Below are 112,270 nucleotides of genomic sequence, written 5' to 3'. Positions count from 1 at the left end.
CGTCGGTCGCGACCTGCAGGACGTTCTGCGCTTGCGCGCTCGCGGTGCCGGGAGCGGCGGCGGCGAACATCGCGAAGGCGACGCACGTGGCGGACAGCAGTTTGTGCAGTTTCATGTTGGACTCCTGTGTGGTTGGTCGGGACGCTGCGGTTTTTGGTTTCGTTCGTTTCGGTCAATCGGTTTGGAGGCGGGCGGAAATGGTGTGCGCGGTGCGCAAGGTCCAGTCGGCGAGCTGCAGCTCGCGGCCCGCCACGCGCGACGATGGCGCCATCAAGGTGATCGATGCATTGGCGAGCGCGCCGCGCGCAACGCGCCGGAACACAGGCGCACTCACGCCCCATACGCCGGGGTCGACTTCGCTTTCGCTTACCGCGTAGCCTCGCGCGCGAATCTGCTCCAGTTCCGCTTCCATTGCGGCGCGGCCCTTCGCGTCGCCGGCGAAGAGGCGATCGAGCGTCTCGCCGCGCGCCTTTTCGTGCATGAACGCGAGCAACGACTTGGCCGACGCCCCAGCCTTGAGCGGCACCGCGCGGCCCTTCTCGAACGAGCAGCGCAGCGAATGCGTGCTTTCGACCATTTCGAGGCAGACCACCTGGTCGTTCACGGCGACGACGAGCCCGACACTCTCCTGCGAGGTCCGCGCGAGTTGAAGCATGCCTTCGCGGCTCGATTCGACGAGCAGCGAATTGACGTCGAAGCCAAGCGCAAGCTGCAGACTGATGGGGCCCGGCGCGTAGTAGCCGGCGTCTTCGGTCACGAAGCCCCAGCGCTTGAGCACCGCGACCTGGCGGTAGAGTGTGCTTTGCGCGAGCCCCGTGGCCGCAAGCATGTCCTTCGCCGACATGGCCTTGCCGCGGCTCGCGAGTGCCGAGAGCACCAGTAGCAGGCGCTCTGCGCCGGTAACACCGGGTTCCTGTTTCACCTGGAGGACGAAGGCTGAATTGATGCACTCAGCATGCCACGTCACTCCCAGAAATCAAAAATACGATTCCCATCGAATGGGAATGACATGAGAGGGTTTTCCCTGAGATGTCCCGCGTGGGACCCGCGCGATGTCTTTTCCCCGCTTCTGGTAATGTCACGCACATGCAAACGATCCTCTCCATCGAGAATCTCTCGAAAGTCTATGCGTCGGGACTCCGGGCGCTCACGAACATCAATCTGGACATTCAGCGGGGCGAAATCTTCGCCCTGCTGGGGCCGAATGGCGCGGGCAAGACGACGCTGATCAGCATCATCTGCGGCATCGTCAATGCGAGCGAGGGCAGTGTGCGCGTGGCCGGTCACGATATCCTCGCCGACTACCGCGCCGCGCGCTCGCTGATCGGCCTCGTGCCGCAGGAGCTGACGACCGACGCGTTCGAAACGGTCTGGGCGACCGTATCGTTTAGCCGCGGCCTGTTCGGCAAGCCGGCCAACCCTGCGTATGTCGAGCGCGTGCTGCGCGACCTCTCGCTGTGGGAGAAGCGGAACAACAAGATCATGACGCTCTCGGGCGGCATGAAACGCCGCGTGCTGATCGCGAAGGCGCTCGCGCACGAGCCGCAAGTCCTGTTTCTGGACGAACCGACGGCGGGTGTGGACGTCGAACTGCGCCGCGACATGTGGGAACTCGTGCGCGGGCTCAAGGCGAACGGCGTGACGATCATCCTGACGACGCACTATATCGACGAGGCGGAGGAGATGGCCGACCGCATCGGCGTCATCAACGCAGGCAAGATCATGCTCGTCGAGCACAAGGACGTGCTCATGCGCAAACTCGGCCGCAAACAGCTGACGTTGCAGCTCGACGGCCCGCTGAGCGCCATTCCGGACGAGGTCGCCGCCTGGGGGCTGGAGCTGGCCGACGGCGGCACCGAACTGACCTATACCTACGACAGCGAAAACGAACGCAACGACATCATCACGCTGCTCAAGAACCTGAACGAGGCCGGCATCGGCTTCACGGACCTGAAAACGAGCCAGAGTTCGCTGGAGGACATCTTCGTGAGTCTCGTCCATAAAGACCCGGCGGCCGCTTCAGGGCTTACCCCAGCTTCGGTCGCAGAAGACGGCAAAGGACAGGTAACCTCCCGATGAACCACTACGCAATTCGCGCCATCTACCGTTTCGAAATGGCGCGCACGCGGCGCACGCTGATGCAGAGCATTGTCGCGCCGGTTATTTCGACCTCGCTCTACTTCATCGTATTCGGCTCCGCAATCGGTTCGCGCATCAAGGAAGTGAACGGTGTCAGCTACGGCGCGTTCATCGTGCCAGGCCTGATCATGCTGTCGCTCCTGTCGCAGAGCATCTCGAACGCGTCGTTCGGCATCTACTTCCCGCGCTTCACGGGCACCATCTACGAGCTGCTCTCGGCGCCCGTGTCCTACCTCGAAATCGTGATCAGCTATGTCGGCGCGGCGGCGACCAAGTCGGTCGTGCTCGGGCTGATCATCCTCGCGACCGCGGCGCTCTTCGTGCCGATCCAGATCCTGCACCCCGTGTGGATGGCGCTGTTCCTGCTGCTCACCGCGGTAACGTTCAGCCTGCTCGGTTTCATCATCGGCATCTGGGCGGACAACTTCGAGAAACTGCAAATCGTGCCGCTCTTGATCATCACGCCACTGACCTTCCTCGGCGGCGCCTTCTACTCAGTCGACATGCTGCCTACGGCATGGAAGGTGATCACGCTATTCAACCCGATCGTCTATCTCATCAGCGGTTTTCGCTGGAGCTTCTACGGGCTCGCGGACGTCGACGTCGGCGTGAGTCTCGGCATGACAGCCGCCTTTCTCGCCGTGTTCCTCGCGATCACCGCGTGGATCTTCAAGACGGGCTACCGGCTGAAAACCTGACGTTAGTGGTTCAACCGGGTGCCCGCTTCGAACTTCAGGCCGGCACCTGTCCCGGCGTGCCGTCGAGCGGCCGGTCCTGCGGGCCGTTCAGGGGGGCGTCGAACGAGCCGTCCAGAATACGCAACTTGTCGGTCATATCGGGAAAGGTGTGACCTGCCGCGCGAAGCTCATTCACGAGCCGATGCGCAACGGCCCTGCAGTGAGCCAGCGTCTCATGCAGGCGCGACTCCGACTGCAGACCTGTCACCGCCCTCTCCAACTCCGGTGGAGATTCGCTCAGCAGAGCGGGAACGACTTCGTCCGGGGGGATCAACGAGCCGTGACTCAGCAGTTGCGCGGTCCAGTCGCAGCCGTACAGCAGCGCGCGCCGTTCGGCCCTGCGCGCTTCGTCCTGCTCGAGCGTGGCGAGGCTGTGGCGATTCTTCTGAATCTCGGCGCGCCACGGCGCCAGAATGTCGGCACGCAGCGCCGCTATGGCTTCGCCGAGCGCAGCGTTCTGCCCACCCGCTACGAGGCGGCGTTCGTCGAGCCTGTCCACCTCGTCCCGGTAGCTTTCGAGGTACGCCAGCCAGTTCAACGGCAGTTCCGGCTTTTCGAAGAATGCGCGGCGCACTGCATTGAGTTCGTTGCGAACATCCTGCAGCGCCTGGTTGTCGGCAAGACGGGCCTCATGCACGTCGTGAGCCGTCACCATCTGCCGGTGCAGCGGAAAGAGTGGATTGCTGTAGCGCCGCTGCAGATGCCGCTCAGCCGCACCCGGCCGGGCGCTCCATTTCCAGTTGGGCAACGATTTCGCGTCGAACTCGACCGCCTGGATCATCGGCCGGAAAACGGACAGCGCTTCGTCAGTGGCGTGGCGAAAGCAGTCCGCCAGCTTGTAGTCGTTGCCTTGCAGGGAGGTGGTCACATCCCCCGCATAAGGCGAGTCGGGCCGGAGCCTGAGGGTGCCGGTGGCCAGAAAGAATTCCATCGGCAGTTCGACGCTCAGGCTTTCCAGTCTGAACGCGCGCTGTTCGGCGGAGATAGCTTCAACAACGTGGGCCAGGCGGTTTTCCTGATCGAGGAGCGCATCGATCGCGTCTCCCGACGACGGCTGCGCCGCATCGGCTAGCAGGCAGAACGTTTCGCGCGCCATTCTCGCCGCGATCGTGCCGTGCTTCTCGGCAAACAGCCAGAACCAGAGGGCAAGCTGATAGCCCTTGACCCCATTTTGGGCGATCGCTTCGACTTCGGGTGTGAACGCGATGCCAGGCGCGGCCCAGTTCGTGAACGGCGGTGTGCCAACGCCCTGATACATGCCCAGGAGTTGGCGTATCGATTCATGCGTATCGGCAGGCCAGTTGCGCGCCTCTTCCTGGCGCTTCTCTGTCTTCCAGAACCTCCAGTCCATTCTGCACCTCACAAGGGAGCAAGAGTATCGGTGCTACTCGCTGCGAGCGATACTTGCACACTCCGCCGAGGGCGTAAACCAGTGATGTCCGGTGTTGCCCTTCAAGCCCCGCTCAACTCCTGATGTAGCGCGACAAATTCGCGCGTGAGTTTGTGCGTCGGGTCGAGGTGCACGACGGGTTTGGCCTGCTGATGCGATTCGCGAATCTTCACCGACGACGACAGCCGCGACGACAGCACCGGCAATCCTTCATCGACGAGTTCGTCGACAAGTTTCTGCGGCAGGCTCGCGCGTGGCTGGAACTGGTTGATGACGATGCCTTCGACCGTGAGCCCGGCGTTGTGGTCCTGCTGAATTTCCTTGACGTTCTCGAGCAGCGTATAGAGTGCGCGGCGCGAGAAGTCGTCGCAGTCGAATGGAATGAGGCAGCGCTCAACCGCGATCAGCGCGGAGCGCGTGTAGAAGTTCAGCGCAGGCGGCGTGTCGATGTAGATCGCATCGTACATGTCGAGTTCTTTGAGCGCGTCGCGCAACTTGTAGATCTTGTAGCGCGACTCGAGCTTCCCATGCAGCGTGTCAAGATCGGGATGCGCGGGCATCACGTCCAGATTTTCAAAGGGTGTCGAATGAATGAACGACGTGACGTCGATCGGCCGGAAGCTGAACGTCAGCGCGGTTTCGAAGAAGTCGGCGACGTTGGGCTTCGCGTCGGTGGAAGCCGCGCCGAGAAGGTACTGGCTCGAATTTGCCTGCGCGTCGAGGTCGATAACGAGCGTACGCTGGCCCTCATTCGCGCTAATCGCAGCGAGATTACAAACGATCGTTGACTTGCCTACGCCACCCTTCTGATTGAACACCACACGCCGCATGTCTTCGCTCCCCTGTTTCTCTCTCATTCAATGAGATGGATGGGGATCAGCATACCCGATGCGGCGGTGCAAAAAAGATATTTGGTGGCGGTTTTCCAGGCAAACGGCTAGTTATCTAACCGTTTCATTTTCCAGAGCCTGGCTGGTTATAACCCGTACCGTCGCATGCGTAACTCGCGGTGGCTGGCAGCGCCAGGACAAGCGATACAGCCAAAAGGGCTGCAAAGATGCGCCGAGCTTTCATTTGCGTTTCTCCTGTTCAAAGGTACGCCGGTGCGTTAAGCATAGGTCAGCCGACTTACAGAGCGATTTCGCGTGATTACGGCATGAAGTCACTGCTCAAGTGTGTCCCCAAAAATTGCGCTGCACCTGCATCACTTCTTCCTCGACCTCGGCTACGGGCCCGATCAGGTCAACGCGCTTCTGGCAATGATCGAAAACATAGCGCGACGACACACTCATCGCCGGATTCTCCGCGTGATTGCCCGTGGCCTGCAGCAGCCGCTCTTCCGTCATGCCGAACACCACGCGCCCAATGTTCGCCCAGTAGGCCGTGCCCGCGCACATGCAGCACGGCTCGACCGTCGTATACAGCGTGCAACTCCACAAGTATTGCGGCGTAAAGTTGAGCGCGGCGATGCGCGCGAGCACGGCTTCCGCATGATTGACGGTATCGACATTGCCTTGTTCGATGAGAACCGATTCCTGATCGGGCCCGACGAGAATGGCGCCAAACGGGTGATGGCCCAACTGCGTCGCGCGTTCCGCGATCACGCTTGCCTGCCGCAAATGGCGGACGATCTGATCGCGCGTCGGCGCGAGCCCTTGCTCCGGGAATTCAGAAGCGTTCTGTTGTGGGGAAATGGTCAGGCTCAAAGCGAGCCTCCTCCTTGTTGGCGGTTTCACTTCGGCAACGCACCGTCTACGCCCTGCACGAACCAGTTCAGCCGCAGCAACTCGGCGTCGGGCAGCGACGTGCCCGCTGCCACCTTGATCGTGCCGCTCTGATCCTTGATCGGCCCCGCGAACGGATCGAATTTTCCGGCGATGATGTCGTCGCGCTTTTGCGCGAGCGCCTTTTGCGCGGCGGGCGAGACGGTTGCGGTGTTGATGTCGGCGAGGTCGATGGCCTTTTCCTTGAGGCCCCACCACGTCGGCGTGTTGGTCCACGTGCCGGCTTGCACCTGTTCGATCAGGTGAGAGTAATAGACATCCCAGTAGCTCACGCATGCGCCCAGTTGAGCATTCGGGCCGAACTTCTTCATATCGGAGTCCCAACCGAAAGCATGCACTTTCTTCTGTTCGGCCGTCTGCATCGTCGCCGTCGAATCGGTGTTCTGAATCAGCACGTCCGCGCCCTGGCCGATCAGCGTTTCGGCCGCCTGTTTCTCCTTGCCCGGATCGAACCAGCTATTGATCCAGATAACCTTGACCTTCGCATTCGGATTGACCGAACGCGCGCCCATTGTGAAGGCGTTGATGTTGCGCACCACTTCGGGCACCGGCACCGAGGCGACGAAGCCGAGCGTATTCGTCTTCGTCGTATAGCCGCCAACGAGCCCGGCCAGATACGCGCTCTGATACGTGCGCACGTCGTAGGTCGCGAAGTTCGCGGCCTTCTTGTATCCCGTCGCATGCTCGAATACGACGTCGGGATAATCCTTTGCGGTCTTCAGTTCGAAATCCTGAAACCCGAAGCTCGAGCCCACGATAATCTTGTTACCCTTGCTCGCGAGGTCGCGAAACACGCGCTCCGAGTCGGCGGATTCGGGCACGTTCTCCACGCGCGTGACCTTGATCCTGTCACCGAATTTCGCTTCGATCGCCTTCACGCCCTGTTCGTGCGCGTAGGTCCAGCCTGCGTCGCCGGGGTTGCCGAGGTAGACGAACGCGACGCCCATCGGGGCCGCAGCGGTGGCAGTGGGGCTCAACGCTACATAAGCGCCAAGCGTGGCGAAAAGCGTAGTCACGAGGCGCAGTGAGCGCACCGCCGCGCAAGCGAATCTTGTTGCCATGAGGTCTCCGAAACAGGGAATGGGAAGGACGCGACACGGCAGTTTCCCGCCGATTAACGTCACGTTAGCGAAGATAGTGGTAAGTCAAAAATAAGGTCGAAATTTCGATTCATTATGTGATGAATAACGGAATTGATATAACTCTCAATGCGTCATGGAAGCACGCGAACGTCGACGACTTCGCGCTGGAACGCGTCGTGCTTGCCGAACCCGTTGCCCCTTCAACCTTTGCGCTCGGGAGACCTGTCATGCAAACCGCACTCGCCACGGACTTTTCGCACGTCAAGCCGCAGGACACGTCATTCACGGGCGGCGGGCTGCGCGACTTCTTTGTCTATCGCGACCTGGGAATCGCCAAAGCCACGCATGGCAAGGTGGTCGCGCAACTCGTCAGGGCAAATCTCGCGCCGGAATTGGGCACGGGCTGGCACCGGCATGAGGCAGATTTTCATATCGTCATCATGCTCAAGGGCTGGGCGCGCTTCATGTACGGCGACAAGGAAACCCTCGTCGAAGCGGGCGACTGCGTGCATCAGGCGCCGGGCATCGCCCATTACCTCTTCGATTACTCGCCCGACATGGAGTACCTCGAAATCGTGAGCCCCGCCGACTTCAAGTCGATCGACGTGGAAGCGCCCTGCGCCGTGCCCACGCCGACGCCCTGGCAGGCGAGCCCCGCAATCTAACGCGCTAGCCCTGGTTTGGCTGCGTTTCGGCGGCGCGGCTGATTGCCGTTGCCGCATGCGCATCGGCATCGAGCAGCGCGCGCAGGGTCACCTGATCGTCGCCTACCGCCTCCGGCGCCGCGATGCGCCGCGCGCGCGGCTCGTGGTCGTGTATGGTCGAACGCACCAGTGGATAAATCTGCGTGTCCCAGCGGCGGCCATTGAATACGCCGTAGTGGCCCACGCCCGTCTGCACATGATGCGTCTTCATATAAGGGCGCAACCCCCGGCACAGGTCATGCGCGGCAACGGTCTGGCCGACCGCGCAGATATCGTCCTTCTCGCCTTCGATCGTAAGCAGTGCGGTGCGGCGGATCGCGTGCGGCTCAACGAGGCGCTCGCCCACCTTGAGCTTGCCTAACGGCAGTGCGTACTCTTGAAACACCGAGCTGACCGTTTCCAGGTAGAACTCTGCGGTGAGATCGGACGTGGCAAAGTACTCGCGATAGAACACGCTGAGCGCATCGGCTCTCGTGGGGTCGCCTTTCGCCCGCTCGTGGCGCATTTCCTCGAACGAGGCGAGATGACGTTCCAGGTTCATCGACATGAATGCGCTGAGCTGCACGAAGCCCGGATACACACGACGCTGCGCGCCGGGAAAGCCGCCTGGCACCGCGCTGATGAGATTGCGCTCGAACCACTTGATCGGCTTGCTGTTGGCGAGTTCGTTGACCTTGGTGGGATTCACCCGGCAATCGATCGGTCCCGCCATTAGCGTCATGCTCGCAGGCTGCGCGGGGTCGTTGTCGGCGGCCATCAACGATACGGCCGCGAGCGCCGCAACCGTTGGCTGGCAGATCGCCACCAGATGCGCATCGGGGCCAATGCGCCGAATGAAGGACATGACGTGCTCGACGTATTCGTCGAAGCCGAAGCGCCCCGCCGACAAGGGCACGTCGCGCGGGTTGTGCCAGTCGGTGATATAGACGTCGTGATCGGCGAGCATGGTGCGTACGGTGCCGCGCAGCAGCGTCGCGAAGTGCCCCGACATCGGCGCGACGAGCAGCACGCGCGGCTGCGGCGTGGCGACGTCCTTGCGAAAGTGGAGCAGCGAGGCGAACGGCGTGCGCTTGACGACGGCTTCGGTCACCGGCGTGCGCACGCCATCCACCTCCACAACATCGATTTCAAACGGCGGCCGCGCGTGCGAGAGCCCGGCAAGCTCGATCTGCTCCCACAAGGCATCGAGATAGCGCGCGTCGAAGCCGGACGCGAGCGCGGGCCAGGCCGCGAGCGCCGCGCGGGAGAACGACGCGGTGGTGCGCCCGAACCTCGTCAAGTCCGCGAACGACTGGTAGGCCAGATAGGCAAGCAGGTTCATGGGCAGAGATCTCGATTGTCTTGAACGCGAAGCGAAGCAGGCAATACGTGTGCCAGAAGCGTTCATTGGCACAGTGCTTGCACCTTTTCGGCATGTCGCGCCATACGTGCGAGAGCACGCGCGCCTCGCCCCTCGCGCCACGCCACGGCAGCACGGCGCGGGCGCTTCGCGGCAAGCGGCGGCATTGCCCTCCTGCATGCCGCAATATAGTGCGGCGAGTTGGCGCGAGAGGTGCATGAAGGAGCGATGCGCGCATTCGGTGCATGCGGCTTCCTGATCGTCGCACTGTTTGCCATCATGTCCTCACCATTCAGGAGCTCTCCATGAGTCAGACGAATACGACCCTGACGATCAGCAGCCGGAACTATTCGTCGTGGTCCATGCGCGGCTGGCTGCTTGCCAGACTCGCTGGACTCGAATTCGACACGGTGACGGTCCCGCTCGACGACGCGGCCACGCGCGCCGAGCTGCTGCTGCTTTCGCCTTCCATTCTCGTTCCCTGCCTGCGCCACGACGGCATCACGGTCTGGGACACGCTCGCGATCTGCGAATACCTCAACGAGATCCAGCCGCAAGCGCAGCTGTTGCCCGCGGACCGCACGGCTCGCGCGCACTGCCGCTCGGTCTGCGGGGAAATGCATTCGGGCTTCAGCGCTTTGCGCTCCGCACTGCCGATGAACCTGCGCGGGCACTTTCCGAACTTTCGCGTCTGGTCGCGCGCGCAGGACGATATCGGGCGCATCGTGACTATCTGGCGCGAATGTCTGCAGAAGTATGGCGGCCCGTGGCTCTTCGGTGAGATTGGCGCGGCGGATGCGATGTACGCGCCCGTCGTTACGCGCCTGCTCACCTATGACGTACCGATCGACCCCGACATCGGCGACTATTGCATGCGCGTGCTCAAACAGCCTTACGTCGCCGAATGGATCGCGGCGGCCCAGGCGGAAACCGAGGACATCGACGAACTCGATATGGAGTTCTGAGCGTCACCGCGCACCAACATTGAGCACGCGTTGCCGCAGGCATCGGCATGGAAGTTGCGTCGCCCCCATGCAGCCCGATTACCGAACAGTATGAAGAAGCGCGAAGAAACACGAATAAGCGAGCGCAAAAAAGCAGCGAACGGAAAAACGGACATGACGCAAACATTCTTCAATGAGATGTTCGAGTACGGGGAGTTCGCCGTTCGGGGCCTGGCCGCCACGGCGTTCGCGCTGGCCGGCGAGCCGCGCGCCCACTACCGCGAATTCTTCGCCTGGATGCGCAGCCAGAGCGAGCAGCAGATGCTCAAGAAGCGCGCCGAAGCCGATGCCATCTTCCGGCGCGTGGGCATCACCTTCGCCGTTTATGGCGAAAAGGACGTAACGGGCGCGGGCACCGAGCGCACGATTCCCTTCGACGTGATCCCGCGCATCTTCCAGCGCCAGGAGTGGAACACGCTCGAGCGTGGCCTGCGCCAGCGCGTGAACGCGCTCAACCGCTTCATCCACGACATTTATCACGAACAGGAGATCGTCAAGCGCGGCATCGTACCCGCCGACCAGATCCTGCGCAACGCGCAGTACCGCCCCGAGATGCAGGGCGTGAACGTCGCGCACGGCATCTATGCGCATATCGCGGGCATCGATGTCGTGCGCGCCGGCGAGGGCGAGTTCTACGTGCTCGAGGACAACCTGCGTGTGCCCTCCGGCGTCTCGTACATGCTGGAAAACCGCAAGATGATGATGCGGCTCTTTCCCGATCTGTTCGTGCGCAATCGCGTGGCGCCCGTTGCGCACTACCCCGACCTGCTGCTCGACACGCTGCGCGCCGCCGCGCCGTCCGGCGCCGACAACCCGACGGTCGTGCTACTCACGCCAGGCACGTACAACTCGGCCTACTTCGAGCACGCGTTCCTCGCGCAGCAAATGGGCATCGAACTCGTGGAAGGCCAGGACCTGTTCGTCGAGAACGATCACCTCTATATGCGCACCACGCAGGGCCCGCAGCGGGTGGACGTGATCTACCGGCGCGTGGACGACGACTTTCTCGATCCTCTCGTCTTCCGCTCCGACTCGACGCTCGGCGCCGCAGGCCTCATGAACGTCTACCGCAAGGGCAACGTGACGCTGTGCAACGCCGTGGGCACGGGCGTCGCCGACGACAAGTCGATCTACCCCTACGTGCCCGACATGGTGCGCTTTTATCTGGGCGAGGAACCGCTGCTCAAGAACGTGCCCACGTGGATGTGCCGCAAGGCCGACGACCTGCACTACGTGCTCGACCATCTGCCGGAACTGGTCGTGAAGGAAACGCACGGGGCGGGCGGCTACGGCATGCTGATCGGTCCGGCCGCCACGCGCGCCGAGATCGAGGCGTTTCGCGCGGCGCTCGTCGCGAACCCGGACAAGTACATTGCGCAGCCCACGCTCTCCCTTTCCACCTGCCCAACGTGGGTCGAAACGGGCGTGGCGCCGCGCCACATCGACCTGCGTCCGTTCGTGCTCTCGGGCAAGGAAGTGCGCATGGTGCCAGGCGGGCTCACGCGGGTCGCACTGCGCGAGGGCTCGCTCGTGGTCAATTCCTCGCAGGGCGGCGGAACGAAGGACACCTGGGTGCTGGAGCGCTGAGCCGGCGCATCAATGAACACGCGCGGCGCGTGGGCGTTCACGACCGCGAAGACGAAGCCGAGATCACGCGATGAACGAAGCGCAACTTGTCGATGACGGGCGAAGCCAGCGCGAACGGATAGCCGTCGGGCATGCCGAGGCTGCGGTTCAGGCTGTTGAGCGCGTAAGCGAGCGGGAACCAGCGCGCCATCAGGCTTTCGAAGCTCGCCTCGTCCACCGGTGTCTGGTCGACCAGCGTGGGCTCGTCGGGGCTTTCGGGCAAGAGCGCGAGGCCGCAAGCCGTCGCCGTGTCGAGGGTATCGACGATATGCAGGTAATGCGCCCACGTCTCGGCCCAGTCCTCCCACGGATGCACGGACGCATACGCGCTCACGTGGCGCTCGGCCCAGTCGGCCACGGGGCCATCGGCGTAATGCGCGGCGAGCGCGGCGGCATAGTCGGCGCGCTCGTCGCCGAAACGGCGGCGAAACGGTTCGAGCCAACGCCCCGTTGGCTCCCGCGCGATAAGACGGTCGAAAAAGTAGTGGCCGACCTCGTGGCGGAAATGCCCCAGCAAGGTGCGATACGGCTCGTGCAGCGACACGCGCGTGCGCTCGCGACGCGCGTCGTCGGCCTCGGCGATGTTCATCGTGATGAGGCCGTGATCGTGGCCCGTCATGATGTGCTGGCCATCGCCCGTCTCTTCGAGAAACGCGAATTGCAGGCCATGTTCCGGGTCTTCGGCGCGCGTGACGAACGGCAGGCCGAGCGCCCCCAGCGTGTAGAGCAGGCGCCGCTTGGCCGTCTCAAAGCGATACCAGTAAAGGCGGTTCTCGGGCCGCGAGAGGTCGGGGATCGTGCGCGTGAACTGGCAGGCGCGGCACAGCGTGTCCTCGCAATCGGCCGGGATCATGCCGTTGCAGACGTTTTCGATCGCGTAATTGTGGCACTGGCGAAAGAGCGCGCCCTGGTCCGCCGCATTCAGGCTGCGCCAGCGGCCATCGCCTGCATCCTCGAACGCGTGCATCTCGCCCGTCTGCGGCACGTAGCCGAGGCGCGCCTCGCACCGCTCGCAGCGCTCGTTTTCGAAAAACACCAGCTGATTGCAGTGATCGCAGTGAAAGGTCTTCATGGCCGCATTCCTGTGAGGGCCGCGTGGGCCGCAATGTCTCGCGCAGCACGCCGCATGCCTCGCACTCACGTGGCCGCCGCTGTCACATCCTGCACTCGCACCATGCGCATCATAGGCGCGCTGCGCCGTGTGCCTTTTCCGCCGTTCCATCCACGTCGATCGAGGAGTTGGGTGTGTCCATCCGTGTCGCGTTAAACCATGTCACGCAGTATCGCTATGACCGGCTCGTGGGGCTCGCGCCTCACGTGGTGCGCCTGCGCCCCGCGCCGCACTGCCGCACGCCCATCCTCTCGTACTCGATGCGCGTGGAGCCCGCCGATCATTTCGTCAACTGGCAGCAGGACCCGTTCGCCAACTATCAGGCGCGGCTCGCGTTTCCCGAGCCCACGCGCGAGTTCCGCGTCACGATCGATCTGGTCGCGGAGATGGCGGTCTACAACCCGTTCGACTTCTTTCTCGAACCGAGCGCCGAGCGCTTTCCGTTCGCGTACACGCCTGAACTGGCCGCGGAGCTTGCGCCGTATCTGGCGCACAGCGAGCCGACGCCGCGCTTCGCCGCGTTTGTCGAGACGATCGACCGCACGCCGCGTGTGACCATCGACTTCCTCGTCGATCTGAACCAGCGCCTGCAACGCGAGATCGGCTACCTGATCCGCATGGAGCCGGGCGTGCAGACGCCCGAGGAGACGCTGGAGAAAGGCTCCGGCTCGTGCCGCGACACGGGCTGGCTCCTCGTGCAGACGCTGCGTCGGCTCGGGCTCGCGGCGCGCTTCGTTTCGGGCTATCTGCTGCAGCTCACGCCCGACGTCAAGGCGATCGACGGCCCGCGCGGCGCCGAGGCCGACTTCACCGACCTGCACGCCTGGTGCGAGGTCTATCTGTCGGGCGCGGGCTGGATCGGGCTCGATCCGACCTCGGGCCTGCTCGCGGGCGAAGGCCATATTCCGGTGGCATGCACCCCGGAGCCCGGCAGCGCCGCACCGATCTCGGGCGCGCTCGACGATTGCGAAGTCGAGTTCTCGCATTCGATGTCGATCTCGCGCGTGCTCGAAACGCCGCGCGTGACGAAGCCCTACACCGAAGCGCAATGGGCCGATATGCACGCAATGGGTGTCCAGGTGGACGCCGCGCTCGCGGGCCAGGACGTGCGCCTCACGATGGGCGGCGAGCCGACCTTCGTGGCGGCGGGCGACCGCGACGCGCCCGAATGGAACACCGATGCGCTCGGCCCGACCAAGCGCCGCTATGCCATCGCGCTGATGGACAAGCTGCGCGCGCATTATGGCGCACTGGGCTTTCTGCATATCGGCCAGGGCAAGTGGTATCCGGGCGAGCAGTTGCCGCGCTGGGCGCTTTCGCTCTTCTGGCGCGCGGACCGCGAGCCCTGTTGGCGCGATCCCGCGCTCTTCGCCGACGAGCGCTCGCTGACGCACCACACGGCCCAGGACGCGCAGCGCTTCATCGAACACGTCGCAGCGAAGCTCGCGGTCGATCCACAACACGTGCAGCCGGGCTACGAGGACACCTGGTATTACCTGTGGCGCGAGCGCCGCCTGCCCGTGAACGTCGATCCGTTCGACTCGCGCCTCGACGACGAACTGGAACGCATGCGGCTGCGCCGCGTGTTCGACTCGGGCCTCGATACCGTGACGGGCTATGTGCTGCCGCTTGCGTGCGAGCGCGGCGAGCCGACGGCGGCCCAGCCCGCCCTGCAGGGCCCGCGCTGGGTGAGCGGTCCATGGTTCTTCCGCGACGACCGCATGTATCTGATTCCCGGCGACTCGCCGATGGGCTACCGTCTGCCGCTCGATTCGCTGCCGTGGGTCGCGGCGGGCGACTACCCGTGGCAACACTCGCGCGATCCGTTCGCCGCGCCGGCGCCGCTGCGCAGCGCGGCCGAACTGCGCATGCAGTACGAGGCGGGCTTCGATGCTGCCGCGCAATCGCGGCACGAGGAAAACGCGGGAACCGCGAACGGACCTGAAACAAACCGCTATCCCGAGCGCGGCGAATCCGCCGCCTGGACCTACCGCACCGCACTGTGCGTCGAAGTACGCGACCCCGCGCGCGCCGCAGGGCCGAAAGCCGAAGCCGCCTCCTTTGGCCGCTCGCAAGGCCAGCTCCATGTATTCATGCCGCCGCTCACCGAACTCGACGATTACCTCGCCCTGCTGGCCGCCGTCGAAGCCACCGCCGCCGAGCTGGCACTCCCCGTCGTGATAGAAGGCTATCCGCCGCCGCGCGACCCGCGCCTGAAAATGCTCCAGGTCACGCCCGACCCCGGCGTGATCGAGGTGAACATCCACCCGTCGTCGAACTGGGATGAACTGGTCGAGCGCACCGAATTCCTCTATCAGACCGCGCACGAAACCCTGCTCTCCACCGAGAAGTTCATGCTCGACGGCCGGCACACCGGCACCGGCGGCGGCAATCACCTCGTGCTCGGCGGCGCCACGCCCGGCGACAGCCCGTTCCTGCGCCGCCCCGACCTGCTCGCGAGCCTCGTGGCCTACTGGCACAACCATCCGTCGCTGTCGTACCTGTTTTCGGGCCTCTTCATCGGGCCGACGAGCCAGGCGCCGCGCGTGGACGAAGCGCGCAACGATCAGGTCTACGAGCTGGAAGTCGCGTTCGCCGAGATTCAGCGTCAGGTCGATTTGCTGCGTGGCTTCGGGAGCCCCTTCGACGACCGCCCGCGCGTGCCGCCCTGGCTCATCGACCGCACGCTGCGCAACATCCTCATCGACGTGACCGGCAACACGCATCGCGCCGAGTTCTGCATCGACAAGCTCTACTCGCCCGACGGTCCGACCGGCCGCCTCGGCCTGCTCGAGCTGCGCGGCTTCGAAATGCCGCCGCACGCGCGCATGAGTCTCGCGCAGCAACTGCTGCTGCGCGCGCTCGTCGCGCGCTTCTGGCAGACGCCGTACACGCAACGCCTCACGCGCTGGGGCACCGAACTGCACGACCGCTTCATGCTCTCGACCTTCGTGCAGATGGATTTCGACGACGTGCTCGCCGAAACGTCCGCGGCGGGATTCGCGCTCGATCCCGCCTGGTTCGCGCCGCACTTCGAGTTCCGCTTCCCGCTGGTCGGCGAGCTGCAGACGAGCGGCATCGCGCTCTCGGTGCGCCACGCCCTCGAACCGTGGCACGTAATGGGCGAAGAAGGCGGGGCCGGCGCGACGGTGCGCTATGTCGATTCGTCAGTGGAGCGGCTCGAAGTGCGCGTGCTCGGCATCAACGAAAACCGCCACGTCGTGACCGTGAACGGCCGCGCGCTGCCGCTTCAGCCCACCGGGCGCGTGAGCGAGAGCGTGGCGGGTGTGCGCTTTCGCGCGTGGGAACAGTCGACGTCGCTGCATCCCACCATCGGCGTGCACGCGCCGCTCACGATCGATATCGTCGACACCTGGAGCGCGCGCGCAATCGGCGGATGCCAGTATCATGTTGCGCATCCGGGCGGCCGCCACTATGAGACGTTTCCGGTCAATGCCTACGAGGCCGAGAGCCGGCGACGCGCGCGCTTCTTCACGACCGGCCACACACCGGGGCCCGTGGAAGTGGCGCCGCCCGAGCGCAGCCTCGAATTTCCGTTCACACTGGATCTACGCCGCGGCTAATTGCGGCCGATAACCCGTCAAGAGCCCTAACCGAAGGCGCGCCTCACGAACGAGGCGCGCTGTCACGACCCACGATCTTGCCGACTCAATCCACCCTGCCGTTCGATTCCTCCGCCAGCGACGACCAGGCGGGCGCGCCGCTGCGCACGCTGCCGGTGCGCGCCGGACACTGGGACGAACTGCAAACGGCGGAAGGCGAGCTGCGCGAGCCCTGGCGGCAGTTTTTCGGGCTGCTCGGCAAGCCGGGCGCGGCGGGGTTCGACGGCGCCGCGGCATCGGTCGCGCGCCAGGTGCGAGAGAACGACATCACCTATAACGTCTACGCCGACGCGGGCGGACCGCGGCCGTGGGCGCTCGACGTGCTGCCGTTCATCATCGACGAGGCCGAATGGGCGCAGATCGAGCGCGGCGCCGCGCAGCGCGCGCGCCTGCTCAACGAGATCGTCGCCGATATCTACGGGCCGCAAACGCTGCTTGCGCGCAGCCTGCTGCCGCCCGCGCTGGTGTTCGGCCACCCGGGCTATCTGCGCGCCGTGAAAGGCTTCGTGCCGCCCGGCCGCCAGTATTTGCAGATCGTCGCTCTCGACCTCGCGCGCTCGCCCGAAGGCCAGTGGACCGTCGTCTCGCACCGCACGGAAGCGCCCTCGGGACTCGGCTATCTGCTGGAAAACCGGCTCATCGTCTCGAGCCTCTTCGCCGAGCCGTTTCGCACCATGCGGGTGCACCGTCTCGCGCCGTCCTATTCGCAGCTCGTCGCCACGCTCGCCGCGGCTGCACGCGCGATCATGAGCGCCGACGAGCGCAGCGTGGGCGGCGCGTCTGCGCATATCGTGCTACTCACGCCGGGGCCGTTTAGCGAGACTTACTTCGAGCACGTGTTCCTCGCGCGCTACCTCGGACTCACGCTCGTCGAGGGCAAGGACCTCACGGTGCGCGACGACATGCTGTACCTGAAAACGCTGGACGGGCTGGAGCGCGTGCACGCCGTGCTGCGCCGCCTCGACGACACCTTCTGCGACCCGGTCGAGCTTCGCGCCGACTCGACCATCGGCGTGCCGGGCCTGCTGCAGGTCATGCGCGCGGGCAACGTAATGGTCTCGAACGTGCCCGGCGCGGGCTTCGTCGAATCGCCTGCGCTGCACGGCTTCATGCCCGGCATCGCGCAAGCGCTGCTCGGGGAGGAGCTTGCGCTGCCGGGCATCTCGACCTGGTGGTGCGGCGAAGACGCGGCCTGGCGCGACGCGCTCGCGCAGGCGCCCGAGGCGCTGCTCGTGCCGACGTGGCCGGGCGCGGCGAACGCGGCGTCCGTGGCGCCCGGACTCGCCGCCGGCATGCAACCGCTCGCCGACTGGCGCGAGCGCATCGAGCAGTTGCCCGACGCCTTCACGGTCCAGCAACCGCTGTGCTACAGCTATACGCCGCGCTATGAGACCGGTGCAGGCATGCTCGGCGCGCGGCCCGCCGTGCTGCGCGTCTACGCGATTGCCGACCAGGAATGCGGCTGGCGCGTGCTGCCTGGCGGCTTCACGCGCCTCGCAGCCGAACATCAGGAATCCGTATCGATGCAGATGGGCGGCAGCAGCGTGGATACCTGGGTGCTGTCGAGCCAGCCCGGTTCGACCTTCACGCTCCTGCCGAGCCCGATCAAGCCGGGAGAGCTACGCCGCGAGCGCCGCCGCGTGCCGAGCCGTTCAGCGGAGAACCTGTTCTGGGCGGGGCGTTACGGCGAGCGCGCCGAAAACGGCGTGCGCCTGTGCCGGCTGATTCTCGGTTCACTCGAAGGCAGCGACGCCGAAGAGCTGTTTGGCACCTTCATTGAACTGGCCGCCGCCAATGGGCTCGTGCCCTCCACGGGCAGCGATGCCCGGCGCAGCCTCGACGACTTCGAGCGCGTGCTCGTGGCCAATCTGCATGAAAATGCGGGCGCAACCGGAATTGGCAGCACGCTCGCGAGCCAGGCGTACGCGTGCGGCGAGATTCGCGGCCGGCTTTCGAACGACCATTGGCGCACCGTGCTCGCCTCGCGCAACGACTTCCGCGATGCGCTTCACGCGCTTTCGCTCGTTCCCGCGGCAGCGCGTCAGGGAGCGGCAATCGAATTCAGGCGTCCCACGCCCTACGACCGCATGGCGCTAATGGGTGCGCTCGATGCGCTCGCCACACAATTGAGCGCCATCAGCGGCTGCCAGGGCGACCGTATGACCCGGGACGAAGCCTGGCGCCTGCTATTCGCGGGACGCCATATCGAACGCGTGGCCGCGTTGTCCACGATGCTGCGTATCGCCGCGCACGAACGCACGCTCGCCACGCCCGCGGGCTTCGACGTGCTGCTGCAACTGTTCGACAGCACGCTCACGTATCGCTCGCTGTATCCGGGGCGCCTCGAAGTGCCCGCTCTGCTCGACGTGATCGTGACCGACCCGACCAATCCGCGCGGCCTCTATGGCGTCTACGCGCGGCTGCGCGCGCGGCTCGACGAAATCGCCCAGGCCGCGCGCGGCCCAAAGCGCGAGCCGTTCGCCTCGCAGCTCGCGCCCATCGAGGCGCTGCCGACGCTGGAGGCGCTTTGCGAGCCCGGCGACGACGGCCGCTACCCCGCGCTCACCGCACTATGCGACAGTCTCGCCGAGCGTATGGCCGCGATGTCGAACGAGATCAGCGCGCGCTGGTTCAGCCACGCCGTGCCGCTCGCCGCGCAGGTCTGGTCATGAACGGCACGCGCCTCGCGGTCACGCACCGCACGACCTACCGCTATTCGACGCTCGTCGAGACCGCGCAGCATCTCGCGACCATCCGTCCGCTCGACCTTCCCTGGCAGCGCGTGCTCGCGCACCGCGAGCGTATCGAACCCGCGCCGTCGTATCAGACGAGCCGCCGCGACGCCTTCGGCAACGAGGTTCTCTACTTCTCGTTCGACGCGCCGCACGACTACCTGCAGATGACGAGCGAAACGAGCGTGCTGCTCTCGCCGCGCTACGCGACGCTCGAAGCAGACGACACGCCGGCCTGGGAAGACGTCGCGCATAGGCTGCGTTACACGGCGGGTGGCGCCTTCCATGCGGAGTCGGAGTTCTGCTTCGCGTCGCCGAATATCGCCTTGCTGCCGGAATTGCGCGCCTACGCGCTGGAGAGTTTCGCGCCCGGCGCCCCGGTTCTGGCCGGCGCGATCGACCTGATGCATCGCATCCACGCCGATTTCACGTACCGCCCCTCGGCAACGTCGTTCGACACCCCCGCCGCGCGCGCATTCGAACTGCGCCATGGCGTGTGTCAGGATTTCGCCCAGGTCATGATCGGCTGCCTGCGCTCGATCGGGCTCGCCGCGCGCTACGTGAGCGGCTATCTGCGTAACGACCCGCCTGAAGGCGCTCAACCGATGATCGGCGCCGACGCCTCGCATGCGTGGGTGTCGCTCTACGTGCCTTCGGCGCCGTCTGCACCCTCTGCCGGCTGGGTCGATCTAGATCCGACCAACGACGTGCTAGCCGACCAGGGCCATGTGACGCTCGCCATCGGCCGCGATTACACCGACGTGTCGCTCCTGCGCGGCGTCATTCTTGGTGGGGGCGCGCATCAGGTGGACGTGGCGGTCAATGTGAACGCGGATTGACAGCCACGACAGCCGCGCTCAGACCCAGCGTCGAAGCGACGCCGCGTAAGGCGCCAACGGCGTTGACACCCCACCCTGTATGAACCTGGCTGGCTAGCGAAAGCAGCGAGTCGACGTGCCCGGCCACGCTGGCGTCGTACAGCACGGCTTGTCCGTTCTCGTTGGCGTTTTCTCGCACAGGCTGACCGTTCACGACAAACCGGCTGGCGATTGCGCTCCTGATCGTCTCGCGCAGCGATCGCACATCGCCCCGCTCGAACACGTGTTTCGCGTGCGTGGCAATCACGTCGCAGCAACCCATCGTCGACGGAATGATCACCGGCGTGCCGCACATGACCGATTCGATACCCACCAGCCCGAAGGGCTCATAGGCGCAAGCCAGGATCGTGAAGTCTGCCGCGCGATAACAGTCTTCGATTTCGCGCTGAAAGCCGATGTAACGCACATGCGGCGAGTTACTGGCCACCGGGCGACCTGCTACCGCGACGACGACGGGTACTTTCAGGTCTCGCACAGCGGCTTCAATGAGTGGGAGTCCCTTGCGCACATGGCTACTCGAAGGAAAGAGCAACACGCACTCGTTGTCCTGGAAGCCGAACCGCTTGCGCAGCGAGGCACGAGCAGCCGAATCGACGGGAGTGAAGCGCGCCGTATCGACCGGGGGACGCAGAACGCGCACCTTGACTTCATCGATCCCGTACAGTTCGATCAGTTCATCACGCATCAAGGGTGAATGCGCGAGAACGATCGCCGCATTGGCATACAGGCGTTCTTCCAGCGCGATCTGCCAACGGTCGGAAAGCTTGGGTCTGCGGCCTGTTGCGCGGAGAAACCCGCGATGGGTGCCGCCACACACCGCGATATCCGAACTGTCGACACGGTTGCAGCCGATCATGACGTCCACGGCCGCTACACGCTTCGCGCTGCGCAGCCGCCAGGAGAACCAGGCGTCGCGCAGTTTGCCCGGCAGAAACGACACGTTGATCCTCGCTGAGCGCCGGGTTCATCGACAGCTGCGGGAACCAGCGCGCAAGCGACCACGCGTGATTTCCGAATATTTCCACCTGCCAGCCCGCTCGCACGAGGTTGTGTGCGATGACCAGCAGATTCAGCGAATCCCCTAGCGCTGGCGACATCACAAACGCCGCGTTGCGTGCTTTCGCGTGCTCGTGCTGAGCGTGACCCACACGGTCGGGTTGTCGCATCGGTTACGTGTCCAGGCGGGTTGGGGCTATGGGCACGCATGTTGCCACTGTGGCGCAGTTTCCGGGTTACGTGATCTTTCTGCACATTTCTTCTACGCCACGCCAGCGCGCGCGAACGTTACAGAACCGATTACGCGTTAAGAAATAGCAATGGTTCTGGAGTTCGAGAATGCGACGTTACCTGCTACGCTGGTCTTCGCCTGACATTGCGCGGATAGCCTCGACCGCGGATGAAGGGTGCTTTACCTTCAACCCTTTGCATACCCGGCGAAAACGCCGGGTTTTTTATCCGCGGGCAGCAGCCTGGTCCAGATCGGGAAGCGCGTCGTCAGGGCAAAAAACATAACCATCCCTGTAACGCGTTTGAATATATTGGCGACCGCAAGGCGACAGGCCAAGCAGCTTGCGCAGACGAAAAACGACAACGTCGACGCTGCGTGCGTGAAGCGACGAATTGCGATCGATCATGTTCACGATGCGCTCACGCGAAAGCGGCCGCAGGCGGTTCGCGGCGAATACCGCGAGCACGGCGAGAACCAGGGGAGGCGCGGGAATTTTGAGGCCGTCCCTGAACAGTTGATTGTCGATTGCGTCGAGTTCGAATCCGTCGAAGACGTACTTCGTCTCCTTGCGCGGCGACGCGGGGTAATCGATCTTGCAGCGCAACGCGTGGTGCAAGCGCGCGAGCAGTTCGCGAGGATCGAACGGATCGACCATATAGTCGTGGGCGCCGAATTCGAAGGCGAGCACCTTGTCGGCCACGTCGGCGGACTGGCTCACGATGATGGCGGGAGTCAGCCACCCGCGTTCACGCAGCGTGCGCAGCGTTGCAATGCCGTCGATCTTGAGCGCATCGTGCCGCAGGATGATGAGCGAAGGCGTTTCTCGCGCGAGGCGCTGCTCCAGCCGCTCAATGCCATACAGCACCGACACCGCGATCTGCTGACGCTGCAAATAAGTACGCAGGTCGTCCCGACACGCCTGATCGGGTTCGACAAGCAGCACGTGAATGTCCATCGGTCTGTCCCTTCCTCTGAGATGCGCGTCATTCCATCCGGATCCCGCGCACGAACGCAGGGATGCGCTTCGATCCGCAGCGGATCATACGGAACAACGGTGCAGGAAAAAGAAGGGAAATCTGGAGAAAATGTGGATTCGGACGGGCCATGCACACCTTACGGCACGCTTCGGGCGAAAATAGTGCCGAATAAATTCGCACTCACTTTTATTGCTCCCTGCTGAACTCGTCATGAAAGTCAGCGTCACCGCCAAAGTCTTCCTCGCGATTCTTTCCGCTTGCGTGCTCGCCGCCGTGGCCATGGGCGTCGCGATCCGGACGAGTTTCGAATTTGGCTTCGTGGATTTTCTGCAGGAGCAAAGTGCGAGCGAAGTGGCGGCGCTCCAGCAGGAACTGGAAGCCTCGTACGCCCAGCATGGCAATTGGGATTTCGTTCGCGAGCCGACGCAAGACCGGCCTCCATTCGATGGCGGGCCGCCGCCAGGCGCGCCGCCGGGCGACGCCCGGCCGCCCGATGCGCCGGGCGGCTTCCACGACGATGGCGGCAACGGTGGCCCCTTCGCCCCCGGCCTTGCTGAGCACTCGCGGCCGTTTCGCCCGCCCTACACGCTTTACGACGCGGACATGAAGCTCGTCACGAGCGCGGGGCCGCCCCCACCGCCCGACGCCGTGCGCCATCCGCTGCGCGTCAAGGGGCAAACGGTTGGCTGGATCGCGGTGGCGGGACCCACCTCGCTCATCAATCAGGCGGAGCAGCGCTTTAAGGACCGCCAGATGCAGGCGACGTGGATCATCGTGGGCTTTACCGCGTTGCTCTCCGCTGCCGTGTCGATCATCCTCGCGCGCACGCTGCTCACACCGATCAAGCGGATCGTCACGGCCACGCATCGCCTCGCGGGCGGCGACTATGCCACGCGCGTGCCAGCCAAAGGCAGCGACGAATTGCAGATGCTCGCGAGCGATTTCAACCGGCTCGCGGCGTCGCTCGAAAAAGCCGAAAGCGACCGGCGCGACTTTATCGCCGATATTTCGCATGAGTTGCGCACGCCCCTCTCGGTGCTGCGCGGCGAACTCGAGGCGATCGAGGACGGCGTGCGCCGGCCCGATGCGGCGACCATCGCTTCTCTGCAGTCCGAAGTAGCGATGCTCAGCCAGTTGATCGACGACCTCTACGAACTTTCGCTAGCGGACATCGGCCAGCTCTCGTTCGAGAAAGTGCCGCTCGATCTCGTACCCATCGTGGAAGCCGCATGCGACGTATTTCGCGAGCGCCTCGGCGCCAAGGAAATCACGCTGGAATTCGCTCCCGGCGACGCTCACGCAACGCTCTCGGGCGACCCCTATCGCCTCACGCAGCTCTGGAAAAACCTTCTGGAAAACGCGCTGCGCTACACCAATGCCGGTGGCCGCGTCCGGCTCTCGGTCACGTCGAACGACAACGACATCTATGTCGATGTTCAAGATTCGTTCCCGCCGGTTCCCGCGCCGCTGCTGCCGCATCTGTTCGACCGATTCTTCCGCGTCGATCCATCGCGCAGCCGTCAGAGCGGCGGGGCGGGTCTTGGACTCGCATTGTGCAAGCACATCGTGGAGCAACACGGCGGCACCATCGAGGCATCGCGCTCCCCGCTCGGCGGGCTGCGGATTCTGGTTCAACTTCCTCGCCTACACACGCATCATGATTGATCCGACCACGCGGCCGTCCATACTCATCGTCGAAGACGAGCCGAAGCTCGCGGCTCTGCTCGCCGATTACCTCGCGAAGGAGGATTTCGCCACGACGATCCTTTCGGACGGCCGGGAGGTCGTGCCCTACGTGCGCGAACATCAACCGTCGATGGTGCTGCTCGACCTGATGCTGCCCGGACGCAGCGGCCTCGACGTGTGCCGCGAACTTCGCACGTTCTCCAGCATTCCCGTGATGATCATCACGGCGCGCGTGGACGAAATCGACCGTTTGCTCGGGCTCGAACTGGGTGCCGACGACTACGTGTGCAAACCGTTCAGTCCGCGTGAAGTCGTGGCGCGCGTCAAGGCGATCCTGCGCCGGGCCGAACTGCTTGCGCGCGCGCACCAGGAGGCGGAAGGCACCGTTGCCTCGCCGTTCTCGATCGATGTTGCGCAACACGCCGCGCGCCTGGACGGTCGGGATCTGCACCTCACGCCCATCGAATTTCGTTTGCTTGCGCTGCTGCATTCGGGCCCGGGCCGCATTTACGCGCGCGACTTTTTACTGCGCGCGCTCTACGACGATCACCGTGTAGTGGCCGACCGCACGATCGACTCGCACGTCAAGAACCTGCGGCGCAAAATCCAGTCTATCCGGCCCGAGCAGGACATGATTCGCTCGATTTACGGTGTGGGTTACCGCCTGGAGATCGCGCCTGCCGGCGAATGAATTTGACAGGCTGTACACCGACAAATTCGGATCGAACGAAAAGCGCCGGTAGATAGGCTAAATGTATTGGCGTGCCGGACGCGCGATGAAGTTTAATGACCTTCCCGCGTCCACCCTCTATACGCATGGAGGCATTGATGAACCAGCACGCCGCAGAAGAACTCGTAAAGGCGATTGCAGACGAGACCCATGCTCCCATGGAGACCGTTTCCAGGATGTACGAAGAAACCTGGGCGGCATTCAGCGACGGCGCGCGCATCATGGATTACCTGACCGTGCTGGTCGCGCGGCGCGTGCGCGAGAATCTTCGGAGTTTGCGCAAAGACGCGCACTAGGCAGGTGAAGCCTCGACCGCTCTGAGTGACTGAATGCGGGCGCGCGATGCATGCGCGCCCGCATTCCGGTTCAGATTATGGCGCGATCGGCTTGCCGCTCGCGTCCTTGACCTTCTCCTTCCACTGCGACTTGATTTCGCTGACGACCGACTCCGGCAGCGAGATGTAGTCGAGGCTATCAGCGGCAGACGAGCCGTTCTTGAAGGCCCAGTCGAAGAACTTGAGCGTTTCCTTGCCCTGGTCCGGCTTGTCCTGTGCCGTGTGCAGCAGCACGAAGGTCGCGCCGACAACCGGCCATGCGTCCTTGCCCGGCTCGTTCGTGAGGATCTGGTAGAACGACTTCTTCCAGTCCGCACCGGCGGCCGCTGCCTTGAACGTTTCGGTGCTCGGCTGAACGACCGCGCCCGCTTCGTTCTTCATCGCGGCATAGACCATGTGGTTTTGCTTGGCGTACGCCCACTCGACGTAGCCGATCGCACCCGGCAGACGCTGCACGAAGGCGGCGACGCCGTCGTTGCCCTTGCCGCCCGTGCCTGTCGGCCAGCTCACGGTCGTGCCTTCGCCGACCTTGCTCTTCCACTCGGGGTTGACCTTCGAGAGGTAGTTCGTCCAGATGAAGCTGGTGCCCGAGCCGTCGGCGCGGCGGACCACGGCGATGTCGAGATCAGGCAGCTTGACCTTCGGGTTCAGCGCGGCGATGGCCGGATCGTTCCACTTCTTGATCTTGCCGAGGTAGATGTCGCCGAGCACCGGGCCCGACAGCGTGATTTCGCCTGCCTTGATGCCCGGCACATTAATCGCCGGCACGACGCCACCGACCACCGTCGGGAACTGGAACAGGCCGTCCTTGGCCAGCTGGTCATCCTTCAGCGGAGCGTCCGAGCCCGCGAAATCGACGGTCTTGGCCTGAATCTGCTTGATGCCACCCGACGAGCCAATGCCCTGGTAATTCACCTTGCCGCCGCCCGACTTCTGATAGGCGTCCGCCCATTTCGTGTAGATCGGTGCTGCGAAGGTGCTACCCGCGCCCGTGATATCCGCAGCCTGCGCGATGCCCGTGCCTAGCGCGAGAATGACAATCGCAAAGAGACTGAGTCTCATCCTGTACTCCTCAAAATCGTTATTGATGCGCTGGACGTTACGTTCGCAATGTGACGATCCGGTGACACTGCAATCGATCGCAAAGAAGAGCTTATGGATGCTGACGTCGCCATTCAGCGGACGTGTTAGCAAGGACTCACTGAACAGGTTCGAAGATGGATCGCGGCACGTGTGGAATGTCGCTATAAACCGTATATACTGTTTATACCGTTTTCAGACCGGAGATCGACATGACTGTAGCGACCACACGCAAACCCACCAAGAAGGCGTTCCACTTCCCGAAGTCCGAGGCAACCGAGGCAACCGCGCAAGAGCAAAGCGAAGCAGCAAAGCCCGCTGCGGCAGCGGAAGCGGCGGTTAAGTCCAAACGCAAAAAGGCCGTACCCAAAGCGGCGGCGAAACCCGCTCGCGCCGCTGCAGAGGCACCGGCTCCTGCACCTGCAGCCGCACCGGCCGAAAAGGTCAAGGCCAAGCGCGTGAAGAAAGACAAGGTCGTGCGCGACAGCTTCACGATGCCCAAGACGGATTACCAGCGCATCGCACTCCTCAAACGCAAGTGCCTGGAGGCCGGTGTTGCCGTGAGAAAGAGCGAACTTTTGCGCGCCGGCCTTCAATTGCTGGAATCGGCCCCGCAGAAGCGGCTGCTGGCTGCGATCGAAGCGCTCGAGACCGTCAAGACGGGCCGTCCGGCCAAAGGCGACGAAAACGCGTGATGGGCGCGAAGCGTTGGTGACGATGGGCTTGGGGCATCTGCCTGGATGGCAGATGCATCCGGATTGAACGCCGTGGGCGTTCAATCCCTCACCACGAGGGCCGTGGTGTTACTTCCTGCGCCGCTGGTTGATCAGCCGCACGATATCGTTCGTTGGGCCGCTGGTGATCAGGCGCGGGATGTCGTCGAGATGAACCCATCGACACCTGGCTATCTCGCTGCTCGGCCGTGCCTTGGCCTGCCTCGGTATTTCGCAGGAAAAAACGTGGTGGTGTTTCTGCTTGCCGCGAATGTCGAACAGATATCTGGCCGTTTTGCCCAGGAGCCGGGTCTCCTCCTTGAGTTCCCGAAGCGCGGTCTCCGTAAGATGCTCACCGCGTTTCAACATGCCACCCGGTAGTGCCCACTTCGACTGACTGCGTGCTACCAGGAGAATTCGCTTGCCTCTACGACAGATCACGGTGGCCCGTTTCTTCAACTCGAACTCCCACTTCGTTCCCGGGGGGCGCTTCTCGATGCATCCGCACAGCAACGCCTGACTTAGCTAAGCATCGTAATACAGAAAATCAGAAGTTCAACCTGCTGGCGACGCAAAGGCTGTCAACTCGTCAGAATTTGCACACTTCATCAAATCGTCACGAAGATTAGGTTGCCAACCGCCCATATGGTATGGTTTGGGCCAACCTGTTTTTGTCAGACTCGAGGCTGAAATGGATATGGACGGTGACTGGCCCTTGCCGCGGCCGCGCACTCGCTTCAGAATCGATCGGCGCCGCCCCGCTGCGTCACTCACCAGCAAGACCTCCATCGCCAGCACCTTCTCGTCATTGGCCATGCCAGTGGTCGTCGAGGTGGTGCAAAGAACGAAAACCCTGGCGACAGAAGTCGACCCCGAAGCGTTTCATCAGCTTCGGGTGGCCTTCAGAAAACTTCGTGCTTTGTACTGGGCGTACTCGCCCTGGCTCGGTGAGGAAGCCACCGCGCAAGCGAGCGAAGAATTCAAGCGTCTGGCCGCCGTGGCAGGCGGAACGCGCGACTGGGACATCGCAGGTGATCTCCTGAAAACCGCGCAGAAGTCAGACGCATCCATCGAACTGCTCGTGAGCGCCGCGCGTGAAAAGCGCGCGCAAGCGGTGGCGCATAGCCAGGCCATGATCAAGAGCGACGCCGTCGAGGCATTTCTGAACGACGCCGTGCTGCGTGCGCAAACCACGCTGCAGTCGTGTTGCAATGATCTTCCGATCCGCGCGTTTGCCAGGCGGCGAGTCCGTATGGCGCAGCGCACGCTTCGAAAGCGCAGCAGACACGCCGCGCGAAGCGAGGCTGGCCACGAGGAAAACCTCCATGACGTGCGCAAGGCCGGTAAAAAGCTGCGGTATCTGCTCGAGTTTTTTCAACCCGTGATCAAAGGCGAGCACGAGCGCACCATCAAGGAACTGACGTCCGTGCAAAAGACGCTGGGGGAGTTCAACGACATTGCCGCGAGCGAGACATTGATCCGCAACACGTCATTCGACGAGGTGCCTGCCGACATCGTCGAGAAATCATTGCAGTGGTTAGAAAGAAAGAAGTGCCAACGAATACACGTGGCCTCGCGAAGAGTGAAAGCGATTTCTGACTGAACCGGCGCCGCCGCTATCACTGGCAGGTCACGACGCTAACAGGCAGATTCTCACTTTCCGTGCCGAGCCGCTGGCGCGATGCGGTGGTGATGGAACCGCCAGGCGGTATGCATTCCGATTGTCCCATCCCCCCGCCTTCCGTTTGCGGCGCGCCGTTGTTGAATGACTGCCACGTGATGATGACCGATGCGCCGCAGTTGTTGATCAGGTCGGTGTAATCGAGTCCCAGTCTGGCGTTCTTCCCGCGATATTCCCGGTCGATGCAGTCTGTCGAAAGCTCACTCGGCTCGAAGCGGGGTGAGGCTGCGGGCGCTGCACGATCGCCGGCAGCGCTGGCCATGCCGTACGCCAGAAGGAGCAGGAGAAGGACAGTAAGCTGGCTGATAGCCAGATTGCGGGAGGCTCTCATTTCCTCACCTCGCTTTCGGGTGTCGATCACCGTCAGTTAGCTTCCCACAAAAGCTGGCGTCAAGCGTCAGGCGCTGCCTTACGTGGGCAAACAGACAGTCTCGCCCACGCGTCCCGGGCCTTTTACTAAGGAATTCGAAATGACCAGGACGATGCCCGGGACACTCACAAGGCTTGCACCTGCACTGCGGGTCCGGGCGCGCCGCCCACGTTCGGAGCGATCACGAGATATCTTCGGTGATCGGCCACGCCCGGCGTGCCAGGCATGACGACCTGTCGAATCTGGCCCAGCGTGTCGACGATCGCCGAGCCGGCCGGACTGGTCTTGAAGCTCGCGAGGACGTCAATACGGCCGCTGCCGTCGGCGTGGTCCGAAAGTCCGAGGAAATACGGCTGACCCGCCTGCAATCCCGTCACCGCAGCCTGCAGCACCTGCAGCAATCCCTGATCGAATAACGCCACCGAAGTGGGCGCATCGCCATGGTCGGCTGCGCCTCCACCCACCGGAATCAGCATGACGTGCGTAGCCGCGCCGGCCGCGCCGAGCGGCTGCGTGTTGGCCGTGCCATCGCCATCCGGCACGGCGTCGGGCACATACGCCACGGCTTGCGGCGCCTGGCCGACCGGCACCGTGGCGATGACCTGGTTGGTCAGCGTGTCGATTGCCGTCATCGCATCGCCGTTTTCGAGGCCCACGTAGACGCGCGTGCCGTCGCCAGACGGCCAGATGCCGTGCGGCAGGCTGCCGACAGCAATGGTCGCCACCTGCGAAAAATCGTCGGTACGGAACACCTTGATCTGGTTCAGGCCTCCCACCGTCACGTATGCAAACATGCCGTGTGCGTTCCGCACGATGTTCACATGATTGGTGATCGGCCCCGTATCGAGCGTTTTCAGCAGTGCAAATGGCGGACGGGCGTCGAACACCTGCGTCTTGCCCACATCCTTCAGCGTGAACCAGACCTGCCGCCCATCAGGCGTTGCTGCAATGTTCGGACAGAACGGGCTCGCCTGCGTGACCCGGCCCACGATCTTGTGATCGGCGACTGAAACGACATCGGTTTCCGGGTTGAAGGACGAGCAGATATATCCGTACTTTCCGTCCGGCGAGAAGATCTGCATGCCCGGCCCGGCTGGCACGATAATGCGCGTCTTCTCTTCGAAGGTCTTGCCGTCGAGCACATCCACGTAATTCTCGCCGCGCACGGTCACCCACACCTCGTTGCCGTCGGGCGTAAAAAACGCCTCGTGCGGGGAGCGGCCCACATAGGTCACGTGCTTGACCGAATTGGTTTGCGTATCGATGAACGTCACCGAGTTCGAGCCGATGGAGACAATGGCAAGTGTGTGATGATCGGGAGAGAAGCCCATACCGTGCACGAGCAACTGACCGTGATAGAGCGGGCTGAAGTTGGCCGGGGTCGGCTCCCCGAGGCGGATGACACCGACCAGACGATTGGCTGCGGGATCGACGATCGAAACGGTGTTCGAAAACTGATCAGACGAATAGACGCGGTCCCGATGGCTGACCGGAATATCGGCAGCCGTTAGCGAGCCGGGGACCTGTCCCGCTTCGGCAAGCGTTGAGGCGGCAAGCGCAGCGGCAGTCAGGGCCGCGCCAAGCATGGCGTTGTATTTCATGACGTTGTCTCCTGCGTCTTGATGCGAGTGGGTCAGTGGGACATCGGCGCCGGCGCAGCGATCGAGTCATGCACCGCGAGGCGCATGGCAACGATCTCCTGCTGTTGCTCGACCACGATCTCCTGAGCGATCCTGCGTAGCTGTTCGTTGTGTCCATGCCGCAGTTCCGCCATGGCCATGTCGATCGCGCCCTGATGATGGGGAATCATCGTTGCGACGAAATCGCGGTCGACGTCGCCCGTGGGCCTGGCCGCCATCCCGGCCATCATCTTCGTCATGGCCGCGTCGTTTTCCGAAAGAAACGAGCCTTCTTCACTGTTGCGAGACGATCCCGCGTCACTCGACGGCGTGGCGCATAGACCGGCCAGAGAAAGCACGGCCGCACCGCTCACCGTTGCTCGCAAAACGAGCCGAATTGCAGCGTTCATGACGTCCCCTCCGTATCAATCGAATCACATTCGACGTGAAGGCAAACAACGCACTAGCCGATTTACTCCATTCAGACCAAATTCGAATTGCAGATTGACGAGCCACGAAACGTTGGCAAACGCTTCCCGACTCCCGGGCCTGGCGCGGACCGGGTGGAATAACTTCCTCGATGGCGCGTTCGTTCCGTGACATTCGCGTATGCGGGCGTACCATCATTGCACAACGCATGAAGGTCGCACGCGCGGGCCCGAGTGATTGATCTTTTGCCGGGCGCCGCATAGCAGATTAGCCGCGTCGCAGCGGTGAGGAGCGCTACATGGCCACGAGCATTGGGTTTCACGGTCAAGGACGGCAACTGTTGCCCTTTCGCGAGTCGGTATTGGCGATGCTGGGCGTCGCGTCGGTTTCGATGCTGATCGCGCTCGACCAGACCATCGTTGGCACCGCATTGCCGCGCATCGTCGCGGAGCTCAAGGGCTTCGAGCTCTATGCATGGGTCGCGACGGCCTACATGCTTGCGTCGGTCATCACGATTCCGATCTTCGGGCGTCTGGGCGATCTGTTCGGCCGCAAGCCCTTCATGCTGGCAGCCATCCTTGTCTTCACCGTCGCTTCCGTGCTCTGCGGGATGGCGACCAACATGCTGTTTCTCGTGCTCGCGCGCGGCCTGCAGGGCATCGGCGGAGGGATCATGATGGGGACGGTGTTCGCGACCGTCGCCGACCTGTTCCCCGATCCGAGGCTACGCCTGCGTTGGCTGGTGTTCGTCACCTCGGCGTTTGGCCTTGCGAACATGGTCGGGCCGACGCTCGGTGGCATGCTGACCCAGCACGGAAGCTGGCGCCTCGTGTTCTTCGTCAACGTGCCGGTGGGTCTGGTGGCGCTCTTCTTCGTGCACGCTTTCCTGCCGCATCTGCATCATGCCCGCGAAGGCGCGCGGCTGCGTCTCGACTGGCTCGGCGCTTGCGTCGTCGCTGTCACGTTCGGCGCGCTGCAGCTCGCCATCGAACTCTTGCCGAGGCAAGGGTGGACAACTTCGACCATCTTGCTCGCGGTGATCGTGCTGGTCTTTTCGTTGACGCTTTTCTTCTGGGAAAAGCGCATGGGCTATCCGATCATCCCCGTGGACATGCTGCTCGACCGCAAGCTCGGTCCGCTCTTTGCGATGTCGGTGCTCGGCGGGTTTGCGTTGTTCTCGCTCGTTTTCTATGTGCCGCTGCTGTTCCAGGGCGGCTATGCTATGTCGCCACGCTCCTCGGGCATGCTGATCACGCCGCTCCTGCTCGGCACGACGGTCGGCAGCTTCGTGAACAATCGCGTGGTCACGCGCATCCGGCGCGCCAACGCGATCCTCTACGTCGGCTTCGCGTTGTCCGCTTTCGCGAGCCTCGCGGTGGTCGTGCTGCGAGGCAACGAGCCGCATCTCGTGTGGATGGCGTGCATGGGCGCGAGCGGCCTGGGCCTGGGCCTCGTGGGCACGAGCCTCACGGTCTGCTCGCAGCAGATCGTCTCGCGCGACCATCTCGGCGCCGCCACAGCGATGCTGCAATCGCTGCGCACATTCGGCGGCATGCTGGGCACGGCGATGACAGGCGCGCTGCTCGGGCACCTTTACACCATGGGCGTCAATCGCTCGCTCGACTCGTATCAGGCGACGCAGTGGTTCAGGTCGTTTGCGAGTCCCGAACTGCTCGTGGACCGCGCCGACCAGGCCGCGCTCATCAATCGCCTCGTGAGCGCCGGCCATGCCGGCGACGCGATGATGAACTCGGCGCGCAGCGCGCTCGTGGATTCGATCCACATGGGCCTCATCGTCGCTGCTGTGGCCGCGTTCGCCGGCCTGTGTCTCGCATGGTTCGTGCCGCCCGTGCGGGTCGGCTATCTCGAGGCGCGGCAGCAAATGAACGACGCATAATATTTCACCTGCACTGCATTTCCATTACCGTTTAGCAGTCACGTAATAAATTAGTAATTAGGGAGTAATCGAGGGTAAGCATAATTCGCCGCCGTCAGTCAGTAATAACCACACAGCATCAACCACGACGACGGAGCCCTCAGCATGCCCGCATCACGCCACCGAATTCCGCTGCCACTCTACCTGGCAGTGCTTACCAGCATTGTCGCGCTGACCGCCTGCGGAGGCGGCAATAGCGATCCCGCCACCACTGCCGCCATTCCCGCGCCGCCCACCGACCCCGGCTTCGTGGACAACGCGCCGATTCCCGACGTACCGGCTTTCGTCGACAACATCGCGACCAACCAGCGCGGCGACGCGCGTTACGCCACGCTCGCGACCAATGCGGGCGTGCGCGTGGTGGCGCGCTTTCTCGATCTCTGGCAGCCGCTCACGCTGCTCGTGGACGCAGGCGTTTCCGCGCCCGCCAACGGCACGTTCCCCGCGGTCGTGCAGTCGACGTGGACGGGCGTCCCCACCGACGGCACTCCCAATGGCACGATCCTCAACAGCACCGTGCTGAACGCGAACATCCAGTACGTTGTGACCGCGACGACCCAGCGCACCCAGGCGCAGGCCGACGCTGCCTACTACGACGACCGCCGCGGCAAGGGCTACAGCGTGACCGACGGCATGGGGCCGCTCACCGCCGCCTGGCGCTCGGCTGCCCAGCAAACCACGAGCATCACGTCGATTCCCGCGGACGCGACCACGACGCTCTACAACGACGCGGGCAACAACGTCGGCGTAGGCAGCACGAGCAACGCGACTTTCGGCAAGGTGGTCGACCTGCTCAACACGATGGGCAACAACGCTTCCACCGAACCCGCCAAACGCTTCTACAAATACGCGCGACCGTTCCGCTGGAGCACGAGCGTCGTGGTCGATCCCACACTCGTGCCGGCCATCAGCACGACGCCTTCGACGGATGGCGGCTTCATCAGCGGCCACGAAGCCGAAGCCATGCGCGACGCGATGACCATGGCCTGGCTCGTGCCGGAGCGTTACCAGGAAATGGCGAGCCGCGGCCTCGAACTCGGCGAAAACCGTATTCTCGCGGGCATGCATTCGCCGCTCGACGTGATCGGCGGCCGCATGTTCGCGCTGGCCGCCACCGCCGCGAATCTCTACGACCCCGCGAACGCCACGCTCAAGAGCGCGGCCTACGCGCAGGCGCACAGCGCGCTCGAACAGGCCACCGGCACGAGCGCCACGACCTTCCCGGCCTTCGCGCATTCGGCGACGACCGCGACCGACCGCTTTGCCGACTATGCGACCAACAAGTCGGAATTCGCGCGCCGCATGATGTTCGGTTTCAGCCAGATCGAATCCACCGAAGCGCCGCCGGTCGTGCCCAAGGGCGCCGAGGTGCTGCTCGAAACGCGCTTCCCGTACCTGAGCGCCGCCCAGCGCCGCGTCGTGCTGAAGACGACGGAAATTGTCTCGGGCTATCCGGTCATGGACGACGCCGAAGGCTGGGGCCGTCTGAACATGTTTGGTGCTGCAGATGGTTATGGCGCATTCAACGGCAACGTGATCGTCGCGATGGACGCGACCCAGGGCGGCTTCAACGCCGCCGACACCTGGCGCAACGACATCGCCGGCTCGGGCAAGCTCACGCTGCAGGGCAGCGGCACGCTCGCGCTCGCGGGCAATAACAGTTACACGGGCGGCTCGCAGGTGAGCGGCGGCGTGCTCGCCGCAGCGTCAATCACGGCCTTCGGCAACGGCGACGTGTACGTTGGGTCCGGTGGCAGCGTGACCGTGGCGACGAGCGCGCCGTTGACGGTGGCGGGCAAGTACACGCAGCTCGACAGTGCGACGCTCGAACTCGACATCGACGGCAACGGCGGCGGACGCCTGCGCGTGGGCGGCCAGCTCACGGTGGTGGGCGGCACGCTGCATGTGAAGTTCGTGAACGGCTATACGCCGAAAGCCGGCGACACGATCGACGTGATCGACGGCAGCGGCGCATCGGTGAAATTCGCAACGGTCACGGTGGACGGCTTCAAGGCCGCGCCCGTTTATTCTTCGACCGGCGTTGCTGTAAAGCTTTCGGCTTCATGATGTAGACACGCAGCAAAGCGGCCTCGAATCGCAAGGGTTCGGGGCCGCTTCGAGTGTGCGTCAGAAGCGATGCCGCACGCCCGCCGCCACCAGCACCTGGTTGCGGCCGCCCGATGGGTCGCAGGTATTGATCATCGCGAGCGCACCGGACGACGCGCGCTGATAGATCGCCTCGGTATAAACATCCGTGCGTTTCGACAGTTGATAGTCGGCCTGCAGCGCGCCTTGATGCCAATGCGCGGAGGTCGCGCCTGTGTATGCATACATGCCCGCCAACGATAACGCGGGCGTCACCTGCCAAAGCGCATTCACTTCGTAGTTGCTGAAGGCGATCGACGGCAGCGGCGCGCCGCCGTCGGCCTCGCTCACACCGGTATGAATGGAACGTGACCAGGCCGCGCCGAGCGTCACGTCGCCGAGCACGTAGCTCATGCCCGCGCCAATGGTGTCTTCGCGCTGTACCGCGACTTCGGTCGGCACGAGGCCCGCACCCGGCAGCACCGACGTATCGTACGCACCCACCGAAGAGGTGCCGCGTCCGTCGATGTGCATCCACGCCACGCCAGCGCTGAACGGGCCGCCTTCGTAATGGGCGCCGAAGCCATAGGCGCGGTTCTGCGCGAAGCGCCCCGCCGCGTTCGAAAACGCGTACATCGCGCCGGCGCTGAAACCACCGTACGTTGCGCTCGCAACCTTCACGGCGTTCGAGGCGAGCCACGAATTGTTGGCGTTGTCGTTGTCGAACGGATGCGCGAATGCCGTGCCGCCCGCGCCGCCTGTGAGCGTGAACGGGGCGAAGTAGTCGTGCATCGTGTCGTACTGGCGGCCTAGCGTGATCGTGCCAAGTCGTTCCGATTGCAAACCAACATAGAACGGATGGTCGTTGAAGGCCTCGCCGGAAGTGACCGAGAAGCCGCGCTCGAGGCGAAAGATCGCGGCGTTGCCGCCGCCGAGATCCTCGGTGCCCTGCAGGCCCCAGAAACTGCCGTCGATGAGGCCCGATCCTGCGCGATATTGGGTGCGGCCGCCAACGTCGCTGACATAGTCGACGCTAGTGTCCATCTCACCGTACAAAGTGACCTGCTGCGCCGAGGCGCCAGCGCCTGTCAATGCCAAAGCCGTCGCACCGAGAACGGCCAGAATGTTCTTGCTCATGAGTCTTCTTGTTTATGTTTGTCGGGAAAGCATGGACGAGCGCCGTCAGCCCTCGCTCGATGCGGCGAGGCGCCCCGACGTCGTCGTTAGTTCGTCGCTAGTTCGTCGCTAGTTCGTCGTTGTCCAGCGCGCCATTGAACAGCGAACGCATCGGCCCGCGAGCGGTCTTTCGCCGCATGGGGACCGGTGTTGGCGGCCGGATTGGCCCGCTCTTCTAACGTATGAGGGTGTGCATTGACGGCTCCTTGGGTTACGCGCCCAGGAATGAGTCGTGAAAAGAACGTAGCGAGGTCTGACTTCTGGCTCGATTGGCTGACAGCCAGTCACAGTGGCGCGACCGTGCCGGATTCCCGCCGGCTTCCCTGCTACGTTTCGCTCGTGCAGCGCTTACGCGCAAAAAACAGCTGCAAGGATAACGTAAGTCACGGGAGTGGCCAAACCGGGTGTTTTCGCCACATGACGCCCGTCAAAGGTTGACGCAACGAAGGCGCGGCCATTACCCTTGCGCGCTGATGGTTCCCGGCGACGGGATCAAAAGGGAACGCAGTGCAAGACTGCGGCTGCCCCCGCAACTGTAAGCGGCGAGTCCATGCCAGAGAGGGCCACTGGGAAACCGGGAAGGCCGGCAACGGATGTCGACCCGCGAGCCAGGAGACCTGCCATCAGCCGAGTCCAGCAGCCGCAGCGGGCGGGGATCCCCAATGCGCAAGCACCGCCCACGCGCCGGTCGCCCGTTGCACGGACAGCCCGTATTTCAGGAGCTGTTTCCAGCCACCGCATCATGAAGTTTCGCCAATTCGTTTTGACCTCCGCCGCGCTCGCCTGTGCGTGGCAAACCGCGCATGCCGCCAATGCATCGCCCACCCAGGCGCAGCAGCAAGCCGGCGACGACACCACGCTGCCCAATATCCTCGTCGTGGGCGACACGCAGCATCTGCCGCAATCGTTCGACCAGCGCTACGCAACCACCCAGGTGCTCACACGCGAAGACCTCGACCGCGTCTCCCCTGTCGACCCCAGCATCGCCCAAGCGCTCGCCACGCTGCCGGGCGTCACCGTCTCGCAGACCGGTGGCCCGGGATCCTATACGGGGGTGAGCATCCGCGGGTCGTCGGCTGACCAGGTGGCCGTGTTCATCGACGGCATACGCGTGGGCTCCGTCACCACGGGCACGGCCGAATGGGCCGATCTTGCGACCGCCTCGTTCGATCGCGTCGAGGTGATCTCGGGCCCCGCGGCCGCCTCGTTCGGCGCGGATGCCATGGGCGGTGTCGTCCAGCTCTTCACGCGCCATGCGTCGAACCAGCCGAACCAGACCACCGTCTCGTTCGGCGGCGGCTCGAACAAGACCTTCGACACGCAGGTGCGCACCTCGGGGACGGTCGGCGCTACAGGACCGCTTTCCGCACTGAGCGGCCTCACCTACTCGCTGGGCCTGCACGACTACAACACTGCGGGCATCGACGCGACGCAACCGTGGGCTTACGGTCACGAAGACGGCCGCAACCCCTACCACGCGCAGAACCTGGACGCGCGCCTCGGCTACGCGCACGACAACTGGTCGATCTCGACCTTCGCGCTCTACCACCGCTCCGATCTCTCGTACGACAACGCGGGAGGCAACGACCGCCAGCGCGACAACCAGCTCACGACCGGCCTCGCGTTCCACCTCGACATCGCGCCGACCACGCAGTTCGACCAGTCCGTGGGCTACGCGACGGACCGCCAGTTCATCTATTCGAACGACCCGACGATCCCGACCGACGAGATCGACTCGACGCGCTTTGCCACCTCCACGTCGATCACGCACCAGGAAAGGGGCCACACGCTCTTCGGCATGCCGCTCGACGGCGAGACCAAGCTCGCCTACGACTACTCGCGCGAGCTGGCGTTCCTGCCCGTGGATGTGCCGGGCGGTTTGCCCGCGCGCAACGATTCGGCCGTGTCGATGCATCAGTCCACCACGCTCGGACCCGTCACGCTGTTTCTGGCGGGGCGGCACGAGATCGTGCAGGGGCAATCGGTGAACACGGGCAACGTCGCGCTCTCGTGGGCGATCACGCCGGTCTACACTGCGCGCGTTTCGTACGGCAATGCGTTCCGCCTGCCTACGTTCAACGACCTTTACTATCCGGGCTACTCGAACCCCAACCTGCTGCCCGAGCGCAGCGACTCGGTCGAAGCCGCGTTCGATGCCACCACTTCGATCGGCACGTTCACGGCAGCCGTGTACGACACGCGCGTGCACGATCTCATCACGTACAACTCACAAACCTTCCTGCCCGTGAACGTGGGCCGCGCGCACATTCAGGGTCTCGACCTCTCGTACAAGGGCACGCTCGGCAAATACACGCCGGTGAGCCTCACGGTGGGGATTCTGAATCCGCAGGACGTGACCGACCAGACCTGGCTCAATCGCCGCCCGCGCCAGACCGTGAGCCTGAGCGTGGATCACACGTGGGACGAGTTCCAGCTCCACGCGCTCAGTACCGGCGTTTCGCTGCTGTATAACGGCTCGACGTTCGACGACCAGCTCAACACGATCTACCTGCCTTCGTGGACGACGGTGAGCCTGCGCGCGTCGTACCAGGTCAACGCGCATCTCGCGCTTTCGGCCACGCTTGCGAACGTGTTCAACCGGCAGTACGTGACGGCCTACGGGTACAACACACTGGGGCGCACGGCGTTTGGCAAGGTCACCTATACGTTCTGAGCGTTGCGTGCGAGCGGGTGCGCTCGAGCTTCTCGCCCGCCCGCTCGCCTAGCCCTCGCGCTTCGGCCGCCGCACGGCGCGAATCTTCCCGCTGTTGCCGCCGCCACAGAAAAACTGCTCGCCGCCATCGGACTCCAGCCCCGAAACGGCGGTGCCGGGCGGCATGTCGAGCTGTTCCAGCACTTCGCCCGTGCCTGGATCGATACGCCGCAAATCGCTCTCGTCGCCTTCCCAGGTGCCGTGCCACAGCTCGCCGTCCACCCACGTCACGCCCGTGACGAAGCGGCTCGATTCGAGCGTGCGCAAAATCGCACCCGTCTGCGGATCGACCTGATGGATCTTGCGCTCGCGATACACCCCGACCCAGAGCGTGCCGTCCGCCCACGCGAGTCCCGAGTCGCCGCCGCCTCCGGGCGCGGGAATCGTGGCGAGCACGCGGCCCGTTTCGGGGTCGATCTTGTGGATGCGGTCCTCGGCGATCTGAAACAGATGCCGCCCGTCGAAGGCCGTGCCCGCGTGCGCCGCAATGTCGATCGAACGCTGCGTCTGGCCGCTCTCAGGATCGAGCGACGCAATGCGCTCGCCCACGGCGAACCACACCTGCTTGCCGTCGTACGAGACCCCGCCCACCTTCTCGATGCCGGGAAAAGGGCCGTACTCGCGGACGATTTCGGCGGTCGAACGTTTCATGATTTCCTCCTTGGATGGCGGCACAGGCGTTCATCCTAATCGCCTGGCAGCGGCGCGGGGAGTAACAAGGTCGTCGCGAATCCGGGGACGGGCGGCGTGGTCCAGCGGCGCGCGCGTCCGTAGCCGAACCACTGCACCTTGTCCGCCGCGGCGAGCGAATCGAGCGCGCGCTGCACGGTGCGCTGGCTCGCGCCGAGCGCGAGCGCCAGCGCCGAGCTCGACCACGATTCGCCATCGGCGAGAAAAGCCAGCACGGCAGCGTGCTTTTCTTCCACAGGCCGCGCCAGCACCACCACTTCGCTCGCGTTGCGCGGCACCAGCGCAAAGCCCTGCTGGGTCGCGCGGATATCGGCCACGTCGCGCAACAGGGTACGCAAACGGCCGATTTCCACGCGCAGGCGCGCTCGGTGCGTTTCGTCGGCGTGCCGGGTGCGAAAGGCGCGGGCGATGAGCGCATCGCGCGGCACGTCGGCGGGCCACGCCTCCGCCAGCGCGCGGGCGAGCACGAACAGCACGGGGCGCCGTGCAAGCTCGATGACCGTCAGGCCCTCGCGCGCGACGTAGCGGCACGCGTCCACGACGAGCGCCTTTGAGGCGAACAGCGCCTCGACATCCTCCAGCAGCAGCACTTGCTCTTCGCCGCGCGTGATGAGCCGCGCAGCCGGCGAGGTCAACAGCCGCGCGGCGCTCTCGATCTCGGCGCTCAGCGCCGCGATGCCCGCCGCGCGCGCGGCGCGTGCGGCCTCGGAAAGCGAGTGCCGCGCCACCTGCGTTTGAATGCGCCGCATGGCAATGCCGGCGGCGATCAGCTCATGCGCCGCGCGCAATGCGGGCGGCAACGGCGCGGGATCGGCTTCGGCAAGCATGCCCCCGGCCTCGTCGAGCCGGCCGATGAGCAGCAAACGGCGAATTTCCAGGTAGCGCGCGTGCGCGGCGTTGAGGCGGTCGCCATGGGCTTCGAGCGTTTGCCGCGCCGCAGCGAGCGTATCGGTCGGCCAGCCGAGATCGCGTGAGGCGAGCGCGATTTCGGCCTCGGCGACGACGCAGCGCGCGCGAGCCACTGCCTCGCGCGAGCCGAAGCCGCGCGCCGCACTGCGCAGCAGGGCTTTTGCGCGCGCGAAGTCGCCGAGCTGCGCCATGGCGATGCCGCGCAGCGCGAGCGCGGGCGCATCGTCGCGCAACGCGACCCGGTTCAGCGCGCCAAGCGGATCACCGGCCGCGAGCGCGCGCGCCGCAGCCGTGATCAGCGAATCCATGGTCATGTGAATCCCGCCACACTTGTCACTCCCCCTCCTCCTGGGTCCGGACCTAATCTACCACGGCGATCAAACGAATCATCGATCGAACGACGCGGCGGTACGCACAGCACGCCGCGACCAGAGTGAATCCATAGGAGGACCAGGCAATGGCAACTCATACCACAGGAACACGCGAAGACTGGCTTGCGGCGCGCATCGAACTGCTCGCGGCCGAAAAGGAGCACACGCGGCGCGGCGACGCACTGGCGCAGCAGCGTCAGGCGTTACCGTGGGTGAGGGTGGACAAGACGTATCGCTTCGAAACCGAAGATGGCGGCGCCACACTCGCCGATCTCTTCAAGGGGCGCGCGCAGTTGCTGGTTTATCACTTCATGTTCGGGCCGGACTACGCGGCGGGCTGTCCGTCGTGTTCCTCGATTGCGGATGGTTTCGATGGCATCGCCGTGCATCTCGCGAATCACGACGTGCGGCTCATGGCAGTGTCGCGCGCGCCGCTCGCGAAGCTGCTCGGCTACCGCAAGCGTATGGGATGGGATTTTCCGTGGGCCTCGTCGAGCGGCAACGACTTCAACTTCGATTTCAACGTGTCGTTCACCACGGCGCAGCAGCGTGCGGGCGACATCGAATACAACTACGCGCGCAGCGGCCACGCCATGGACATGAATCCGCCGCCCGCGCCTGTTGCCGAGTTCGCGGCGAGCTGCGGCACCGACGCGGCGACCTATACGCGCGACCGTCCGGGTCTCAGCGCATTCGTGCTCGAGGACGGCGTGGTCTATCACACGTACTCGACCTATGCGCGCGGCCTGGATGGCGTGTGGGGCATGTACCAGTGGCTCGACCGCGCGCCGAAAGGACGCAACGAGGCCGGAATCTGGTGGCACCGGCATGATGAGTACGCCCAAAGCTGAGGCGCATCATGGATAGTATCGGCGTGACGGTACGGCGGCACAGCGGTGCGTCGCGTGCGATTTTCTTCGGCGTTTCGTCGCTGGTCTTTGCAGCGAGCGCGGTTGGAACGTTTGTCTGGTGCGCTTCGATGCACGCGATGGGCGGCACGCCAATGCCTGGTGGCTGGACGATTTCCGCGCTTTGGACACCCATGTGTGGACGCACCTGGTTCGACGCCGCCGTATCGTTTGCCGGCATGTGGAACGTGATGATGGTGGCGATGATGTCGCCTGCGGTCGCGCCGGCTTTGTGGCGGTATTTCGAGGCGGTTGGCGATGGACGCGCGGCACGCGCGGGTGGGATGACCGTGATGGCCGGGGCGGGCTATTTCTTTGTGTGGCTCGTTGTTGGGGTGCTCGTGTTCGCGGCGGGGGCGCAACTTACCGCGCTAGCCGTCGAGACGCCAGCATTGGCGCATACCGCGCCAGCCGTGGCGGGTGTCGTCGTCGTGATCGCGGGCGCGTTGCAGTTCTCTGCGTGGAAAGCGCGGTGGCTTGCGTGCTGCGGGAACTTGCCGTCGTGCGGGCATGCGCGGCTCGATGTGCAAGCGGCGCTGCGACACGGCTTGAGGCTCGGTCGGCATTGCCTGTACTGCTGCGGGAATTTGATGGCGGCACTGCTTGCAGCAGGTGTGATGGATCGGCCTGCGATGGCTTTGGTCGCTGCGGCTATCGCTGCGGAGAGGTGGGTGCCGGGCGGCGGAAGAGTCGCTCGCGGGATTGGGGCAACTGCGATTGCGGTAGGAGTGGTGATGGTGGTGCGGGCGGTGTCTGCATAAAAAAATCGCCGTTCCGCACCCGCGAAACGGCGATAAAACGCTCCGACTCTAACGTCGAACTCACGCCTCCAGACTCGCGCCTGCACACGAGCCCGATCGACGCTCCGGACTGTTATTAGCAATCCGGAGTAACAGCAAGAGGTCGACTGGAATCCACCTCCGTGCTGCTGGGCGAAGCCCGGCGCGACCGGGGGGACTACCGACCTCACCGCACTCCGCGCCTCTTGTGGCGGCTCACATGCCGCCGAAAGACTTCTTGACTGTCAGCTTGTTGGTCACCGACGTCACGCCGGGAACGCCCTTCGCGATCTCCTCGACCCTGGCGATCTGCGCGGTGTCCGAAACGGTCCCGTTCAGCGTAATCGCGCCACCTTTGGCGCGCACGCTGATGTTGCCCGCGTCGATTGACTTGTCCTTGCCGATGGCCGCATACACTTTGCGGCGCATGGCGCGATTCGCCTGCCTTTCCGTGGGAACCGCCGTGGGGGCCGCCGTCGCCGACGCCGCCTGCGCCCCCCCAGGCGTGCTCGCGTCTCCCTGCGCCCACGCACTCATGGAAGCCGCCGCGACGAGCGTCGCGATCGCCAATCCAGCTACCGTGGTCTTCTTCATAAATTGCTCCGCTTCTTCTTGAGTTTATGAGGATCAGAACGCGTGACGAATACCCACCATCGCCGCCGTCGTCGATTGGCCCGGCGCGACCGGCGCACCGTAGATGATCGTCTGGTTCATGGTCCCCTTGTTGCTGACGTAGCCGACCTGAGCATAAGCCTTGGTCGCCTTCGAGAGGTTGTATTCGGCGCCCACGGCGACTTCGCTCGAGTGGTTCGCCGAGTTGTTGCGGTCCTTCAAATAGTAGTAGCCCGAAGTGACCTTGAAGACCGGGCTGAACTGGTAACCCAGGCCGGCCGAGATCATTTCGAAGTTATAGGTCGCTTTGGTGAACAAGCTGGACGCGTTGGACGAACTGAACGAGCCGGATATCGAGAATCCGCTGATCGTGTACATCGCGCCGACGTAGTAGAAATTGTTGTTGTTGCGGCCTGTCGCCGGTGCGGCCGGCGTCGTCGGATAGGTGCCCGCGTACGGGTTGGTGTCGTGCCCGCTGTAGTAGACCCCGGCCAGGTTCAGGCCGTAGTTCGAGTACTTGAGCACGGCCGACTCGCGCGTGCCGCCCTGGAACTGCCCCGGCACGCCACCCGGCGCGTACTCCAGCGCGAGCGAAGCACCATAGAATTTCGGCGAGTTATAGACGATCGCGTTGCTGTCATAAAGCGCGCCGATCGGCGCGTTCGTGCTCGTGCCCGGCCAGCCGGCCGCCTGATTGAGGCCCAGCCATGCGGTGAGAATACTGCCGAAGTACTGGGCGCCGCGTACATCGGTGTCCGCCATCGCGTAGATCATCGGGATGATCTGCCGGCCCGCGTCGATCGTCCCGAACCAACCCGATCCGCCGATGGTCGTGATCTGGTTGAACAGCGCAGTCACGCCCGGCGTATCGGACAGGCCCGGCTTGCCGTTATTCGACGTGAACGACCCTTGCAGCTTGAAGTTGATCTTGTAGCCGCCGCCGATGTCCTCGGTCCCCTTCAAACCCCAGATGCTCGAAAAGATGCCGCCGTCCTTAAGTTGCCAGACGCTCCCCAGATTCTTGGCGGTCCCCGAAAAGCTTGCCGCCGAAGTGCTCTGGTACAGCACACCGGTATCAACCACGCCATAAAGCGTGACCGACGATTGCGCATGCGCCGCGCTGGCGAACAGGACCAGTGCTGCCACGCTGCCGAACTTCAATTTCATTGCCTCTCTCCGTGTGTGTGGTCGCCGGGTGGTCCCGGCACCTTTTGTTGTTGCCTGATGGGTACTACCTGAAGGGTATTGCCTGAATGAAACCCTGTGACCAGGGGCCTTAACCAGCTTGCAAGTAGTGACCGCCGTATTGGTCGCGCAGCAGGTTCTTGAGCACCTTGCCCGTTGCACCGATCGGCACGGCATCGACGAACAGCACGGCATCGGGCTTCCACCACTTCGCCACGCGGCCGTCGAAGAACGTGAGCAGGTCGTCGGCTTCGAGCGCGCTGCCCGCCTTCTTCACGATCAACAAGAGCGGCCGCTCGTCCCACTTCGGGTGGCGCGCCGCAATGCACACTGCCGTCGCGACTTCGGGGTGCAGGCTCGCGACGTTTTCAATGTCGGCGGAACTGATCCATTCGCCGCCCGACTTGATGACGTCCTTGCTGCGATCCACGATCTGCATGAAGCCGTCGGCATCGATCTTCGCCACGTCGCCGGTCGGGAACCAGCCGTCCTGCAGCGGCGAAGCGTAGTCGCCGCCGAAGTATTCGCTCGCGACCCAGTGGCCGCGCACCTGCAGGTCGCCGGCAGCATTGCCGTCCCACGGCAGTTCCCTGCCCGCAACGTCGACGATCTTCATGTCGATGCCGAACACCGAGCGTCCCTGCTTCGCCTGCAGCGCGTAGCGCTCATCTTCCGCCAGCTCGGTCTGATGCGCCTTGAAGCTGCAAACCGTGCCAACCGGGCTCAGCTCCGTCATGCCCCACGCGTGCAGCACGTCGACGCGATGGCGCTTCTGGAACGCCTGGGTCATCGCGCTCGGGCAGGGCGCGCCACCGATGACCGAGCGGCGCATGGAGGAGAACGAACCCGCTACCGATTCGACGTGCGAAAGCAGGCCTTGCCAGACAGTCGGCACGCCAGCCGAAAGCGTGACCTGCTCTGCCTCGATCAGTTGATACAGCGACTCGCCATCCAGCGCCGGGCCCGGAAACACGAGCTTCGCACCGGTCATACAGGCGATGTACGGCAGGCCCCACGCATTCACATGGAACATCGGCACCACCGGCAGGATCGCGTCGCGCGCCGAGCAGTTCAGCGCATCGGGCAGCGCCGCCGCGTAGGTGTGCAGCAGCGTCGAGCGGTGGCTATAGAGGACGCCTTTCGGATTGCCAGTCGTACCCGACGTATAGCAGAGCGACGAGGCGCTGTTTTCATCGAGCAGCGGCCATTCGAAATCGTCCTTGTGATTGTCGACCAGGTCCTCATAGCAGAGGAGTCTCGATCCAAGGCTATGGTGGCGCGGCATATGCGCGCGATCGGTCATGGCGACGAAAAATCTCGGGCACGTCACGCGCTCCGCGACGCTTTCGATGAGCGGCAGGAACGTGAGATCGAAGAAGATCACGCGGTCCTGCGCATGCTCGATGATGTACACGAGCTGATCGGCGTGGAGCCGGGGATTCAGCGTATGCAGCACGGCGCCCGAACCCGATACCGCGAAGTACAGCTCCATGTGCCGGTAGCCATTCCATGCCAGCGTCCCCACGCGCTCGCCCGGCGCGATGACGAGGCTCGACAGCGCATTCGCCATGCGGCGCGCGCGCTGCGCGAGATCCTGATAGCGGTAGCGGTGAATGTCGCCTTCCACGCGGCGCGAGACGATTTCCCGCGCGCCGTGATGGCGTTCTGCATGCTTGAGCAGTGAAGCAACCAGGAGCGGTTGCTCCATCATCAGACCTTGCATGGTTTGCGATCCTAAGTAAACGTTGTTCGTGTGCGGTTGTTGAACTGCCCTGCCGCGCGGCTATGTCTGGCTGGAAGCCGACGCTTCCATAACATTCACCAGCAGCTTTCCTTCCGCGGTCCGCACAGGAAACGTCGTGAGTTTCAGTCCGCCCGCGCCCGGCATACAGCCGCTGCGCACGTCGAAGCGCAGTCCATGCGCCGGGCAGCGCAACATGCATCCTTCGAGCGCGCCGCTCGCGAGCGAGGCGCCGTTGTGCGGGCACGAATTGTCGATCGCGTGCATCTGTCCTTCGATATTGAACAGAACGATGCTGCGGCCATCGACGAAAACCAGCTTACGCTGGCCCGGCGCAAGTTCGTCGGCCATGCCGACCGGTACTTCACGTGTCATTCCCGCTCCCCCTCGACTTCCTTCAGCTCGCCTCAGTGTGCGAGCGCCAGCGCCATCGTGCCGGCCATCGCCACCGGCGAATACACGCCCGAGAGCGAATAACCCGTGTTGAACACGAAATACGGCACGCCGTTCACCTGCGGGTCGGCGTAGGGAACGCGCTGACCTGTCGGGTCCGCGAGGCGTTCTGATGCGGCAAAGTGCGCCGCCAGGTTCTCGCGTTCGAGGCCGCACTCAAGACCCAGACGCTCGAGCACCGCGTAATCGCCGATGTTCTGGCCTTCCATGAAGTAGGCCTTGAACACGCGGTCGATCAGCGCCGCACTCTGTTCGCGCGTGCCGCGGCTAGCGGCAAACGTGACGAGGTCGTGTGCGGCCGCGGTGTTCGGCATCACCTCGATGCGTTCGAATGCGAACTCGACACCCGCGTCGCGCCCCGCGCGCTGCACTTGCGCACGCCGTGCGGCTAGCGCTTCGGCGCTGCCCAGGCGGTCGCGGTAGAACGCCTGATACGGCAAGCCTTCGAGCGGCGTCCACGGCAGCAGTTGGTGCGAGCGCCACTGCACGCGCACGCGCACGTCGGGCCGCGAACTCGCGAAACGCGCGACCGCTGCGTCCAGATTGCGCTTGCCGATCAGGCACCACGGGCAGATGAAATCGAAGAAGGCTTCGATCGTCAGCACAGCCGGTTCACCTGCGTCGCGACTCGCCTGCGCCGCCCACTTTTGATCAGACAAGTTCATGAATCAACATCTCCGCCATGGGCCATTCGCCAAAACCCGCCGCGGGATTCAGATGACCGACTTCGCCCAGGTCGACGAGGCTGCTGCCCCAGTCTTTCGCCATGACTTCCACGCGCTCGAAGCGCGCGAGCGGATCGTTGCGGCTCGCGCCCACGATGCTCGGGAACGGCAGCGGCTTGCGCGGAATCGGGTTCCAGCCGTGCTCGACTAGTGCATCGAATGCCGGGTAACCCGGCGGGAGCGGCGTTTCGAGGTCGGCCGGCGCGGCGAGCAACGCGCCGTGAATCTTGCGGCTGTGCTGCTGCGCCCAATGCACCGTGATCATCACGCCCGCGCTATGCGCCACGAGAATGACGGGACCGTCAATCTTCGCGAGCGCCGCGTCGAGCGCGGCCACGCGCGCTGCGCAGCTGAGCTTGTCGTGCTCGAGCGGCGGCACCGAAGCCGCGTTGGGCAGCTTTTGCTGCAGCAGCGTTTGCCAGTGCTCCGCCACGTGGTCGCGCAACCCCGGAACCATCAGGATGGTCGGTGTGGTCTTCAGCGTCATTTGTTATGGTCTCCAGCGCGCTTCAGTACGGCTTGTCGCCGACAATGCCGGCGCGTTCCATCTTGCGGTGGCACGGCGGGTAGTCCATCACCGCATAGTGCTGGGTGCTGCGGTTGTCCCAGATCGCGATGCTGTTCGGCTTCCAGCGCCAGCGCACCTGGTACTCCGGAATATAGGCCTGGCTCACGAGATAGCGCAGCAGGTCGCCCGCGCCCGGATTGGCGTCCTGCCCAAAGCGCACGCGCTCGGGCGTGTGATAGTTCGTGAAGTGCGTCGCGAACGCGCTCACGAACAGCACTTTTTCGCCGGTCTCAGGATGCGTGCGCACCACCGGGTGTTCCGCATCGGGAAACTGCGCCTTCAAGGCATGGCGTTTCTCGATCGGCATGGCCGCGCCAAAGCTCGCCTCGATGCTGTGACGCGCATACAGCCCGGCGATCGTCGCCTTCACGTGTTCCGGCAGCTTCTCGTAGGCGAGCACCATGTTCGCCCACATCGTGTCGCCGCCCACGGGCGGGCACTCCACGCAGCGCAGCACCGCGCCGAACTGCGGCGCCTCGCGCCAGGTGGCGTCCGCGTGCCACGCGTTTTCGTAGCGGTCGTTGGGCTGGTCCGGGTTCTTGTAGATGCGCACGAGGCCCGGATGGTCAGGGTCGCTGCCCGCAACCGGATGGTCCTCCAGCTCGCCGAAGCGGCGCGCAAACGCCACGTGTTCGGTGCGCGTGATGTTCTGATCGCGCAGGAACAGGACGCGGTGCTTGAGCAGCGCCGCGCGAATCTCGGCAAAGAGCCCGTCGTCGTGAACGGCATCGGCGAGATTCACGCCGGTCAGTTCCGCGCCGATGGCATAAGTCAGTTGTTCGACTTTCATGCTGCGCTCCTCAGATGACGAAGACCGACGACCCCGTCGTCTTGCGTGCTTCGAGGTCGCGATGCGCCTGCACCGCGTCTTCCAGCGCGTAACGCTGGTTCAGTTCGATCTTGATGCGGCCTGCGGCGACATGCCCGAAAAGCTCGCCGGCAAGCGCGTTCTTCTCCGCGGGGTCGGCGATATAGTCCGCCAGCGCCGGGCGCGTGAGATAGAGCGAGCCTTTCATCGCGAGAATCTGCGGATTGAACGGCGGAATCGGACCGGAAGCCGTGCCGACGCAAACCATCAGGCCGCGGCGCTTGAGCGAGTCGAGCGACGCCTCGAAGGTATCCTTGCCCACGCTGTCGAACACCACGTTCACGCCCACGCCGTTCGTCAGTTCGCGCACGCGCTTCGCGACATCTTCGCGGCCGTAGTAAATGATGTGGTCGCAACCATGCGCGTGCGCCACTTCGCCCTTCGCCTCGTTCGACACCGTGCCGATCACCGTGAGGCCCAGCAGCTTCGCCCACTGCGAGACGATCAGACCGACACCGCCTGCCGCTGCATGCAGCAGGATCGTGTCGCCGGCCTTGAAATCGTGAATGCGGCGCATGAGGTACGAAGAAGTGAGGCCTCGCATGGTCATGCCAGCCGCCGTTTCGCACGTAATCGCGTCGGGCAGCTTGATGAGCGGGGCCGCCGGAATCAGGCGTTCGGTGCTGTACGCGCCGAGCGTGTTGATGAAACCGGTGTAGGTCACGCGGTCGCCCACCGCGACGTTGCTCACTTCGGGGCCCACGTCCTCGACCACGCCCGCGGCTTCCACACCCATGCCAGCAGGCAGCGGAACGGGGTACAGGCCGGAGCGGAAGTAGGTATCCGCGAAATTCAGGCCGACTGCCTCATGGCGCAGGCGGACCTGTCCGGGGCCGGGGTCGCCCACTTCGACGCTCTCGTAGCGCAAGACTTCGGGACCGCCGGTTTCGTGGAAGCGCACTGCTTTCGCCATGTTCAATCTCCTATCCTTTACTCAAACGCATTGACTGAGACTCAGTCAAGCTGACTCAAACTGCCTGTTCAAATTCATCGTTGTGCGCGGCCACCGGCTTCTTCGCGCAGTGCGTTCACACGATCCAGATCGACGGCGTAGTTGCGCTTGCCGATCAGGAAAACAGCTGCCGCTACGAGCGGCGCGAACGGTACGAGCTGCAGCGCGCCAAGCAGGCCGATATGGTCGGCGGCGATGCCGGTGAGCACCGCGGCAGGCGCAAGACCGAGCAGGTTGTTCGCCAGCGTCAGCGTGGCGAACGCCGAGGCGTGGATCGAAGGCGGCGTGAGGTTCGCCACCATCGCGCCCGAGGGGCCCGCCGCGCCTGCGCAGAAGAACATGGCCGCGCCGATCAGAACCAGCTGCGCCGGGCCCGTCGGCATGCGCAAGCCGACCGTGAGCAAAGCGAAGCAGATCAGGCAGTACGCGATGGCGATGCTCCATTTCCGCGCGCCGTTATCCTTGCTGAAGCGGTCCGCGAGGTTGCCGCACACCACCATGCCAACACCCGTCACCAGCACGAACAGCGCGGCGGTTCCGGCCGCTTTGCCCGTGGCCATGCCGTAGTAGCGGTTCAAAAAGCTCGGCAGCCAGCTCCACACGGCCGCCGGCACGAGCAGATGCACGCCGCTGCCGACATACGCACACACCACGGAGCGCGTGGAAAACAGGCCCTTGAGCAACGTGCGCAGGCTCATGCGCATGCCGAGGCCATTCGCCTCGCGGCTCCCGCTTGCCGGCTGCAGCGTGGCAATGCGCTCTTCCGTGACGACGATGCGATAGATCACGACCAGCACGATCCCCATGGCCGCCATCGCGCCGAATGCCGCGCGCCAGCCGAGCTGCGCCGCCACCGCACCGCCCAGCGCCATGCCCAGCACCGAGCCGAACGCACCGCCCGCCATGAACGCGCCCGTAATCGTGGAGCGCAGCCGCACCGGAAAAATACTCAGGACAACGGCAATACCCACGCTGCCATAAGCGGCTTCGCCGATGCCGACGAAGGCGCGTGCGAGCAGCATTTCGCCGTAGTTCGTCGAGAGCGCGCAGCCAAGCGTGGCAATGCTCCACAGCGCCGCCATCAGGACAATGCTCTTCACGCGGCCCCAGCGGTCGGCGAGCACCGACAGCGGAAACGTGAGCACGCCCACCATCAGCGCGACCACGCTGCTCAGCGAGCCGAGCCGCGTATCCGAGAGATTCCATGTGGTCTTGAGCAGCGGAAAAACCGCATTCAGGACCTGCCGTGACATGTAGTCCGAAAGCAGCAGCCCGACCGTCAAGGCAAACACAACCCACGCATACGCGCGCACGTTCGTCCCGGTCTTCGTCAATTCGCCCGCGTTGGGCTCGGCATGCGTAAGCATGGGTTGTCTCCTGGGTATCCCGCTCTCCGGCGGGTTCCGTTGTTCTCTCAGTGTCCAGCAGGTACCGGGCAAGCGCCAGACACCCGTTTCGAGGCCCGCGCTCGCACACATGCGCGCCGGGCCCCGCAGCCATTACGCCGCGCGCAGCGGCATGTTCTTCACGCCGGCCACGCGGTTCGGCGCCATGCCGTTGGCCGCCAGCGTTTCGTCGATCGTCTCGTACTGCACGCCAATCTTGTAGATCTCGCGCGCTTCCGTGCCCGTGGCAATCTCGCGGCCCAGTTCGCGCGCCACGCGCACGCACTGCTCGATCTGCTGCACGGACGTGAAGCGCTTGCCGTGCTGGTCGATGATCGTGTCTTCAATGCCGCAGCGCGGGTGCAGGCCCATGGACAGCGCCATCATGTTGAACGGCAGCACGTTCTTGAGCAGCGATTCCGCCGTGATCGTGCAGCCATCGGGCGCGCGATGCACGAAGTTGAAGAAGTTGAACGGGTTCGGGCCGTCGAAGCCGCCGCCAATGCCGATCCATGTGAGGTTCAGCGGGCCCTTGTACACGCCCTTGCGCACGAGGCGGTCGAGCGTTTCGAGCGCGTGGATGCCTGTGAGCTGGAAGTGCGGCTGAATGCCCGAAGCCTGCAGGCGACGCAGATGCTCCTCGACCCACGCCGGACCGGCGGGGACCGTCATTTCGCTATACGCGGCCATGAACGCCGGGTTGGAGAGCGAGGTGCCAGCCAGGTATTCCGGGTAAAGCAGCTCCATGATGTTCATCTGCGTGGTGTTGATCGCCACGGTCACCTGATCCGGCTTCGGCTCGAGGTCGGCCAGCATGTGACGCGTGTCGTCCGAGAGCCACTTCGCGGCTTCGCCTTCGTCTTCCGGCGCGAACGAGATCGAACCACCCACCTGAATGATCATGTCCGGCACCGCGGCGCGCACGCCTGCGATCAGCTCATTGAACTTCGAGAGGCGCTTGGAGCCCTTGCCGTCGAGTTCGCGCACGTGCAGGTGCAGCACCGTTGCGCCCGCGTTGTAGCAGTCCACGGCCTTCTGGATCTGTTCTTCCATCGTCACCGGAATGTCTTCCGGAAAGTCTTCGGGCATCCATTCCGGGCCATACGGCGCGGTGGTGATCACCACCTTGTCCTGGTTCTCGGGGTGCAGCGAATCGTCGAGGAATTGCATCGTGTTCTCCATTATGGGGGACGGTATTTCAACGTTTGGCAACGTGGCGAGGAGCCTGAAATGCCGCTTGGAACCTGGCTGTCCGTTGAGATGCACGATACGGCAATCCTGCGTTACACTTTTCTGATCGCGCGCCATCGTTTTAGTTTTTCGCGCCACCAGGCGTTAACACCGATATAAGCGCAAGCCCATGTATTCGGGGCTGACGAGGCGCAACGAGGGCGCGGCAAGGAGGTGACACGACAATGGAAACAACACTGAGCGCGGTCTCGCTGAGCGGCTATTTCGACGTGGCAAAGCGCGTGGGACTGAACCCGGTCGAGCTTGCCCACGAGGCGGGCGTGGACACCGCGGCGCTCGCAAACCCCGACCACCGCATTCCCGCCGCCGCCGCGTGCCGGTTGCTGGAGCGTTCGGCGGAAAAGGCCGCGTGCCCGACCTTCGCGCTGCAAATGGCCGAGACCCGCCATAAGTTCGGCACCGGCGTGGTCAACATTCTGCTTGCTCACAAGCGCACCCTGCGCGAGGTGCTGCTCGCCACTGCCGAATACCGGCATCTGCTCAACGAAGCGCTCGCGGTGTACGTCGAAGACACGGGCGCAACCGTCACGATCCGCGAGGAACTGGTCGTCGATCCGGGCACCCCGACGTACCAGGCCATCGAGCTCGCGGTGGGCGTGCTCGCGCGTCACTCCAGCGCGCTGCTGGGCGACCACTGGAAACCGCGCGCGGTGCACTTCGTTCACCGGGCGCCGCCCAGCCTCACGTTTCACCGGCGCTTTTTCGGCTGTCCGCTGGAATTCGGCAGCGACTTCAACGGCTTCGTGTGTACGGCCGCCGATCTCGACTACCCGAACCCCGCCGCCGACCCGGAACTGGTGCGCTACGCGGAGAGCCTCGCCGAATCGCTCAACGTGACGGGCATCGATTCCACCGCACTCGAGGTACGCAAGGCTATCTACCTGCTGCTGCCGCTCGAACAGGCGAGCGTCGAGGGGGTGGCCGAGCATCTGCGCCTGAGCGTGCGCACCATGCAGCGCCAGCTCGGGGTGGCCAATACGAGCTTCACGCGGCTCGTGGAAGAAGTGCGGGGTGAACTCGCCGTGCGCTATATGAGCAACCCGCGCTATCCCATCGGGCGGGTTTCCGACTTGCTTGGCTATGCGCAACAGGGCTCGTTCACGAACTGGTTCAGCACGCGCTTTGGCATGACGCCGCGCGACTGGCGCAATAGCCATTTGAAGTGACGGGACTGCGGCGCGCGTGCCCTGCCCCTTAACGCCTCAGCCTCTCAGCCCGTATGCGGAAGCGGATGCAGCTCAGGAGCGTCGGAATCGAACGTGGTCATGAGGCGCACCAGATCGGCAAGCGAGTTCGCTTTCATCTTTTCCATGACGCGCGCCCGGTGAATCTTGATCGTTTTCTCCGCCGCGCCCAACTCGTCGGCCACGAGCTTGTTGGGCCGGCCAGTCACCACGAGCGCCATGACCTCGCGCTCGCGCGGCGTGAGCTTTTCCACTCGACGCTGGATCTCCGCGCGCTGCTCGCGTTGTTCGAACAGATGGCAGGCGCGCTCGAGCGCGCGCGACGTGGCTTCGAATAGCACCCGCGCGTCGATCGGCTTCGTCAGGAAATCCGATGCGCCGGCCTTCATCGCCTGCACCGCCGTATTCATGTCGCCGTGAGCCGAAACGAACACGATTGGCACCCTGCCTTCGAGCCGCTGCTGCAATTCGATGCCGCTCAAGTCTGGCAACTGGAGATCGAGCAGCAGGCACGCCGGCGCGCTCGTCAGAGCCGCGCCGTCCAGGAAGGCGCTGGCGCTGCCGTAGCCCTCTGCCGTGTAGCCGCCGGATCGCAGCAAACGGCATAGTGCGTTGCGAACGTGCTCGTCGTCGTCCACGACGAACACGATGGAAGTTGGCGAGTTCATGGTGAAAAACGCGTATTCGTCTGTGCGCACGCGCCCTCCGCGGGAAGTTCGATATGAAATGTCAGGCCGCTATCGGCGTTGCGCTCGGCCCATAGCTGGCCGCCGTGCGCCATGACGATGGTGCGGCTGATGGAGAGGCCAAGGCCCAGCCCTTGCGGCTTGGACGTCATGAACGGCTTGAACAGCGTGACGAGCCGGTCGGCATCGACACCCGGCCCGTGATCGCGGATGGCGAGGCGCACCTTGCCGCGATCCTCGCTAGCCGTGACGGCGATGCACACCCGGCGATCTTCCGCGCGGCAGTCGTGCACCGCATCGAGCGCGTTCAATAGCAGATTGACGAGCACCTGCTGCAGTTGAACCGCATCGCCGTGGACTTGCGGCAGGCCGTCTTCGATTCGCGCCCCAACTGCCGCGCCACAGGTTTCCGTCTCGCGGCGCAGCAGCCGAACCACGTCGCGCACCAGGCTGCCGACATCGACCGGGCACAGTTCGGGCGGCTCGCAGCGCGCGGACTGGCGCATCTTGCGGATGATCGCGTGTGCACGCGTGCTATCGGACACAACCTCGCCCAGCAATTCCCGCAGGTCGCTCATGGCCGGCGGGCTCTGGGCGAGAAACCGCTGCGCCGCCTGCGCGTTGCTGAGAATGGCCGTGAGCGGCTGGTCGACTTCGTGCGCGAGCGCGGCGGCCATGTCGCCCACTTCGGACGCCCGTTCGCGACGCAGCCGGCGTGGTTCGTTGCTGGGCTCCGCGGGCGTCGTGTCGTGACTTTCCGGTTCGATGACGACCACCATGCGCGCCGCGGGGCCAGCGGCGAGCGACGCCGAAGCGCTCACATGCACGTCGATATCGGCGCCGTTCTTCGCCCGCGCGATGGCCACACGCGTCACGCTATGCGGCCGGCCTTGCTCGGTCTTCAACGCGGCGAACGATACAGGGCGCTCATCCTTTCGCCAGGCCACGAGCACGGCCTCGATACGCATGCCGATCAATTCGCCCAAGGCGTAGCCGAGTACCCGCGTAGCCATGCCATTCGCCCAGGCAATGCTGCCCGCTTCGTCGATCACCAGCGCCGCCGCGGGCACGACTTCGAGGACGCTGTGCAGGCTTTGTGCAATGGCTTGCGTGGCCTGCGCCGATACGTCGCCGGTCCTGCGCGCGGCCAACGCCTTCGCGTTCGGGAGACTACGTGGCTTGATCCTGTCGAGCCACGCCAGCAGGCTGGCCGCTGCGTGCTCGGCTCTCGATCTGTTCAGTTTTAGTTTTTCGTTCCCCAGGTCTGCCCTGATCACGGTGTCCTCCGACTACGCTGCCCTGCTCGGGCCTGCGAAACGTTTCAAACGCTTCAGCGCCTAAGCGGGGCGGATTTGACGAGCACCAGAATTCCGGCCGTTTGTGGGGCAGGTTGCGCCCCAATACTGACTACCGCCTGCTTTTGATTTTTGAAGAACGCTCCTGCAATTGCGGCGAATGAGTCAGTCATTGATGAAAAGAATAGATGGGATCATGGTTGCGGAACCGCGTCGCTGTACGCTTTCACCGCGCGTTTATTATATGAAAGAAATTGCCGACGATTAGTCCCGCGCGCAATTGTTTTCGATAATCCTTTCCGCATACATCGCCATTCAGGCGCCCTTGGCCTTGAATACGCTTACCCTGTCTTATATACACTGACTATTTGCCGGAAATATTTGCGAACGTCTTCTTGGATTTCGATAACGGCTCGCGCTATCACTTCTATTCAATATGAATAGCGACCCAGCTCTTTGTCGCGCGAATTATCTATTCTGTTTTTTATGAAATAGCCGCAGCCATTATTTCGAATTGGAAACATCTTAAATGGCCGTGCACGAACCGTCACACTTTCAGCGCGTGGCGGCTCGTTCGGTGCCGTTGCCAATCAAGGCGCCGAAGCTGGCGCCGCTGCGCTCGCCGCATGATGCTGCGTCGCGTTTTGCTGACCATGTTGCTGGGACTGGTTCGAGCGGGCCTTGTGCTCCGCTTTGCGCTGCACGTCCCGCATCTGCTTCGTACCCATCGTTCCCGCTTGCGCAAATACTTCAGACATGAAAACGGGCGCACACAGCAGGAGCGCCATCGCACACGGCGCAGCAAAACGCATTTTCATTCTGGACCTCCAGGTATCGGCGCTGCCAGCCTCGACGAACGAATAGAATCGTTGCGCCGCCGTTCCGGTGTCAATAGGACTCTGGTCCGATTGCCAGCACAGAGCGGCTTACCAGACTATACCTGTGGGCCTCCCCGCCTCGCCACTCTCGAAAAAGAATGCGCGTGCACGCGCTCGCCCCTTCACGTTGTCGCTATCCGTTCCGCAGTCCGGTTGAGCAAACGAATGGAAGGATCGGCCATGACCTCATGGATCAAACAACGCACGTCCACGGTCTGCCTGCTCGTGCTCGCGTTGCTCCTGGCAGGCGCCCAGGCGGTGCGAGCGCAAGACGCGCCGCCGCCCGCCCCCTACAAACCCGAAGAGCTGGAGGCGCTCGTCGCGCCCATTGCGCTCTATCCCGATTCGGTGCTGGCGCAAGTGCTGATGGCATCGACTTACCCGCTGGAGATCGTGCACGCGGCCCGCTGGGTCAAGGAGCACCCGAAGGTGAAGGGCGACGACGCCGTAAAGGCCGTGCAGGACCAGCCGTGGGACACGAGCGTGAAATCGCTCGTCGCGTTCCCGCAGGCGCTCGAACCGATGAACGACAAACTCGACTGGACCCAGAAGCTCGGTGACGCGTTCCTCGCCCAGGAAAAGGATGTGCTCGCTGCGGTGCAGCGCCTGCGTGCACGCGCACAGGACTCGGGCAACCTGAAGAGCAACGAACAGCAAAAGGTCGTGGTCGAACAGCCGCCCGCGCAAGGCGGCCAGACCGTTGTGAAGATCGAGCCTGCCAATCCCGAGGTGATCTACGTGCCCGCGTACAACCCCACGGTCGTGTACGGCGCGTGGAGCTACCCGGCTTACCCGCCGTACGCCTGGCCACCCTCTCCCGCTTATTATCCGGGCGGCGCGCTGATGACCGGCTTCGCATGGGGCGTCGGGCTCGCCGCCGCGGGCGCGATCTTCAGCGACTGCAACTGGGGCGGCGGCGACGTCAACATCAACGTGGACAAGGCGCGAAACGTCAATCGCAATTTCGACAGCACGAAGGTCCAGGGAGGCAAGTGGCAGCACGATTCGAGCCATCGCCAGGGCGTTGCATACCGTGACAATGCTACGCGCGAGAAATTCGGCAACAACGTGGCGGGCGCCGACGGCCGCCGCGACTATCGCGGCCGCAACGGCCAGAACGGCCAGAACGGCGCCAGCGTGGCCGACCGCGCCGGCAACCGCGGCGGCGGCGCAGGCGGCCAGGGCCTGGGCAATGGAAACCGCGGGAATCAGGGCAATCGCGGCGGCGCGGGCAATAACGCGAGTGTCGGCAATCGCGCGAACATCGCCGACAACGGGGCGGCAGGTAATCGCGGGAACGTCGGCAATAACGGTGCCGGCGGCAATCGCGGGAACATCGGCAATAACGGTGCAGGCGGCAATCGCGGCGGCATGGGCAACAATGCCGGCGCGAGCAATCGCGTGAGCACCGGGGCAGGCGGCGGTGGCGGCAGCTACGGCGGCGGAGGCGGTCGTGATGGCGCCTTCCAGGGTGTAGGCAGCGGCGGCGCCACCCAGCGCGACGCGAGCCGCGGCCGCTCCAGCGTGCAGTCCTCAGGGTTCAATCGTCCGAGCGGCGGCGGCGGTATGCGCGGCGGTGCCGGCGGTCGTGGCGGCGGCAGACGCTAGGGAGAACGGCCATGAACAGACATGAGTTCCTCCGTCCGGCTGCATCGGCAGCAATCGCAGCGGCTATCGCCATCGCACTCCTCACGTTCGCGCCGCGGCCTTGCGCGGCTGCCGGGCAAAACACCTTCTCTACGCCCGACGCGGCGATGACCGCGTTCGGCGACGCCGTGGCCGGCAACGACGAGGCGGAACTTCGCACACTTTTTGGCGCAGATTTCCGCCAGCTCATACCACCGGTTGGCGCAGAGATCCGCGACAAATTCCTGAGTGAATGGAAGGCCTCACACACCATTCAGGATACCGATGCAACTCATGCGGTCATCGCCGTCGGCGACGACGGCTGGACCTTTCCGGTCCCACTCGTCAAAACCGCTCAGGGCTGGCACTTCGACACGCACGCCGGTGTCGAGGAAATACGCGTGCGCCGCATTGGCCGCAACGAGCTTGGCGTGATGCAGACGCTGCTCGCGATCTACGATGCGCAACGCGAATATGCGCAGACGTATCACGACGGCAGCAACATGCTGGTCTACGCCAGCAAGCTCGCGAGTTCGCCAGGCAAGCAGGACGGCCTGTACTGGCCGACCGGCCCCGACGCCACGCCGAGCCCGCTCGGCGTCGCATTCGCCACGGCAGGCGCGCGCAACGCCGAAAACGCGGGTTACTACGGCTACCACTACAAGCTGCTGACCTCACAGGGTCCGCACGCGCCGGGCGGCTCGTATAACTACATGGTCCACGACAAGCTGTTCGGCGGCTTTGGCGTCGTTGCGTGGCCGGTGCGGTACGGCGACACGGGTATCAAGACATTCATGGTGAGCCACGACGGCCAGGTCTACGAGCGCGATCTCGGCCCGGATGGCGCGGCGAAAGCCGAAGCGATGACGTCCTTCGATCCGGGCCCGGGCTGGTCGAAGGCTTCGCCTTGACGCGCAACACCGACGCAGCGCCGCTGCGTGTCAAGGCGCGTGCGCGGGTTCGGGGGCAGACGATCGCACCGGCGCGTCTTCGCCGAGCATGTAGAGCAATAGCGCGTCGCGATCGGGTCCGCTCATCGCCGCCGTCGATCGCATGAGCACGGCGCTCGCCCAGCAGATGTCGGCCATCGTGGCGCCAGGCCCGCCGTTCGTGACGCGCTCGAGCCGCGCCACGGATTGCGGATCGCCAGCGAGGGCCGCATTCACCGCGTCGTCCAGATGCCGCAACGCCCTCTCGTACGCCACGGGCGTGGGCAGCGTGAGCGGCGCGGCAAGCACGGAACGGATTACCACGCGATAAAGCAACGAGAAATATTCGGCCGTGTCGGCATCGCTCATGCTCCCGATCGAAATGTGCTCGGCAATGTCCTGCACGCTCGCCATGCCCTGGCAATCGCCGCGCGCCGCACGGCCCATGTACTTCGCGAGCAGCGTGAAGTATGCCATTCGATCTTGCGGCGTCAGGCGCGCAATGCCGCTGCGGATCAGGCGCTCGCGCGCCGCGTCGTCGCGCAGCCGCGATTCGAGGCCCGCCATGCCGCCGGGCACGGCGACCGCTACGGCCGGGTCCGCACGCAGCCGGTAGAACCAGGCTTCGACGATGCGCGCCTTGATCGTCTCCTGCTCCACGCCGGCCTCGCGCAAGGCAACCGCGCTCTGCGCGGACGTTGGCTCAGCGGGTGCGACAACGTAATCGAGCACCGCGAAGAGTCCCGCCGGCGTGTCCTCGTTGCGCGGCACGCTGCCAGACGCATCGTGGCCTGCCAACGCCAGCGCCGTGGTCAGCGCGAGCAACGCACAACGCAACGTCTTCATGAGATCCCGCGTGGCGCGCTCACTCCGTCGCACTGCCAACCGTTGCGTGGTCCGCGCGAATCGCGGCGGCAATGTCCGCGCTGATGGTGGCCAGTGCGCGATCGTGCGCGTCGACGAGCGCGCCATAGTCCTGGCTCGTCAACCGCTCGTGCGCCACCGTGTGCCCGAGCGTCAGAGCCTGATGACCGGGCGGGCGCACGACCCATTGCGCGTCGATCGTCACCGAGTCTCCCAGTACGCTGTCAATGCGCGTGATATCCACGCGAACGCGCCAGACCGGCGGGGTGGCCGCGCCTGCGTCGACGGTCGAAACGCGCGCCGTACCGAGCTGCTGCGCAAGGTCCGCGGCAACGACGCGCCCGATGTCCAGTTTGAGCGGCGTGGCCCAGCGCGCAAACTCGTTCAGCTCGATCGTGTTGTCCGGGTTGCGCGTGACGATTTGCGGCCGGTCCACCATGTCGGGCACGGTCACGGGACCGACGACGACATCGAGCGCAGCAGCGTTCGTTGGCACGTCGGGCGATGTGCCGGACGTCGCGGTGCTCGCTTCGTCGGCGCGCAGCGCATAGAACGTGGGCGACGGCGAGGAGCAGCCGGCGAGGCACGCCATCGCGGCGGCGAGAACGGTAAGCAAGGTCACGTTGCGGCGGTTCACTGCTTGCCTCCTGGTTTGCCCTGCACCACGGCCTCGGGATGGCGCTCGAGATAATCCGTGAGCATGCGCACGGACGCGGCGGTGCGGGCCAGTTCACGCATGGCGTCGCTCGTGTTCTGCTGGAGCTGGGAGTCGGGCTGCAAGGCGTCGGTGGCCGAGTTGAGCGTGGATTGTGCCGCCGAGAGCGTATCGTGCGCCTGCGGCACGACGTCGGTGCCAAGCTTCGCCATCACGTCGTTCGCGCTTTGCAGCGTGCGCTGCGCACTCGCGCCGATTGCGTCGAACGGAATGCCGTTTAGCTTCGCGAGCAGCCGCGTGAGCGAATCCTGCAGCGACTGCAACGTGCGCGGCACCGTCGGCATCTCTGCTGGAGTTCTCGACCAGTCGATTGTGGCCTTCGGCGCGTCCGGGAAGACGTCGAACGCGACGTAGAGCTGTCCCGTGAGCGGATTACCCGAGCGCAGCTGGAACCGGAAGCCGCTGGCAACCAGGAATTCGGCAAGCTGGCGCGGTTGCGACGTGAGGCGTCCGGTCGGCTTACCTTTCTCGAAGCGCGACGTAAAGCGCTCCGGATACAGGTTGATTTCAACAGGAATGCTGAACTGTCTCTTGACCGGATCGAAGCGCGTGTAGATACGTGTGACCTCGCCGATCACGACGCCGCGGAAATCGACGGGCGCGCCCACGGTCAGCCCGCGTACCGAATCGTAGAACGTCACGACGTAGGTGTCGACAATGCGGTCATGCTCCTTCATCGAGTCGGCGTGCGTGGCGTAAAGCTCGAACTTCGAGTCGGCGTCGGCCTCGGGCGATTCAGTGTCCGCGTCGGCGTCGGGCGTTTCGAACGCCACGCCGCCAATGAGCAGCGACACCACGGACTGCGTGTTGATCTGCACGCCGTCCGGGCTGAGCGAGACGTCGAGCCCGCTCGCGTGCCAGAAGCGCGTATCGCTGCGCACGAACCTGTCGTAGGGCGCGTTCACGAACACATGCAGCGTCACGCCCTTGCCGTTCGGGTCCATTTCATAGGAAGCGACCTGCCCGACCTGAAGACGGCGGAAAAACACGGGCGAGCCGACATCGAGCGAGCCCATGTTCACGCCGTGCAGCACGAATTCGCGCCCCGGAATGTCGCTCGGGATCACAGGCGGGACTTCGAGCCCCACGAAGTCGTGGCGCATTTTGCTGGAGTTGCCTTCATCCATGCCGACGAAAGAGCCCGAGAGCAGCGTGCCCAGGCCCGAAACCGTGCCGCCCGAAATACGCGGGCGCACGACCCAGAAGCGCGTGTTATCGACGAGCATGCTCGCCGCATCTTTCACAAGCTCGCCCGTCGCGATCACACGCTTGTGATCAGGCGAGAGCGTGACCGCCTTCACCACGCCGATATCGACGTCCTTGTATTTGATCTTCGTTTTGCCGGCTTCGAGGCCGTCGCCGGTCTTGAAGCTGATCGTGATGGTCGGCCCTTCCTCGATGACTGCCTTGGCGGCAAGCCAGCCGCCAATGAGCACCGCGACGATCGGCACGAGCCATACGACCTGCATGCGCCAGCGCGAGCCATGCACCGGCTTCGCCTCGGGCAGGTCCGGCAAGGAATTGTCGTTACCGGGCGCTGCCATTTTCGCGCTCCATCGCATCCCAGATGAGACGCGGGTCGAACATGTTCGCGGCGAACATCGTGAGGATCACGACGGCGCCGAAAGCGATCGCGGCGGGCCCCGCCTTGATCGTGGCGAGTGCGTTGAACTGCACCAGCGCGACGAGCATCGTGATGACGTAGATGTCGAGCATCGACCATCGGCCGACCAGCTCGATCAGCCGGTAGATGCGCGTGCGCTGCTCGGGCAGCCACGTCCAGCGGCGTTGCGTGGACCACGTCAGATACGAAAGCCCGAGAATCTTCAGCATGGGCACGGCGACGCTGGCAATGAACACGAGCAGCGCGAGCGGCCAGGAACCCGACACCCACAGATACACCACGCCGCTCATGATCGTGTCCTTCTGCGTGCCGAATAGCGAACTCGTATCCATGACGGGCAGCACGTTCGCAGGCACGTACAGCACGATCGCCGCGACCAGCAGCGCCCACGTGCGCGACAGGCTCGCGACCTTGCGCAGATGCAGCGCGCTGCCGCAGCGCGGGCACGTCGCCGCATGCGCGGCCGCCGGCATGCGCGCGAGCAGCCCGCACGCATGGCAGCGCGCGATGCCGCACGCGGCGCCCGTGAGCGGGCCTGCAGCGTGCTTGCCTCGCGCTCTGGCCTCCTCGCCAGACGCGAAGTTCGTTGCCACGTTTGGCGCGTCGGCCACCTTAACCGCGCTGGCCGGCTGCTTCGCGCGCGCCACGCGCGACCAGAACTGGCGCGCGTCGAACGCCGCGCTCGCGCCCGCGAGCACCAGCATCAACGCGCCAAACGACCACAATGCAACGCCCGTCACGACCGTTGCGATATGGGACAGCTTCACGAGCGCGACCAGCAGACCGAGTATCAGCACCTCGGTCATGCCCCAGGGCCGTGCGGTGTACATCAGGCGAAACAGGAGGGGCGCCTGCCAGGGCGCGCGGTTGATCGCAAGCGGCACGAGGAGGGCGAGCAGGCACGCGACCTGCATGCCCGGCATGAGGATCGTCGTGGCGAATACCAGCGCCGCGATGGGCCACATGCCGTCGACATAGAGAATCTCGACCGAATGCCACAGCGTCGTGCGTACGAGATTGCCGTTCACCGAGAGCCCGACGATCGGATACAAATTGGAAATGACGAACAGCACGAGCGCGCCCAACGCGAACGCGAGCGCACGCCCGAGGCTTTCCGGAAGATCCCGCTCCAGTTCGGCGTTGCAGCGCAGGCAGCGCAGCGTGCCACCGGGCGGGCAAGGCGCACCGCGCTGCATGAGATCGCAGTCGTGGCAAACAAGAAGCTCTGCGCGGTTCATTGCGGGGCCTCCCTGGATCCGGTCGTGGCGTGGTCGCTGCATCGTCGCTGTACCGATTCGGCATGCCGGGCATCAGCCTGGCGGCGGCACGCCAAGCACCGCATGGACCGCGCCTATGAGCGCGGAGTCGTCGAACGGCTTGCGCAGGTACGCAACCGCGCCGGCCGCCTGGGCCTGCTCGCGCACGCGCGCATCGTCATGCGCCGTAATGACGATGCACTGGATACCGGTGCCGCCCAGGCGGCGCTGCACCTCGATACCGTTGATGCCCGGCATCTGGATGTCGAGGACCACGCACGTCGGCGCGTGAGGCGCCGCAGCCGCCAGCGCGTCGAGAAAGGCCTCGCCGCTGGTGTACACGTCGGAGTCGATGCCGACCGACTTCAACAGGCGCTGGATCGCTCGCCCGACCGACTCCTCGTCGTCGACGACGGCCACGGATCGTGTCACGTTGTTCATATGACTTCGCGTTCGGTTACCGATGAGGACAGCCAGACCAGCGCCGCCGTGCGCGCCGACCGGCATCCTGAGTGCAAGCGGCTGCCCCATGCGCGGCTACTTGTGTTGTGCAGGCTTGACGGATACGGCGAACGCTTCCGTATACACTGCCTCGACCTGATCGCCGACCTGCACGCTTGCAAGCTGTTGGGGATCCTCGACCCGCAGGTCCATCGTCCCGCCTTCGGGTCCCATCAAGGTGACAGTTTGCGTTTTGGCGTCGACGGCCACGACATTCGCCGTGACCTTCACCTCACGCCCGACCATGCCGCCGGGCTTCTCGCCGGCAGCCGCGCGCGCGACCTTCGGCGTTTCCTGTACCGAGGTCTCGCCGTCGCCTCCCTTCTTCAGGCTCAGCGTGAGGGATTCCTTATAGGTCATCGTCACGACATCGCCGACCTTTAGTTGGTCGAAGTTTCTGACTTCCGGTCCCAGTTCGGCTTCCACCATCTTGCCGTCGTGACGCTTGAGCGTGACGGTGCGGGTATCGGCGTCGATCTTCGCAATGGTCGCCGTCACCTTGTGCATGCCGGTGACGGTTGCCTTGCCCGGCTCGTGCGTCACGTTTGCCGTCGTCTGGCCCTGGGCCGCGGCCAGCTGCGCCGCGGCAACGAAGGCTGCCGAAACAACCCACTTGAGGTACGACATCGCGACCTCCTGTTACAGATCGAGCTTCGTCACCTTGGTGCCGGCGACCGACGCATCGGCCATGATGCCCGTATTGGTCATCACGATCGCCTGGACTGGCGCTGTTGCGGTTCTCGTGTCGATCTGCCCATTCGCACCGACCTTGACGAGCGCAACGGCAACGTCACCGCCAACCGACCAGCCCTTCGAGTTGCGGAACTTGTCGAGCGAGTCCTGGGTCATGAAGAGAAAGATCACGGCGGTCGACTGCACCCCTGCCTGCAAACCGAACGAAGCGGCGGCCGTGCTGTAGTACCCGACCGTCGATCCGCCTACGCGCAACGCACCCTGGCCATATGACCCGCCAATAATGAACGCTGCCTTCCCGACCGAAGGAAACACCAGCACGCCTTGCGACTTGGAAACGAGTTCCTGCGAGCCCGGGACAGTCGAGAACAGCCGGGACATCGTGCCGTCCACGGCCGCATCGATCTCCTGGCGTTTCGCCGCGTCGGTCGCGCCGCTCGTCCCACTGCTCGTCGTCGTGCTGCAACCCGCAACGGTCAGCCCAGCCGCGGCCGCCGCCGTAAGCACAAAAATCCGTCGCTTCATTGTTGTCCTCCATTGAGTTTAGACAGCCCGGACACGGCACTCACGCATGCGGATCGAACGTCACGCGGGAATGAGACGTTGCTCGCACATCGTTGCTAAGCGTTGCTCGTCGTTGACTTACATAGTCTCAGACGCGGCGCACAAGACAAATCGGACCTTGGTCTTACGCTGCCCCGAGCCACAGCGCGCACCGCGCTACTGCACGGTGTAGCCGCGCCCTTGCATGCACGCGGCAAAGGCACGGTTGAACGTGTCGATTGCGCCCTGCTGCTGTTGCTGGGCGTTCGCCTGCTGAGCACGACGGTCCTGCCGCGCGCGCGCGCCGCCCACCATCGTTCCGGCCGTAGCGCCTACTGCCGCACCCCTGCCCGCGTCGCCCGTAATCGCGCCGATCACCGCGCCGCCCGCCGCGCCGCGCGCCGCGCCCTGGACACGTTGGCCGCCGCCCACGGCCGGGCCCGAAGGCGGCGGTGGCGTCGACGCAACCTGCTTCGGGTCGATACCCGTGTTGCTTTTCGCCCACGAGTAGCACGCCGATTCGTCCGCATGCTGTTGCTGCGCGCTCTGCCCTTTCGCCGGATAGGCAATAGGCGTTGTTGCCTGCGCGGCACTCATCAAGAGCAGTATGGCGGCGCACAGGGCGCCAGTCCGACCATTTATATAGGTATCCATATCAACTCCTTGAGCGCGTGCGAGAGCGCGCCGATGACGCCTGCTGCTATCGGCGGGAGGTTGGGAAGCGACAGTCGTGCTGGCGGCACGACGCCCGAATGCGGGGCAAACACCGCGCCGCACGACCGGCGCAGTGTTCTGTTCAATGATGTGGGAGCGGCACAGCGAAGGCAATCAGACCATGGTCCTACCGTCACTCACTGCGGCTGGCAGGCGCCATGACGCGCCTGCCGACGCACCGGCCGGAACGGCCATGCGGTGCGGCGGGCGCAGAAGAAGGGCTGTGGCAGATGCTGCGGGAGATCAGAACTTGTGGCGGATGCCGAGGCTCACCATGATTTGCGAACTCGAGCTGCCGTTCAGCCCATAGTCCGCTACGGAAGCGACCGCCGTGGTCAGGATGGAGCCCGTTGCCGTCGGCACACGCTGCGTGCCGTTGGCGTGCTGCCACGCACCGACGAGGTACAGATCGGTACGCTTGGAGAGGTTGTAATCGCCACCCAGCGAGAGCTGGTTATAGGTCGCCGAGGTATCGCCCGCGCTGTGAGTCCACGTATAACCGATACCGACCAGGGACGCCGGTGTGATCGCATAGTTCACGAAGCCGGCGGCAACGTTGTAGCGCTGGTTCGATGGGAAAAGCGATTGCGCATCGGCCTTGTATTGCGCGTTGCTATACCGGCCGCCGAACGTCCACGGTCCGGCCACGTACTGCAGGGCAACGGAACCAATGCCGACCCACTTGGCGGTTTCATAAGCGAGGTTCTGGTAACCGCCGTCGAAGGTGCCGTCCGAAGTGCTGGTCCAGCCGGTGCGAGGAATCGTGGAGTTGGCGTTAGTCATACGGACGTAGCCCGCCGCGACGCTGAACGCGCCAGTCACATAGCTCGCCGCCGCCGACCAGGTCTGCTGCGAACCGGTCGCGCCCGCGACGCCGCCGAACGCATACATGCCTTCGACCTGGAAGCCCGCGAATTGCGGCGAGAGATACTTGATCGCATTGTTCGTACGAGAGCTGTTGTCGTTGTTGTCGACGTCGCCCGGCGTGGTGAAGGTGCTGCCCCAGTAATTGTCTGCGGTAAGCGGCTGGACCATGTCGACGACCGGGTCGTACTGGCGACCCAGTGTCAGCGTGCCGTACTGCTGGTGCGTCAATCCTACGAAGGCTTGACGGCCAAATAGCAAGGTATTGCCGTTGTAGCTGCCCATCTTGCCGCTATTGATGTCGAATCCGCTTTCGAGCTGGAAGATCGCTTTCAGGCCGCCGCCCAGATCCTCCGTTCCCTTCAGCCCCCAGCGGGACCCTTGCAGATTGCCACCTTGCATCCGATACAGGTTATTGCCCTGAGCGTCGGCGTTGTGGACGAACTGAAAGGCTTCGTCGATCACGCCATACAGGGTGACGCTGCTTTGCGCTTGAGCAACCGGCGCCAACATGGAAAGCGGAACAGGAAGCAACATAAGCGCAAGCTTTTTCATGTTTGCACCTCCTTCACGCACCGGGGTAATCGGTATTCCTATATTAGTCGCTTGCTTCGGTGTGAAATTGGTTCCGTTGTCGGCGCAAGACACCCGATGCGGCACTGATGACGGCCGGCGCTCTGTAACCGCAGCTTAAATAAAGCGTTGAAATCGGCATGTTTGCAAATCCAGTGATGCCCTTCCATTACCGCGCCGACATCCGTTGCGCACAAACAATCAGGAGTCCATACACGAGGCCTGCTGCCAGGCTCGTACAACCGCTATACCAGACGAGACCAGGCGTCCACCCCTTCCCAGCCACCGCCAGCCACAGTGCAACGAACAACTCGCACCATCCGGCACAGCGCAAAACGCGGGAGACCGTGGCGCGCCGGAGCAGGAACGAGCGCGCCTCGAAACGCTCAGATCGACTTGACCTCGCCGCCGTCCATCCTCAGCGTGGTGCCGGTCATCCAGTGCGCGCCGGGCGATACGATGAACGCCATCAGCTCGGCAATTTCCTCGGGGGTGCCGTAGCGCGCAATACCTGCTTCGGCCGGGAATTTCGCCGTGGCTTCCTCGACGCTCATATCATGCAGCGGCGCCCAGTGCTCCAGATACGACTGGCGGCGACCCGTCATCACGGGGCCGGGCAGCACGCTGTTGACCTGCACGCCGTCCGCGATACCGCGGTCCGAAAAGGCCTTCGCTAGCGCGACGATCGCTGCGTTGATCGTGCCCACGGCCGCATAGGGCGCCTTCGGAAACACGGCCGAATTGCCCGACATCAGCACGACCGCGCCCGAGCTGGCCTTCAGCGCCGGCCACGCTTCGATCGTCAAACGTCGCGCACCGTGCAGTTTGAGCGCGAGACCGCGCTCCCATTGCTCGTCGGTCATTTCGAACAGATCGATCTGCGGCACTGCGCCCGCAATGTTGAGCAGAGCGTCGATACGACCGTACGCCGCGAGCGTTTGCTCCACCACATGCCGCTCGGCATCGGCGAGCGAGAGATCGATGTCGATGACTAGCGCCTCTGCGCCCGCATCCCTCACCTGCGCGGCGGTCTCTTCGAGCTGCTCGCGGTTGCGCGCCACCACGGCTATAGCGTCGAAGTCACGTGCCAGCCTCACGGCCGTCGAACGGCCAATGCCCTGGCTTGCGCCCGTTACGATTGCGACTTTGCCGACCACCTTCCCGCTCCTCATTCGATCAGTATTGCCAACCATCATGCGAGAAATTCCGCAATCGCTGTGGCGATCTCGTCGGCGTGCGTTTCCAGCGCGAAGTGGCCGGTATCGAAAAAGCGCACCACGGCTTGCGGCAAATCACGCTTGAATGCCTCTGCACCCGCGGGCAGGAAGAACGGATCGTTCTTGCCCCACACGGCGAGAAAGGGCGGACGATGCGTGCGGAAATACGCCTGAAACGCGGGGTAGAGCGCAACGTTGTTCCGATAGTCGCGGAACAGGTCGAGCTGGATCTCGTGCGCGCCGGGGCGGTTCATATAGTAGTCGTCGAGCGAATAGCCGTCCGGCGACACCGCCGACGCATCGGGTACGCCGTGCGTGTATTGCCAGATCGTCGCTTCGCGCGCGAGCAGCGCGCGCAGCGCGTCGCGGTTGGCAGGCGACGGGTCCTGCCAGTAGGCGCGAATCGGATTCCAGCCGTCGCTCAGGCCTTCCTCGTACGCGTTGCCGTTTTGCGAAATGATCGCCGTGATGCGCTCGGGATGCGCGAGCGCGAGGCGAAAGCCCGTGGGCGCGCCGTAGTCGAACACGTACACCGCGAACCGGTCGAAGCCGATGCGCTCGGTGAAGCGCTCCATCACATTCGCGATGTTCTCGAACGTGTACGCGAATTGGCCCCGGTCGGGCAAGTCCGATTGACCGAAGCCCGGCAGATCCGGCGCGACGATATGAAAGCGGTCGGCGAGCTTCGGAATGAGGTCGCGGAACATGTGACCGGAACTCGGAAAGCCGTGCAATAGCAGGAGCTTCGGCGCATCGACGCGCCCGGCTTCCCGGTAGAACACGTTGAAGCCGTCGACATCGGCGCGGCGGTAGGTAATGGCAGTCATGGGTTGCTCCAGAGGTGAACGGAAAACCGCGCGTTTAGCGCGAAGAGACGGACCGAACGGCTTCGGCGATAACCTCGGCCTACGGCATCGGGCGCCGTGACGCTCGGCGTGTGATCGACTTCATGGGCGCGCATCTGGGCGTTCATCCGGCTTGCCATGAAGCGCTGCGTGTCGGGGTCGACCATGCGGTCCTCGCCCGCGACGAGAAACCAGGCCGGCCGGTCTCTCCATAGCGGCCGCGCCACCGCTTCGCCAATACACGCCGCCGCAATCGGGCGCTGGATCGCGGCAAGCGCAGCTGCCTCCTGCGCAGTGGCGTGCTGCGCGAACGCGTTCGCAAACGCCTCCTGCGGCAGCCAGATCCAGCCGTGCCGGTCGGGCGCGAGTCGCGGCGCCTGCGGGTGCGCCTTCCCGCGATAGAACACGTCGGCCACGGTTTCGCCTTCGTCGGGCGCGAGCGCCGCCACGTACACCAGCGCTGCGACATTCGCGGCGCGCGTCGCGCCGATCACGGCCCCCGCGTACGCGTGACCGGCCAGCACGACTGGCCCCTCGACCCGTTCGAGCGTGCGCTCGAGTGCCGCCACATCGTCCCCCAGCGAAGCGAGCGGAAGCGGGGCTGCCACTGCCTCGATGCCCAGCCGGTTTAGCCGCTCGATCACCTTGCTCCAGCTCGAGCCATCCGCCCATGCGCCGTGCGCCAGCACGACGCTCGTTTTACCGTGAGACATGCTCCGCTCCTTGTGTAACCGTTTTGATGATGTTTTAGAGGTTACTTACCAGAGGCGTAACTTGTCAAGGACGTTTTTGATGGTTACACTGAATGCACCCTGATTCCCCTTTTGTGGCAAGAAAATGGACTACCGTCCAATCCCTGCGATATTCGTGGCCGACGCGCCGGGGCTCGACTTCCTGAACTCGGTTGCAACACCGGTGGACGTGCCCATCGACTGGATCGCCGACGGCGAAGGTTTGCTGTCCTGGCTCGAACAGGCGGGCATGGTCCCTGCGCCGGCGCTTGCCGCCATGCCCGCGCAGTTCACCACGGCCGAGTTCGACACCGTCGCGGGCGAGGCGCGCGCGCTACGCGAATGGTTCAGGCGCTTCGTGCGGGAAAGAAAAGGCCGGCCGCTCGCCAGCGCCGATTTGGGCGAACTCGCGCCGCTCAATGATTTGCTTGCGCGCGACGACCGGTATGGCGAAGTCGTTGCGGCCGGCGTTGAAGGCGCAGCGGTGTTCGAATACCGCGTGAATCGCCGCTGGAAAACGCCGGATTCGCTCTTGATGCCAATAGCCGAGGCGCTCGCGAAACTCGTCTGCGAGCAAGATTTCACGCACGTGAAAGCCTGCGAAGGCCCGAAATGCACGCTGCTCTTCGCCGATCACACACGCGGGCACGCGCGCCGCTGGTGCAGCATGGCGATCTGCGGGAATCGCGCGAAAGTTGCCGCGCACCGCAAACGGCTCAAGGAGCGCGAAGGCGCTTAGGGCCGATTCACGCTAACAACAGGTGTGGGCCCCAGGCGCGAGCCTTGCGGGATCTGGCGGACCTACCGGAATGGGAGAGGAACGATGACCGCCAGCACCCCAAAGCCCCATGAAAATGGCGCCAGCAAAGCCAACGAAAACCAGCAGCAGAAACACACCGAGCACAGCGACGACAAGCGCAGCGCCATGCCCGAGCGCGATGACAAGTCGCGCAAGCAGTCGCCCGCCGACCGCCCCGGCAAGCAGTCCGGCGAAGGGGAGCCTTCGGTGGGTTGATTTCGTTGTCTGCACAGCGAAAGAGGCTCGCATCGCGCAAGCCTCTCTCGCATTCCTGCCTCGCATACTTCGTATACCTTATCGAATCACGTCAGTCACGATCCGGCGCGCCGAGCGGAAAGAGCGGACGATACGGCCGCGCCTCGTTCACGGCCCGCGCGTATGAAGGCCGCGCGAGCAGGCGCTCGCGATAGGCGCGCAGTACGGGATAAGTCGGGGCAATGCGATGCGTCCAGTCCGCATAGAAAAGCGACGAAGACGCGGCGCAGTCCGCCATCGTATAGACCTCGCCCGCTGCCCACGTTTTGCCCGCGAGGTGGCCTTCGAGCCATGTGTAAGCGAGCTCGAGCTTTTCCTCCGCGAAGGCGCGCCCTTCGTCGCGCCTGGCCGGGTCGCCGGTCAACGCGCCGTCCACGGCGCGTTGACCGGGCGTCATGACATGCAGGTCGAAGAAGCGGTCGAGAAAGCGCACGTCGAGCGCGGTCATGGGATCGGCGGGCAGCAGGCGCACCGGCCCGGGATGCGCGAGCTGCAGGTATTCGATGATGATGCTTGTTTCCACCACGTTGCGCTCGCCGTCGACGAGCACCGGGAACTTGCGTAGCGGCCAGCGTTGCAGCCACTGCGCCGTATGCTCGGGCGAATCCGGACCGATGCCGCGGAACTCGAAAGGCGTGTTGTTCTCATACAGCGCAATGAGCACTTTCTGCGTGTACGAGGAAAACGGATGACCATATAGCGCGAGCGACATCGTTGAGTCTCCTGGTTCGAGCCGGGGGCAAGTCGTTGAACCATGCACCGGCTGCATGCGGATTGCAAGCGTTGCCAAGGAACTGCAGCGGCGCATGTTCGGGGAACTGTACATGGCCGCGGCCACATGCATGACGTATCGTGGACCGGCGCGGCTCCCTCTTTTCCTTTCGATATGCTCGACATCCTCGGAAAAGCATCGTCCATCAACGTTCGCAAGGTGCTCTGGACCTGTGTCGAATTGAACCTTCCCTTCGAGCGTGAGGATGGACTGGCAGGCAACCGACCTGAACCGTTCGTGGAGCTACGCATTTCTCGGCGTGGCCAGAGCGTCGCCGGCTCACCAGGCAACGAGCGAAATTACGCTTTCCATCGAGAACTGGACCCGGCATATGCGTATTCTCGTCGCTTGCCTGCAACCGCGCGTCGTGGGCACTCAGGCAGCGAAGTCAGTCGATGTCGACAGATCCTTCCACGTCTGCGTTTCCTGCGTCACGTAAGCGTTTTTCGCAGCGATGGCAGCGAGCGTGTCCGTGCCGAGCGGAAGGCGCAACGGCGGGTTCGACGCGTCGACGAGCGTGATCAACGCGGCGGCCAGCTTCGTCGGGTCGCCGGGCTGGTTGTGATTCATTTGCACGGCCTTGCGTCGAACTGCACCCGAGGTTTCGTCGTAGTCATCGATCACGTCCGGCGCGACGACCAGCGAGGAGGCATCCAGAAAGTCGGTACGGAAATAGCCCGGCTCAACAACGGTTGCGTGAATGCCTAGCGGCTTCAACTCCGCATGCAACGCTTCCGTAATGCCTTCGACGGCGAACTTCGTCGACGAGTACACGCCAAATCCGGCCGCGGCGCGATAGCCGCCAATCGATGAAATATTGATCACGTGACCCGAGCGGTTTGCGCGCATCGTCGGCAACACAGCACGCGTGACGTTCAGCAGGCCGAATACATTCGTGTCGTACATGCGGCGCACGTCCTTGTCGGCGGATTCTTCCACTGCGCCCAGCAGACCGAAGCCGGCGTTGTTGACCAGCACGTCGACGCGGCCGAATCTTTCAACCGCCGCCTGCACTGCCGCCTTTGCCTGCGCCTCGTCGGTGACGTCCAGCGCAACCGGCAGCAACGCAGCCGGCTCTCCAAGACGCTCGACGATGGCCCGGACGTTACGTCCGGCGGCCACGACCGCGTTGCCGTCCGCGAGCGCCGCTTCGGCAATCAATGCGCCAATGCCACGCGACGCGCCAGTGATGAACCATACGCGCTTGAAGCCAGCTTGTTGGGCGTCAGCCATGATGTCTCTCCTACGTGTGTGATGAGGTGATGCCATGGTAGGCGCGGCGATTGACACAAACTAGCCGTATATTACTGGCGTGATAATCAACGCTTATTTGCGAATTGGGGCGCCCCGGAAATGAACGAGATTCGTGCGATCACCACGTTCGTGCGCGCCGCGGCGCTCGGAAGCCTGCGTGGCGCGGCAGTCGATCAAGGCATCTCGCCGCAGGCCGCGAGCCATGCGGTGATGCAACTGGAGAAGGAGCTGGGCGTGCGGCTCTTTCACCGGACCACGCGCAAGCTGAGCCTGACAGAAGAAGGCCGACGGCTTCTCGAGAGTGTGGAGCCGGCGCTCGCCATTCTGTCGTCTGCGCTCGACGAGGCGCGGCGCTCGAAAGAAGACGTGGCCGGCATGCTGCGCGTTAGCGCGCCGCGCGCATTCGGGCTCCCGGTCCTGTGGCCCTACTTCGAGGAATTCCAGCGGCTTTATCAGAACGTGCAACTCGAAGTGCAACTCGACGATCAGTTCACGGATCTCGTAACCGACCGCTCCGATGTGGGATTTCGCGGTGGACCGCCGCCTTCGGGCGGCTCGATTGCCCGCCGGCTGGTGCCGATTCAGCTGATCGTGTGCGCATCGCCGGAATATATCGAGCGCAACGGCGCGCCGCAGACCATTGAAGAGCTCGCTCAACATCGCTGCACCGGGTACCGGCGTGCCAACACGGGCAAGCTCGCGCAGTGGCAGTTCCGTCTCGGCGACGAGATCGTCTATCGCGACGTGCCCGCTGCCATCTGCGTGAATGACACAGAACTGGAAACGCAGGCTGTGCTTTCGGGTCTCGGCATCGGGCAGTTGGGCAGCTTCAATGCCACGACGCATATCCGAAGCGGACGACTCATTCCGTTATTGATGCAGCACGTCACCGAATACGGCACGATCTATATCTACTACAAGCATCGAACCGAACAGTCCCTGCGCGTGAGGACGTTCATCGACTTCATGGCTGAGCGCGTGGCCGGCAACCGAAACTTTTTCCTCGATCCGTCCGAGCTCCGCGCGGGGTAGCATTCGCGCGCAAACGCCAGGCCGTGCACAATACCGTCATGCAAGCCCAAGACCTCGAACGCCTTGTCACCCTCACCATGCCCTTCGGCAAATACAAGGGCCGACTCATTGCCGACCTGCCCGGGCATTACCTCAACTGGTTCGCCCGCGAAGGGTTCCCGCCGGGCGAGATCGGCCGGCTGCTCGCGCTGATGCACGAGATGGACCATAACGGCCTGAAGGGCTTGCTCGAGCCGCTGCGCAAGCGCGGCTAGCGCCAAACCGGCACCCGGTGGACAATGCCCGTGCGAATCTCTTGCGAGGCTGCCCAGCATGGCGAAATTTCAGCCCGATGGATGGCATACCGTCACGCCCCGAATCGTCGTACGGGACGCGGAGAACCTGATCACCTTCATCAAGACGGTGTTTCAGGCACAGGGCGCATTCCGCCACGGGCTGCCAGCCGAAATCAGGATCGGCGATTCCGTCGTGATGGTTAGCGGCTCAGACGGTCTTCGCGATCCGATGCCGGCATTCCTGTATGTCTACGTTCAGGACACCGATTCGACCTACCAGCGAGCGATTGCGGCGAATGCGATCTCGCTCGAGGTACCGGCCGACCTGCCATACGGCGACAGGCGCGCAATGGTCAGAGATCCGTGGGGAAACACCTGGCAGATCGCCACCCATCAGCGCGACCTCTCGGTTGCCGAGATCCGTTCAAGGATGGCCAGCGAAGGTTAGGCCGATATGCGCGCCTGCCATGAGCCGCCGGTCGAACCCATGCCATTCGCTTACGCGAATGGGGGTTGCAGGACAATTGCATCGTCGCGTTCAGGGCCGGTGGTGACCATCGCCGCGGGAACGCCGACTTCGTCCTGGATCGCTTCGATCAGCGCCGCTGCCCGAGGCGGCAGGTCGCCATATGAGCGGACGCCGCGGGTCGAACCGGCCCAGCCATCGAAGCGCCTGAGAACCGGCTGCAGACGCTGCTGCTCGGCGTTCGTGGATGGCATGTAGTCGATGCGCGCCCCATCGAGCATATAGCCCACACAGAGCTGCACCGACTCGAAGCCATCGAGCACATCGAGCTTGGTCAGCGCGAGCTGGTTGATGCCCGCGACTTTGCAGCTTTGACGCAGTTGCACGGTGTCCAGCCAACCGCAGCGGCGCGGGCGACCGGTGTTGACCCCGTACTCGCCGCCGCGCTGCCGGAGCACGTCGCCGAGCGCTCCGTCCAGTTCCGACGTGAACGGGCCTTCGCCAACACGCGTTGCATAGACCTTGCTGACGCCAAGCACCCGCCCCAGTTGCGACGGGGCAATGCCGGCGCCGCTGGCCGCGCCGGCGGCGATGGTGCTCGACGACGTCACGTAGGGGTAGCTGCCCCAATCCACGTCGAGCATGACCGCTTGCGAGCCTTCGAATACCACGCGTTTGCCCGACGCATGGGCCTGGTCGAGCTGTTCCCAGACGCGGCCCACGAACGGCAGGATTCGCGGCGCCATGGCAAGCAGGCCGCTCAACATCGGGTCGCGCGGGAATGGCTCCTGGCCCGAACCGCGCAGCCAGGCGTTATGGTGCTCGAGCAAAGCGTCGAGCTTCTGGGCCAGCAGATCCGGTTCGGCCAGGTCGCACACGCGCAGGCCGCGCCGTCCAACCTTGTCCTCGTAGGCCGGACCAATGCCGCGCAAGGTGGTGCCGAGCGGCTTCGCGCGCATCCGTTCCTGGGCAGCGTCGATCGCGCGATGCACCGGCAGAACCAGCGTGGCCGTCTCGGCGATCTGCAGCACCTCCGGCGTGACGCGGATGCCCATCGCCGCCATACGGTCGATCTCCGCGAGCAGCGCCTCCGGATCGAGCGCGACACCATTGCCGATCAGGCCAAGCTTCCCGCGCACGACGCCGCTGGGAAGCAGCGCCAGTTTGTAGGTTCTGCCGTCCACTACCAGCGTGTGCCCGGCGTTGTGCCCACCGTTGTAACGGACGACGATATCCGCCTTCTCCGCGAGCCAATCCACGATCCGGCCCTTTCCCTCATCGCCCCACTGCGCGCCGACCACGACGACATTCGACATGCGAGATTTCTCCTGGTGAGTTAATCGAACAGATCCAGCACCGGAACTGCTGTAAAGGGGCTCAATATAGGGCTACGCTGCTGCCACGAAAAGCGATGTAAACTCACCGAACTTGTCAGGAAAAGTCACATAGGAATCGAGTTGATGTCTCGTCGTCTGCCGCCGTTGAACGCCCTGCGCGTATTCGAAGCCGCCGCCAGGGCGGAGAGCTTTTCCATGGCGGCCGAGGAGCTTTGCGTGACGCACGGGGCCGTTAGCCGACAAGTTCGGCAATTGGAGGACTGGCTTGGACTCGACCTGTTTGAGCGTCGCGGCCGAAGGGTCGTATTGACCGCGTCGGGGCGCGCTTACCTGGCCGAGGTATCGGCGGCGCTGGACCGCATCGCGCTGGCGACCAGTGAGCAACTTCGGGCCACGCGCGCGCAGATCGTGAGGGTCAACGCGCCAACGACGTTCGCGTTGCGCTGGCTATTGCCGCAGCTTTCCAGCTTCCAGCTGACCAATCCGGCGGTGGAGGTCCGGCTGACGACTTCGGACGAGCCAATCGAAAAGCTCGGCGACGAGTGCGATGTGGCGATTCGCGGCAGCGAGCAGAAGTCAGCAGGGTATGCGGTCAAGGAGTTTTTATCGGAAGTCCGACTACCGGTGTGCTCACCCAAGGTGCTGGAATCTCACCCGATACGCAGTGTTTCGGACCTGGCGCACCACACCCTGCTTCACACGGCGACCTATCCCGGCCTTTGGGCGGAATGGCTTGCGGCGAGCGGTAACCCAGGGCTTGCCGCTCGCCATTCCCGGCAACTGGATCACTTTTATTTGACCCTGCAAGCCGCCATTGATGGTCTTGGGATTGCAATGGGTCCTACCGCGCTTGTCGCGCTCGACGTCAAAGAGGGCCGTCTCGTGTTTCCGTTCGATGGTCCCGCCTTACCGGCATGGCGCTACTGCAGCTATGTCCGCGAAGCACGCCTCGACGATCCTGCTATCGATACCTTTCTGACGTGGTTGCGCGAACTCGGCCATCGCTTTTCACATCATGCGTAGCGCTGGATTGGCGCATCGCATGTTCCCGCGCTCGCTGGTTGACAGCCAGGATTCGATGCTTTAAAAAGTAAAGCATGAAAATTCCACGACCAGGACAACCCGTTCGCGGCTCGACAACCGGACGGCCGATCATGGTCGTGCTGGACCTGCTCGGGCGGCGTACCGCACTGCGGATACTGTGGGAACTCCGCGGCGAGGCGTTGACGTTTCGCGCGCTCCAGGAAGCCTGCGACACCAATGCCCGCTTGCTCAATACGCGGCTCGCGGAATTGAGGGCGTCCGGTCTCGTCGAGCACGGCGACGGCGGTTATCGGATGACCGCCGAAGGCAGGAAGCTCGAGGCCGCATTGCAGCCGCTGCTGGCCTGGGCGCGTCAGTGGGCCGAGCGCGATCCGGAAGGGTTTGAAGCCGCTGATCCCGATTACGCACACCGCGAGGCGTAATTCGCGGTTTCTAATGCAACGGACGGCTCGAATCATTCGAAGGCTTGGCCGTTGGCATCGTTTCGAGCAAGTTCCGGTACGCCTTGGCGCCACATGCGAGCCACGTTCCGGACGACCCAGGGAGTTGAACGATGTTGCACAACGTGAACCATCTCCGCTGGAAGATTGTGGCATTGCTCGTTGCGCCACTGACGTTCGTGATGACGCTCGACCGCACGGCCATGGCTGTCGCAGCCCCGACGATCCAGAACGAACTGGGCCTGTCGATCGTCGAGATGTCGATGATTCTCACGATCTACTTCTGGGCCTATGCAATCGGGCAGATACCGGCCGGCCGCGCTGCCGAACGCTTCGGGTCGCGCAAGGTGCTGTTCGGCACGAGTGCGCTCTGGTCGCTCATGATGCTCGCCACGCCCTTGGGCACCTCGTTCGCGTGGCTCTTCGGGTGCCGACTCGTGCTGGGCGGGGCGCAGTCGGCGGACTGGTCGAGCAGTGTCGTCGCACTCAAGCGCTGGGTTCCGGCCAGCGAGCGCGCAAAAGGCAACGCGCTGCTGCTCGCAGGACTCTATCTTGGCCCGATCATTTCGGCGCCGCTTACGGCGTGGACCATCGCGCGGTTCGGCTGGCATACCGTTTTCTACGGATTCGGCGTACTGGGCCTGCTGCTCGGCGCGATCTGGTGGTTCGGCTACCGCGACACGCCGGCGGCACATCCGCTCATCACGAAGGCAGAGGTCGAGTACATTGCGGCCGGCCAGCCACCCGAGCGCGCGGCGGCCAGGGGTGCGCTCAGGCGCTGTCTGAGGCAGTGGCGCTTCTGGGTCTTCGGTGTCCAGTACTTCCTGCTGGTGCTGATCCAGAGCTTCTATACGACGTGGCTGCCAACGTACCTCATGCGCGCGCGCGGGCTCTCGCTCAAGGCGATGGGTCTGTACGCATCGTTGCCCTGGGTTGCCGTGTTTGTGGCGGTATTCGTCGCGGGGGCGTTCAGCGACTGGCTGCTTCGAAAGACAGGCTCGATCTATCGGGCGCGCACGCCCGTTGCGATGACTGGATTCCTCGTGAGCGCGCTCGCATTAACGGCGGCCTCGCGAGCGGATTCGATTGCGATGGTCATCGGTTTGCTGTGCCTGTCCTTTGCCGCGGTGGGATTCGTGCAGGTGGTCGTGTGGTCTGCCACGCAGGATCTCGGGCGCGCGTTTGCCGGTGTCATGTCGGGCTGGACGAACGTGTGGGGGGCCCTCTCGAACGTCGCGGGTCCCATGACGCTGGCTTTGGTCGTCAAGGTCACGCATAGCTGGGGAAGCGGCATGATCGTGATCGGCGCGGCGGCCGCCTGCGGTGCGCTGCTATGGCTGTTCGTGCACCCCGAGCGCCCCTTGCTCGGTGACGAGGCGGCCGGACCGCCGGCGCCCGTGGAAACGGGCGCGGCAACAGAGTCAGCCGGGAACGCAGGGGTTTCGCGCAATGACGCGCGCGAGACCGATGCCGATGCCGGACAGGTGTCCGAGCAGGACGGCTGAAACCATACGTCGTTGTCTTCGCGAAGCCGCTGAACGCGAGAACGCTGGTTCGGTGCGGCAACGAATGGGGGCCTGTCGCCCCTTCTCGGACGCTCGACATCTTCCGGTGATCGGACTGAGGCAAAATAACCGAGGGAGTCACGCGCGAGGAGATGCGCTATGGAAAACCTCTCGAGAAACCGCTCGACGCTTGCTGCGTTGGCGCTCCTGCTAACTGGATGTGCCGCCGGCGGCGTGCAACAAAGCGGGCCACATCTGAGCCCAACAGAGTGCCGTGACCTGGCCGCGCTTAGAAGCAACGCGCCTCCGACGAAGGCGCTACGTCAAAGCGAGCTTTCGGCCCTCAGAAAAGCGGGCTACGACCCCTCACCGTGGAACGACGACCCAAACTATCCAGACGATCTACACGCGGCGCAGCGCCTGGTCGACCATTGGTTCGAAACGGACTGCCAGCAGATTCAACCCGGGTGAGCAACCCAAGACCGTTCGAGGAGCTCTCTCACCTGAAGTCCGCAAAGCAATCAAAAAGCCCCTCTCCATTCGGATGAGGGGCTTTTTCGCCGAATGTGTGAGGCGTCAGGGCGACGTGCCGGTCCTGGCGGTGCACATCCATCCCGAGCCATGTCACCAGAATCGATACGCGAGCCACCGAGGGCCGTCGGCCTGCGAGACCGCGCAAGACGGTTCGTCAACGCAATGGCTTACTGACCGAAGTAGACCGGCTTCAAACCGGGAATGGCCGTGGGGGCACCGGACGCTGACGATCCGCTGATCACCCCGCCGTAACTGCTGCCGCCGTTCTGCGCTGCCACGCGCGCTTCGGCAGCCTGGATATCAGCTGGATAGCTTGAATTGTCGCCGTCACCGACGTGATAGCCGACCTGTTCGAGCTGGACGAGCTCAGCCCGGACTTGTTCAGGCGTCACGGCGCTGTTCGATTGTGCGAACGAGAGAACCGGTGCAGCCAGGACGGTAAGGACAACGACAGTTTGAACAAGGCATTTCATGATGAGCTACCTCCAACGATTGCCACGTATGGTGCGACACGTTTTCTTGCATGCAACCGGCGTCACCGACCCATCGACGCAGTGAAGCAGGGTGCGTTCAAGCAAGCTGGCCGCACATCCGACTGACCTCGGCGGTAGGGGAACCGCCCAATAACGCGAGCGCGAGCGGCGCCAAAACAAGCCGTTTCACTTCGCTGATTCCTCCTGTAACGAACGAGGGCCTGCTCAAAGCGAATCTCTCTGCCTTGAGCACGCCTGGATTGAACCTATGCAAACGATCCGCGGTTGAGAGCGGCTACAGCGTTGGAATCACATCCGGAGACTGCACGTGGCTCTCCACGCGCTTGACGCCCGGTGTTGGGCACTTACGACTGTATGCGCCGTCCCCATGTGCATGAATAAGGTGCCCGTCCTAAAAGAGGCTAGGGGATTGCCTTATTCGTGGGCGGGCTCAGCCCTATTGGCTCTCGATCCACTGAATTGCGAACCGCGTCAGCTCCTTGCCGTTACGGATGTTCAGCTTTTCTTTGATATTGGCCTGGTGCGCTTCGATGGTCTTCACGCTCCGGTTCAGCTTCTCTGCAATGTCGCGGGTGCTGAAGCCGAGTCCGATCAGGTGCAGAACTTCGAATTCCCGTTCCGAAAGGTTCGCAATTTGGCCCTCGGGTTTTTTGTGTGGGACGGCAAGCGCCCGCGCCAGCTTCTCATGCATGGCGGCACTCATGTAGATATTGCCTGCCAGCACTTCGCGGATGGCGCTCACGACATGCTCCGTGGCCTCCAGTTTCATGAGATACCCGTTTGCCCCTGACCGCAGTGCGCGTTCGGCAAACAGACTTTCGTCATGCATGCTGAGGACAAGGATTGCCAGCTCGGGATAGCGGTGACGCAGAGTCTTGACAAGCTCGAGGCCGGAGTCCGCCTGCAGACTAATGTCCACGATGGCTATGTCGGGCTCGCAGTCCATCCCCGCGAGCGCTTCTTCGGCGCTGCCAACTGCACAGCAGACGTGCAGATCCTCTTGCAGATTGAGCAAAAGCGTCATCCCGTCCCGGATGATGGGGTGGTCATCCACGATCAGGATTTGAGTCGCACGGCCTGGGCTAGCGCATTTCCTGTGCATGGCCAGAACCCTCCGGTAGCGGATAGCTGATGGCGACAGTGGTGCCGCCCAGGCCGTTGCGGGTCACGGTGCAGGAACCGCCCAGAAGGCTTGCCCGATGACGCAGGTTGTGCAGTCCAAGACCCGAGGCACGCTCCATTTCTTCCGGGCCGATGCCTACCCCGTCGTCACTGATTGAAAGCGTCTGCAGACCGCCAGCCCGCTGCAGGTCAATCCAGATGCGGTGGCCGCGACAATATTTCAGCGCGTTGTTGACGGCTTCCTGCGCTGCACGGTACAGGTTGATCTGCAGCAGCGGGTCCAGCAAGTCCACATCTGGCGCGATCCGCAGCATGCAATCCACACCGTTGAGCGCGCTAGCTGTCTCCGCCAGCGCTTGCAATGCGGGCGCAAGTCCACCATATTCCATCGCGACCGGATCCAGGCCATGGGCAATCCTGCGGGTCATCAAGGACGCCTGTTTCACCAGTCCCACGACGATAGCGGCGTCCGCGGCGGCTGGGTGGCCCTGCGTCTGCAGTTTCTGATTCAAGGCGGCACAGTACAGGCCCAAACTGGTCAGGTGTTGCCCAAGTCCGTCATGCAGTTCCTGCCCAATGAGTCTCTGTTGCTGATCGCCGATCTGGATCAGTTCCCCTTCCAGCAGGCGGCGTCGCACCATCTCCTCCTTGAGTTCGTTGTTCGCCTTCTCCAGGTCTTCGGTTCGCTCCTCGACGCGTCGCTCCAGTTCGATGTGGGCTGCCTGCAGAAGGTCATGGGCCCCCTGTTCCTGAGCGCGTGCCGCCGCCAGCAACAGTCCCGTTACTGCCACAACGTTCGCGAAGGTGCACCACCTCACGAGGCTGTCCACAGGAGATTCGGCAGCAAAGGGCCCCGTGCCGTGGGTAGTACCCCAGATGGCCAGGACCGAGACCATCAGGGTCACGATGCTGGCGCCCAGGCGATCGAAGCGCAGAGCCGCCCAGATAATGAATGGAAAGATCGCGAGAGCCGCAGGATAGTAGCCGTGACCGGCAAGTTGCGGGGCACCGAAGATGAGGTAGCTCACCCAAAAGGTCGCAGCAATGAGTCCGCACGCTTCTATGATCCGCTGCGCTGAACGGACAGGGTTCGAATACGTGAGGAAGCTGAACAGGGCCGGCGCCACGACAAGGACACCCATCATGTCGCCGAGCCACCATTTCAGAAAGGCTGCGGCGAACCCGGCGACCGGCACGAGTCCCCCTCCTAGCAACGCGGTCGTGCCGACCAGCGCACTGACTGCCGTACCCGTCACCGCAGCGAGGGCGATGAATGCCAACACATCGTTGATACGGTCGAGGGTGATCTGGAAACGGGTCGCGCGGTTGAGCAATATCGCGGCCGTCAACGGTCCAACCATGGACCCGATGCCTATCACCGCGGCCACGGCTGCGGGCACGCCCGCCGACACGTTAGCCAGAAAGGAGCCAACGGCAATTCCAGGGGCAACTGCGATGCCCAGAGCGAGGAGCGCAACGAGAGCGATGCCGCTGGAAGGCCATACAAGAGAGATTGCGCCGCCCACTACCGCATAGGACAGGCCTAACTTTGCACCTGCGAAATACGCCAATGCAACAATTCCGGTGTGCAGGAAGAGGCTGAATCTGGAATGGTCCCGAATGGTAGCCATTTTCGCTTCAAGTCCAGAAGCCGAAGTGCAAATACGCTACGTGCTCCCCCTGGGTGAACGCGCAGGGAGTCGCCCGTCAGTCAGTGAGTCACTCGGCGCTTGTTCCCGACCTGACCTCATGATTGTGCTGGCACCCACTGCGTTAATCAAACACTACACAGCGCTCCTTGTGCGTAAAGTGCTTCACGTTACGGTAGCAGTCCGATGACGGTCACCCACGCCGCAACCGCTGAACCGCTAACGCCCTCGGCGTCGTATCGCCTTTCAACAACGTCAGGTTCTACGCTCGATGGTGCGTGCACGACGATCGTCGCTCGAGCCTTGCTTCGCCGTCGCATCGATGTTGCCCGAATAGGGTCGAAGAGCGGCTCTTATCAGATCGATTGGGCTCCCCCCAAAAAAAGCGCCGGGCTGGAAAGCCCGGCGCGTCGTGATCGAACTCAAAGACCGTGGCGTCCGCCGGGCGCCGCCTCGCGCTCCAGCGAACCCTCACTTCAACTCAGCCGTCGCGGAAGATAAAGCTGTACGCACTCAAAGCCGGCACGCCGCCCAGATGCGCGTACAGCACCTTCGACCCCGGCTCGAATTCGCCGCGGCGTACTTTGTCGATCATGCCGTGCATCGACTTGCCCTCGTACACGGGATCGGTAAGCACGCCCTCCAGCCGCGCGCACAGGCGAATCGCCTCCAGCGTGCCTTCGTTCGGCAACCCGTACTCGGGGCCGGCGTAACGCGTGTCGAGAATCACGTCCTTTTCGCCGATATCGCAGTTGAGATCGACCAGCCCAGCCGTATGACGCGCAATGCGCGTGATTTGCGCGTGGGTCTTCTGCGGCGTAGCCGAAGCGTCGATCCCGATCACGCGGTCCGCGCGGCCATCCGCTGCAAAGCCGACCACCATGCCCGCCTGCGTGCTGCCCGTCACCGAGCACACGACGATGTAGTCGAACTCGAAGCCCAATTGCGCCTCCTGCGCCCGCACTTCCTCGGCAAAGCCCACGAAACCGAGGCCGCCGAGCGGATGCTCCGAGCAGCCCGCCGGTATCGCATATGGTTTGCCGCCAGCTGCACGCACGCTCTCGAGCGCCTCTTCCCAACTCGGTCGAATGCCGATGTCGAAGCCATCGGGTACGAGCCGCACGTCCGCGCCCATCATGCGCGACATCTGGATGTTGCCTACCCGGTCGTAAACGGCATCCGAATAGTTGACCCAGTTCTCCTGGACCAGCACGCACTTCATGCCGAGATGCGCAGCGACGGCTGCAACCTGACGCGTCTGGTTCGACTGGATGCCGCCAATCGAGACTAGCGTGTCGCAACCTTGAGCGAGCGCGTCGGGAATCAAGTATTCGAGCTTGCGCGTCTTGTTGCCGCCGAACGCGAGTCCGCTGTTGCAGTCCTCGCGCTTCGCGTAGAGCTCGACCTTACCGCCGAGATGCTGGCTCAAGCGCTTGAGCGGTTGGATGGGCGTGGGTCCGAACGTGAGTGGATAACGGGGGAAACGCTGGAGGTTCATCGAATTTCTCCGGGAGGTCGGCTCATGCAAGGCGTGGTCAACGGTCGGCACGCGCCTGGAACGCGCGACCCGACGGAGAAATGTTAGGCGCGTTGCCGCGAAATGAGCTTGCTAAAAAAATATCGACGACCTACGTTTAAAGCAGTTTCTTCGATTTCTGAACACTTTTAATTTGCCAAGTTATTAAAGGACGCAATGAAATTAACCAAGCACTCTCCCGCTACGCCGAATGGACCGCCCGCATTGGATCGCATCGATCGCGCGATCCTCAGGCTTTTGCAGCAGGACGCATCGATTTCCAATGTCAGCCTCGCGGCCAAGGTGAAGCTCAGTGCGCCCGCCTGCCTGCGACGTGTGGAACGGCTCAAGGAGTTGGGGCTGATACGCGGAATCGTCGCGTTGCTCGATCCGAAGGCGCTCGGCGCAGGCATGCTGGTCGTGATCGGCTTCGTGCTCGACCGCTCGACGCCCGAAGCGTTCGCCGCATTCGAGAAAGCGGCTCAGAAGGTTTCAGGCTGCGTGGAATGCCACGTCGTGACCGGCGAGTTCGACTACTTCATGCTGGTGCGCACGCGCGACAACGAAAGCTTCAACCAGCTGCATGCGGAGCAGTTGTTGTACTTGCCGGGCGTGCGGCAGGTCCGCAGCTTCATGGTGCTGAAGGAGATTCTGTCGACGCACGCGTTGCCGCTGTGACGGTGTGCGCGCGAATGCGATCCTTTGAAAAGGAAGCCTAACTTTCGATGCGGCGGCGGGAAATGAATCAGGATGATGAAGCAACGCACCCGCGGCCCATCGCGCGCACTCGCCGGGAACTATCCCGGAGTCCTTATGATTATCCATAAAAGCAAAAAGCCGGCTGATCAGCCGGCTCTCTTGCCCTATTCGCAGCACAATCGCGCGAATGCAATTCGTTCCAATATCACCACGCAGTTCCAGCGCAAGATACCGGATTCAATTTTGGTGCCGACGGCGAGACTCGAACTCGCACAGCTTTCGCCACTACCCCCTCAAGATAGCGTGTCTACCAATTTCACCACGTCGGCATTCCAATACAACCCGGGACTCGTTAGATCCCGTCCACTCTCGCCTCTTGGGCTCGAAGGGTCGCCATTGTATCGACTCGTCGCGCATTTTTGAAGGCCCTGCGCGAAGATTTTTTAAGGCCCCGCGCCAACGCTTAAAACTCCAGCGTTGAAGTCAATTCCAGCGTGCGTCCAAGTCCCACGCCCAGCTGATTCGACCCCGCCGCACTCCAGTAGCGCCGCTTGGCCGCATTTTCCAGATTCGCCTGCACCGAAACGCGTTTGCCGTACACGCGCGTGGCATAGCGCACGCCAGCGGTCAACAGCGTGTAGCCGCCGATCTGCGCCTGGTTCGCGTTGTTCACCTGGCGCGGCCCCACGTAATAGATGCCGCCATTCACCGAAAGACCCGCAAGCACCGGCACGCGATATTCGGCAAACAGGCTCGCCGTGACGTGGGGGGTATTCTCCGGCGTCTTGCCGACGAGCGTCGGGTCGGAAGAATCGATCTGCTTCGCGTCGAGATAAACGGCCGATGCCGTGAGTGAAACGTCCTTCGTCACATCGCCCTGCACCGAAAACTCCACGCCGCGATAACGCGCGTTGCCGTCCACCACATAGACGTTGTCGGCATTCGTTTCGGCGCTGGCCTGTTTGAGGTTGAAGAGCGCAAGCGATACGAGCGTGTTGCCGGCGAGGCGCGTGCGCACGCCCACTTCCTGCTGCCGGCTCACCGCCGCGGGCAGGATCTGGTTCGCGTTGACGGCCGTAGCCGGCGCGCTGCCCGCCGATTCGAGCGCTTCAACGTAGCTCGCGTAGACGCTCGTCTGCGGTGTGATGCGGTAGGTAATGCTGCCCGAGGGCGACGTGTGGTTGATATCGGAGTTCGGCGTACCGGCCTGCGAGGTCATGTACTCCGAGCGGCGCACGCCGGCCACGACCTGCAAGCGCGGCGTGATGTCGATCTGGTCGAACAAATAGATGCCGCTGTTGCGCACGTGCTGCGCGTAGAACTGCCGCGCGCTGCCGCTTTGCTTGAGCGTCGTGATGTCGATGGGATCGTAGAGGTTTTGCGCCGCCGTATACGTGTACGTCGTGAAGTCCGGCTGAAACAGCCAGTTCTGCACGACACCCGTCGTGACCGTATGCATGAACGGTCCGGTCCTGAAGTCGCCGTTCACTTCGAGGCGCACGTTCTTGTTCTCGTACATCTGCCCATATTGCTGGCTGCCTTGCAGCGTGCCCGCGCCGGTCGCGACGTTGTACTTCTGGAACACCCAGGCCCAGCGGTCGCGCCGCGTGATCGACTGGCCGAGCGAGAGCATCGCGCTCCAGTGGTCGTTGAACGCATAGTCGGCACGCACGAGCTGCGACGTCGCGCTCGCTGTGGTCGGCCTGTCGTTCGGCACGAGCAGCTTCGAGGGGTCGGGCATGGCGGGCAGCGTGATTTTGCCGTTCACGGCGGCAAGCGGCGCGATGCCAGCCTGCTCGACCACGCGCGTTTCGATGTGCTCGAGATCGTATTGCAGCTTGAGCTTGTCGTTCACGCGCCAGTCGAGCGCGGCGCTCGCGAACTTGCGGTAGCCGCGATCGCCTTCAATGGGCGTTTCGACGTGCTCGTCCATCGCGTTCACGCGGATGCCGAACTGGTCGCTCGGGCCGAAGCGGCGCGCGATGTCGGCGGCGGCGCCGATCGATCCGTTCGAGTCGCCGAGCACCGAAATGCTCGTGACGGGCTCGCTGCCCGCGCGCTTCATCACCATGTTGACAATGCCTGCCGGCGCACCGAAGCCGTAGTACAGCGCGGACGCCCCCTTGAGCACTTCCACGCGCTCCTTGTTCTCCATCGGCATCCAGATGTTGTTGTCGATGGGAAGCAGGCCGTCGAGGTAGAAGCTCGAGCGATTGTCGAGCGGGATGCCGCGCACCGAGAGGTTGTCGTACGCGAGTCCGTTGAGCTGCTGGCGCGTCACGCCCGCGACGTTGCGCAGCGCGTCGTAGAGGCCGGTGTCGCCCTGGGCGTCCATGACCGAGCGCGTGACGACGTTCACCGTGGCCGGCACGTCGAGCGCATCCATGCCGCGGTATTGACCCGTCTCGACGGTTTGCGGCGCGTAGCCCTGGGCCGTGCCGCTCGTGATCTTGACGGGCGCGAGCTGAGTGGCTCGGTCGGCCGGTGCGGTTGGGGTTGCAGCTGCGCTCGCCGCGTCGGCCTCGTCTGCTGCGTGCGCCGCGTGTGCGATGCCGGCGAGGCCCGCTGCCAGCGCGGAATTGATGATCGCGTGTGCGCAGATCCTGCGCCATTGTTGCGTGCGCGTGCGCGAAATGCGTGTCTGCGACATACGCGTGTGCGACGCGCGCTTCCCCGAAGCCATACGTTCCCTTCTTCTTTGCGTTCAACCAGCGCTGTCCGGGCCGCGCTGCCATCTGGCCCCGTTCAGCGAAAGAGCCGAGATGATAATGCGAATTATTTTTATTTCATAAGATAGACTTGCTACCTGTCGGGGAAATGCAACAACGATGTATGACCGATGTAAGCGCGTCACGACGCGGATCACCGCCCGCTTTCCGCATCAAAATACCAACGCCCCGGTTGTGCTGCTGACCGGGGCGTTTGAAGTGCGCTTTAAGCGCGCTACCTCAGAAGACCATCAGAAGGTCTGCCAGTCGTCATCGGACGTGGCCGTTGCCGGTTCACGGCGATCCGGCTTCGGAGCGGGAGCAGCGGGGGCACGCACGGGCGCGAGCCTCGAAGGTGCGGGACGCTTGACCGTTGCGCTCGCAACGACCTTCGTCATCGGCGCGATGCTCGTCGTTGCCGCGCGCCCCGCAGAACCGATATTGAACACCGATACGAGCTCGCGCAACGCCGCTGCCTGCGAGGACATCGACTGCGTCGCCGCCGACGCTTCTTCGACGAGCGCCGCGTTCTGCTGCGTGACCTCGTCCATCTGCGTGACCGCCTGGTTGACCTGCTCGATGCCGGTGCGCTGCTCGCCTGAGGCCGCCGAAATCTCGTTCATCAGATCGGCAACGCGCTTGACCGATTGCACGATCTCGCCCATCGTGCGGCCTGCGTCGTCCACGAGCGCCGTGCCGTTGTTCACGCGCTCGACCGATATGCTGATGAGTTCCTTGATCTCGCGCGCCGCCGTCGCGCTGCGCTGCGCGAGCGTGCGCACTTCGCCGGCCACGACCGCGAAGCCGCGGCCCTGCTCGCCTGCACGCGCCGCTTCCACCGCCGCGTTGAGCGCCAGGATGTTGGTCTGGAATGCGATGCCCTCGATCACCGAGATGATCTGCGCGACCTGCTCGGAGCTGTTCGCGATATCGCGCATCGTATCGACCACGCGCCCCACCACTTCGCCCCCGCGCGTGGCCGTTTGCGAAGCCTGACCCGCCAGCGTGTTGCCCTGGGTCGCGTTATCGGCGTTCTGCTTGACAGTCGCCGTGAGCTCTTCCATGCTCGCCGCCGTTTCTTCGAGCGAAGCGGCCTGCTCTTCGGTGCGCTGGCTCAGATCGGTGTTGCCCGCCGCAATCTGCGCAGAAGCCGTCGCAATGCCTTCGCTGCCCGTGCGCACGCGGCCCACCAGGTCGACAAGCCGCTCGTTCATGTGACGCAGCGCGCCGAGCAACTGGGCCGCCTCGTCGGTGCCGTCCACATCGATGCGTGCGGTCAGATCGCCGCGCGCCACTGTTTCGGCCACGTCCACGGCCCGAGCGATCGGGCCCGTGATCGAACGCGTGATGAAGAGCGCAATCGTCGCACCAAAGCCGATGGCGATCACGATCAGCGCGATGGTCCAGGCGACCGCGCTGTGGTACGCCGCCTTCGCCGTGGCGACTTCGGCGGTCGAGCCATTGTGATTGAGGGTCACGTCCTGGTTGATGACATCCATGACCGATTGAAACGATTGCGCGGACGCGGTCGAAATCGCTGCGCGCGCATCGGCCGAGCCTCCGTCAGCCGAATTGGCGAGCGCCTCGACTTTCTTGTCGTCGTCCACGTAGTGCGACCAGGCCGTGCCGATCGAATCGAACAAGCGGCGCTCCTCGGCCGAGGAGACCAGCTTCGAGTAGTTGTCCAGCATGGTGCCGAACTGGCTGATCATCTGGGCATGACGGTCGTGCAGCGAGACCTTCTCGCTGGCGTCGCTGGCGATCAGCATGCGCAGCGACGTGCGACGCACGTCCTGCGCTTGATTGCGCATATTGCCGAGCGTCTCGACGCTGGGCAGCCAGTTCGTGCCGATTTCCTCCGTGCCGTCGAATATGCGCGACGCCTGAAGGAGCCCGATCCCGCCCACTGCGCCGAGCAGGAGCAACACAATGGCAAAGCCCGCGCCGAGACGCGGGCCGATTTTGATTCTGGTAAGGAATGACATGGGGGACGCCGTAGTGAGAGGTCATCTGTATTGACGACATCGACGCCAAAAAATTAAGTCGATGTTGCAAATATAACAACGCGTAAGGAAAGCGCACGGAGAGCGAACGATCGGTCTGTTCTCATACGATTTTCCCCCATACGATCAGGATACCGTATCAATTTCGTTAGACACTCGCCACCCATACTCCGACCTGCGCGATCGCCGCATCGCGCTGCGCTGAACTCGCGTGCGTGGCGCCCGTAAGATACGTCGTGACGAGGATCGGCGCGCGCCCGGTGGGCCAAACAATTGCCACATCGTTCGCCGTGCCCTGGTCGCCCGTGCCGGTCTTGTCGCCCACGCGCCAGTCCTTCGGCAAGCCCGCGCGCAAACGCGCGTCGCCAGTCTTGTTGGCGACGAGCCATGCAATGAGCTGCTCGCGCGATGCCGCGGAAAGACGCTCGCCCAGCAGCAATTCGCGCAGGTTCGCGACCATGGCGGCAGGTGTGGTCGTATCGCGCGGGTCGCCTGGTATCGCTTCGTTGAGCGTGGTCTCGTTGCGGTCGAGGCGCGTAACCGGGTCTCCAATGCTGCGCGCGAAGGCCGTAATCGCCGAAGGGCCGCCAATGCTTTCCAGCAGCAGGTTGGCCGCCGTGTTGTCGCTGCGCGTGAGCGCGGCTGCGCACAGCTCGGCGACCGTCATGCCCTCGCCGCCTGCGCGCGGTCCGCTCACGGGCGAATACGACACGACTTGCGCGGGCGAATACACGATCTTGCGCGCGAGGTCTTCCTTGCCGTAATCCTTGCGCGTCAACACGGCCGATGCGAGCAACACCTTGAATGTGCTGCACATCGGAAAGCGCTCGTGCATGCGCCAGCCGCGCACGTGTCCGTTCGCCGTATCGAGCATCGCCACGCCGAGCCGTCCGCCTACCTGCGCCTCGATGGCGGCGAGCTGCTTTTCCAGCGTGCCAGCGAGCGCCGCGCCCGCTTCCGGCGCCTGTTCCACCGTTGCGCCGAATGCCTGAGATGCAACGCCAGCTATCGCACTGCCTAACATCGTCATCGTGAATCTACGTCGCGTGATCATGGCCTCTCCCTGAAGAGTCGCAACTATCGCGTGTTCTCCGCGAGATGACAAACGATGATAAATTGCGTCTTGCCCCAGAAAAACTTATGGCTCGATCATGCGAACGTATCTGCCCCTCAATGCCTTGCGCGCGTTCGAATCGTCGGCGCGGCACTTAAGCTTTACGCGCGCGGCGAGCGAGTTGAACGTCACCCAGGCGGCCGTGAGCCAGCAGGTCCGCACGCTCGAGGAGCGGCTTGGCGCAACGCTCTTCAAACGCCTGCCGCGCGGCCTTGCGATCACAGACGAAGGTCTCGCGCTGCGCCCCGTGCTCACCGACGCATTCGACCGCATCGAAGCCGTGTTGCGTCAGTTCGAGGGCGGCCACTTTCACGAGGTACTGACCGTGGGGGCCGTGGGGACCTTCGCGGTGGGATGGTTGATGCCGCGCCTGAAGTCGTTTCACGACGCGCATCCGTTCGTCGAGCTGCGCATCATGACGAATAACAATCTCGTCGATCTCGCGGGCGAAGGTCTCGACTTCGCCATTCGGTTCGGCGACGGCACCTGGCCGGGTTCGCGCGCCGCGAAGCTGTTCGACGCGCCGCTCGCCGCGCTCTGCACGCCCGATATCGCTCAACGTCTGCATCGCCCCGCCGATCTCGCCAACGAAAAACTGCTGCGCTCGTATCGCGCCGACGACTGGACGCTCTGGTTCGAAGCCGCCGGGCTCGCGCCGCGCCCCGTGCGCGGGCCAGTATTCGATTCGTCGCGGCTCATGGTGGAAGCGGCGATGCAGGGCGCGGGCATCGCGCTCGCTCCGGTTTCGATGTTCGAGCGCGATCTCGCGGCGGGCAGGCTCGTGCGGCCCTTCGATATCGAGGTGCAGGCGGGCAGCTACTGGCTCACGTCACAAAAGGGGAAAACTGCGACGCCCGCCATGCGCGCTTTCAATCAATGGATCGTGAAGGAAGCCGGTAGCGGTGAGGATGCTTGATTGCGTGGTATCGTCGCGGCTATCGTCGTGGTTATCATGTTACGCACTTGCCTGCGTGAGTCGCGCGTGGAGCGCTTCGATTTCCGTTTCCGCGAAAATTTCGATGCCGTGCTGACGCAGCAATGCAGTCGTCACACCTGCGCCCGCGTGTTTGCGGCCCGCGAAGCTGCCGTCGTAAATGGCCCGGCTGCCGCACGAAGGGCTGCCATCGGTCAGCAACGCGTAGCGGCAGTCGTGCGCAAGCGCCAGTTCGAGCGCGACGCGTGCGCCTTCGATGAAATGCGCCGAGACATCCTCGCCGCGCGCATCGATCACCTTTACGATCCCTGCCAGCACAGCGCCGCCCGAAGCGGCGTTTGCGATCTCTGCAGGCGGCCTCGGCACGCCGAACCCGCCTGCGACTTCCGGGCAAACGGGCACGAGTCGTCCCTCACGCTGCCACTGCTCGATCAGTGCATGCGCAACGGTTTTCGCCGAGCCGTCGTATCGAACCGGGCGGCCAAGCAGGCAAGCGCTAACGAGTATTCGGGGGAGCATACGCGATGAAATTCTGTTGCACGAATGCCCCGTATTTTACGCGCCGAAGTCGAGCAACACCTTGCAGGTTTCGCGCGGATTGTGCTCCGCCAGCTCAAACGCGCTGCTCACCTCGCGAAAATCCACCTTGTGCGTGATGATCGATTCCGGCGTGACGAGCCCGCGCTCCAGCCAGTCGATCACGGTCGGGAACATCGCGCAGTTCAGGCGCGAGGCGCACAACGTGAGCTCCTTTTTCGTCAGCTCCTGCTGCGCGATGGCCGAAGGCGTCGACGAAAAGCCGAGCAGCCCGATGCGTCCCGCAGGCGCCGCGAGCCGCACCGCTTCTTCGAGTATGGACGGATGGCCCACCGCGTCGAAAATCAGCGTTGGGCCGTCTGCCACGCCGCGCGCGCGCAGCGCGTCGGCAAGCGGCTCGTTGCGCGTGTTGATCGTTTCGTCGGCTTGCGCCCCGCAGTCGCGTGCGAGTTCGAGCCGCTCGTCGAGCTGATCCGTAATGAACGCACGCACACCGTACACGCGCTTGAGCACCTGCAGGATCGTTAGCCCCACGGTGCCCGCGCCGTAAATCAACGCGACGTCGCTGTCCAGCACGCCGGTGCGCGCCGTGACGTTCGCCGCCACCGCAAACGGCTCCACGATCGCCGCGCACGATTGCGCGATACGCTCGGGAATGCGGTACGCGTTGCGCGCGGGCGCGCACACGTACTCGCTGAAACCGCCGTCGCGATGCACGCCCAACACGACGAGATTACGGCACACGTTCTGCCGCCCGATCTGGCATGCGTGGCAACGCCCGCAGCTAATGACGGGATCGACGGCCACGAGTTCGCCCACGCGCGCGGCATCGACACCCTCGCCCACGGACTCGATGCGGCCCACGAACTCGTGGCCAATGATGCGCGGATACGACACGAACGGATTGTGCCCACGATAGATGTGCAGGTCCGAGCCGCAGATGCCCGCATAACGCACCCGCACGCGCACTTCTCCCGCTGCGGGCGTGGGCGTGGGCATCTCGCGCACGGCGAGGCTGTTCGGTCGATCGACTACGACGCTCAACATAGCAGACGCTTCCATGTATATTTGATCAGGCTTGCTTACCAGTTCCACATCGACCCATCGCGCAGACGGGCGACCGGCAGGTAGGCGCGTTCATAGGGATACTTCGCGGCCAGCGTCTCGTCGATGTCCACGCCGAGCCCCGGCGCGTCGTCCATCACGAGGAAGCCGTTCTCGAAGCGGTACTGATGCGGGAACACGGCATTCGTGAGCGCGTTGTGCGGCATCAGTTCCTGAATGCCGAAGTTCGGCGCCCACAGGCCGAAGTTCACGGCGGCGGCCATGCAGACCGGCGAAAGATCGGTGGCGCCATGAAAGCCCGTGCGCACCTGGTACATGGCCGCGTAATCGGCAATGCGGCGCATATGCGTAATGCCGCCCGCGTGCACGATGGTCGCGCGGATATAGTCGATGAGCTGTTCGCGTATCAGGTCCTTGCAGTCCCAGATCGAGTTGAACACCTCGCCCACCGCGAGCGGCGTACTGGTGTGGCTGCGGATCAGGCGGAAACTCTCCTGGTTCTCCGCCGGTGTCGCGTCCTCGAGCCAGAAGAGGCGATACGGCTCCAGGTCGCGGCCAAGGCGCGCGGCCTCGATCGGCGTGAGGCGGTGGTGCGCATCGTGCAGCAGATGCGGGCCGAAGCCCACGGCCTCGCGCACCTTGCGAAAGAGTTCGGGCGTATGGCGCAGATAGAGCGCCGTGTCCCACGGCTCTTCGGGCGGCAGCCCCTTCTGGGCGGGCTCGTACTCGCCCTTGACCTTGCCCACGCCATACACCTTGTCGAGACCGGGCACGCCCGACTGCACGCGAATCGCCTGGTAGCCCTCCTCCACATGCTGGCGCACCGCGTCAATGGCTTCTTCGTGGTCGCGCCCGTTTGCGTGGCCGTAGACCATCAGCCCTTCGCGGCTCTTGCCGCCTAGCAGCTGATACACCGGCATGTTCGCAAGCTTGCCCTTGATATCCCAGAGCGCCATGTCGATCGCGGCGATCGCCGTCATCGTGACCGGGCCGCGCCGCCAGTACGCACCACGATAGAGGTATTGCCAAATGTCCTCGATATTGCGGGGATCGCGGCCCACGAGGCACGGAAACACGTGATCTTCGAGGTACGAGCGCACGGCCAGCTCGCGGCCGTTGAGCGTAGCGTCGCCAAGACCGTACACGCCTTCGTCGGTCACGATCTTCACGGTCACGAAATTGCGGCCGGGGCAGGTGACGATCGTCTGCAACCGTTCAATCTTCAATTGCTGTCTCCACTCTCTTTCATTCGACGAAATAGCCGGGCACGCGCGCCTGCACTTCCGGCAGATGCGAGCCCACGCGGTCGATATGGCTCGCCACCGTGGCGCCCAGTTGCGCGAAGTTGCGCGAGGCCATATGCGCGAGGATCAGTTCGTGCTCGCGCAGCGCGCGCTGCGCATGGTCCGCCACACGGTCGAGCAGCAGCCAGCGCACGCGGTCGAACTGGCGCTTCATTGGCTGCAGCATTTCCCACACATGCGAGCGGCCCGCGAATTCGAAGAGGCGCCGGTGCATCAGCTCGTCGAGATCGAAGAAGCGGTCCACGTCGCCGCGCGCGACGGCGTCGCGCTGGTCGTCGACGATACGGCCGAACTCCGTGAGCTGGCCGGGCGTGATGGTCTGGGCCAGTTGCACGTGGTTCGCGCATTCGAGCGTGCTGCGCGCGAAGCGTCCCTCTTCGAGCTGCGAAACGGAGATCGGCGCGACGATCGTGCCGACCTTGCGGTAGATGTTCACGAGATGTTCGTCGGCGAGTTGCGCAAGCGCTTCGCGCACCGGCGTGCGGCTCACCTGCAGCGCTTCGGCAATCGCGGCTTCGGAAAGGCTGGCGTGCGGCGGCAGCGTGCCGCGCACGATGGCGTCGCGCAGAAAGGCATGCACCTGTGGGCGATAAGAAGCGTCGGAATTGGCGACGAACCCGCTTAGCGCGGCAAGGACGGTGTCCTCTTGCGGTTCGATGATGGTCTGGCTCATGGCGGGCAACGGGGTGACTGTTTGTACCATGGTAGCAAATACGCTTTGCAGTAATTGCATAGCGTTAACCCCGATAAAATGAGATCAAACATCGGATTAAGCTTCAGCAATTCGCAATCGTACCATGGTACAAAGCAATGACAGCACCCTTCCTGTGTGAGCGCTCACTAACTAACGCCGCGATGGCCGTGCGCCAACCGGGGTACGACCGCCAGCGCGTGCGCCCCGGCATCGTCCATCTCGGGCTGGGTGCGTTTCATCGCGCGCACCAGGCGCTCTATACGGAAACGCTGCTCGAGCGCGGCGACACGCGCTGGGGCATCGTCGGCGTGAGCCTGCGCGAGCGGCGCGTGCCACAGGCGCTGGCCGCCCAGGACTACCTCTATGCGGTGACCGAGCGCAGCGGCGAGACGGCGGCGAGCCGCGTGGTCGGCGCGCTGCGCGGCGCACTTTACGCACCCGAGGCGATGGACCGGGTGCTCGGCACGATTGCGGACCCCGGTGTCGTCATCGTGAGCCTGACCGTGACCGAGAAGGGCTACAGCATCGCGCCCGCCAGCGCCGACCTGGACGCCAGCGACCCAGGCATCCGCCACGACCTCATGACATCCGATGCGCCGCGCACCACGCTTGGCGTGCTCGCCGCGGGCATCCGCAGCCGCCCGGCCAGCGCGCCGCTCACCGTGGTCTGCTGCGACAACATGCAGGCCAACGGCGACACACTGCGCAAGCTGCTGATCCAGTATGCGGAGCAGTTCGACCCGGCACTCGCGCGCCGCATCGGCGAGACGATCGCGTTTCCCAACACGATGGTCGATCGCATCGTCCCAGCCGCCACGCCCGCGTCGCTCGACGCGGCTGCCGCGCAACTCGGCCTGCGCGACGAAGCCGCGATCGTATGCGAGCCTTTCACCCAGTGGGTCATCGAAGACCGCTTCAGCGGCCCGCGCCCCGCGTGGGAAGACGCGGGCGCGCTGCTCACGCGCGATGTGCACCCGTATGAGGCCATGAAACTGCGCCTCCTGAACGGCTCGCATTCGGCGATTGCGTACGTGGGCCAGTTGCGCGGGCGCGAAACGGTTTCCGACGCGATGGACGATCCCGCCATGGCCGCCTTCGTGCGCGCGCTGATGACCGAGGACCTGCTCGCCACCGTGACGGTCCCGCCCGGCTTCGACGTTGATGCGTACTGCCAGGACCTGCTGGCGCGCTTTGCCAACCCGACGCTTGCGCACCGTACCAGCCAGATCGCGACGGACGGCACGCAGAAAGTGCCGGTGCGCTGGCTACCCGCGCTGCGCGAGAGCCTGGCGTGCGGTATCGAGCGTCCTCATCTCGAACGCGCGCTCGCCGCCTGGCTGCACTACCTCGCGACCGAGCGCAGCGACGCGGGCACGTCGCTCGTGGTGAGCGATCCTGGCGCCCCCGCGCTCGCCGCGAAGCTGCGCGGCGCGAACACGGCGCTCGACGCCGTGCAAGCCGCCCTCTCGCACGCGAGCGTATTTGGCGCAACGCCCTGGCCGCAGGCGTTCGCCGAGCGGCTCGCCCGGCATCTGCAATCGTTGCGCCGGCACGGCACGAACGCGCTGCTGGCCTGCCCCGCGCCGGCCTGAAGCCACACGCGTGCCCATATAGATAAAGACTGGAGACAGAACATGAAGCAACGCACGATGGGATGGATAACCGTATTCCTGTTATTCCTCGTCTACGGCATCAACTACCTCGACCGGGTGGCGCTCTCGATCACCGCACCGCTCGTTCAAAAGGACCTCGGCATCGATGCGGCGCAGATGGGCATCGTGTTCAGCAGCTTCTTCGTAGGCTATGCGCTGTTCAATTTCGTGGGCGGCCTCGCGAGCGACAAGCTCGGGCCGAAGATCGTGTATGTCCTTGCGGTCGGGCTGTGGTCGATCTTCTGCGGGCTCACGGCCGTGGCCGTGGGCTTCGCGAGCCTGCTCGTGCTGCGCGTGCTGTTTGGCATGGCCGAAGGGCCGCTCTGCGCAGGCGCGAACAAGATGGTCAACAACTGGATGCCGCGCGACATCGCCGCGACTTCCATGGGACTCCTGAGCGCCGGCTCGCCGCTCGGCGGCGCAATTGCCGGCCCGGTGATCGGGCTGCTCGCGATCAGCTTCGGCTGGCGCCCCGCGTTCTGGATCATCTGCGCGATCGGCCTCATATGGTGCGTCGCGTGGATGCTGCTCACCGCCAACCGTCCTTCGGAAAGCCGCTTTGTCAGCACGCTCGACGAAGCCGAGCCCGCGCGGCGGGGACCGAGCGTCGCGCACACGACCCACGCGGTGCCCGACAGCGCCGCTTCTTTGCCGCTCTCGGCATGGCTGCGCCAGCCGCTCGTGATCGCGACGGCCGTGGCGTTCTTCGCCTACAACTACGTGCTGTTCTTCTTTCTGAGCTGGTTCCCCAGCTACCTCGTGCAGGCGCATCACCTCAACATCCGCGAGATGAGTCTCGCCACCGTCGTGCCCTGGCTCGTGGGCACCGTTGGCCTCGCGGCGGGCGGCGCGATCTCCGATGCGATCTTCCGCTGGACCGGCAAGCTCATGCTCTCACGCAAGATTGTCCTTTCCACTTGCCTCGCGGCGACGGGCGTGTGCGTATGCATTGCCGGCCTGGTGCATACGGCTGTCGCGGCCATCGCGCTGATGTCCATTGCGCTCTTCCTGCTCTATGTGACGGGCGCGCTCTACTGGGCGATCGTGCAGGACGTCGTGCATCCCGCCAGGGTGGGCAGCGTGAGCGGCTGCATGCACTGCGTGGGTAGCCTTTCGGGCGTGATCGGGCCGGCAGTGACTGGCCTTCTGGTGGAGCGCAGCGGCTCGTTTGCCACGGCGTTCGTGCTGGCCGGTGTGGTTGCGCTCACCGGCGCCGCGCTCTCGGCAATTTTCATTCGCGACGCACGCAGGAGCGCGCCGCTCACGGGCAAGGCGTATTCGTAACCAGCGCGTGAGCTAGCGCGTGCGCGAGCGGCGACGTCACATCGTCATCGCGAGCCGCGTGGCCTGATCGATAGCACGCAACGCATCGAGTTCGGCGGCAACGTCAGCACCGCCTATCACCTTCGGTTTCGCTGCGCGCGCAACGAGTTCATCGTAAAGCGTACGGTTCGAATTTTGCCCCGCGCACAGCACGACATGATCGACGGCGAGCACATGTGGCTTGCCATCGACGCGATAATGCAGGCCTTCGTCGTCGATCGCGTCATAGGTCGCGCCCGACGTCATCATCACGCGCGCTTTGCGCAAGCGGGCCTTCAAGATCCATCCCGTCGATTTGCCGAGGCCCCTGCCGAGCGGTTCCTCCTTGCGCTGAAACATGTGAACGCTACGGCGCGGCGCACCATGAGCGTCGATAGGCGTTAAGCCGCCCGCATCCGCATTCGCGGGATCGACGCCCCACGCGCGGAAAAACACGCCACGGTCCAGCGATTCCTGCGCGTCGCCCAGCAGATACTCGGCCACGTCGAAACCGATGCCGCCCGCGCCGATGATCGCCACGCGCGCGCCGAGTTCGACCCTGCCCGCGAGCACGTCGATATATGACACTGCCTTCCGATGATCGACACCAACGATATCGGGGACGCGCGGCGTGACGCCGGTGGCGATGACGATCTCGTCGAAAGCCTCGCTGGCGAGTTCATCGGCCGTTGCGGCTTGCCCAAGCCGCAACGTCACGCCAAGCCGCTTTAACCGCACCTCGAAATAGCGCAGCATCTCGTGAAACTCGGCTTTACCGGGCACGACCTTCGCAAGATTCAGCTGACCGCCCAGCCGCGCATGCGCTTCGAACAGCGTGAGCGTATGGCCCCGTTCGGCGGCGTTGATCGCGAACGCCATGCCGGCCGGCCCGCCGCCCACGACCGCGATACGTTTGGGCTGCAAGGCCTTGCCCGCCGCGAATTCGATCTCGCGCCCGGCGCGCGGATTGACGAGGCATGTCGCCGTGCGTTCCGTGAAGATGCGGTCGAGACAAGCCTGATTGCAGCCGATGCACGTGTTGATTTCGTCGGCCATGCCAAGCCGCGTCTTCTTCGCGAAGTCGGGGTCGGCCAGCAGCGGGCGCGCCATCGAAACGAGATCGGCCACACCCGAGGCGATCAGTTCCTCCGCGATCTCAGGCGTGTTGATACGGTTCGACGCCATCACGGGAATCGACACCGACTGTTTGACGTTGCGAATCGCGTCGCGCCAGGCCGCGCGCGGCACGCACGCCGCGATGGTCGGCACCGCCGATTCGTGCCAGCCCACGCCCGTGTTGATGAGATCCGCGCCAGCCGCTTCGATCTCCTTCGCAAACGCCGCGATCTCGGCGCCGTTCATGCCGCCTTCCACGAGGTCGATGGAAGAGATGCGGTAGATCAGCATGCGCTCGCGGCCCATTTCCGCGCGCACGGCGCGCACGATGTCGAGGGCAAAGCGGATGCGACCTGCGAAGCTGCCGCCGAATTCGTCGTCGCGCGCGTTGGTGACCGCGGCCGTGAACTCGTTGATGAGATAGCCTTCCGAGCCCATGATCTCGACGCCGTCGTAGCCGGCCTGAACCGCCAGCGCCGCCGTGCGGGCGAAGTCGCCGATGGTGGCGCGCACTTCCTCCGTGCTGAGCGCGCGCGGCGCGTACGCGTTGATTCTCGCCTTGGCGGCCCTGGGCCCCACGCACTCCGGCACCTTTGCATAACGGCCCGCGTGCAGGACCTGCAGCACGATCTTTCCACCCGCCTCGTGAACCGCGCGCGTAACGGCGCGATGCTCGTCGAGTTGCTCCGCGCGATTGAAGAGCGGGCCTCCCGCCTCCATCACGCCTTCGGGATTCGGCGAGAATCCGCCGCTCAGAATCAGGCCGATCTCGCCGGCCGCGCGCGCCGCATAGAACGCGGCGAGGCGCTCATGCGGACGGTCGAGCGTTTCGAGCCGCGTGTGCATCGCGCCCATCACCATGCGGTTGGGGAGCAGCGTCGCGCCAACGCGAAGCGGGGTCAAAAGCCGGTCGTAGGTCGCCATGGGGATGTCTCTTGATATTCTCGTGCGTCGTTTCCACACTCTAGGCGAGCCTCCAAATTACGTCAACATCATGATATATATTGAGGGCACGAGGAGGGGTATTGTCCAAATAGACGGTGCGCCCACTTCCCTTCACTATTTTCGTATCAGGTATTTGTCTCATTGCCCGCCGCACTCGCGCGGCGACCGAAAGGCGCCCATGACCCAGAACGACCCTTCGTACGATCAATCCGTCTCGTCGATTCACAACCGCTTGTTCTTCCGGCTGTTCCAGGCAGGCAACACGCTCGACCGGCAGACGACCAGGGCACTCGGCATCACGACCGTGCAGTGGTCGGTGCTGGGCGCGCTGTCGCGCCCGCAGGTTGCAGAGGGCATGTCGTTTTCCGAACTGGCCGACTATCTCGTGGTGAGCCGCCAGAGTCTCGACGGCGTGCTCAAGCGCCTGGAGCGCGACGAGCATGTGCTGCGCGTAGCCGACACCGTGGACCGGCGCGCGAAAAAAGTCGTGCTCACAGACCAGGGCAAGGTGTTCTGGGAGAGCCTGCAGCCGAAGATCTACGAGTTCTATCGCCAGGCGCTCGCGAGCTTTCGCTTCGACGACAAGGTTTCGCTCGTGCACTTCCTGAATCAGCTGAACAAGGGCATGGATGAGATCGATCTCGGCGATCAGGCGCAGCGCGAGCCGGAGTAAATGCACCGTCGCGCTTTCATATCGTGCAATGCGCGCCCGGTGTGTGCAAATTCCGCATTCCCGAATACGGGCCAGCAATTGCACATGGAAGGACACCTTCTCTTATTGTGAAAGTCATCGCGTAAACCGTTGAACGAGAAGGAAATTGCAGCGCCGCAAAGCTGCGACGAAGTCGTCTTTCACTGCGATAGACTGAAACGAACGACGCTTCTTATTCGCTTGTTATTCAATGGAGACTGACGATGGACGTGTATATCGAACCGTTACCGAGAGGCCAATGGGGGCCAATCGATGGCTACGCCCTGGAGTTCGCGGACGGCAGCAAATTCGCCGAGAACATCTTTCGCTCCGAGCTTCTTGCGATCAGCGAGATCGTCCTGCGAGGCTATAAGCCGCTGCTGGCCAAGGTCCGCATAACGGACAAGGACGCCAACGCGCACTGGAAACGCCCCGAAACTTCGCGCTGACGCGCTCAAGCTCGACGGCTTGTTTGCCGTCGAGCTGCATATCCGCCCTATCGCTTATCAAGCGCTTATCAAGCGCTTATCAAGCGCCGAAGGTGAAGCGCGTGCCGGTAGATGACCACAGCACCTTTCCCGGCATGGCATGAGTCACCATCGAGTAGAACACCTCACCGGAACAATGCACTCCCGACACTTTCATCGCCGTTTTGACGGTATTGAGCACGCCCCGGTGTGCACACGAAGTCAACACCACGAGACCTCTGTCCTTCACCATATACGCGGTGCCCTGCTCATGCTGAAAATCGTCGGGAATCGTCGTGGCGTTTTGCTTGGCCGCCGGTAGTTTGTCCGCGGCACAGCCCACGCCATTGTGGATGCCGACGGTCATGTTGCTCGGATTGAGCGGCTTCTCGAACGTGGTCTGGGGAATCCAGCCCGTGGTGAACGCATGACCCGCCACGACGGCAGGATGCTCGGCAAACACGATGTTTAGATTGGCGTCGCGCATGGCCTGCCGGTCGAGCGAGCCGAACTGACGCACGCCGATCTCGCGTGTGCAGAAACATTCCTCGCCACCCAGGTAAATGGGCAGCTTCGCTTTCAGCTTGCCCTGGTTCGCCTGGAGAAAGCCGACCATGCCGCCAAAGTGGTCGTAGTGCCCGTGTGTCAGCAACAGCGCATCGAGTTGCGCCGGGTCGATCTTCAAGAGTGCTACGTTATTGTTCAAGGTCTCGGGCGTGTAGCTGAAGTCGATCAGGATTTGCCTGATCTGGTCCGCCTGCGCGGACTCGACATGCCGCGCCGCGGGCGACCTGGGCTTTCAGGCGCTGCTCGTCGCGGACGCTCACACGACCATGGATACGCCCGTGCTGAGCGCCGTGTCGATTATCGAGCACCATAACCGCACCCTGAGCGGCCCGTTCGTCAGGCTCGTGGCACGGCCGATTGTGCGTTCGACCGCGCATTTGAGTAACGTACGGCGCACGCGCCTTCAAATGTCGGTGTTAAAACCCTTCGAGCACGAGCTTGCCGCGCGAGCGGTTGGTCTCCAGGAGTTCGTGCGCCCGGCGCAGGTTCGCCGCGTTGATGGTCCCAAAGCTCTCGTTGAGCGTCGTGCGCAATACGCCTTCGTCAATGAGCGAAGCCATGCGGTCGAGCAGGTGGTGCTGGCGAATCTGGTCTTTCGTCCCGAACATCGAGCGCGTGTACATGAACTCCCAATGCAGGGCCACGCTCTTCCTCTTGAGCTTGCGGAAGTCGAACAGATCCGGGTCGTCGATCAGCGCGAGATGCCCCTGCGGATTGATCGAGGCGACGATCTCGTCGAAGTGACGGTCGGTCTGATTCAGGCTCGCGATATAGTCGACGCCTTCCATGCCGATACGCTCGAGCTCCTGCGAAAGCGGCTTCGTATGATCGATGACGTGATGCGCGCCCAGTTCGCTCACCCACTTCGACGTTTCGGGCCGCGACGCCGTGCCGATCACCGTGAGGCCCGTGAGCTTGCGCGCCAACTGCACGAGAACCGAGCCCACGCCGCCCGCCGCGCCGATCACGAGCAGCGACTCACCGGACGGCGCCGTGCCCTCTGGCACCTTGAGGCGGTCGAACAGCAACTCCCACGCCGTGATGGAGGTGAGCGGCAACGCGGCCGCCTCGGCGAAGTTCAAGCTTAGCGGCATGCTGCCCACAATGCGCTCGTCCACCACGTGCAATTCGCTGTTGGTGCCCGGGCGCAGCAGCGAGCCCGCGTACCACACCCGGTCGCCCGGCTTGAAGAGCGTCACGTCCCGGCCCACGGCGCGCACGACGCCGCTCGCGTCCCAGCCGATCACTTTCGGCTCGCCGTTTTCGGGCGCCATGCTCGCGCGCACCTTCACGTCCACCGGATTGACCGACACCGCGTGCACTTCAACGAGCAGATCGCGCGGGCCCGGCTGCGGGTCGGGGAGTTCGAGATCGATCAGCGATTCGGGGTCGCTGACAGGGAGATTGCGGTAGTAACCAATCGCTTTCATCGTGAATACCTCCAGACAGTCATATTGCGGGAAACCGGCTTTGTTGAACGAGCGGCTCGAAGTGGTAAAGGTCGGGGTCCGCCGAGAAGTACGGCCACAGCGTGTGCAGGAAGGTCTGGAAATCGCCGTGCATCATGAACGCGCTCTGCGCGTCGAGGCTGTCCCATTCCACTTCCAGCACGTAGCAGCCTTCGTCTTCGCACTGCGGACCGAGGCGGTGCCCGCGATAACCCGGCTTGTTCGTGAGCAGCGGGCATACGCGCAGCCAGGCCGCCTCGAAATGCGAAACCTTGTCTGCTCGCAGGTAAAAGCGGCCTATCGCGACGATCATCCACGCCTCCGCGCCGTTCGTGTTCGTACGAATAATCGGCCACTCCGCACGGCGTGCCTAGCGGAAAATGGCGAATTCAGCTTCAAAGCAGCTTTGAAGATCGAGAGCGATCGAGCGGCGGGGCGCGGTGGGAAAGACGCATGCAGGCCGGGCCCGATGGCGATCGGGCCCGGCATCGGACCGGCGAGCGGACTTACTGCGCAATCAGACGTCAGGCAAGAAACGCGGCAATGCGATCGCGCAGCAAATCGCGCAGTGCGTTGACGGTCGGCGAGAGCATCGTGCGGTGCGCGCAGACGAGATGCAGCGGCGCGCCTTCGCCCTGAAACGCGTCGAGTGCGGTTTCGAGGCGGCCCGCCTTGATATCGGCGAGCACGTCCAGGCGCGACTTGTACGCAAGGCCATGTCCCGCCACGGCCCAGCGGCGCACGAGTTCGCCGTCATCGCTGCTGCGGTTGCCGTGCACCTTCACGACGCTCGCTTCGTCGCCGCGATAGAAGGTCCAGCGGTCGTGCAGCGTGTCGCTCAGCGCGAAGCGCAGGCAGTTGTGGCGTGAGAGATCGGCAAGCGTCGCCGGTTTGCCGTGACGCGCGAAATAGCCGGGCGCGGCGCACAGCACGCGCCGGTTGTCGGGCGCGAGCGGCAGCGCCACGAGGGAGGAATCTTCGGGCACACCGTAGCGAACCGCCACGGCAACCGGCGACCGGAACATATCGGTCACACGGTCGCCAATGTGCACCTGGAACGAAACCGCAGGATGCTGCGCCTGAAAGTCGTCGAGCCAGGGCGCGAGCACGTTGCGCCCGAGGTCGGAGGGAATCGACAGCGACACCGTGCCGCCGATCATCTTGCGCCCATGCGCCACGGCGTTCTGGCCCGCCTCCACCTGCTCCGTGACGCCGCGCGCGTAGTCGAGATAGCGCTCGCCGTCCGGCGTGAGGCGCAGGCTGCGCGTGGAGCGTGCGAGCAGGCGCGTGCCGAGTTCGGTTTCGAGGCGCTTCAGGCCCGCGCTCGCCACGGCAGGCGTGAGATCGAGTTGACGCGCGGCGGCCGAGAGGCTCCCGTTGTCCGCCGCACTGATAAAGATGACGAGGTCTTCCAGTCTGATCATGTACCGTCGCGTCTCGTTGGGCTGCGCTCGCCTCAGAAGCCGGCGCCGCGGTCATGGAGTAAGCGAACTGTACACGAAGGCATCGTGCAAGCATGAAGCGCGCGCTTCCGATTGTTGAACAATCTTTGGCTTACCGTTCAACGATTCCTATACTCCCCAGCACGACATCCCGCGAAGGCCTCGCCGTGCACCATCGGCGTCGCGAACGCAGGCACAGGTCGTTCACACAGGAGCACGAGGCAATGCTGAATTATCCCGCCGCCTACCAGTCGACCAAGGGCTCCGCGCTCGACGTGAACAAGCCCTTCTACCGCCGTATCGCCGAGACGCCTGAGCAGCGCGAGCTAATCGAATCCATCGTCGTGCCGATACGCTCGGGGCAAGCCTGGAGCGTGCCCGCAGGACACGTGTTCCGCATCGTGACGATCGAAGGCCCGCAGGTGGCCGACCTCAATTTGTGGAACCGGCACGATCCGCGCGAGCGCATGTGGGCTTCGCGCACGCGCCAGCTCCAGCAGGCGCATGTGAGCACCTTCGACCGCCTGTGGTCGACGCTGCCCTTCCTGCGCCCGCTCGTCACCATCACCGACGACAGCCTGGCCGGCTACGGCGTGGACGAGCATGGCGGGCGCGTTCACGACCTGCTCGGCACACGGTGTGACCCCTACGTGAACCGTATGTTGACCGGCGAGGACTTTCATTTCCACTGCCACTCGAACCTCACGCGTGCCATCGCGCCGTATGGGCTCACCGAATACGACGTTCACGACGTGCTCAACGTGTTCCAGTGCACCGGCCTGAATCTCGAGGACAAGTACTTCATGAAGGCCTGCCCGGCGAAGAAGGGCGACTACCTCGAATTTTTTGCCGAGATCGACCTGTTGTGCGCGCTTTCGACCTGCCCCGGCGGCGACCTTTCACTGCCGATGTGGGGACCCGATGCGCGCGACCCGCTGGAAGTCTGCCGGCCGCTCGGCATCGAGATCTACCGGCTGGCGCCCGCACTGCTGGAAGGCTGGTCTTCGCCCCCTGTCGCCGAATATCGCGGCCTCCACGGCATGGCGTTGCAGCAGCCGGACTGGAAGTGCGGATGCTGAATCGCTACGAATGAGGCGCGCCTGACCCGGCGCAGGAAACGCGTTGCGCAAAAAGCCGCCGGGTCATGCGCCCACCTAAAGCATTCGCGCGACCCGACGGTGTGCAGGCGCCAAGGATTACTGCTGCTTTTCGACCTTCTTCGGCTTCGGCGGCGATTCGACCTTCGCGTACTGGAACGCGGGCGTAGCCTTCAGCGCTTCCTTGGTTGCGCCGGGCAGATAGAGATTGCCCTGGCGCACGTCGAGCGACGCGATGGGCACGGCCACATCGTGCGAGCCGACGCCGAGGAAACCGCCCGCCGAAACGATGGCCGCGGATACCGAGCCGTCCGGCGCCACGATCAGGTCGCGCACGGTGCCGATCTTCACGTTGTCGTCGTTATAAACGGGCTTGCCGAGTACGCTCTTCTTCACGCTCCAGCCTTCGAGCAGCGCCTGCGACTGCTCGACCGAAACGCTCAAGGGCTGCGCGCCCGCGATCTGGGCATTTGCGCTGGCACTGGCCAGCACAGCGCTGAATGCGGCTACGGCCAACATCGTCTTGCGGAAAAGCATTTTCTTTCGCTCCTGTATTCCGGTTATTTCGCCGTGCAGGTCGTTACGAGTCAGTGCGAGACTGCAGGCGGACTGTCATGTTAGCCGGTATCGTGCGGCGCTGCGCTCAAGCTGCTTGCGCGAGCAATCACGAAGCAGCCATGCAAGCCCTGGCGCGAAAACGCCGCCAAGCCCCCGGAAGCCTCTGCGAACCGCTGCCAGAGAAAGTCGAGCAACGCGCGCATCCTCGATTAGTACGGAGAACGTACGGAGTTTGGCACGAGCATCGCGCCGCCTGCAAAAAAGCTGACGCGCTCGCGCACAAGCCAGAACGGCAGCCATCCGAGACCTTCTCCCGCCGCAACGGCGTCGGCGATCGCGGCAAGATCGTCCAGACGAAAGCGGTTGGGCGGCGTGATCTCGACGGGCGGCTCGCCCTCAGCTTCACCGGTAAAGGGCCACGGCGGCACGCGGCCCGAGCGGCGATGCATGACCGCTTCATGCTGAGCGAGCTCGTCGAGCGTCTCGGGCCTCCCATGCGCCGCAAGCCATGCGGGCGACGCGCACACCGTCATGCGCTGCCGCGCCACGCGACGGGCGACGAGGTCGGCGCTGTCCCCCAGCGCTCCGGTGCGGATCGCGAGGTCGTAACCGTCGTCGGCCAGATCGACGAAGCGATCGTTCATCGAAAGATCGAGTTCGATACCCGGATAGCGGCAGGCGAAACCCATGAGCACAGGCATCGCGCAATGCCGACCGAAATGCACCGGCATGGTGATGCGCAAGCGCCCGCGCGGCTCGCCGAGCTGGTCGGCGGCGAGCGCGTCGGCGGCGTCGGCTTCCGCGAGGATCAGCTTGCAGCGCTCGTAGTAGGCGCGGCCGAACGCCGTGACGTTCTGGCGCCGCGTGGTCCGGTTGATGAGCCGCACGGCAAGACGCGCTTCGAGCCATTGCACATGTTTGCCAACCATCGGCGCGGAAAGGTCCAGCGCCTCGGCAGCCGCCGCAAACGACCCCAAATCCACGGCTTTCACGAACACTTGCATGCTGGTCAAGCGGTCCATATTCGAAACCATCCGTTACGAGTGTCGATATTGGCTCGCAATTTATCGCCGATCCTTCCGTAGCTACAGTGGATTCGTTCCAATCATTCAGGAGTCGGCATATGGCACGCGTCGTTCGCTTTCATCGGCATGGCGGCCCCGAAGTGCTGCGCATCGAGGAGGTCGAGCTTGCGCCGCCCGGCGCCGGCGAGGTCGCGATACGGGTCAAGGCGCTCGGACTCAATCGCGCGGAAGCGCTCATGCGCGCGGGCACGTATATCGAAACGCCCGCGCTGCCGTCGGGAATCGGGCTGGAAGCGGCCGGCGTCCTGGTGGCCGTTGGTGAGGGCGTAACGTCGCTCGCGCCGGGCGACCCGGTGAGCCTCATTCCACCGATCTCGATGGCGCGTTGGCCCGTTCACGGCGAGCGCGTGAATTTTCCCGCGCAATTCGTGGTGCGGCATCCGACTTCACTGGGTTGGGAACAGTCGGCGGCGTTCTGGATGGCATATCTCACTGCCTATGGCGCGCTCGTGGAAATCGCTGGGCTTCAGCGAGGCGAAGTCGTGGTCATTACGGCCGCATCGAGCAGCGTTGGACTGGCCGCGATCCAGATAGCGAATCGCGTCGGCGCGACGCCGGTCGCCATAACGCGGACTTCTGCCAAGCGTCATGCCCTGCTCGACGCCGGCGCCGCTCACGTGATCGCCACCCGCGAAGAAGACGTGGCCGCCCGGCTCGCTGACATCACGGGAAACGAGGGCACGCGCGTCGTGCTCGACGCAATCGGCGGTTCATTGTTCGAGCCGCTCACGGCTTCGATGACGCGCGGCGGCATACTGATCGAATACGGCGGCCTGAGCCGCGAGCCCACGCCCTTTCCCCTGCCCGCGGTTCTGAGCAAAACGCTGACATTGCGCGGCTACCTCGTACATGAGGTAATTGGCAATCCCGATTGGTTGGAGCGCGCCAAAACTTTCATTCTGGACGGCCTGGAAGCGGACGCACTGCGGCCCGTGATAGCCAGGACGTTTCCCTTCGAGCAGATCGTCGAGGCGCACCGTTATCTGGAGTCGAACGAGCAGTTCGGAAAGATCGTCGTCACGCTCTGAACCTTGCGCCGACAATGCGCCGGTTCACGATGAAGCGGCGGCGCACTGGGCGCAAAGCCCGAAAACGACGAGACTCGAACGCGTATAGCGAAAACGCTGCGCCGCCGCAATGGCGGCGTGCTGTTCCTGCAGCGTGGGCTCGTCGATGTCCACCACGGTCTTGCAGCTCTCGCACACGAGATGCGCGTGCGGCGCGCCACGCCCAAGCTCGTACACCACGCGCGTTTCGCCAACCCACGTGCTGTCGAGCAGCGACGATTCCATCAGCTGCGCAAGCGCGCGATATACGCTCGCGAGGCTGCACTGCTCCACGTCTTTTGTAATGCGGCGAAAGACCTGGTCGGCGGTCAGATGCTCGTGCGGCGCATCATGGAACACCTTCAGCACGGCCACGCGGCTGGATGTAGGGCGCAGGCGCGCGCTCTTCAGTTCGGAGTAGACCGTTCTCATACGCAGGGAAAACACGTCGGCAAGGCCGACAGTTTCCCCGAGAATGCTTAAGGCTTCCTTATGTCAGTATGGAGAGCGGCACGTTGCGGCCTGACTTGCGGCCCCACTTTATGCTGCGGCGCCTTCTAGATCGAAAAAGTATGGCACTGGCGGATATTGAACAGAAGCACGAACTGAGGCCCGCATGGCTTCCACGCCCACGGTCATCTTCGGCGCGTTCGACCGGCACAACTTCGGCGACCTGCTGATCGCGCAGGTGGCGGCGCGCATGCTGCCACGCCGCGAACTGCTGTTCGCCGGGCTTGCCGCGCGCGGTCCGCGTGGCGATGGCGGGCCAGCCACCGTCGCACTCGCGCGTATCGCCGCTTTTGCGCGTGGCCGCTCCGTGAATGTGATTCACGCAGGCGGCGAGTTGCTGACCTGCAATGCGTGGGAGGCCGCCGTGATGCTCGCACCGCCGCAGCGCGTGCCGGCGCTCATTGCCACCGAGGGTGAATGGCTGCGCGACGGGCGCGCGTGGGCGCAACAGCATGTTGGCGTGGCGTCGCTCGCGCCGTATGTGCTTTCGAAGTCCGCGTTGCCGGGCGTGCGAGTGAAGCATCTCTCGTTCAACGCGGTAGGAGGTGTCGATCTCGATGCGCGCGATGCGCAGTTGGGCGCCGACGTGCTCGCCGCGCTGCAATCCGCGGATGTGGTGAGCGTGCGCGACCGTCAAACCCAGGCGCTGCTCGCGGAACGGGGCATCGAAGCCCGGCTGTTACCGGACCCCGCCGCGATGACGGCAGCCCTGTTCGGCACGGCAATACGACGGCATGCCACAAACCTCGCGCTGCGCGACGCGCGGCAGGCGTTCCCGCACGGGTATGCAGCCGTGCAATTCAGCGCGGACTTCGGCGACGATGCAACGCTCGATACGCTAGCCAAGCAGCTCGAACTCGCGGCGCGGGGGCACGGCCTGGGTATTGTGCTGTTTCGCGCGGGCGCCGCTCCCTGGCATGATGACCTGGCGGTGTACGAGCGGCTCGCGGCTCGACTGCGCGCGGCTCACGTTCGCGTGTTTACTTCGCTGAACGTCTGGGACATCTGTGCGCTGATCGCTGGAAGCCGCATCTATTGCGGCAGCAGCCTGCACGGTCGCATCGTTGCGATGGCGTACGCGCTACCTCGCATCAATATCAGTCATCCTGATCATTTTTTTGAGGGAAGCAAGCATGCTGCTTATGTGCGGACATGGGAAGCAACGGGTCTCGCCGGCGTTGTGAATCTGGGCAATCTTGCCGATGCGGTTGCCAATGCATTGGTGACCGATTACGAATCACTGCGCGAAACCGCATCCGCACTCGCACGGCGGTATCGGATGGAATTCGAGTCCGAAAGACGTTACCCGGCTCGCAAGCCGGGCGCGATACAGTTGACTCCTACCAGCGTTTCAGGCCAAGCAGCTTTTCGCCGAGTTCGGTGAGTTCGGCGCGTGGGTATTGGGTCTTTTCCCATTCGCGCGGATCACCCGGGAAAGCGTAGCCTTGCGGGACTTCGCGCTCCGACCAGCACTTGACGCGAAAGTCGCGCAATGCCTGACGCTCTGCTGCAGCCGGCTCCATCATGATGTATTGCGCCATGCGTACCCGGTTGGCCGATACATTGGGCCAGATGCCGTGCGCAAGCAGGCAATTGAAGACCAGCATATCGCCCGGTTCCATGTTGACTTGTGTCGGGTGTAACCCGGCCATGTCCGGACGGAAGCCATCACGATCTTCCGGTTGGGTTCTCGCCCATTCGTCGAAACCATGGAACAGCTCGGGGACACACTGGAAGCCACCCACTTCCTTGTCTGCCTTCGAAAGTGCGAGGACGCCCTGGACACCCACAGGTCGCGGCCGAAGTTTCGAATCCACGTCCCAGTGCACGAAACCAGTGAATTCGCGCCCATTCCGGTTCGGCGGGTTGAGATTGGCGCGATCAATGCTGACCCACAGATTCTCGTGGTCCCAGATGTCCACGAACAGGTCATACATTCGCTGATGTGAGCGGTTATCCCACATCACCTGATTGTTGTAGACCTCCACCATGCCACTGTTGTTGAGTTCAGCCATCTTGATGTCCCGCCGCTGCGGACGGAACCAGCTGGCAGGATCGTGGCGGTCGAGTTCCTGAAACTCCCACAGGAAGTCGACCGTTCGTTGAACCTGCTCCTGTGGAATGACCGACTTCACGACGATATAGCCGTTGCGCTGCCAGAAAGCGAATTCCTCGGGCGTCAAGACGCGCAACGGCAGCTTCTTCGTGAGTGTGGCCAGCTCCGGGTAATCCACTCCCTGCTTGTTGTTACCGAGGGCTACTGTTGCATCAGTGCCTGCTGCATACGGATTCATGATGTCACTCCAGTCGAAGGAAATTAGACGATGGCTTGATGCTCGTTCTGGGCGAGCCGCGCAAGGTGCAAGGCGCCGGCCGCGGCGTCTGCGCGCGGTTCGACAAGTTGCGCGAGCAACCCGGCAGCAAGGTGAGGTCGCAGCCGTGGCCTCGTCCCCCGCAGGGAATCCGGAGCCGCCCACCGACCGGCGCCAGATCGAGGAAGCTGTCAAAGCCATTTTCAGATGTCGGGGTCCCGGCTAAATACAGATGTCGGGGTTGAGGTTGGTTCTGGGTGTGGTTGTTTTGCAGTCCTTTATATCTATCTGGAGGGGGTTTTTAGCACCGAGCCTCCCGGATTGCGGTGAGTCCCCATTACCGCCGCATTCAAGTCCTCGAGCGTCACTTCGCGCTGCTTCCGTGTGCCAGGCAATGGTTTCGGTTTGCGTACCGCGGCGCCGCGATTGGTGCGGGAT

Annotated in this window: 105 protein-coding genes, 1 tRNA gene, 2 pseudogenes and 2 riboswitches (1 of these 110 cut by a window edge); of the genes and pseudogenes, 40 read left to right on the top strand and 68 right to left on the bottom strand. The window is 64.0% G+C overall.

The window, feature by feature from the left end:
- Positions 1-115, bottom strand: the 5' end (the start) of a protein-coding gene (locus tag M3I54_RS08410) for a transporter substrate-binding domain-containing protein (RefSeq protein WP_254334671.1). Its footprint begins 641 nt before the window's first position; only the first 115 of its 756 coding nucleotides appear in the window; the start codon lies at positions 113-115; its stop codon lies beyond the left edge, outside the window.
- A 57-nt stretch (positions 116-172) separates the two neighbouring features.
- Entirely contained in the window at positions 173-922 is a 750-nt protein-coding gene (locus tag M3I54_RS08405; RefSeq protein WP_254334670.1) for an IclR family transcriptional regulator, read from the bottom strand.
- A 164-nt stretch (positions 923-1,086) separates the two neighbouring features.
- On the opposite strand from M3I54_RS08405, the gene M3I54_RS08400 reads away from it, so the two are divergent.
- Positions 1,087-2,079, top strand: coding sequence for an ABC transporter ATP-binding protein (locus M3I54_RS08400; RefSeq protein WP_254334669.1), 993 nt, complete (start codon positions 1,087-1,089; stop codon positions 2,077-2,079).
- Positions 2,076-2,837, top strand: a complete 762-nt coding sequence (locus tag M3I54_RS08395) for an ABC transporter permease (protein ID WP_254334668.1) — start codon at positions 2,076-2,078, stop codon at positions 2,835-2,837. The genes M3I54_RS08400 and M3I54_RS08395 overlap by 4 nt, the downstream gene beginning before the upstream one ends.
- Positions 2,838-2,871: 34 nt before the next feature.
- Here M3I54_RS08395 and M3I54_RS08390 read toward each other — a convergent pair whose 3' ends face one another.
- From M3I54_RS08390 to M3I54_RS08375, 4 genes are all read right to left on the bottom strand, one after another.
- Positions 2,872-4,227, bottom strand: coding sequence for a tryptophan leader peptide (locus M3I54_RS08390; protein ID WP_254334667.1), 1,356 nt, complete (start codon positions 4,225-4,227; stop codon positions 2,872-2,874).
- 101 nt (positions 4,228-4,328) lie between these two features.
- Positions 4,329-5,096 carry a ParA family protein gene (locus M3I54_RS08385; protein WP_254334771.1) on the bottom strand — a complete coding sequence of 256 codons (768 nt, stop codon included), beginning with the start codon at positions 5,094-5,096 and terminating at the stop codon, positions 4,329-4,331.
- A gap of 339 nt (positions 5,097-5,435) precedes the next feature.
- Complete coding sequence (locus tag M3I54_RS08380; protein WP_254334665.1) at positions 5,436-5,972, bottom strand: nucleoside deaminase; 537 nt, start codon at positions 5,970-5,972, stop codon at positions 5,436-5,438.
- A gap of 26 nt (positions 5,973-5,998) precedes the next feature.
- Positions 5,999-7,111 (bottom strand): BMP family ABC transporter substrate-binding protein, encoded by a 1,113-nt coding sequence (locus tag M3I54_RS08375; RefSeq protein WP_254334663.1) that lies wholly within the window; start codon positions 7,109-7,111, stop codon positions 5,999-6,001.
- A 248-nt stretch (positions 7,112-7,359) separates the two neighbouring features.
- Here M3I54_RS08375 and M3I54_RS08370 point away from each other — a divergent pair, with 248 nt between their 5' ends.
- On the top strand, positions 7,360-7,797 hold the full coding sequence (locus M3I54_RS08370) for a cupin domain-containing protein (RefSeq protein WP_254334661.1): 438 nt from the start codon (positions 7,360-7,362) through the stop codon (positions 7,795-7,797).
- 4 nt (positions 7,798-7,801) lie between these two features.
- Here the strand turns inward: M3I54_RS08370 and M3I54_RS08365 are convergent, their stop codons facing one another.
- Positions 7,802-9,157 (bottom strand): polyhydroxyalkanoate depolymerase, encoded by a 1,356-nt coding sequence (locus M3I54_RS08365; protein WP_254334660.1) that lies wholly within the window; start codon positions 9,155-9,157, stop codon positions 7,802-7,804.
- A gap of 323 nt (positions 9,158-9,480) precedes the next feature.
- On the opposite strand from M3I54_RS08365, the gene M3I54_RS08360 reads away from it, so the two are divergent.
- Positions 9,481-10,140, top strand: coding sequence for a glutathione S-transferase family protein (locus M3I54_RS08360; protein ID WP_254334657.1), 660 nt, complete (start codon positions 9,481-9,483; stop codon positions 10,138-10,140).
- A gap of 153 nt (positions 10,141-10,293) precedes the next feature.
- A complete protein-coding gene (locus tag M3I54_RS08355) occupies positions 10,294-11,766 on the top strand; it encodes a circularly permuted type 2 ATP-grasp protein (protein WP_254334655.1) in 1,473 nt (490 codons plus the stop codon).
- Positions 11,767-11,803: 37 nt separating this feature from the next.
- Here the strand turns inward: M3I54_RS08355 and M3I54_RS08350 are convergent, their stop codons facing one another.
- Entirely contained in the window at positions 11,804-12,877 is a 1,074-nt protein-coding gene (locus M3I54_RS08350; RefSeq protein ID WP_254334654.1) for a putative zinc-binding metallopeptidase, read from the bottom strand.
- A 173-nt stretch (positions 12,878-13,050) separates the two neighbouring features.
- Between M3I54_RS08350 and M3I54_RS08345 the strand changes: the two genes are divergently transcribed.
- From M3I54_RS08345 to M3I54_RS08335, 3 genes are all read left to right on the top strand, one after another.
- Positions 13,051-16,500: a transglutaminase family protein gene (locus M3I54_RS08345; RefSeq protein WP_254334653.1), complete on the top strand. Its 3,450-nt coding sequence runs from the start codon at positions 13,051-13,053 to the stop codon at positions 16,498-16,500.
- A gap of 77 nt (positions 16,501-16,577) precedes the next feature.
- Positions 16,578-19,211: a circularly permuted type 2 ATP-grasp protein gene (locus M3I54_RS08340; protein WP_254334652.1), complete on the top strand. Its 2,634-nt coding sequence runs from the start codon at positions 16,578-16,580 to the stop codon at positions 19,209-19,211.
- Positions 19,208-20,110 (top strand): transglutaminase family protein, encoded by a 903-nt coding sequence (locus tag M3I54_RS08335; protein ID WP_254334651.1) that lies wholly within the window; start codon positions 19,208-19,210, stop codon positions 20,108-20,110. Before M3I54_RS08340 ends, M3I54_RS08335 begins: the two co-directional genes overlap by 4 nt.
- 85 nt (positions 20,111-20,195) lie before the next feature.
- Here the strand turns inward: M3I54_RS08335 and M3I54_RS08330 are convergent.
- Positions 20,196-21,098, bottom strand: a pseudogene (locus tag M3I54_RS08330) (glycosyltransferase family 4 protein); the annotation flags it as partial.
- A gap of 502 nt (positions 21,099-21,600) precedes the next feature.
- On the bottom strand, positions 21,601-22,332 hold the full coding sequence (locus M3I54_RS08325) for a response regulator (protein WP_254334650.1): 732 nt from the start codon (positions 22,330-22,332) through the stop codon (positions 21,601-21,603).
- A 232-nt stretch (positions 22,333-22,564) separates the two neighbouring features.
- Here M3I54_RS08325 and M3I54_RS08320 point away from each other — a divergent pair, with 232 nt between their 5' ends.
- From M3I54_RS08320 to M3I54_RS08310, 3 genes are all read left to right on the top strand, one after another.
- Positions 22,565-24,019, top strand: coding sequence for an ATP-binding protein (locus M3I54_RS08320; RefSeq protein WP_254334648.1), 1,455 nt, complete (start codon positions 22,565-22,567; stop codon positions 24,017-24,019).
- Positions 24,012-24,731 (top strand): response regulator, encoded by a 720-nt coding sequence (locus M3I54_RS08315; protein ID WP_254334646.1) that lies wholly within the window; start codon positions 24,012-24,014, stop codon positions 24,729-24,731. Before M3I54_RS08320 ends, M3I54_RS08315 begins: the two co-directional genes overlap by 8 nt.
- Positions 24,732-24,868: 137 nt before the next feature.
- Entirely contained in the window at positions 24,869-25,066 is a 198-nt protein-coding gene (locus tag M3I54_RS08310) for a DUF3562 domain-containing protein (protein ID WP_254334644.1), read from the top strand.
- A 75-nt stretch (positions 25,067-25,141) separates the two neighbouring features.
- Here the strand turns inward: M3I54_RS08310 and pstS are convergent, their stop codons facing one another.
- The gene (pstS, locus tag M3I54_RS08305; protein WP_254334636.1) at positions 25,142-26,167 is read right to left on the bottom strand and encodes a phosphate ABC transporter substrate-binding protein PstS; all 1,026 of its coding nucleotides are present in this window, start codon (positions 26,165-26,167) and stop codon (positions 25,142-25,144) included.
- A gap of 230 nt (positions 26,168-26,397) precedes the next feature.
- On the opposite strand from pstS, the gene M3I54_RS08300 reads away from it, so the two are divergent.
- Entirely contained in the window at positions 26,398-26,880 is a 483-nt protein-coding gene (locus tag M3I54_RS08300; RefSeq protein ID WP_254334635.1) for a hypothetical protein, read from the top strand.
- 108 nt (positions 26,881-26,988) lie between these two features.
- Here M3I54_RS08300 and M3I54_RS08295 read toward each other — a convergent pair whose 3' ends face one another.
- Entirely contained in the window at positions 26,989-27,357 is a 369-nt protein-coding gene (locus M3I54_RS08295) for an NUDIX hydrolase (RefSeq protein ID WP_028208124.1), read from the bottom strand.
- Positions 27,358-27,589: 232 nt separating this feature from the next.
- Between M3I54_RS08295 and M3I54_RS08290 the strand changes: the two genes are divergently transcribed.
- Entirely contained in the window at positions 27,590-28,501 is a 912-nt protein-coding gene (locus M3I54_RS08290) for a CHAD domain-containing protein (RefSeq protein ID WP_254334634.1), read from the top strand.
- Between the two features lie 16 nt (positions 28,502-28,517).
- Here the strand turns inward: M3I54_RS08290 and M3I54_RS08285 are convergent, their stop codons facing one another.
- The 3 genes from M3I54_RS08285 to M3I54_RS08275 form a co-directional block, all read right to left on the bottom strand.
- Positions 28,518-28,940, bottom strand: a complete 423-nt coding sequence (locus M3I54_RS08285; RefSeq protein WP_254334633.1) for a hypothetical protein — start codon at positions 28,938-28,940, stop codon at positions 28,518-28,520.
- A gap of 134 nt (positions 28,941-29,074) precedes the next feature.
- The gene (locus M3I54_RS08280; RefSeq protein WP_254334632.1) at positions 29,075-30,550 is read right to left on the bottom strand and encodes a YncE family protein; all 1,476 of its coding nucleotides are present in this window, start codon (positions 30,548-30,550) and stop codon (positions 29,075-29,077) included.
- A 32-nt stretch (positions 30,551-30,582) separates the two neighbouring features.
- Positions 30,583-30,978, bottom strand: coding sequence for a DUF305 domain-containing protein (locus M3I54_RS08275; protein ID WP_254334631.1), 396 nt, complete (start codon positions 30,976-30,978; stop codon positions 30,583-30,585).
- Between the two features lie 317 nt (positions 30,979-31,295).
- On the opposite strand from M3I54_RS08275, the gene M3I54_RS08270 reads away from it, so the two are divergent.
- A complete protein-coding gene (locus tag M3I54_RS08270; protein WP_254334630.1) occupies positions 31,296-32,894 on the top strand; it encodes an MFS transporter in 1,599 nt (532 codons plus the stop codon).
- Between the two features lie 144 nt (positions 32,895-33,038).
- The gene (locus M3I54_RS08265; protein WP_254334628.1) at positions 33,039-35,000 is read left to right on the top strand and encodes a phosphatase PAP2 family protein; all 1,962 of its coding nucleotides are present in this window, start codon (positions 33,039-33,041) and stop codon (positions 34,998-35,000) included.
- A 60-nt stretch (positions 35,001-35,060) separates the two neighbouring features.
- Here the strand turns inward: M3I54_RS08265 and M3I54_RS08260 are convergent, their stop codons facing one another.
- Positions 35,061-36,155: a porin gene (locus M3I54_RS08260; protein WP_254334626.1), complete on the bottom strand. Its 1,095-nt coding sequence runs from the start codon at positions 36,153-36,155 to the stop codon at positions 35,061-35,063.
- Between the two features lie 267 nt (positions 36,156-36,422).
- Positions 36,423-36,578, bottom strand: a riboswitch (cobalamin riboswitch).
- A gap of 73 nt (positions 36,579-36,651) precedes the next feature.
- A riboswitch (cobalamin riboswitch) is annotated at positions 36,652-36,834 on the top strand.
- 102 nt (positions 36,835-36,936) lie between these two features.
- Here M3I54_RS08260 and M3I54_RS08255 point away from each other — a divergent pair.
- Positions 36,937-38,868, top strand: a complete 1,932-nt coding sequence (locus M3I54_RS08255) for a TonB-dependent receptor domain-containing protein (RefSeq protein ID WP_254334624.1) — start codon at positions 36,937-36,939, stop codon at positions 38,866-38,868.
- Between the two features lie 48 nt (positions 38,869-38,916).
- Here M3I54_RS08255 and M3I54_RS08250 read toward each other — a convergent pair whose 3' ends face one another.
- Both M3I54_RS08250 and M3I54_RS08245 read right to left on the bottom strand, forming a co-directional pair.
- The gene (locus tag M3I54_RS08250; protein ID WP_254334622.1) at positions 38,917-39,558 is read right to left on the bottom strand and encodes a PQQ-binding-like beta-propeller repeat protein; all 642 of its coding nucleotides are present in this window, start codon (positions 39,556-39,558) and stop codon (positions 38,917-38,919) included.
- Positions 39,559-39,593: 35 nt separating this feature from the next.
- The gene (locus M3I54_RS08245) at positions 39,594-40,814 is read right to left on the bottom strand and encodes a helix-turn-helix domain-containing protein (protein WP_254334620.1); all 1,221 of its coding nucleotides are present in this window, start codon (positions 40,812-40,814) and stop codon (positions 39,594-39,596) included.
- 149 nt (positions 40,815-40,963) lie between these two features.
- Here M3I54_RS08245 and M3I54_RS08240 point away from each other — a divergent pair, with 149 nt between their 5' ends.
- Entirely contained in the window at positions 40,964-41,728 is a 765-nt protein-coding gene (locus M3I54_RS08240; protein WP_254334618.1) for a DUF899 domain-containing protein, read from the top strand.
- 8 nt (positions 41,729-41,736) lie between these two features.
- Positions 41,737-42,546, top strand: coding sequence for a DUF2182 domain-containing protein (locus M3I54_RS08235; RefSeq protein ID WP_254334616.1), 810 nt, complete (start codon positions 41,737-41,739; stop codon positions 42,544-42,546).
- A gap of 234 nt (positions 42,547-42,780) precedes the next feature.
- Here the strand turns inward: M3I54_RS08235 and M3I54_RS08230 are convergent, their stop codons facing one another.
- From M3I54_RS08230 to M3I54_RS08185, 10 genes are all read right to left on the bottom strand, one after another.
- On the bottom strand, positions 42,781-43,158 hold the full coding sequence (locus M3I54_RS08230) for a BON domain-containing protein (protein ID WP_254334614.1): 378 nt from the start codon (positions 43,156-43,158) through the stop codon (positions 42,781-42,783).
- A gap of 33 nt (positions 43,159-43,191) precedes the next feature.
- Positions 43,192-44,343 (bottom strand): porin, encoded by a 1,152-nt coding sequence (locus M3I54_RS08225; RefSeq protein WP_254334612.1) that lies wholly within the window; start codon positions 44,341-44,343, stop codon positions 43,192-43,194.
- Between the two features lie 109 nt (positions 44,344-44,452).
- Positions 44,453-46,084, bottom strand: coding sequence for a 3-(methylthio)propionyl-CoA ligase (locus M3I54_RS08220; RefSeq protein ID WP_254334610.1), 1,632 nt, complete (start codon positions 46,082-46,084; stop codon positions 44,453-44,455).
- A gap of 60 nt (positions 46,085-46,144) precedes the next feature.
- Entirely contained in the window at positions 46,145-46,477 is a 333-nt protein-coding gene (locus M3I54_RS08215) for a Rieske 2Fe-2S domain-containing protein (RefSeq protein WP_254334608.1), read from the bottom strand.
- Between the two features lie 32 nt (positions 46,478-46,509).
- Positions 46,510-47,220: a DsbA family oxidoreductase gene (locus M3I54_RS08210; RefSeq protein ID WP_254334606.1), complete on the bottom strand. Its 711-nt coding sequence runs from the start codon at positions 47,218-47,220 to the stop codon at positions 46,510-46,512.
- Positions 47,207-47,767, bottom strand: coding sequence for an alpha/beta hydrolase (locus M3I54_RS08205; RefSeq protein ID WP_254334604.1), 561 nt, complete (start codon positions 47,765-47,767; stop codon positions 47,207-47,209). Before M3I54_RS08205 ends, M3I54_RS08210 begins: the two co-directional genes overlap by 14 nt.
- 22 nt (positions 47,768-47,789) lie before the next feature.
- Complete coding sequence (locus tag M3I54_RS08200) at positions 47,790-48,638, bottom strand: TauD/TfdA family dioxygenase (RefSeq protein WP_254334602.1); 849 nt, start codon at positions 48,636-48,638, stop codon at positions 47,790-47,792.
- A gap of 10 nt (positions 48,639-48,648) precedes the next feature.
- Complete coding sequence (locus M3I54_RS08195; protein WP_254334599.1) at positions 48,649-49,629, bottom strand: quinone oxidoreductase; 981 nt, start codon at positions 49,627-49,629, stop codon at positions 48,649-48,651.
- 74 nt (positions 49,630-49,703) lie between these two features.
- Complete coding sequence (locus tag M3I54_RS08190; protein ID WP_254334598.1) at positions 49,704-51,035, bottom strand: MFS transporter; 1,332 nt, start codon at positions 51,033-51,035, stop codon at positions 49,704-49,706.
- A gap of 132 nt (positions 51,036-51,167) precedes the next feature.
- Positions 51,168-52,223 (bottom strand): 3-keto-5-aminohexanoate cleavage protein, encoded by a 1,056-nt coding sequence (locus tag M3I54_RS08185; protein WP_254334596.1) that lies wholly within the window; start codon positions 52,221-52,223, stop codon positions 51,168-51,170.
- A 245-nt stretch (positions 52,224-52,468) separates the two neighbouring features.
- Here M3I54_RS08185 and M3I54_RS08180 point away from each other — a divergent pair, with 245 nt between their 5' ends.
- Positions 52,469-53,470, top strand: coding sequence for an AraC family transcriptional regulator (locus M3I54_RS08180; RefSeq protein WP_254334593.1), 1,002 nt, complete (start codon positions 52,469-52,471; stop codon positions 53,468-53,470).
- Positions 53,471-53,514: 44 nt separating this feature from the next.
- On the opposite strand, the gene M3I54_RS08175 is transcribed toward M3I54_RS08180, so the two are convergent.
- The 3 genes from M3I54_RS08175 to M3I54_RS08165 all read right to left on the bottom strand — a co-directional run bounded on the left by M3I54_RS08175 (position 53,515) and on the right by M3I54_RS08165 (position 56,287).
- Positions 53,515-54,156, bottom strand: coding sequence for a response regulator transcription factor (locus tag M3I54_RS08175; RefSeq protein WP_254334591.1), 642 nt, complete (start codon positions 54,154-54,156; stop codon positions 53,515-53,517).
- On the bottom strand, positions 54,153-55,451 hold the full coding sequence (locus tag M3I54_RS08170) for a PAS domain-containing sensor histidine kinase (protein WP_254334588.1): 1,299 nt from the start codon (positions 55,449-55,451) through the stop codon (positions 54,153-54,155). Before M3I54_RS08170 ends, M3I54_RS08175 begins: the two co-directional genes overlap by 4 nt.
- A gap of 608 nt (positions 55,452-56,059) precedes the next feature.
- A complete protein-coding gene (locus M3I54_RS08165) occupies positions 56,060-56,287 on the bottom strand; it encodes a hypothetical protein (protein WP_254334586.1) in 228 nt (75 codons plus the stop codon).
- 240 nt (positions 56,288-56,527) lie between these two features.
- Here M3I54_RS08165 and M3I54_RS08160 point away from each other — a divergent pair, with 240 nt between their 5' ends.
- Positions 56,528-57,955 (top strand): DUF3300 domain-containing protein, encoded by a 1,428-nt coding sequence (locus M3I54_RS08160; protein WP_254334584.1) that lies wholly within the window; start codon positions 56,528-56,530, stop codon positions 57,953-57,955.
- 11 nt (positions 57,956-57,966) lie between these two features.
- Positions 57,967-58,884 carry a DUF2950 domain-containing protein gene (locus M3I54_RS08155; protein WP_254334582.1) on the top strand — a complete coding sequence of 306 codons (918 nt, stop codon included), beginning with the start codon at positions 57,967-57,969 and terminating at the stop codon, positions 58,882-58,884.
- A gap of 30 nt (positions 58,885-58,914) precedes the next feature.
- Here M3I54_RS08155 and M3I54_RS08150 read toward each other — a convergent pair whose 3' ends face one another.
- The 13 genes from M3I54_RS08150 to M3I54_RS08090 all read right to left on the bottom strand — a co-directional run bounded on the left by M3I54_RS08150 (position 58,915) and on the right by M3I54_RS08090 (position 70,024).
- Entirely contained in the window at positions 58,915-59,748 is an 834-nt protein-coding gene (locus tag M3I54_RS08150; protein WP_254334580.1) for a hypothetical protein, read from the bottom strand.
- A gap of 19 nt (positions 59,749-59,767) precedes the next feature.
- Positions 59,768-60,403 carry a PqiC family protein gene (locus M3I54_RS08145; RefSeq protein ID WP_254334577.1) on the bottom strand — a complete coding sequence of 212 codons (636 nt, stop codon included), beginning with the start codon at positions 60,401-60,403 and terminating at the stop codon, positions 59,768-59,770.
- On the bottom strand, positions 60,400-62,025 hold the full coding sequence (locus M3I54_RS08140; protein WP_254334575.1) for an intermembrane transport protein PqiB: 1,626 nt from the start codon (positions 62,023-62,025) through the stop codon (positions 60,400-60,402). Before M3I54_RS08140 ends, M3I54_RS08145 begins: the two co-directional genes overlap by 4 nt.
- Positions 62,009-63,343 (bottom strand): paraquat-inducible protein A, encoded by a 1,335-nt coding sequence (locus M3I54_RS08135; RefSeq protein ID WP_254334568.1) that lies wholly within the window; start codon positions 63,341-63,343, stop codon positions 62,009-62,011. The genes M3I54_RS08140 and M3I54_RS08135 overlap by 17 nt, the downstream gene beginning before the upstream one ends.
- Positions 63,344-63,415: 72 nt before the next feature.
- Positions 63,416-63,802: a response regulator transcription factor gene (locus M3I54_RS08130; RefSeq protein WP_254334565.1), complete on the bottom strand. Its 387-nt coding sequence runs from the start codon at positions 63,800-63,802 to the stop codon at positions 63,416-63,418.
- 96 nt (positions 63,803-63,898) lie between these two features.
- Positions 63,899-64,489 carry a copper-binding protein gene (locus M3I54_RS08125; protein ID WP_254334564.1) on the bottom strand — a complete coding sequence of 197 codons (591 nt, stop codon included), beginning with the start codon at positions 64,487-64,489 and terminating at the stop codon, positions 63,899-63,901.
- A gap of 12 nt (positions 64,490-64,501) precedes the next feature.
- Positions 64,502-65,080 carry a YSC84-related protein gene (locus M3I54_RS08120; protein WP_254334562.1) on the bottom strand — a complete coding sequence of 193 codons (579 nt, stop codon included), beginning with the start codon at positions 65,078-65,080 and terminating at the stop codon, positions 64,502-64,504.
- 195 nt (positions 65,081-65,275) lie between these two features.
- Entirely contained in the window at positions 65,276-65,695 is a 420-nt protein-coding gene (locus M3I54_RS08115; RefSeq protein WP_375542117.1) for a glycine zipper family protein, read from the bottom strand.
- 360 nt (positions 65,696-66,055) lie between these two features.
- Positions 66,056-67,231 carry a porin gene (locus M3I54_RS08110; protein ID WP_254334556.1) on the bottom strand — a complete coding sequence of 392 codons (1,176 nt, stop codon included), beginning with the start codon at positions 67,229-67,231 and terminating at the stop codon, positions 66,056-66,058.
- Between the two features lie 187 nt (positions 67,232-67,418).
- Positions 67,419-67,613, bottom strand: a complete 195-nt coding sequence (locus tag M3I54_RS08105; protein ID WP_302058880.1) for a DUF3325 family protein — start codon at positions 67,611-67,613, stop codon at positions 67,419-67,421.
- Positions 67,614-67,635: 22 nt separating this feature from the next.
- Positions 67,636-68,406 (bottom strand): SDR family oxidoreductase, encoded by a 771-nt coding sequence (locus M3I54_RS08100; protein ID WP_254334552.1) that lies wholly within the window; start codon positions 68,404-68,406, stop codon positions 67,636-67,638.
- Between the two features lie 35 nt (positions 68,407-68,441).
- Entirely contained in the window at positions 68,442-69,293 is an 852-nt protein-coding gene (locus M3I54_RS08095) for an alpha/beta fold hydrolase (RefSeq protein ID WP_254334549.1), read from the bottom strand.
- Positions 69,290-70,024, bottom strand: a complete 735-nt coding sequence (locus tag M3I54_RS08090; RefSeq protein ID WP_254334548.1) for an alpha/beta hydrolase — start codon at positions 70,022-70,024, stop codon at positions 69,290-69,292. Before M3I54_RS08090 ends, M3I54_RS08095 begins: the two co-directional genes overlap by 4 nt.
- A 124-nt stretch (positions 70,025-70,148) precedes the next feature.
- Here M3I54_RS08090 and M3I54_RS08085 point away from each other — a divergent pair, with 124 nt between their 5' ends.
- Entirely contained in the window at positions 70,149-70,781 is a 633-nt protein-coding gene (locus M3I54_RS08085; RefSeq protein ID WP_254334547.1) for an ABATE domain-containing protein, read from the top strand.
- A gap of 84 nt (positions 70,782-70,865) precedes the next feature.
- Positions 70,866-71,057: a hypothetical protein gene (locus M3I54_RS08080; RefSeq protein WP_254334546.1), complete on the top strand. Its 192-nt coding sequence runs from the start codon at positions 70,866-70,868 to the stop codon at positions 71,055-71,057.
- Between the two features lie 91 nt (positions 71,058-71,148).
- On the opposite strand, the gene M3I54_RS08075 is transcribed toward M3I54_RS08080, so the two are convergent.
- On the bottom strand, positions 71,149-71,808 hold the full coding sequence (locus tag M3I54_RS08075) for a glutathione S-transferase family protein (protein WP_254334545.1): 660 nt from the start codon (positions 71,806-71,808) through the stop codon (positions 71,149-71,151).
- A gap of 174 nt (positions 71,809-71,982) precedes the next feature.
- Here M3I54_RS08075 and M3I54_RS08070 point away from each other — a divergent pair.
- Positions 71,983-72,226: pseudogene (locus tag M3I54_RS08070) on the top strand (hypothetical protein); the annotation flags it as partial.
- A gap of 17 nt (positions 72,227-72,243) precedes the next feature.
- Here the strand turns inward: M3I54_RS08070 and M3I54_RS08065 are convergent.
- On the bottom strand, positions 72,244-73,101 hold the full coding sequence (locus M3I54_RS08065) for an oxidoreductase (protein ID WP_254334544.1): 858 nt from the start codon (positions 73,099-73,101) through the stop codon (positions 72,244-72,246).
- A 120-nt stretch (positions 73,102-73,221) separates the two neighbouring features.
- Here M3I54_RS08065 and M3I54_RS08060 point away from each other — a divergent pair, with 120 nt between their 5' ends.
- From M3I54_RS08060 to M3I54_RS08050, 3 genes are read left to right on the top strand one after another with little or no spacing between them, the layout of a single operon-like run.
- Complete coding sequence (locus M3I54_RS08060) at positions 73,222-74,154, top strand: LysR family transcriptional regulator (RefSeq protein ID WP_254334543.1); 933 nt, start codon at positions 73,222-73,224, stop codon at positions 74,152-74,154.
- A gap of 38 nt (positions 74,155-74,192) precedes the next feature.
- On the top strand, positions 74,193-74,408 hold the full coding sequence (locus M3I54_RS08055; RefSeq protein WP_254334541.1) for a DUF3820 family protein: 216 nt from the start codon (positions 74,193-74,195) through the stop codon (positions 74,406-74,408).
- A 58-nt stretch (positions 74,409-74,466) separates the two neighbouring features.
- The gene (locus tag M3I54_RS08050) at positions 74,467-74,877 is read left to right on the top strand and encodes a VOC family protein (RefSeq protein WP_254334538.1); all 411 of its coding nucleotides are present in this window, start codon (positions 74,467-74,469) and stop codon (positions 74,875-74,877) included.
- Positions 74,878-74,927: 50 nt separating this feature from the next.
- On the opposite strand, the gene M3I54_RS08045 is transcribed toward M3I54_RS08050, so the two are convergent.
- A complete protein-coding gene (locus M3I54_RS08045; RefSeq protein ID WP_254334536.1) occupies positions 74,928-76,211 on the bottom strand; it encodes an adenylosuccinate synthase in 1,284 nt (427 codons plus the stop codon).
- 144 nt (positions 76,212-76,355) lie between these two features.
- Here M3I54_RS08045 and gcvA point away from each other — a divergent pair, with 144 nt between their 5' ends.
- The 4 genes from gcvA (at position 76,356) to M3I54_RS08025 (ending at position 79,692) form a co-directional block, all read left to right on the top strand.
- Positions 76,356-77,255 carry a transcriptional regulator GcvA gene (gene gcvA / locus M3I54_RS08040; RefSeq protein WP_254334534.1) on the top strand — a complete coding sequence of 300 codons (900 nt, stop codon included), beginning with the start codon at positions 76,356-76,358 and terminating at the stop codon, positions 77,253-77,255.
- 131 nt (positions 77,256-77,386) lie between these two features.
- On the top strand, positions 77,387-77,698 hold the full coding sequence (locus tag M3I54_RS08035; RefSeq protein ID WP_254334533.1) for a winged helix-turn-helix transcriptional regulator: 312 nt from the start codon (positions 77,387-77,389) through the stop codon (positions 77,696-77,698).
- Between the two features lie 131 nt (positions 77,699-77,829).
- A complete protein-coding gene (locus M3I54_RS08030; RefSeq protein WP_254334531.1) occupies positions 77,830-79,221 on the top strand; it encodes an MFS transporter in 1,392 nt (463 codons plus the stop codon).
- Between the two features lie 159 nt (positions 79,222-79,380).
- The gene (locus M3I54_RS08025) at positions 79,381-79,692 is read left to right on the top strand and encodes a DUF4148 domain-containing protein (RefSeq protein ID WP_254334529.1); all 312 of its coding nucleotides are present in this window, start codon (positions 79,381-79,383) and stop codon (positions 79,690-79,692) included.
- A gap of 230 nt (positions 79,693-79,922) precedes the next feature.
- On the opposite strand, the gene M3I54_RS08020 is transcribed toward M3I54_RS08025, so the two are convergent.
- From M3I54_RS08020 to M3I54_RS08005, 4 genes are all read right to left on the bottom strand, one after another.
- Positions 79,923-80,228, bottom strand: coding sequence for a DUF4148 domain-containing protein (locus tag M3I54_RS08020; RefSeq protein ID WP_254334527.1), 306 nt, complete (start codon positions 80,226-80,228; stop codon positions 79,923-79,925).
- Positions 80,229-80,685: 457 nt separating this feature from the next.
- Complete coding sequence (locus tag M3I54_RS08015; RefSeq protein WP_254334525.1) at positions 80,686-81,303, bottom strand: response regulator transcription factor; 618 nt, start codon at positions 81,301-81,303, stop codon at positions 80,686-80,688.
- Between the two features lie 28 nt (positions 81,304-81,331).
- A complete protein-coding gene (locus tag M3I54_RS08010; RefSeq protein ID WP_254334523.1) occupies positions 81,332-83,002 on the bottom strand; it encodes an MASE1 domain-containing protein in 1,671 nt (556 codons plus the stop codon).
- Positions 83,003-83,501: 499 nt separating this feature from the next.
- On the bottom strand, positions 83,502-84,518 hold the full coding sequence (locus M3I54_RS08005) for a 1-aminocyclopropane-1-carboxylate deaminase (protein WP_254334514.1): 1,017 nt from the start codon (positions 84,516-84,518) through the stop codon (positions 83,502-83,504).
- A 195-nt stretch (positions 84,519-84,713) separates the two neighbouring features.
- Between M3I54_RS08005 and M3I54_RS08000 the strand changes: the two genes are divergently transcribed.
- Complete coding sequence (locus tag M3I54_RS08000) at positions 84,714-85,214, top strand: Lrp/AsnC family transcriptional regulator (protein ID WP_254334512.1); 501 nt, start codon at positions 84,714-84,716, stop codon at positions 85,212-85,214.
- 265 nt (positions 85,215-85,479) lie between these two features.
- On the opposite strand, the gene M3I54_RS07995 is transcribed toward M3I54_RS08000, so the two are convergent.
- The 4 genes from M3I54_RS07995 to bla form a co-directional block, all read right to left on the bottom strand.
- Positions 85,480-85,564 (bottom strand) — tRNA-Leu (locus tag M3I54_RS07995).
- A gap of 134 nt (positions 85,565-85,698) precedes the next feature.
- The gene (locus M3I54_RS07990; RefSeq protein ID WP_254334511.1) at positions 85,699-87,885 is read right to left on the bottom strand and encodes a TonB-dependent siderophore receptor; all 2,187 of its coding nucleotides are present in this window, start codon (positions 87,883-87,885) and stop codon (positions 85,699-85,701) included.
- 309 nt (positions 87,886-88,194) lie between these two features.
- Positions 88,195-89,928 (bottom strand): methyl-accepting chemotaxis protein, encoded by a 1,734-nt coding sequence (locus M3I54_RS07985; protein WP_254334510.1) that lies wholly within the window; start codon positions 89,926-89,928, stop codon positions 88,195-88,197.
- A 166-nt stretch (positions 89,929-90,094) separates the two neighbouring features.
- A complete protein-coding gene (bla, locus tag M3I54_RS07980; protein ID WP_375542116.1) occupies positions 90,095-90,997 on the bottom strand; it encodes a class A beta-lactamase in 903 nt (300 codons plus the stop codon).
- 100 nt (positions 90,998-91,097) lie between these two features.
- Here bla and M3I54_RS07975 point away from each other — a divergent pair, with 100 nt between their 5' ends.
- Entirely contained in the window at positions 91,098-91,976 is an 879-nt protein-coding gene (locus M3I54_RS07975) for a LysR family transcriptional regulator (RefSeq protein ID WP_302058875.1), read from the top strand.
- A 39-nt stretch (positions 91,977-92,015) separates the two neighbouring features.
- Here M3I54_RS07975 and M3I54_RS07970 read toward each other — a convergent pair whose 3' ends face one another.
- From M3I54_RS07970 to M3I54_RS07955, 4 genes are read right to left on the bottom strand one after another with little or no spacing between them, the layout of a single operon-like run.
- Entirely contained in the window at positions 92,016-92,513 is a 498-nt protein-coding gene (locus tag M3I54_RS07970; RefSeq protein WP_254334508.1) for a DUF523 domain-containing protein, read from the bottom strand.
- Between the two features lie 36 nt (positions 92,514-92,549).
- Complete coding sequence (locus M3I54_RS07965; RefSeq protein WP_254334507.1) at positions 92,550-93,578, bottom strand: Zn-dependent oxidoreductase; 1,029 nt, start codon at positions 93,576-93,578, stop codon at positions 92,550-92,552.
- A 35-nt stretch (positions 93,579-93,613) separates the two neighbouring features.
- Positions 93,614-94,822, bottom strand: a complete 1,209-nt coding sequence (manD, locus tag M3I54_RS07960) for a D-mannonate dehydratase ManD (protein WP_254334505.1) — start codon at positions 94,820-94,822, stop codon at positions 93,614-93,616.
- A 19-nt stretch (positions 94,823-94,841) separates the two neighbouring features.
- A complete protein-coding gene (locus M3I54_RS07955) occupies positions 94,842-95,573 on the bottom strand; it encodes a GntR family transcriptional regulator (RefSeq protein WP_254334503.1) in 732 nt (243 codons plus the stop codon).
- Positions 95,574-95,710: 137 nt separating this feature from the next.
- Here M3I54_RS07955 and M3I54_RS07950 point away from each other — a divergent pair, with 137 nt between their 5' ends.
- Positions 95,711-97,186 (top strand): mannitol dehydrogenase family protein, encoded by a 1,476-nt coding sequence (locus tag M3I54_RS07950; RefSeq protein WP_254334501.1) that lies wholly within the window; start codon positions 95,711-95,713, stop codon positions 97,184-97,186.
- 42 nt (positions 97,187-97,228) lie between these two features.
- Positions 97,229-98,530, top strand: a complete 1,302-nt coding sequence (locus tag M3I54_RS07945; protein ID WP_254334499.1) for an MFS transporter — start codon at positions 97,229-97,231, stop codon at positions 98,528-98,530.
- 36 nt (positions 98,531-98,566) lie between these two features.
- On the opposite strand, the gene M3I54_RS07940 is transcribed toward M3I54_RS07945, so the two are convergent.
- Complete coding sequence (locus M3I54_RS07940; RefSeq protein ID WP_254334497.1) at positions 98,567-100,588, bottom strand: FAD-dependent oxidoreductase; 2,022 nt, start codon at positions 100,586-100,588, stop codon at positions 98,567-98,569.
- Between the two features lie 199 nt (positions 100,589-100,787).
- Between M3I54_RS07940 and M3I54_RS07935 the strand changes: the two genes are divergently transcribed.
- Positions 100,788-101,282 (top strand): MarR family winged helix-turn-helix transcriptional regulator, encoded by a 495-nt coding sequence (locus M3I54_RS07935; protein ID WP_254334495.1) that lies wholly within the window; start codon positions 100,788-100,790, stop codon positions 101,280-101,282.
- A gap of 242 nt (positions 101,283-101,524) precedes the next feature.
- On the top strand, positions 101,525-101,749 hold the full coding sequence (locus M3I54_RS07930) for a hypothetical protein (RefSeq protein WP_254334488.1): 225 nt from the start codon (positions 101,525-101,527) through the stop codon (positions 101,747-101,749).
- A gap of 79 nt (positions 101,750-101,828) precedes the next feature.
- Here the strand turns inward: M3I54_RS07930 and M3I54_RS07925 are convergent, their stop codons facing one another.
- The 4 genes from M3I54_RS07925 to M3I54_RS07905 form a co-directional block, all read right to left on the bottom strand.
- Positions 101,829-102,473: an MBL fold metallo-hydrolase gene (locus M3I54_RS07925; RefSeq protein WP_254334486.1), complete on the bottom strand. Its 645-nt coding sequence runs from the start codon at positions 102,471-102,473 to the stop codon at positions 101,829-101,831.
- A 277-nt stretch (positions 102,474-102,750) separates the two neighbouring features.
- Positions 102,751-103,764 (bottom strand): zinc-binding alcohol dehydrogenase family protein, encoded by a 1,014-nt coding sequence (locus M3I54_RS07915; RefSeq protein WP_254334483.1) that lies wholly within the window; start codon positions 103,762-103,764, stop codon positions 102,751-102,753.
- 19 nt (positions 103,765-103,783) lie between these two features.
- Positions 103,784-104,095, bottom strand: coding sequence for an antibiotic biosynthesis monooxygenase (locus M3I54_RS07910; RefSeq protein WP_254334481.1), 312 nt, complete (start codon positions 104,093-104,095; stop codon positions 103,784-103,786).
- Positions 104,096-104,306: 211 nt separating this feature from the next.
- On the bottom strand, positions 104,307-105,206 hold the full coding sequence (locus tag M3I54_RS07905) for a LysR family transcriptional regulator (protein ID WP_254334479.1): 900 nt from the start codon (positions 105,204-105,206) through the stop codon (positions 104,307-104,309).
- Positions 105,207-105,448: 242 nt separating this feature from the next.
- Between M3I54_RS07905 and M3I54_RS07900 the strand changes: the two genes are divergently transcribed.
- Entirely contained in the window at positions 105,449-106,303 is an 855-nt protein-coding gene (locus tag M3I54_RS07900) for a DUF1989 domain-containing protein (RefSeq protein ID WP_254334477.1), read from the top strand.
- A gap of 117 nt (positions 106,304-106,420) precedes the next feature.
- Here M3I54_RS07900 and M3I54_RS07895 read toward each other — a convergent pair whose 3' ends face one another.
- The gene (locus M3I54_RS07895; RefSeq protein ID WP_254334475.1) at positions 106,421-106,858 is read right to left on the bottom strand and encodes a PRC-barrel domain-containing protein; all 438 of its coding nucleotides are present in this window, start codon (positions 106,856-106,858) and stop codon (positions 106,421-106,423) included.
- Between the two features lie 230 nt (positions 106,859-107,088).
- Positions 107,089-107,901, bottom strand: coding sequence for a LysR family transcriptional regulator (locus M3I54_RS07890; RefSeq protein WP_254334473.1), 813 nt, complete (start codon positions 107,899-107,901; stop codon positions 107,089-107,091).
- A gap of 101 nt (positions 107,902-108,002) precedes the next feature.
- Between M3I54_RS07890 and M3I54_RS07885 the strand changes: the two genes are divergently transcribed.
- The gene (locus tag M3I54_RS07885) at positions 108,003-108,992 is read left to right on the top strand and encodes a zinc-dependent alcohol dehydrogenase family protein (RefSeq protein ID WP_254334472.1); all 990 of its coding nucleotides are present in this window, start codon (positions 108,003-108,005) and stop codon (positions 108,990-108,992) included.
- Positions 108,993-109,016: 24 nt separating this feature from the next.
- Here M3I54_RS07885 and M3I54_RS07880 read toward each other — a convergent pair whose 3' ends face one another.
- Complete coding sequence (locus tag M3I54_RS07880) at positions 109,017-109,442, bottom strand: Fur family transcriptional regulator (RefSeq protein WP_254334470.1); 426 nt, start codon at positions 109,440-109,442, stop codon at positions 109,017-109,019.
- A 184-nt stretch (positions 109,443-109,626) separates the two neighbouring features.
- Here M3I54_RS07880 and M3I54_RS07875 point away from each other — a divergent pair, with 184 nt between their 5' ends.
- The gene (locus M3I54_RS07875) at positions 109,627-110,904 is read left to right on the top strand and encodes a polysaccharide pyruvyl transferase family protein (protein ID WP_254334468.1); all 1,278 of its coding nucleotides are present in this window, start codon (positions 109,627-109,629) and stop codon (positions 110,902-110,904) included.
- Here M3I54_RS07875 and M3I54_RS07870 read toward each other — a convergent pair.
- Positions 110,861-111,814, bottom strand: a complete 954-nt coding sequence (locus tag M3I54_RS07870) for a phytanoyl-CoA dioxygenase family protein (protein ID WP_254334466.1) — start codon at positions 111,812-111,814, stop codon at positions 110,861-110,863. The two genes, M3I54_RS07875 and M3I54_RS07870, sit on opposite strands and share 44 nt — an antisense overlap.
- Positions 111,815-112,270 lie beyond the last annotated feature (456 nt).

Source organism: Paraburkholderia sp. CNPSo 3274, assembly GCF_024206475.1.
Taxonomy (GTDB): domain Bacteria; phylum Pseudomonadota; class Gammaproteobacteria; order Burkholderiales; family Burkholderiaceae; genus Paraburkholderia.
The sequence above is the reverse complement of the archived record's forward strand: the minus strand, read 5'-3'. Positions and strand labels throughout refer to the sequence as shown.

What these genes read in the sequence shown, in the direction of transcription:
- M3I54_RS08400 (WP_254334669.1), top strand. Translation starts at nt 1,087, where the DNA reads ATGCAAACGATCCTCTCCATCGAGAATCTCTCGAAAGTCTATGCGTCG.
- M3I54_RS08395 (WP_254334668.1), top strand. Translation starts at nt 2,076, where the DNA reads ATGAACCACTACGCAATTCGCGCCATCTACCGTTTCGAAATGGCGCGC.
- M3I54_RS08390 (WP_254334667.1), bottom strand. Translation starts at nt 4,227, where the DNA reads ATGGACTGGAGGTTCTGGAAGACAGAGAAGCGCCAGGAAGAGGCGCGC.
- M3I54_RS08385 (WP_254334771.1), bottom strand. Translation starts at nt 5,096, where the DNA reads ATGCGGCGTGTGGTGTTCAATCAGAAGGGTGGCGTAGGCAAGTCAACG.
- M3I54_RS08375 (WP_254334663.1), bottom strand. Translation starts at nt 7,111, where the DNA reads ATGGCAACAAGATTCGCTTGCGCGGCGGTGCGCTCACTGCGCCTCGTG.
- M3I54_RS08370 (WP_254334661.1), top strand. Translation starts at nt 7,360, where the DNA reads ATGCAAACCGCACTCGCCACGGACTTTTCGCACGTCAAGCCGCAGGAC.
- M3I54_RS08365 (WP_254334660.1), bottom strand. Translation starts at nt 9,157, where the DNA reads ATGAACCTGCTTGCCTATCTGGCCTACCAGTCGTTCGCGGACTTGACG.
- M3I54_RS08360 (WP_254334657.1), top strand. Translation starts at nt 9,481, where the DNA reads ATGAGTCAGACGAATACGACCCTGACGATCAGCAGCCGGAACTATTCG.
- M3I54_RS08355 (WP_254334655.1), top strand. Translation starts at nt 10,294, where the DNA reads ATGACGCAAACATTCTTCAATGAGATGTTCGAGTACGGGGAGTTCGCC.
- M3I54_RS08350 (WP_254334654.1), bottom strand. Translation starts at nt 12,877, where the DNA reads ATGAAGACCTTTCACTGCGATCACTGCAATCAGCTGGTGTTTTTCGAA.
- M3I54_RS08335 (WP_254334651.1), top strand. Translation starts at nt 19,208, where the DNA reads ATGAACGGCACGCGCCTCGCGGTCACGCACCGCACGACCTACCGCTAT.
- M3I54_RS08325 (WP_254334650.1), bottom strand. Translation starts at nt 22,332, where the DNA reads ATGGACATTCACGTGCTGCTTGTCGAACCCGATCAGGCGTGTCGGGAC.
- M3I54_RS08320 (WP_254334648.1), top strand. Translation starts at nt 22,565, where the DNA reads ATGAAAGTCAGCGTCACCGCCAAAGTCTTCCTCGCGATTCTTTCCGCT.
- M3I54_RS08315 (WP_254334646.1), top strand. Translation starts at nt 24,012, where the DNA reads ATGATTGATCCGACCACGCGGCCGTCCATACTCATCGTCGAAGACGAG.
- M3I54_RS08310 (WP_254334644.1), top strand. Translation starts at nt 24,869, where the DNA reads ATGAACCAGCACGCCGCAGAAGAACTCGTAAAGGCGATTGCAGACGAG.
- pstS (WP_254334636.1), bottom strand. Translation starts at nt 26,167, where the DNA reads ATGAGACTCAGTCTCTTTGCGATTGTCATTCTCGCGCTAGGCACGGGC.
- M3I54_RS08300 (WP_254334635.1), top strand. Translation starts at nt 26,398, where the DNA reads ATGACTGTAGCGACCACACGCAAACCCACCAAGAAGGCGTTCCACTTC.
- M3I54_RS08290 (WP_254334634.1), top strand. Translation starts at nt 27,590, where the DNA reads ATGGATATGGACGGTGACTGGCCCTTGCCGCGGCCGCGCACTCGCTTC.
- M3I54_RS08280 (WP_254334632.1), bottom strand. Translation starts at nt 30,550, where the DNA reads ATGAAATACAACGCCATGCTTGGCGCGGCCCTGACTGCCGCTGCGCTT.
- M3I54_RS08275 (WP_254334631.1), bottom strand. Translation starts at nt 30,978, where the DNA reads ATGAACGCTGCAATTCGGCTCGTTTTGCGAGCAACGGTGAGCGGTGCG.
- M3I54_RS08270 (WP_254334630.1), top strand. Translation starts at nt 31,296, where the DNA reads ATGGCCACGAGCATTGGGTTTCACGGTCAAGGACGGCAACTGTTGCCC.
- M3I54_RS08265 (WP_254334628.1), top strand. Translation starts at nt 33,039, where the DNA reads ATGCCCGCATCACGCCACCGAATTCCGCTGCCACTCTACCTGGCAGTG.
- M3I54_RS08260 (WP_254334626.1), bottom strand. Translation starts at nt 36,155, where the DNA reads ATGAGCAAGAACATTCTGGCCGTTCTCGGTGCGACGGCTTTGGCATTG.
- M3I54_RS08255 (WP_254334624.1), top strand. Translation starts at nt 36,937, where the DNA reads ATGAAGTTTCGCCAATTCGTTTTGACCTCCGCCGCGCTCGCCTGTGCG.
- M3I54_RS08250 (WP_254334622.1), bottom strand. Translation starts at nt 39,558, where the DNA reads ATGAAACGTTCGACCGCCGAAATCGTCCGCGAGTACGGCCCTTTTCCC.
- M3I54_RS08245 (WP_254334620.1), bottom strand. Translation starts at nt 40,814, where the DNA reads ATGGATTCGCTGATCACGGCTGCGGCGCGCGCGCTCGCGGCCGGTGAT.
- M3I54_RS08240 (WP_254334618.1), top strand. Translation starts at nt 40,964, where the DNA reads ATGGCAACTCATACCACAGGAACACGCGAAGACTGGCTTGCGGCGCGC.
- M3I54_RS08235 (WP_254334616.1), top strand. Translation starts at nt 41,737, where the DNA reads ATGGATAGTATCGGCGTGACGGTACGGCGGCACAGCGGTGCGTCGCGT.
- M3I54_RS08230 (WP_254334614.1), bottom strand. Translation starts at nt 43,158, where the DNA reads ATGAAGAAGACCACGGTAGCTGGATTGGCGATCGCGACGCTCGTCGCG.
- M3I54_RS08225 (WP_254334612.1), bottom strand. Translation starts at nt 44,343, where the DNA reads ATGAAATTGAAGTTCGGCAGCGTGGCAGCACTGGTCCTGTTCGCCAGC.
- M3I54_RS08220 (WP_254334610.1), bottom strand. Translation starts at nt 46,084, where the DNA reads ATGCAAGGTCTGATGATGGAGCAACCGCTCCTGGTTGCTTCACTGCTC.
- M3I54_RS08215 (WP_254334608.1), bottom strand. Translation starts at nt 46,477, where the DNA reads ATGACACGTGAAGTACCGGTCGGCATGGCCGACGAACTTGCGCCGGGC.
- M3I54_RS08210 (WP_254334606.1), bottom strand. Translation starts at nt 47,220, where the DNA reads ATGAACTTGTCTGATCAAAAGTGGGCGGCGCAGGCGAGTCGCGACGCA.
- M3I54_RS08205 (WP_254334604.1), bottom strand. Translation starts at nt 47,767, where the DNA reads ATGACGCTGAAGACCACACCGACCATCCTGATGGTTCCGGGGTTGCGC.
- M3I54_RS08200 (WP_254334602.1), bottom strand. Translation starts at nt 48,638, where the DNA reads ATGAAAGTCGAACAACTGACTTATGCCATCGGCGCGGAACTGACCGGC.
- M3I54_RS08195 (WP_254334599.1), bottom strand. Translation starts at nt 49,629, where the DNA reads ATGGCGAAAGCAGTGCGCTTCCACGAAACCGGCGGTCCCGAAGTCTTG.
- M3I54_RS08190 (WP_254334598.1), bottom strand. Translation starts at nt 51,035, where the DNA reads ATGCTTACGCATGCCGAGCCCAACGCGGGCGAATTGACGAAGACCGGG.
- M3I54_RS08185 (WP_254334596.1), bottom strand. Translation starts at nt 52,223, where the DNA reads ATGCAATTCCTCGACGATTCGCTGCACCCCGAGAACCAGGACAAGGTG.
- M3I54_RS08180 (WP_254334593.1), top strand. Translation starts at nt 52,469, where the DNA reads ATGGAAACAACACTGAGCGCGGTCTCGCTGAGCGGCTATTTCGACGTG.
- M3I54_RS08175 (WP_254334591.1), bottom strand. Translation starts at nt 54,156, where the DNA reads ATGAACTCGCCAACTTCCATCGTGTTCGTCGTGGACGACGACGAGCAC.
- M3I54_RS08165 (WP_254334586.1), bottom strand. Translation starts at nt 56,287, where the DNA reads ATGAAAATGCGTTTTGCTGCGCCGTGTGCGATGGCGCTCCTGCTGTGT.
- M3I54_RS08160 (WP_254334584.1), top strand. Translation starts at nt 56,528, where the DNA reads ATGACCTCATGGATCAAACAACGCACGTCCACGGTCTGCCTGCTCGTG.
- M3I54_RS08155 (WP_254334582.1), top strand. Translation starts at nt 57,967, where the DNA reads ATGAACAGACATGAGTTCCTCCGTCCGGCTGCATCGGCAGCAATCGCA.
- M3I54_RS08150 (WP_254334580.1), bottom strand. Translation starts at nt 59,748, where the DNA reads ATGAAGACGTTGCGTTGTGCGTTGCTCGCGCTGACCACGGCGCTGGCG.
- M3I54_RS08140 (WP_254334575.1), bottom strand. Translation starts at nt 62,025, where the DNA reads ATGGCAGCGCCCGGTAACGACAATTCCTTGCCGGACCTGCCCGAGGCG.
- M3I54_RS08135 (WP_254334568.1), bottom strand. Translation starts at nt 63,343, where the DNA reads ATGAACCGCGCAGAGCTTCTTGTTTGCCACGACTGCGATCTCATGCAG.
- M3I54_RS08130 (WP_254334565.1), bottom strand. Translation starts at nt 63,802, where the DNA reads ATGAACAACGTGACACGATCCGTGGCCGTCGTCGACGACGAGGAGTCG.
- M3I54_RS08125 (WP_254334564.1), bottom strand. Translation starts at nt 64,489, where the DNA reads ATGTCGTACCTCAAGTGGGTTGTTTCGGCAGCCTTCGTTGCCGCGGCG.
- M3I54_RS08120 (WP_254334562.1), bottom strand. Translation starts at nt 65,080, where the DNA reads ATGAAGCGACGGATTTTTGTGCTTACGGCGGCGGCCGCGGCTGGGCTG.
- M3I54_RS08115 (WP_375542117.1), bottom strand. Translation starts at nt 65,695, where the DNA reads ATGAGTGCCGCGCAGGCAACAACGCCTATTGCCTATCCGGCGAAAGGG.
- M3I54_RS08110 (WP_254334556.1), bottom strand. Translation starts at nt 67,231, where the DNA reads ATGAAAAAGCTTGCGCTTATGTTGCTTCCTGTTCCGCTTTCCATGTTG.
- M3I54_RS08095 (WP_254334549.1), bottom strand. Translation starts at nt 69,293, where the DNA reads ATGACTGCCATTACCTACCGCCGCGCCGATGTCGACGGCTTCAACGTG.
- M3I54_RS08090 (WP_254334548.1), bottom strand. Translation starts at nt 70,024, where the DNA reads ATGTCTCACGGTAAAACGAGCGTCGTGCTGGCGCACGGCGCATGGGCG.
- M3I54_RS08085 (WP_254334547.1), top strand. Translation starts at nt 70,149, where the DNA reads ATGGACTACCGTCCAATCCCTGCGATATTCGTGGCCGACGCGCCGGGG.
- M3I54_RS08080 (WP_254334546.1), top strand. Translation starts at nt 70,866, where the DNA reads ATGACCGCCAGCACCCCAAAGCCCCATGAAAATGGCGCCAGCAAAGCC.
- M3I54_RS08075 (WP_254334545.1), bottom strand. Translation starts at nt 71,808, where the DNA reads ATGTCGCTCGCGCTATATGGTCATCCGTTTTCCTCGTACACGCAGAAA.
- M3I54_RS08065 (WP_254334544.1), bottom strand. Translation starts at nt 73,101, where the DNA reads ATGGCTGACGCCCAACAAGCTGGCTTCAAGCGCGTATGGTTCATCACT.
- M3I54_RS08060 (WP_254334543.1), top strand. Translation starts at nt 73,222, where the DNA reads ATGAACGAGATTCGTGCGATCACCACGTTCGTGCGCGCCGCGGCGCTC.
- M3I54_RS08055 (WP_254334541.1), top strand. Translation starts at nt 74,193, where the DNA reads ATGCAAGCCCAAGACCTCGAACGCCTTGTCACCCTCACCATGCCCTTC.
- M3I54_RS08050 (WP_254334538.1), top strand. Translation starts at nt 74,467, where the DNA reads ATGGCGAAATTTCAGCCCGATGGATGGCATACCGTCACGCCCCGAATC.
- M3I54_RS08045 (WP_254334536.1), bottom strand. Translation starts at nt 76,211, where the DNA reads ATGTCGAATGTCGTCGTGGTCGGCGCGCAGTGGGGCGATGAGGGAAAG.
- gcvA (WP_254334534.1), top strand. Translation starts at nt 76,356, where the DNA reads ATGTCTCGTCGTCTGCCGCCGTTGAACGCCCTGCGCGTATTCGAAGCC.
- M3I54_RS08035 (WP_254334533.1), top strand. Translation starts at nt 77,387, where the DNA reads ATGGTCGTGCTGGACCTGCTCGGGCGGCGTACCGCACTGCGGATACTG.
- M3I54_RS08030 (WP_254334531.1), top strand. Translation starts at nt 77,830, where the DNA reads ATGTTGCACAACGTGAACCATCTCCGCTGGAAGATTGTGGCATTGCTC.
- M3I54_RS08025 (WP_254334529.1), top strand. Translation starts at nt 79,381, where the DNA reads ATGGAAAACCTCTCGAGAAACCGCTCGACGCTTGCTGCGTTGGCGCTC.
- M3I54_RS08020 (WP_254334527.1), bottom strand. Translation starts at nt 80,228, where the DNA reads ATGAAATGCCTTGTTCAAACTGTCGTTGTCCTTACCGTCCTGGCTGCA.
- M3I54_RS08010 (WP_254334523.1), bottom strand. Translation starts at nt 83,002, where the DNA reads ATGGCTACCATTCGGGACCATTCCAGATTCAGCCTCTTCCTGCACACC.
- M3I54_RS08005 (WP_254334514.1), bottom strand. Translation starts at nt 84,518, where the DNA reads ATGAACCTCCAGCGTTTCCCCCGTTATCCACTCACGTTCGGACCCACG.
- M3I54_RS08000 (WP_254334512.1), top strand. Translation starts at nt 84,714, where the DNA reads ATGAAATTAACCAAGCACTCTCCCGCTACGCCGAATGGACCGCCCGCA.
- M3I54_RS07990 (WP_254334511.1), bottom strand. Translation starts at nt 87,885, where the DNA reads ATGTCGCAGACACGCATTTCGCGCACGCGCACGCAACAATGGCGCAGG.
- M3I54_RS07985 (WP_254334510.1), bottom strand. Translation starts at nt 89,928, where the DNA reads ATGTCATTCCTTACCAGAATCAAAATCGGCCCGCGTCTCGGCGCGGGC.
- M3I54_RS07975 (WP_302058875.1), top strand. Translation starts at nt 91,098, where the DNA reads ATGCGAACGTATCTGCCCCTCAATGCCTTGCGCGCGTTCGAATCGTCG.
- M3I54_RS07970 (WP_254334508.1), bottom strand. Translation starts at nt 92,513, where the DNA reads ATGCTCCCCCGAATACTCGTTAGCGCTTGCCTGCTTGGCCGCCCGGTT.
- M3I54_RS07965 (WP_254334507.1), bottom strand. Translation starts at nt 93,578, where the DNA reads ATGTTGAGCGTCGTAGTCGATCGACCGAACAGCCTCGCCGTGCGCGAG.
- M3I54_RS07955 (WP_254334503.1), bottom strand. Translation starts at nt 95,573, where the DNA reads ATGAGCCAGACCATCATCGAACCGCAAGAGGACACCGTCCTTGCCGCG.
- M3I54_RS07950 (WP_254334501.1), top strand. Translation starts at nt 95,711, where the DNA reads ATGACAGCACCCTTCCTGTGTGAGCGCTCACTAACTAACGCCGCGATG.
- M3I54_RS07945 (WP_254334499.1), top strand. Translation starts at nt 97,229, where the DNA reads ATGAAGCAACGCACGATGGGATGGATAACCGTATTCCTGTTATTCCTC.
- M3I54_RS07940 (WP_254334497.1), bottom strand. Translation starts at nt 100,588, where the DNA reads ATGGCGACCTACGACCGGCTTTTGACCCCGCTTCGCGTTGGCGCGACG.
- M3I54_RS07935 (WP_254334495.1), top strand. Translation starts at nt 100,788, where the DNA reads ATGACCCAGAACGACCCTTCGTACGATCAATCCGTCTCGTCGATTCAC.
- M3I54_RS07930 (WP_254334488.1), top strand. Translation starts at nt 101,525, where the DNA reads ATGGACGTGTATATCGAACCGTTACCGAGAGGCCAATGGGGGCCAATC.
- M3I54_RS07915 (WP_254334483.1), bottom strand. Translation starts at nt 103,764, where the DNA reads ATGAAAGCGATTGGTTACTACCGCAATCTCCCTGTCAGCGACCCCGAA.
- M3I54_RS07910 (WP_254334481.1), bottom strand. Translation starts at nt 104,095, where the DNA reads ATGATCGTCGCGATAGGCCGCTTTTACCTGCGAGCAGACAAGGTTTCG.
- M3I54_RS07905 (WP_254334479.1), bottom strand. Translation starts at nt 105,206, where the DNA reads ATGATCAGACTGGAAGACCTCGTCATCTTTATCAGTGCGGCGGACAAC.
- M3I54_RS07900 (WP_254334477.1), top strand. Translation starts at nt 105,449, where the DNA reads ATGCTGAATTATCCCGCCGCCTACCAGTCGACCAAGGGCTCCGCGCTC.
- M3I54_RS07895 (WP_254334475.1), bottom strand. Translation starts at nt 106,858, where the DNA reads ATGCTTTTCCGCAAGACGATGTTGGCCGTAGCCGCATTCAGCGCTGTG.
- M3I54_RS07890 (WP_254334473.1), bottom strand. Translation starts at nt 107,901, where the DNA reads ATGGACCGCTTGACCAGCATGCAAGTGTTCGTGAAAGCCGTGGATTTG.
- M3I54_RS07885 (WP_254334472.1), top strand. Translation starts at nt 108,003, where the DNA reads ATGGCACGCGTCGTTCGCTTTCATCGGCATGGCGGCCCCGAAGTGCTG.
- M3I54_RS07880 (WP_254334470.1), bottom strand. Translation starts at nt 109,442, where the DNA reads ATGAGAACGGTCTACTCCGAACTGAAGAGCGCGCGCCTGCGCCCTACA.
- M3I54_RS07875 (WP_254334468.1), top strand. Translation starts at nt 109,627, where the DNA reads ATGGCTTCCACGCCCACGGTCATCTTCGGCGCGTTCGACCGGCACAAC.
- M3I54_RS07870 (WP_254334466.1), bottom strand. Translation starts at nt 111,814, where the DNA reads ATGAATCCGTATGCAGCAGGCACTGATGCAACAGTAGCCCTCGGTAAC.